General features: G+C 60.4%; 75 protein-coding genes and 6 pseudogenes. 55 read left to right on the forward strand and 26 right to left on the reverse strand.

Features of this window, described 5'->3' with window-relative positions:
• From bioD to NKI46_RS27320, 7 genes are all read right to left on the reverse strand, one after another.
• Positions 1-403: ATP-dependent dethiobiotin synthetase BioD (gene bioD, locus NKI46_RS27290; RefSeq protein ID WP_352748950.1), on the reverse strand; the 403-nt coding region annotated here is incomplete at its 3' end.
• Positions 400-1,551, reverse strand: a complete 1,152-nt coding sequence (locus NKI46_RS27295; protein WP_352659008.1) for an 8-amino-7-oxononanoate synthase — start codon at positions 1,549-1,551, stop codon at positions 400-402. The genes NKI46_RS27295 and bioD, both read right to left, overlap by 4 nt.
• The gene (gene bioB, locus NKI46_RS27300; RefSeq protein WP_031198738.1) at positions 1,548-2,561 is read right to left on the reverse strand and encodes a biotin synthase BioB; all 1,014 of its coding nucleotides are present in this window, start codon (positions 2,559-2,561) and stop codon (positions 1,548-1,550) included. Before bioB ends, NKI46_RS27295 begins: the two co-directional genes overlap by 4 nt.
• A 91-nt stretch (positions 2,562-2,652) precedes the next feature.
• On the reverse strand, positions 2,653-3,507 hold the full coding sequence (nadC, locus tag NKI46_RS27305; RefSeq protein ID WP_023807057.1) for a carboxylating nicotinate-nucleotide diphosphorylase: 855 nt from the start codon (positions 3,505-3,507) through the stop codon (positions 2,653-2,655).
• Positions 3,507-5,048, reverse strand: coding sequence for an L-aspartate oxidase (locus NKI46_RS27310; RefSeq protein WP_352515373.1), 1,542 nt, complete (start codon positions 5,046-5,048; stop codon positions 3,507-3,509). Before NKI46_RS27310 ends, nadC begins: the two co-directional genes overlap by 1 nt.
• Positions 5,045-6,019, reverse strand: coding sequence for a quinolinate synthase NadA (gene nadA, locus NKI46_RS27315; RefSeq protein ID WP_352499300.1), 975 nt, complete (start codon positions 6,017-6,019; stop codon positions 5,045-5,047). The genes NKI46_RS27310 and nadA overlap by 4 nt, the downstream gene beginning before the upstream one ends.
• 66 nt (positions 6,020-6,085) lie before the next feature.
• Positions 6,086-7,054, reverse strand: coding sequence for an NUDIX hydrolase (locus NKI46_RS27320; RefSeq protein ID WP_352515372.1), 969 nt, complete (start codon positions 7,052-7,054; stop codon positions 6,086-6,088).
• A 162-nt stretch (positions 7,055-7,216) separates the two neighbouring features.
• Between NKI46_RS27320 and panB the strand changes: the two genes are divergently transcribed.
• From panB to NKI46_RS27355, 7 genes are all read left to right on the forward strand, one after another.
• Complete coding sequence (gene panB, locus NKI46_RS27325) at positions 7,217-8,077, forward strand: 3-methyl-2-oxobutanoate hydroxymethyltransferase (protein WP_352515371.1); 861 nt, start codon at positions 7,217-7,219, stop codon at positions 8,075-8,077.
• Entirely contained in the window at positions 8,074-8,937 is an 864-nt protein-coding gene (gene panC / locus NKI46_RS27330; RefSeq protein WP_352515370.1) for a pantoate--beta-alanine ligase, read from the forward strand. The genes panB and panC overlap by 4 nt, the downstream gene beginning before the upstream one ends.
• 81 nt (positions 8,938-9,018) lie before the next feature.
• Positions 9,019-9,744, forward strand: a complete 726-nt coding sequence (locus NKI46_RS27335; RefSeq protein ID WP_352748955.1) for a LuxR family transcriptional regulator — start codon at positions 9,019-9,021, stop codon at positions 9,742-9,744.
• Between the two features lie 92 nt (positions 9,745-9,836).
• A complete protein-coding gene (locus NKI46_RS27340) occupies positions 9,837-10,469 on the forward strand; it encodes an acyl-homoserine-lactone synthase (protein ID WP_031206361.1) in 633 nt (210 codons plus the stop codon).
• A gap of 22 nt (positions 10,470-10,491) precedes the next feature.
• Complete coding sequence (locus NKI46_RS27345; RefSeq protein ID WP_352515368.1) at positions 10,492-10,866, forward strand: transcriptional regulator domain-containing protein; 375 nt, start codon at positions 10,492-10,494, stop codon at positions 10,864-10,866.
• 43 nt (positions 10,867-10,909) lie between these two features.
• Positions 10,910-11,335 carry a DUF2285 domain-containing protein gene (locus NKI46_RS27350; protein WP_352515367.1) on the forward strand — a complete coding sequence of 142 codons (426 nt, stop codon included), beginning with the start codon at positions 10,910-10,912 and terminating at the stop codon, positions 11,333-11,335.
• Positions 11,336-11,504: 169 nt separating this feature from the next.
• Positions 11,505-12,479 (forward strand): hypothetical protein, encoded by a 975-nt coding sequence (locus NKI46_RS27355; RefSeq protein ID WP_023708080.1) that lies wholly within the window; start codon positions 11,505-11,507, stop codon positions 12,477-12,479.
• A 454-nt stretch (positions 12,480-12,933) separates the two neighbouring features.
• Here NKI46_RS27355 and NKI46_RS27360 read toward each other — a convergent pair whose 3' ends face one another.
• The 3 genes from NKI46_RS27360 to NKI46_RS27370 all read right to left on the reverse strand — a co-directional run bounded on the left by NKI46_RS27360 (position 12,934) and on the right by NKI46_RS27370 (position 15,113).
• Positions 12,934-13,668, reverse strand: coding sequence for a Crp/Fnr family transcriptional regulator (locus NKI46_RS27360; RefSeq protein WP_352748958.1), 735 nt, complete (start codon positions 13,666-13,668; stop codon positions 12,934-12,936).
• A 112-nt stretch (positions 13,669-13,780) separates the two neighbouring features.
• On the reverse strand, positions 13,781-13,993 hold the full coding sequence (locus NKI46_RS27365) for a hypothetical protein (protein ID WP_155921670.1): 213 nt from the start codon (positions 13,991-13,993) through the stop codon (positions 13,781-13,783).
• Between the two features lie 832 nt (positions 13,994-14,825).
• Positions 14,826-15,113: a hypothetical protein gene (locus NKI46_RS27370; RefSeq protein WP_352515365.1), complete on the reverse strand. Its 288-nt coding sequence runs from the start codon at positions 15,111-15,113 to the stop codon at positions 14,826-14,828.
• A 1,011-nt stretch (positions 15,114-16,124) separates the two neighbouring features.
• On the opposite strand from NKI46_RS27370, the gene bluB reads away from it, so the two are divergent.
• The 6 genes and pseudogenes from bluB to NKI46_RS27400 all read left to right on the forward strand — a co-directional run.
• Positions 16,125-16,760, forward strand: coding sequence for a 5,6-dimethylbenzimidazole synthase (bluB, locus tag NKI46_RS27375; RefSeq protein ID WP_023822519.1), 636 nt, complete (start codon positions 16,125-16,127; stop codon positions 16,758-16,760).
• A gap of 353 nt (positions 16,761-17,113) precedes the next feature.
• On the forward strand, positions 17,114-17,239 hold the full coding sequence (locus NKI46_RS27380; RefSeq protein ID WP_352447890.1) for a class I SAM-dependent methyltransferase: 126 nt from the start codon (positions 17,114-17,116) through the stop codon (positions 17,237-17,239).
• A 386-nt stretch (positions 17,240-17,625) separates the two neighbouring features.
• Positions 17,626-19,446 (forward strand): glutamine--fructose-6-phosphate transaminase (isomerizing), encoded by a 1,821-nt coding sequence (gene glmS / locus NKI46_RS27385; RefSeq protein ID WP_023808082.1) that lies wholly within the window; start codon positions 17,626-17,628, stop codon positions 19,444-19,446.
• 446 nt (positions 19,447-19,892) lie between these two features.
• On the forward strand, positions 19,893-20,147 hold the full coding sequence (locus tag NKI46_RS27390) for a helix-turn-helix domain-containing protein (RefSeq protein ID WP_031197535.1): 255 nt from the start codon (positions 19,893-19,895) through the stop codon (positions 20,145-20,147).
• Between the two features lie 591 nt (positions 20,148-20,738).
• Positions 20,739-21,618: pseudogene (locus NKI46_RS27395) on the forward strand (IS1380 family transposase); the annotation flags it as partial.
• A 169-nt stretch (positions 21,619-21,787) separates the two neighbouring features.
• Positions 21,788-21,952: pseudogene (locus tag NKI46_RS27400) on the forward strand (LysR family transcriptional regulator); the annotation flags it as partial.
• Here NKI46_RS27400 and NKI46_RS27405 read toward each other — a convergent pair.
• Both NKI46_RS27405 and NKI46_RS27410 read right to left on the reverse strand, forming a co-directional pair.
• Positions 21,939-23,144: a beta-ketoacyl-[acyl-carrier-protein] synthase family protein gene (locus tag NKI46_RS27405; RefSeq protein ID WP_023808085.1), complete on the reverse strand. Its 1,206-nt coding sequence runs from the start codon at positions 23,142-23,144 to the stop codon at positions 21,939-21,941. The pseudogene NKI46_RS27400 and the gene NKI46_RS27405 overlap by 14 nt on opposite strands.
• Positions 23,145-23,420, reverse strand: a complete 276-nt coding sequence (locus NKI46_RS27410) for an acyl carrier protein (RefSeq protein WP_031206078.1) — start codon at positions 23,418-23,420, stop codon at positions 23,145-23,147.
• Positions 23,421-23,995: 575 nt separating this feature from the next.
• On the opposite strand from NKI46_RS27410, the pseudogene NKI46_RS27415 reads away from it, so the two are divergent.
• Positions 23,996-24,097, forward strand: a pseudogene (locus NKI46_RS27415) (LysR family transcriptional regulator); the annotation flags it as partial.
• Positions 24,098-24,194: 97 nt separating this feature from the next.
• Positions 24,195-25,351: pseudogene (locus NKI46_RS27420) on the forward strand (IS1380 family transposase).
• Between the two features lie 71 nt (positions 25,352-25,422).
• Here NKI46_RS27420 and NKI46_RS27425 read toward each other — a convergent pair.
• The gene (locus tag NKI46_RS27425) at positions 25,423-25,746 is read right to left on the reverse strand and encodes a hypothetical protein (protein ID WP_023807036.1); all 324 of its coding nucleotides are present in this window, start codon (positions 25,744-25,746) and stop codon (positions 25,423-25,425) included.
• A gap of 56 nt (positions 25,747-25,802) precedes the next feature.
• Positions 25,803-26,192, reverse strand: coding sequence for a hypothetical protein (locus NKI46_RS27430; RefSeq protein WP_023747260.1), 390 nt, complete (start codon positions 26,190-26,192; stop codon positions 25,803-25,805).
• Positions 26,193-26,752: 560 nt separating this feature from the next.
• Between NKI46_RS27430 and queC the strand changes: the two genes are divergently transcribed.
• The 3 genes from queC to queE are packed head-to-tail and all read left to right on the forward strand — an operon-like array spanning position 26,753 to position 28,538.
• Positions 26,753-27,451: a 7-cyano-7-deazaguanine synthase QueC gene (gene queC, locus NKI46_RS27435; RefSeq protein ID WP_352515443.1), complete on the forward strand. Its 699-nt coding sequence runs from the start codon at positions 26,753-26,755 to the stop codon at positions 27,449-27,451.
• Positions 27,451-27,807, forward strand: a complete 357-nt coding sequence (queD, locus tag NKI46_RS27440) for a 6-carboxytetrahydropterin synthase QueD (RefSeq protein ID WP_023807034.1) — start codon at positions 27,451-27,453, stop codon at positions 27,805-27,807. Before queC ends, queD begins: the two co-directional genes overlap by 1 nt.
• Positions 27,804-28,538 (forward strand): 7-carboxy-7-deazaguanine synthase QueE, encoded by a 735-nt coding sequence (queE, locus tag NKI46_RS27445; RefSeq protein WP_352515442.1) that lies wholly within the window; start codon positions 27,804-27,806, stop codon positions 28,536-28,538. Before queD ends, queE begins: the two co-directional genes overlap by 4 nt.
• A gap of 237 nt (positions 28,539-28,775) precedes the next feature.
• On the opposite strand, the gene hemN is transcribed toward queE, so the two are convergent.
• On the reverse strand, positions 28,776-30,125 hold the full coding sequence (gene hemN / locus NKI46_RS27450) for an oxygen-independent coproporphyrinogen III oxidase (RefSeq protein ID WP_352659029.1): 1,350 nt from the start codon (positions 30,123-30,125) through the stop codon (positions 28,776-28,778).
• A gap of 152 nt (positions 30,126-30,277) precedes the next feature.
• Here hemN and NKI46_RS27455 point away from each other — a divergent pair, with 152 nt between their 5' ends.
• From NKI46_RS27455 to NKI46_RS27515, 13 genes are all read left to right on the forward strand, one after another.
• The gene (locus NKI46_RS27455) at positions 30,278-31,024 is read left to right on the forward strand and encodes a Crp/Fnr family transcriptional regulator (RefSeq protein WP_352652380.1); all 747 of its coding nucleotides are present in this window, start codon (positions 30,278-30,280) and stop codon (positions 31,022-31,024) included.
• A 555-nt stretch (positions 31,025-31,579) separates the two neighbouring features.
• Positions 31,580-33,190: a cytochrome-c oxidase, cbb3-type subunit I gene (gene ccoN, locus NKI46_RS27460; RefSeq protein WP_023808093.1), complete on the forward strand. Its 1,611-nt coding sequence runs from the start codon at positions 31,580-31,582 to the stop codon at positions 33,188-33,190.
• Between the two features lie 11 nt (positions 33,191-33,201).
• Positions 33,202-33,933 carry a cytochrome-c oxidase, cbb3-type subunit II gene (gene ccoO / locus NKI46_RS27465; RefSeq protein WP_023808094.1) on the forward strand — a complete coding sequence of 244 codons (732 nt, stop codon included), beginning with the start codon at positions 33,202-33,204 and terminating at the stop codon, positions 33,931-33,933.
• 11 nt (positions 33,934-33,944) lie between these two features.
• Positions 33,945-34,094, forward strand: a complete 150-nt coding sequence (locus NKI46_RS27470; protein ID WP_023690689.1) for a CcoQ/FixQ family Cbb3-type cytochrome c oxidase assembly chaperone — start codon at positions 33,945-33,947, stop codon at positions 34,092-34,094.
• A gap of 2 nt (positions 34,095-34,096) precedes the next feature.
• Positions 34,097-34,960: a cytochrome-c oxidase, cbb3-type subunit III gene (gene ccoP, locus NKI46_RS27475; RefSeq protein ID WP_352748964.1), complete on the forward strand. Its 864-nt coding sequence runs from the start codon at positions 34,097-34,099 to the stop codon at positions 34,958-34,960.
• A 128-nt stretch (positions 34,961-35,088) separates the two neighbouring features.
• Positions 35,089-36,648, forward strand: coding sequence for a cytochrome c oxidase accessory protein CcoG (gene ccoG / locus NKI46_RS27480; protein WP_352748966.1), 1,560 nt, complete (start codon positions 35,089-35,091; stop codon positions 36,646-36,648).
• The gene (locus NKI46_RS27485; protein ID WP_352748969.1) at positions 36,645-37,142 is read left to right on the forward strand and encodes a FixH family protein; all 498 of its coding nucleotides are present in this window, start codon (positions 36,645-36,647) and stop codon (positions 37,140-37,142) included. Before ccoG ends, NKI46_RS27485 begins: the two co-directional genes overlap by 4 nt.
• Entirely contained in the window at positions 37,139-39,427 is a 2,289-nt protein-coding gene (locus NKI46_RS27490) for a cation-translocating P-type ATPase (RefSeq protein ID WP_352748971.1), read from the forward strand. Before NKI46_RS27485 ends, NKI46_RS27490 begins: the two co-directional genes overlap by 4 nt.
• Positions 39,424-39,594: a cbb3-type cytochrome oxidase assembly protein CcoS gene (ccoS, locus tag NKI46_RS27495; RefSeq protein WP_023808099.1), complete on the forward strand. Its 171-nt coding sequence runs from the start codon at positions 39,424-39,426 to the stop codon at positions 39,592-39,594. Before NKI46_RS27490 ends, ccoS (NKI46_RS27495) begins: the two co-directional genes overlap by 4 nt.
• Positions 39,595-39,660: 66 nt before the next feature.
• Positions 39,661-40,428, forward strand: a complete 768-nt coding sequence (locus NKI46_RS27500; protein WP_352748974.1) for a CBS domain-containing protein — start codon at positions 39,661-39,663, stop codon at positions 40,426-40,428.
• Between the two features lie 100 nt (positions 40,429-40,528).
• Positions 40,529-40,645 carry a cbb3-type cytochrome oxidase assembly protein CcoS gene (ccoS, locus tag NKI46_RS27505; RefSeq protein ID WP_373420163.1) on the forward strand — a complete coding sequence of 39 codons (117 nt, stop codon included), beginning with the start codon at positions 40,529-40,531 and terminating at the stop codon, positions 40,643-40,645.
• 417 nt (positions 40,646-41,062) lie between these two features.
• On the forward strand, positions 41,063-42,244 hold the full coding sequence (gene ubiM / locus NKI46_RS27510) for a 5-demethoxyubiquinol-8 5-hydroxylase UbiM (protein WP_352748977.1): 1,182 nt from the start codon (positions 41,063-41,065) through the stop codon (positions 42,242-42,244).
• A gap of 293 nt (positions 42,245-42,537) precedes the next feature.
• Positions 42,538-44,448: a putative bifunctional diguanylate cyclase/phosphodiesterase gene (locus tag NKI46_RS27515; RefSeq protein WP_352748980.1), complete on the forward strand. Its 1,911-nt coding sequence runs from the start codon at positions 42,538-42,540 to the stop codon at positions 44,446-44,448.
• Between the two features lie 94 nt (positions 44,449-44,542).
• Here NKI46_RS27515 and NKI46_RS27520 read toward each other — a convergent pair whose 3' ends face one another.
• Positions 44,543-44,824 (reverse strand): DNA -binding domain-containing protein, encoded by a 282-nt coding sequence (locus tag NKI46_RS27520; protein ID WP_081731646.1) that lies wholly within the window; start codon positions 44,822-44,824, stop codon positions 44,543-44,545.
• Between the two features lie 104 nt (positions 44,825-44,928).
• On the opposite strand from NKI46_RS27520, the gene NKI46_RS27525 reads away from it, so the two are divergent.
• The 12 genes and pseudogenes from NKI46_RS27525 to NKI46_RS27580 form a co-directional block, all read left to right on the forward strand.
• Positions 44,929-45,162, forward strand: coding sequence for a helix-turn-helix domain-containing protein (locus NKI46_RS27525; RefSeq protein WP_023708050.1), 234 nt, complete (start codon positions 44,929-44,931; stop codon positions 45,160-45,162).
• A gap of 539 nt (positions 45,163-45,701) precedes the next feature.
• Entirely contained in the window at positions 45,702-46,664 is a 963-nt protein-coding gene (locus tag NKI46_RS27530) for an ArdC family protein (protein WP_023697813.1), read from the forward strand.
• 247 nt (positions 46,665-46,911) lie between these two features.
• A pseudogene (locus tag NKI46_RS27535) lies at positions 46,912-47,278 on the forward strand (DUF2958 domain-containing protein).
• A 195-nt stretch (positions 47,279-47,473) separates the two neighbouring features.
• Complete coding sequence (locus NKI46_RS27540) at positions 47,474-47,743, forward strand: ParB/RepB/Spo0J family partition protein (RefSeq protein WP_502896844.1); 270 nt, start codon at positions 47,474-47,476, stop codon at positions 47,741-47,743.
• On the forward strand, positions 47,686-48,018 hold the full coding sequence (locus tag NKI46_RS27545) for a hypothetical protein (protein ID WP_352748984.1): 333 nt from the start codon (positions 47,686-47,688) through the stop codon (positions 48,016-48,018). The genes NKI46_RS27540 and NKI46_RS27545 overlap by 58 nt, the downstream gene beginning before the upstream one ends.
• A 382-nt stretch (positions 48,019-48,400) precedes the next feature.
• Positions 48,401-49,621: a hypothetical protein gene (locus NKI46_RS27550; RefSeq protein WP_352748986.1), complete on the forward strand. Its 1,221-nt coding sequence runs from the start codon at positions 48,401-48,403 to the stop codon at positions 49,619-49,621.
• The gene (locus NKI46_RS27555; RefSeq protein ID WP_023672372.1) at positions 49,618-49,941 is read left to right on the forward strand and encodes a DUF736 domain-containing protein; all 324 of its coding nucleotides are present in this window, start codon (positions 49,618-49,620) and stop codon (positions 49,939-49,941) included. The genes NKI46_RS27550 and NKI46_RS27555 overlap by 4 nt, the downstream gene beginning before the upstream one ends.
• 171 nt (positions 49,942-50,112) lie before the next feature.
• A complete protein-coding gene (locus NKI46_RS27560; RefSeq protein ID WP_023672373.1) occupies positions 50,113-50,382 on the forward strand; it encodes a helix-turn-helix transcriptional regulator in 270 nt (89 codons plus the stop codon).
• A complete protein-coding gene (locus NKI46_RS27565) occupies positions 50,379-50,927 on the forward strand; it encodes a S26 family signal peptidase (RefSeq protein WP_023711845.1) in 549 nt (182 codons plus the stop codon). Before NKI46_RS27560 ends, NKI46_RS27565 begins: the two co-directional genes overlap by 4 nt.
• A 17-nt stretch (positions 50,928-50,944) precedes the next feature.
• Positions 50,945-51,601 carry a lytic transglycosylase domain-containing protein gene (locus NKI46_RS27570; protein ID WP_348531817.1) on the forward strand — a complete coding sequence of 219 codons (657 nt, stop codon included), beginning with the start codon at positions 50,945-50,947 and terminating at the stop codon, positions 51,599-51,601.
• A 186-nt stretch (positions 51,602-51,787) separates the two neighbouring features.
• Entirely contained in the window at positions 51,788-53,755 is a 1,968-nt protein-coding gene (rlxS, locus tag NKI46_RS27575) for a relaxase/mobilization nuclease RlxS (RefSeq protein WP_352590770.1), read from the forward strand.
• Positions 53,756-55,044: 1,289 nt separating this feature from the next.
• Positions 55,045-55,438, forward strand: a pseudogene (locus NKI46_RS27580) (nodulation factor fucose acetyltransferase NolL); the annotation flags it as partial.
• Positions 55,439-55,843: 405 nt separating this feature from the next.
• Here NKI46_RS27580 and NKI46_RS27585 read toward each other — a convergent pair.
• Together NKI46_RS27585 and NKI46_RS27590 are read right to left on the reverse strand one after the other, a co-directional pair.
• Entirely contained in the window at positions 55,844-57,490 is a 1,647-nt protein-coding gene (locus NKI46_RS27585; RefSeq protein ID WP_352748989.1) for an MFS transporter, read from the reverse strand.
• A gap of 548 nt (positions 57,491-58,038) precedes the next feature.
• The gene (locus NKI46_RS27590; RefSeq protein WP_352748992.1) at positions 58,039-59,184 is read right to left on the reverse strand and encodes a trans-sulfuration enzyme family protein; all 1,146 of its coding nucleotides are present in this window, start codon (positions 59,182-59,184) and stop codon (positions 58,039-58,041) included.
• 88 nt (positions 59,185-59,272) lie between these two features.
• Here NKI46_RS27590 and NKI46_RS27595 point away from each other — a divergent pair, with 88 nt between their 5' ends.
• Both NKI46_RS27595 and NKI46_RS27600 read left to right on the forward strand, forming a co-directional pair.
• Positions 59,273-59,917, forward strand: coding sequence for a helix-turn-helix domain-containing protein (locus NKI46_RS27595; protein ID WP_023709150.1), 645 nt, complete (start codon positions 59,273-59,275; stop codon positions 59,915-59,917).
• A 49-nt stretch (positions 59,918-59,966) separates the two neighbouring features.
• Positions 59,967-60,605 carry an FMN-binding negative transcriptional regulator gene (locus NKI46_RS27600; protein ID WP_023672382.1) on the forward strand — a complete coding sequence of 213 codons (639 nt, stop codon included), beginning with the start codon at positions 59,967-59,969 and terminating at the stop codon, positions 60,603-60,605.
• Between the two features lie 644 nt (positions 60,606-61,249).
• Here NKI46_RS27600 and NKI46_RS27605 read toward each other — a convergent pair.
• The 5 genes from NKI46_RS27605 to NKI46_RS27625 all read right to left on the reverse strand — a co-directional run bounded on the left by NKI46_RS27605 (position 61,250) and on the right by NKI46_RS27625 (position 70,474).
• Entirely contained in the window at positions 61,250-63,313 is a 2,064-nt protein-coding gene (locus tag NKI46_RS27605) for a carbamoyltransferase family protein (RefSeq protein ID WP_023708043.1), read from the reverse strand.
• Positions 63,314-64,450: 1,137 nt separating this feature from the next.
• Positions 64,451-66,661, reverse strand: a complete 2,211-nt coding sequence (locus NKI46_RS27610; RefSeq protein ID WP_352748994.1) for a xanthine dehydrogenase family protein molybdopterin-binding subunit — start codon at positions 66,659-66,661, stop codon at positions 64,451-64,453.
• 3 nt (positions 66,662-66,664) lie between these two features.
• The gene (locus NKI46_RS27615; RefSeq protein ID WP_023689394.1) at positions 66,665-67,123 is read right to left on the reverse strand and encodes a (2Fe-2S)-binding protein; all 459 of its coding nucleotides are present in this window, start codon (positions 67,121-67,123) and stop codon (positions 66,665-66,667) included.
• A gap of 1,163 nt (positions 67,124-68,286) precedes the next feature.
• Positions 68,287-69,189 carry a dihydrodipicolinate synthase family protein gene (locus NKI46_RS27620; protein ID WP_352748996.1) on the reverse strand — a complete coding sequence of 301 codons (903 nt, stop codon included), beginning with the start codon at positions 69,187-69,189 and terminating at the stop codon, positions 68,287-68,289.
• Positions 69,190-69,241: 52 nt separating this feature from the next.
• Complete coding sequence (locus NKI46_RS27625; protein WP_023697828.1) at positions 69,242-70,474, reverse strand: trans-sulfuration enzyme family protein; 1,233 nt, start codon at positions 70,472-70,474, stop codon at positions 69,242-69,244.
• A 74-nt stretch (positions 70,475-70,548) separates the two neighbouring features.
• On the opposite strand from NKI46_RS27625, the gene pdxR reads away from it, so the two are divergent.
• From pdxR to NKI46_RS27645, 4 genes are all read left to right on the forward strand, one after another.
• Positions 70,549-72,054, forward strand: coding sequence for a MocR-like pyridoxine biosynthesis transcription factor PdxR (gene pdxR / locus NKI46_RS27630; protein WP_032895599.1), 1,506 nt, complete (start codon positions 70,549-70,551; stop codon positions 72,052-72,054).
• Between the two features lie 158 nt (positions 72,055-72,212).
• Positions 72,213-72,704, forward strand: a complete 492-nt coding sequence (locus tag NKI46_RS27635) for an MOSC domain-containing protein (RefSeq protein WP_023704114.1) — start codon at positions 72,213-72,215, stop codon at positions 72,702-72,704.
• 6 nt (positions 72,705-72,710) lie between these two features.
• A complete protein-coding gene (locus tag NKI46_RS27640; protein ID WP_023697831.1) occupies positions 72,711-73,661 on the forward strand; it encodes a PDR/VanB family oxidoreductase in 951 nt (316 codons plus the stop codon).
• 51 nt (positions 73,662-73,712) lie between these two features.
• Positions 73,713-76,109 (forward strand): transketolase, encoded by a 2,397-nt coding sequence (locus NKI46_RS27645; protein ID WP_352748998.1) that lies wholly within the window; start codon positions 73,713-73,715, stop codon positions 76,107-76,109.
• Positions 76,110-76,278: 169 nt separating this feature from the next.
• Here NKI46_RS27645 and NKI46_RS27650 read toward each other — a convergent pair whose 3' ends face one another.
• The 3 genes from NKI46_RS27650 to gmd all read right to left on the reverse strand — a co-directional run bounded on the left by NKI46_RS27650 (position 76,279) and on the right by gmd (position 80,065).
• Complete coding sequence (locus NKI46_RS27650; protein WP_023830474.1) at positions 76,279-77,700, reverse strand: phosphomannomutase; 1,422 nt, start codon at positions 77,698-77,700, stop codon at positions 76,279-76,281.
• A 350-nt stretch (positions 77,701-78,050) separates the two neighbouring features.
• On the reverse strand, positions 78,051-78,995 hold the full coding sequence (fcl, locus tag NKI46_RS27655) for a GDP-L-fucose synthase (RefSeq protein ID WP_023753784.1): 945 nt from the start codon (positions 78,993-78,995) through the stop codon (positions 78,051-78,053).
• Positions 78,995-80,065: a GDP-mannose 4,6-dehydratase gene (gmd, locus tag NKI46_RS27660; RefSeq protein WP_023692482.1), complete on the reverse strand. Its 1,071-nt coding sequence runs from the start codon at positions 80,063-80,065 to the stop codon at positions 78,995-78,997. The genes fcl and gmd overlap by 1 nt, the downstream gene beginning before the upstream one ends.
• Before the next feature lie 973 nt (positions 80,066-81,038).
• On the opposite strand from gmd, the gene NKI46_RS27665 reads away from it, so the two are divergent.
• The 6 genes from NKI46_RS27665 (at position 81,039) to NKI46_RS27690 (ending at position 88,844) form a co-directional block, all read left to right on the forward strand.
• Positions 81,039-82,025 (forward strand): nodulation protein NodZ, encoded by a 987-nt coding sequence (locus NKI46_RS27665; protein ID WP_023753785.1) that lies wholly within the window; start codon positions 81,039-81,041, stop codon positions 82,023-82,025.
• Positions 82,026-82,237: 212 nt separating this feature from the next.
• Positions 82,238-83,653: a mannose-1-phosphate guanylyltransferase/mannose-6-phosphate isomerase gene (locus tag NKI46_RS27670; protein ID WP_023753786.1), complete on the forward strand. Its 1,416-nt coding sequence runs from the start codon at positions 82,238-82,240 to the stop codon at positions 83,651-83,653.
• 778 nt (positions 83,654-84,431) lie between these two features.
• On the forward strand, positions 84,432-85,562 hold the full coding sequence (locus NKI46_RS27675; RefSeq protein ID WP_023753788.1) for a DNA adenine methylase: 1,131 nt from the start codon (positions 84,432-84,434) through the stop codon (positions 85,560-85,562).
• Positions 85,559-86,266: a hypothetical protein gene (locus NKI46_RS27680; RefSeq protein ID WP_023753789.1), complete on the forward strand. Its 708-nt coding sequence runs from the start codon at positions 85,559-85,561 to the stop codon at positions 86,264-86,266. Before NKI46_RS27675 ends, NKI46_RS27680 begins: the two co-directional genes overlap by 4 nt.
• Positions 86,235-87,233, forward strand: coding sequence for a beta-ribofuranosylaminobenzene 5'-phosphate synthase family protein (locus NKI46_RS27685; protein WP_352749002.1), 999 nt, complete (start codon positions 86,235-86,237; stop codon positions 87,231-87,233). Before NKI46_RS27680 ends, NKI46_RS27685 begins: the two co-directional genes overlap by 32 nt.
• Complete coding sequence (locus tag NKI46_RS27690) at positions 87,234-88,844, forward strand: non-canonical purine NTP pyrophosphatase (RefSeq protein WP_023753791.1); 1,611 nt, start codon at positions 87,234-87,236, stop codon at positions 88,842-88,844.
• Positions 88,845-88,939: the final 95 nt, after the last annotated feature.

Raw genomic sequence — 88,939 nt, forward strand, 5'->3', positions numbered from 1 at the left:
CGAGTGTGGTGCGGGCGCACAGAATAACGGGCAGCCGCCATTCAGCGAAGATGTCGATGAACCTTGTGCGCCGGTTGAGCGGCACCATTAGGCCGCCGGAGCCTTCGATGACGAGCGGCGTCGGTAGGACGGGAAAAGCAAGATCGGCAGCCTTGATCGCCACGCCGTCGATCTCGGCCGAACGATGCGGCGACAGCGGGCTCCGCAAGCGGTAGGCTTCCGGCAGCACGCGCTCTGAGGGCAAGCCGGCAAGCCGCGCGACAACCTCGCTGTCGGTCTCGCCGTCGAGGCCCGATTGCACCGGTTTCCAGTAAAAGCCGTCCAGCAAACCGGCGAGCCCAGCCGCAAACACGGTCTTGCCAACTCCGGTATCCGTTCCGGTGATGACGATGCGTTGGGTCATATCGCCTCCGGTGATGTTTGGGCCAACACCTCGACCAGCGCCTCGACCATGGCGGAAATGTCGGCTTCGCCAATATTGAGCGTCAGTGAGATGCGCAGCCGCGACGTGCCCTCGGGCACGGTCGGAGGACGAATGCCGCGTATGTCGAAGCCGCGGGCCTGCAGGCGCGCCGCCACTGCCATGGTGCGCCTGACATCGCCGATTACTAAGGGCTGGATCTGAGAGCCACTTGGTGTCACACCCCAGCGATTGACCAACCGGCCGGCGCTGGCGACGCGTTCATGCAGCTGAACACGCCGCATAGGCTCGTCGGCGAGCATTGCGAGTGCCTCGCGCGCCACGACCGCCATCAGTGGCGATGGCGCGGTCGCGTAGATGAATGCCCGGCAACGGTTGATCAGATATTCGCACAGTGCCCTCGGCCCGGTCACGAGCCCACCAGATGCGCCGAGCGCCTTGCCGCAGGTGTGGAGCGCTATGATGTTGTCGCGGCCCGCGAAAGCGGCGGCAAGCCCCCGGCCGTCCGATCCCCAGACGCCGGTGGCATGCGCCTCATCAATGACGATGAATGCGCCGTGCCGATCGGCAAGCGCGACCAGGCTCTCCAAAGGCGCGCAGTCGCCATCCATGCTGTAAAGGCTTTCTACCGCGATCCAGACGCATCCCATGCCGCCTGCGACGCGCCACCGTGTAATCGCATCCTCGACAGCGGTGGCGTCGTTGTGCGCGGCCAGCACGAACTGTGCGCGCCCGGCCTGCGCACCCTCATGCATGCTGGCATGGACGAGCTCATCGAGGACCAAAAGATCGCCCTTCTGCGGCAGGGCGCTCAGCAGAGCGAAGTTGGCGATGTAGCCGCTGCCGAAGAACAGCGCGCGGTCGGCTCCAAAGAATGCCGCCGCATCTGCCTCGAGCTGCTCGTGTTCCGGTGCATTGCCGCGCAACAGCCGCGACCCGGTGGCGCCAACCGGCGTGCCCCGCGCAATCGCCGCTACAACCGCATCGCCAAGTCTTCTGGACGCGGCCAGCCCGAGATAGTCGTTCGACGAGAAGTCCAGCCCGGCGCGGGGCGAAAGCGTCCGCAGCCGGTCCTTGCGCGCTAGCCCCTGCAAGGTCGCATCATAACGGGCAAGCGGCGCCCCGTTCATTGCGCCTCGAGTTCCATCGGATCGATGCCAAGGCGCCGGAACAGCAGGGTATCCTTGTCCTCACCGGGATTGTCCGCCGTCAGCAGCGTGTCGCCGACGAAGATTGAGTTGGCGCCGGCAAAAAAGCACAGCGCCTGCATCTCGTCGGTCATCGCGGTGCGGCCGGCGGACAGACGGACATGCGATTTCGGCATCATGATGCGCGCCAGCGCGATCACGCGCACGAATTCGATCGGCTCAATGGGCTTGGCGTCTGCAAGCGGCGTACCGGCGATCGGGATCAGCATGTTGATCGGAACGCTTTGCGGATGTTCCGGGAGATTGGCCAGCGTCACCAGCATGTCGATCCGGTCCACCGGCTCCTCGCCCATGCCGACAATGCCTCCACAGCAGACCTTGATGCCGGATTTGCGAACGTGCTCGAGCGTCTCGAGCCGCTCGGCAAAGCTCCGCGTACCGATGATCTCGCTATAGTAACGTTCTGACGTATCGATGTTGTGGTTGTAGTAGTCGAGACCCGCCTGCTTCAGTCGAGCGGCTTGCTCAAGATCGAGCATGCCGAGTGTCATGCAGGTCTCCAGGCCCAGCGCCTTGACGCCTTCGACCATCGCCACCACCGCATCCATGTCGCGCGCCTTGGGGTTTCGCCAGGCCGCGCCCATGCAATAACGGGTGGCGCCGGCATCACGCGCCTTGGTCGCTTCGGCGATGACGCGCCTGACATCCATCAGCTTGGACGCCTCCAACCCGGTTTCGTGACGCGCCGACTGGCTGCAATAGCCACAATCCTCCGGGCATCCTCCGGTCTTGATGCTGAGCAGCCGGCTGAGCTGGACCTTGTTTGGATCGAAATTCTGGCGGTGCACGGTCTGCGCCAGGAAGAGGAGATTGTTGAAGGGGGCATGGTAAAGTGCCTGAGCCTTTTCCAGGGTCCACGCTCCAGCGTCAGGCGGGTCAGGCGATTGAGCGTGCGGCGATGTCTGCGTTGAACTTGCCGTTTGCATCTCCATGCTGTTCCTCCGGTCTGTCTTGCGGGTCTTGCTATCTGACTATGATGATCGGAAAGGATAGTTGACCCAATCCTGTTCGTTACTCAGACAATCATGAGCCCCGATGGTCGAGGCCGATATCCAGGATCGGCGCGCTGTGGATGAGTCGGCCGACCGAAATCAGATCAACGCCGGTCGCGGCAACCGCTCGCGCTGTATGCGACGTGATCCCGCCAGAAGCCTCGGTGATAGCGCGGCCACCGACCATTGCGACGGCGCGGCGAAGATCGGGGAGGGACATGTTGTCGAGCAGAACCGCATCGGGAGCGAAGCCAAGTACCTCCTCCAACTGGGCCAGAGTATCGACTTCGACTTCGATCTTGACGAGATGACCGGCCGCTCTTCGTGCTCGCTCGAGCGCTGGCCGGACGCCGCCTGCGATGGCGATGTGGTTGTCCTTGATCAAAATTGCATCGTCCAGGCCGAAGCGGTGATTGGACCCGCCACCTGCGCGCACGGCATACTTTTCGACTGCCCGCAATCCGGGCGTTGTCTTGCGGGTGCAGACGATCTTCGCGCCATATCCACGAACCGCAGCGACGATCGATGCCGTTGCTGTGGCGATGCCGCTCAGATGGCACAAAAAATTGAGTGCCGTCCTTTCCGCTGTGAGAATGGCTCGGGCCGGGCCAACCACTGATGCAATGACCTCTCCATCCACGACATTGCAGCCGTCTGCCCGCTCCACGGAGATTTCGACACCAGGATCAATCATGCCGAAAGCGAGCATCGCCAGATCGATGCCGGCGACAACTCCGGACTGTCGCGCCACCAACACGGTTCCCGCTTGGTATTCCTTCGGGACGATGGCGTCCGTGGTCAAGTCGCCGGCTCTGCCAAGGTCTTCAAGAAGAGATGCCCGGACAAGCGGCTCAAGCAGGACCGTGGGGAGCGGTGAGAGCATCATCACTTTGCACCTTCGGAGCTTGGCGAGTGTCCGAGTGCCCGCGCAGCCGCCAAGGCGGCTTCGAGCGTGATTTCGGACCGTCGGGCGGCAGTCGCATGATGAGGAAAATCTGTCCGGTAATGAGCGCCGCGGCTTTCTTCGCGCAACAAGGCGGCAACAGCAATCATTAGCCCGACAGCCGCCGGATCCGAGACCGCATCCTTGCTTTCGGCGAGCGGCAATAAGGCACGCGCGGCTGCTTTCAACCCTTGACCATCCCGGACGATGCCGAGTGCGCGCGACAGAAAAACGCGCACGGCTATCGGAGCGGGCGGTGGGTAAACGTTCGCAAACGCAGGCCTTGTTCTGCGCGCAGGCGTTCCGGCGACGCTTTCAGCGACCCAGCGGGCGCACACGATTGCCTCGGTCAAGGAATTGCTGGCGAGCCTGTTGGCGCCATGCAGTCCTGTCGAAGCGACTTCGCCGCAGGCCCACAGCCCCTTGACGGAGGTCCTGCCCGAGCAGTCCACGGCAACGCCACCCATGTGGTAGTGTTGGGCCGGACGAATAGGGATGAGATCGCGCGCGGGATTGATGCCCGCTCCAAGGCAGGCTGATGCGATTGTCGGGAAATGTCGAGCGAATGCCGGGCCTGGCCGTTGTCGGGCATCGAGAAAAACATGGTGGCCGTCCGCAAGATGGTTCCACACGGCGCGGGCCAAGACATCGCGAGGCGCAAGTTCCGCCCCTGGCACGCTCTGGAGAAAAGCCTGGCCGGTTTCATCGATCAGGGCAGCACCTTCGCCTCGCACAGCCTCGCTGACCAGCGCCATAGGCCGTTCTGGGCCGTCAAGGGCGGTCGGGTGGAACTGGATGAATTCGAGGTCGGCTAGGACAGCTCCAGCGCGGGCCGCAAGCGCAAGGCCTTGTCCGCAACTGCCCCAAGGGTTCGTGGTGTCGAGAAACAGTCCCCCGATGCCACCGGTGGCGAGGACGACCCGCCGTGAGCCGAAGAAGAAAGGTGCGATCGAACAGCTCGCCCAGACGCCTCGGATCGCATTCTCTCGCACGGCGAGCCGGCGCGCTTCCACGCCCTCCACGACAACTATCGACGGAGTGGAACGCACAGCCGCGATCAGCGCACGCATGATCTCACGCCCGGTGCCGTCCCCATGCGCATGAACGATGCGACGTCGGCTGTGTGCGGCCTCCAATCCGAGGCACAGTGATCCTTCCGGCGTGCGGTCAAAGCGAACCCCAAAGCCCGCAAGCCCCTCTATGGCCTTGGGCGCGGCTTGGAGGATGCGGCTCGCCACGTCTCTGTCGCAGAGACCATCCCCTGCGGCAACCGTATCGGCCAGGTGCATTGCCGGATCGTCGTCTTCGCCGAAACTTGCAGCCAGGCCCCCCTGGGCCCAGTTGCTCGAGTTGTCAGCTCCCAGCAGCGACCTTGACAGAAGAAGCACCGGCTCCGGCGACAGTTGAAGCGCGGTCATCAGTCCGGCGATGCCGCCGCCGATGATAATGGGCCGCCCGAAGAAGCTGCGGAGGTCGGCGCTCAAACTGCCAGCATCCGTTCGACCGCTAGCCGCGCGCGCCCGGCGATCCCGGGTTCGACGGTTACGATATGGTGGTTCTGCTCGAGCGCGGTGCGGATGTTGGCAAGCGTGATCCGCTTCATGTGCGGGCACAAATTGCAGGGCCGGATGAACTCGACCTCTGGGTGCGCTAACGCGACGTTGTCGCTCATTGAGCATTCCGTCATCAGCACGACACGTGGCGGCCTTTGCCTTTCGACATAGTCGGACATGGCAGCCGTCGAGCCGGAAAAATCTGCTTCAGCCACGACGTCGGGCGGGCATTCGGGATGGGCGAGCACGACCACGCCGGGGTGGCTTTCGCGCAACTCGCGGATGTCGGCCGGTGTAAAGCGCTCATGCACCTCGCAACGCCCTTTCCAGGCGATGATCTGCACATCTGTCTGGGCGGCGATATTCTGGGCCAGATATTCGTCCGGCAACATGATCACCCGGAGAACCCCAAGGGATTCGACGACCGCCTTGGCGTTGCCGGATGTACAGCAGATATCCGACTCGGCCTTCACTTCGGCGGACGTATTTACATAAGTGATGATCGGAACGCCGGGATAACGCTGGCGCATCAAGCGCACGTCTTCTGCCGTGATTGAGTCCGCCAACGAGCAACCGGCGCTGAGATCCGGAATGAGCACGGTCTTGCCCGGATTAAGGAGCTTGGCCGTTTCGGCCATGAAATGGACGCCGGCCAGCACGATGACTTGCGCCTCGACCGTCGCAGCCGTGCGGGCTAGTGCCAAGCTGTCGCCGACGATGTCGGCCACGCAGTGGAAGATCTCGGGCGTCTGATAGTTGTGCGCCAGGATGATCGCGTTGCGCTCGCGCTTCAGCGCAAGGATCGCCTCGATATCCTCGGCGAAAGCCGGCCATTCGATCGGCGGGATCACTCGTCGGACGCGCTCGTAAAGCAACGCGGCCGTAGGCAGCATGGCGCCCATAGACCCCTCCCGCTTATACTCTAACTGAAAATAACCAGCATATACTTGCTGTGAGTATAAGGGATGTCAACCCCGCGCCAGCGGCAATTTTGTCCCGGCGATGAGCCTATCGTCGAGAACGGCGTGGCGGAAACGGAAAAGCTTCGCTGGCCGGCCGCCGGTCTCAGTGGTGGCCTCTCCGGTCTCCTCGACCAGCTCCTGCTGTTCGATCAGTCGGCGAAAGTTCGGCTTGTGGATGAGCCTGCCGGCGAGCGCCTCCACGGTTCGCTGCAGCTGCAAAAGCGTGAAGACCGGCGGCATCAGCTCAAAGACGACTGGGCGGTATTTGATCTTGGAGCGCAGCCGCGCAATACCGGTCGCCACGATGCGGCGATGATCGGCGACCATGGACTTGCTGGGCACCAGCGGCGGGGGTCCTGCGTCCCGCCCTCTTACGGCCTCTTGGACCAGGCCTGCTTCGTAGACTAACTCATAGCGTTGAAGCGTGAGTTCCTCGTTCCAAAGGCGGTCGTCGAAGCCAAAGGCTATCGTCGCCCGCTGCCAGCGTTCACGTCGCGTGGCCGAATCGCCAACGCCGTTTGCCCATTCGATCAGGCGCGGCCGCAGAACGTCCAGCACGACCGCAGGCGTGCCGGAGCGGTGGTCCTCCCATGGAAAATATTCATACCAACTCTGCCATCCGCACTTGGGCGAGCCCGCTGCCTGTTCCTTGCGCGTCAATGCGAGATAGCTGATGGAGATGACGCGCTGCTGGCGCTCGGCGCCGATGCGATCCCGATCCGCGAACGTGTAGAGTTGCTCAATGTACCCCAGCCGATGGCCGGTTTGCTGCTCGACCCACCCCCTCAAGCCGGATTGCAGCGATCGGTGCTCAAGCGCAAAGGGACCGGAGGGCAAGGTGTCCGCCTGGCCGATGGTGAGGACACAGGGTTGATTGCCGTTTACGGCGACCACAAAGGCGATCAAGTCCACTTTGACGTTGTCGGCCTTGCCGGCGGCTCTGTGTTTCCTGAGTCCTATTGCCTGATCGTCCATTATTTGGCCAGCTCGGGGGCACCTTAATCGATTTAGTGTAAGCGTGCCAATTGGCACGTCAACACCCCGCAGCTGCATGGCCATTTTTTTGCTCTTCGCACCTGCACAAAAATGTGCCAAAGGCGACAGCCGCAGCTGGTAACGTAGGGGAAGGAGGGTCCCATGAGCGCTTATGGTGACACCAGGGCGATCACACCGCCGGATATTCGTTCGCGCAAAGGTCGGACGCCGCTCGTCTGCCTTACCGCCTACACCACCCCAGTCGCCCGGCTTGTCGATCCCCATTGTGATGTGGTGCTCGTCGGCGACAGCGTCGGCATGGTTCTCCACGGCCTGCCCTCGACGCTCGGTGTCACGCTGGAGATGATGATCACGCACGGCCAGGCGGTGCGCCGTGGCATCAAGCAGGCGCTGATGGTGGTCGACCTGCCGTTCGGTTCCTACGAGGAAAGCCCAGAGCAGGCTTTCCGCAATGCCGCGCGCGTCATGGCCGAGACCGGCTGCACGGCCGTCAAGCTCGAAGGCGGCGAAGCGATGGCAGAGACGATCGGCTTCCTCGCCGCACGCGGCGTGCCCGTCATGGCCCATGTCGGATTGACGCCGCAGGCCATCAACACCATCGGTGGCTACCGCGTACAGGGCAGGGGCGGGGATGCCGAGCGCATCAGGCGCGACGCAATTGCGGTGGGCGAAGCGGGCGCCTTTGCGGTCGTCCTGGAGAAGGTTCCTGAGGCGCTCGCCCGCCGGATCACCAAGGAGGTGGCGACCCCGACCATTGGCATCGGTGCCTCGGCAGCCTGTGACGGCCAGATTCTCGTCGTGGACGACATGCTGGGCCTCTTCGGCGACTTCCGGCCCAAGTTCGTCAAGCGCTATGCTGAACTCCGGGAGGCGGCTGCGGCTGCGATCGCTTCCTATGCGCGCGAGGTGAAGGAGCGCCAGTTTCCCGCCGCAGAGCACGTGTTTGCCGATGCGCCCAAGCCCGCCGACACGGACGCCACCAAGAGCGGAGAAGCAGCGTGAGCGTGCCGATCGTCAGGAGCGTTGACCAGCTTCGCGAAAGCGTCGCCGCATGGCGCTGCGAAGGTGTGAGGATAGCCCTGGTGCCAACGATGGGCGTCCTGCATGAGGGCCATCTCAGCCTGGTGCGCGCTGCACTCGAGAAGGCAGACCGTGTGATAGTGACGCTCTTCGTCAACCCGAAGCAATTCAACAGCCAGGCCGATCTTGCCGCCTATCCCCGCACCGAGGACGAGGATGCCGCCAAACTGGCACCGGTTGGCGCGCACCTGCTTTATGCGCCAGATGCAGAGGAGATGTATCCGGCGGGCTTCGCCACCACCGTTTCGGTTTGCGGTGTCAGCGAAGGCCTGTGCGGTACATTCCGGCCGGGGCATTTCGACGGCGTGGCGACCGTCGTCGCCAAGCTCTTCCTGCAGACCAGCGCTGACTTCGGCTTCTTTGGCGAAAAGGACTTTCAGCAAATTCACCTGGTCAGGCGCATGGCCCGGGATCTGGATATTCCAATCACCATTGTTGCCTGTCCGACAGTCCGTGAAGCCGACGGTCTTGCGCTATCATCGCGCAATGTGCGGCTCTCGCCAGCGGAACGCGCTGTTGCTCCCAAGCTATCATCGGTCCTGCTCAAGACGGCTGAGCGGCTTGAGCGCGGCTCACCCATCCTGCCAACGCTTGCAGAATCTCGCGCAGCAATTCTGGCTGCAGGCTATCGCGAGGTCGAATACCTGGAACTTCGCGATGAGGCAGATCTGCACCCGACAACAAGCCTCGATCGACCGGCACGGTTGCTTGCCGCCGCCTGGCTCGGCGGCACACGGCTCATAGACAACGTCAGACTATTTCGGATTGGTTCAACAGATTAGCCACGTTCTCGGCACGCGCCGTATTCGTCAAACAAGGTCTCTGCCTGGCATTGAGCGTTACGGAGGTTACGCACAGGACACATGCATCGCGTGTTTGAGAACTTCGTCGAGCAACTGTCTGCAAGTGTTGATGCTGCCGATCTCTGTGAGGCAATGGCCTCCGCTGCAGCCGGCTTCGACTTCCCGCTATTCGCCTATTTCACCTACCCGTCAGCCTCCGGCGACGCCCCCCAATTGATTTCAAACTATCCTTCATCCTGGACGTCACGTTATCTGCAACAGCGGTACCACAGTCTCGATCCGGTCATCCTGCGCGGGCTGCAAGGCTGGGATATATTCGATTGGGGTGTGGATCGCGCTCGGCACTGTCTGCCGAATTCGCAGCAACAAATTCTAGAGAGTGCGGCTGAATTTGGCATCTGCGGCGGCCTGACGATGTCCATGCATGATCATCTCGGCCGGTTTGCTGCCCTGACCTTTGCTTCCGACGAGTCCCGTCCGCCTCTGTTGCGGTCACTGGCACGTTACGAAAAAGCATTGCAGCTGGTGGCCATCAACTTTCATATCCATGTCCGGCGCAGGCTCGCCGATCATCGCGTGGTGGATGGTGTAACGCTCACCCCGCGGGAGTTCGAGTGCCTGAAATGGGCGGCGCGCGGCAAGTCGGCTTGGGATACTAGCCAGCTTCTCGGCGTCTCAAAGCGCACCGTGACCTTTCATCTGGAAAACGCCAAGGCAAAGTTTGGCGTTCGAACGATCAACCAAGCCGTTGCACGAATGGCTGCCTCCGGCCTGACGAGATCCTGATTCTCAGCCACGATACCTGTAAACCTCTACAGGCTGCATCGATGTCAGCTTTGCCCTTCGATGGCGGGAACACATCCCACATGGAGGCGACCATGATGCAACTGATAGCACCAGACTTTTACAACGAGTTTGCAGGCGAACTCAAAGAGATGCATGGGCTCAGGTTTCGGGTCTTCAAGGAAAGGCTCGATTGGGAAGTTGATACCGAAGACCAGATGGAATCCGATCCGTTTGATGCTCTCAAGCCTGTCTATCTGCTCCTCAAAGGATCCGACTGGCGAATTCGCGGTTGCGTGCGTCTTTTGCCCAGCACCGGACCCACAATGTTGCGCGACACCTTCCCGGTGCTGCTGGGTGCTGACGTCGTGCCCTCGACCACCGACATATGGGAGAGCAGTCGTTTCGCGCTCGATCTTCCTCCGTCGGCGCCCAAGGCAGCGGGCGGGCTGGCCCAGGCGACCTACGAGCTCTTCGCGGGCATGATCGAGTTCGGCTTGGCCAAGGATCTGACCCGGATCGTAACGGTGACGGACACGCGCATGGAGCGGATCCTCCGCCTTGCTACGTGGCCATTGTCGCGCATCGGAGAACCCAAGTGCGTCGGCAAAACGGAGGCGGTGGCTGGGTTTCTCGAGATTTCCCACGCGAGCCTTTTGCGAATCCGCAGCAGGGGACGTCTGAGCGGACCGGTACTGTGGCAACCGGTTCTAGGCCCGTCAGCATAGCGCCATTGTGGACACCTGTGCCATGAAGGATGCTGGTTTGCCCAAGGAAGCGACGGTCGGCCTTGTATGCTGGCCGGACTGGCGTCGCCAGGACGCTTACCACTACGCCAGACGATTGCCACGGACTGGCTGGGCTTGGGAGTTTCTTCGGCGCAATCCACAATTCCAGCGCGACCACGCCAAAATGGCACCGTCCGCCTGCTTTGTCGGAGCCGAGGCCGACATGAAGATAATCGAGTTGACGACAGAATCAGCTTTCCTAAGACAATGGAGCCTCCTTTTTCGCGGACGCGCCACAGTCGGACGCTACATCGGCGAGGGTCTTTTGGGATCCGCGCGATTGCGCCTGTATTCTACGAGCGGCCGCGGAGCCGCTGGGGCTCGACCACGATTTTGAACCGCTTCACCTTTCTTCGCTCTCATGCTGCAAGGACATCCTGTTGACAGCTGCGGGCATGCAGCACGTGCTGCTGAGGGAGAACTGCCGGAGTCTGCAGATCGCCGTTTCCGGTGCGTCCGTCCTCCGCCCGTTGCGGCTATATGTCGACGCAATCCTTCAGCCGCAGCACCTCAAGTTCCATGTCGCTGCCCTTCAGTTCCTGAACGACATCAATGATTGCCGCCGCGTGTCAGCTGCTTGCTTTCCGCCGGAACACCGGGGAGCGCGTCTGCGTATTGTACTGCAGGCTTTGGATGGCTCGCTCGCGGGAGCATCTCATCAGGAGGTCGCCATTGCCTTGTTCGGGAGACGCCGTGTCGAAGAAGATTGGCGTCATCCAGGCGGCCATCTTCGCGATCAGGTACGCCGCGCCATTCAACGTGGCCGCTATCTGATGGGCGGCGGCTACAGACAGTTCCTGAGGTAATTGGGGTGGTTGCGATCGTCTTATCCGAACGCGCAACCTCCATTTCTCACTGCAATGGTGCGTTGCACAAAACGTGGCAAGCGCCTAGTTCTTCCGCGGCGAATCGGGTTTCGGCGAAACACCGGGACCCAACTTCGTCGATAAGTGCATTCATGACCTGAGGACCCCGATGACCGTTATGAACTCCGACAAAGCCGGCGCTGCAAGCCTTGAGACAATCGCGCGAAACGGCAGCATGCTGCGTCGCATAGCCGTACGCATTCCGACCTACCTGTCGGATATTCGCGAAAATCCGGCGTGGCTGCCCATGTTCATGTTGGCGCGCACCATGCCGGCACGGAGAATGCACTGGCGTGGTGCAAAGCCGGTCCGAAGGCCGCAAAGAGCCCAGGACACGATGTTTGCCGGTGTCAATTGCCACGACGTTGTCGACGCGCTGCGGATGGATGGGCTTTTTCCCGGCCTTGTCCTGCCTGCAATGGTGGCTGAAGATGTAGCCGCATTCGCAAGGTGCACACCTTGTTTCGGCAATTTCGATCGCCGACTCGAATTCATGCCGGCGGAGCATGCGGAGGCTGAGGCGCGATTTGGCCGTCCGTTGCTCAGCGGCCATTATTTCGAGCGCATTCTGGGCTGTAAGTCGGCCGTTGCCATCCAAAACGATCCGCTGCTCATGGATATCGCCGCGCACTATCTCGGCGGCCAGGCGACGCTGATCACGACGCGCGTCTGGTGGAGCTTCCCGACCGGCCAGGCGTCGGACGCCGACAAGAACCTGGCTTCGCTCGGCAAATACCATTTCGACCTGGACGACTGGCGGATGCTGAAGTTCTTTTTCTATCTAGTGCCCGTCGACGAGGGGACCGGCCCGCATATCTATGTTCGCGGCAGCCATGATCGCCGCGCCCTCAAGCACCAATTTACGCTTGTCGTCGGCCATCCAGCGCAAGAGATTCTGGACGTCTACGGCAAGCAGAGTCCGGTCACGCTGACCGGCAAGGCCGGTTTCGGTTTCGTCGAGGATCCGTTCGGGTTCCATATGGGCACCGTGCCGTCGCACAGGCCACGGCTGATGATGGAAGTTGGCTTCGGCGTTTCTCCTCCATCGCGCCGCCGCTTCCATGGCGAGCCTGTGATCCGCTGATTTCGAAAAGTCCCGAAACAGCCTTCCCGTTGTGAGGCAAGATAAGGCTATGCGGCTGGCGCAATGAGTCTCGCCATTGCTCCAGCTTCCTCGAGATCGCCTGCCACGCGAAGCCTCAGATGCTCTTCGAAAACCTCCTCTACGGACCGAGTCATCTCGGGTCTCCTTTGGAGTCACCGGAAGGTGGTGCACAGCCGTATCGTGCTTCGCAATCCTGAACGACTGCGAGGGGCGGTTTGTTCCTCGCGTGGCGCATGCAGCGGTGCCGGCATGACAGCTTCGTCTTGGATCCCGATGCTCGGCAACGTCGGCGGTGAAGGCTCTGTCTAGGCGGCTTACCCGGACATGACTCCAATGCAGGAAATCGACCATCTCCTGTTCGAGCACGTTCGTTGGCGATCACCGTCGCGGCGCTACGGACGCCGCGGCGCCTGCGGTCAATGCAGTTTGCCGACTAGCCGAGCGTATTCGGCTTCAGCCCTGCCATATGACCCATCTGCCAGCGCAATAGACGCGCGCGATCAAGAATGACTACCTCTCCTCGCCTTGAGCGTATCATACCTTGGCCCAAGGTTTGCAGCGCTATGGTGATGCCGGGCCGCCTGACACCGAGCATAACTGATAAGAACTCGTGCGTAATCGCAAAGCTGTTCCCCTCGACGCGATCATCACACATCACCAGCCATCTTGAGAGCCTATCGACGATGTTCATCCGGGCATTGCTGAGCGCGGTGAAGCTTGCCTGGAGGTGAAAGTAGTGAACGTAGCGGAGCAGAAAACTTCGCAGGGTTGGGCTTGTCAAAAGCGCCTTGGTGAAGAGGCCCGCGTCGATAACAAAGGCTCGGGCTTCTAATTGGACGTAACAATCGTGCGTTGACCGGTCATCGCCCATGATAAGCGCTGAGCCGGTCATGCCCTCACAACCTATGATTCCGATCTCAGCTTCAATACCAGGCCGCAGTTCGCCCACCACTGGCCCGAGACCGCTCTCGAAGAAGTACACGGTTCTGATTGGAGACCCCGCCACTTCGAGATGCGTCTTCAGTCCAAGGGAGACGCTTTTCAAATGAGGTTGCAGCAAGGCCAAATCTGCCGAGCACATTCGAAGCAGCAGCGAATTGCGATAGATGGAATTTTGGCCGGTGTCGCATTGCGCGGCAGTGTGAGTTTGTGATTTGGAATCTGTCATAGCTCCCTCTCCCTATTGGGGCGGAAGCATGTTGATCGCTCACAGCCGACGGACGCCCTTAGAGTTGCCGTCGATGGCACACTGTATGCCTGCGGACCGCGGATGTCCCATTTTAACTGCGTTGATCGGCGCCAGCCAGGGTTTGGCGCACCCGCTCTAACGCCGCATTCAAATGCTCCAGAAATTCGTCATCGCTTTTGGTCGCCAAGCCGACTTGTCGAGCGCGAGTTACAATGCGCTCCTGGAGTGAAACCGCTGTCTCGTAGTGGTCGACGATCATCTGAAATGAAGCGCTCATTGGGGCGGATTCAAAGAGCTGTGCCATTGTGGCAATGTAGTTCCACGATGATGAGAGTCCATGCGGCCGCCGCTTGGGTAACAATCGTACAATATACCCAAGACTGGCCGCGCTCTTTGGTTAGCCTCCCAGTAATCCAGTAGCCTTGCGAGGCGCAGCTTCTCGTCGCCCTTCTCCTCGTGACCCGGCCGACCAGTCCCGGCTTCAGCCATTCCGCCTAGTCCTTCTTATGCTCCTTCGGGACCGGGACGCCGACCTCGCCCTGCACACGATCCCATAGCGTTTGCCTCTTGTCGGCCTTGAAGGCTAACATCGCCCGCCCTTGTAGGACCGCTTTTCAGCCATGATCACCTCGGGGCGCTGAACGAAGCGCGTGCTTGTCGACTCTGTCGGTCGTCGCAGACGCTTACGGAGGCCTCACCGAAGAGGGCGATGCGCACTCCGGCTCGACGACGGCTGTCGCAAATCAGACTGCTGTGGGATGCACCACCATCGATCGGTACTAGGATTCTCAACCTCGGCAATAAGCTCCTCTGTACAGCAAGCGACCTTCCTGCCTAGCAATACCAAAAGTCAAACCCCGCCGCAGATGCATATCCCTGGCAGCACGCGTCGGTCTTTGGCCACGCATCTGCCAAACCGAAATCAAGTAGCCCGCCATCGCGCGACCCTCAACCCGATCTTGATCATTGCAGTCGGGCAATAACTCATCTCTTTGGAGCTTGGTGGTGATATATAGGCGCCCAAGCCAGCGCTAATATTGCATGGAGCTAAAATGCCCGCTAAGATTTCTTGGGTGTTAGCTGGCGGGTATTTGATGGGGTTTGGTCGTCTAGGCGCGGTCGCTCTGGTTCTGGCGTTATTCATCAGCAGCGCTCATGGCCAAGAATCCTGCGACCCTAACTACACAGGCGCCTGTGTTCCAATCGCCAGCGATGTCGACTGTTCCTCCGGAAAGGGCAATGGTCCCGCATACGTACACGGGCCGGTCTCTGTCGTAGGCACCGATATCTATGATCTTGACCGAGACGGCGACGGGATAGGTTGCGAAAACGGCTAGAGGAGGCAAGTCGCCTTCCAACTTCATGACGGCACCAGCCCATTCGCTGTTTATGGTAACGGTCACGTCCGAGTTGAGGGTGAGCAACGTTCCCAGCCATTTGCATCAAATATTAGGACCTTCTAAATGCGACATGGCGACTCTGCGGTACGACGGTCGAACACCGTCCACGTCTCATCCGTCTCCTGCCATACGTTTGTCAGTTGGTAGCTGATTGTAGAATGTGCCAGTAACTGGGGATGCTCATCGCGTTCCACATGCGCGAGCCCTGATGCGCGTCAGTTATTTTTACTCTCCGAGAGACCACTGGCCCGGGCGATGTTTCTCCGAGAAGAACAAAGAGGTAGATGGTTCCGGCATGGTCCCACCAATGCTTTCCCCTTGTGAACGGCATCCAAACTTTTCGGCGGGCTTGAACAGCGGCCGCCTTTGGCGGCTGTCGTAGGGCTGATGATAGGTTCCATTCCAGCTCTTTCTAATGTGTCGTCCGAACAGTGAACGAAAGTAGAACATGTAATTCAAGCGCGAATTGACCGTGAGAGGGATGAGCTCCAATTTTGGGTCATGCCTGACGCTGCTGGAAGACGAAATTGCGGTGGCGACTGGAAGCTCAGCGATGCCCCAAATGAAATTGGGCAGCTGGTGCTGTCCGCTGCGGCGCTATGACGTCAGACGATGGTATCTGCCGAATGACCTGGGAATCTTCGGGGACGTCGAGGCCGGTCGTGGTCGGAAGCAAACTGAGTTGCAGGCGGTGCTGTAGGAACGAGTATATGCAAGCTGAGACGCCTGTCGCCGTCTCCGCGTTCCAGGCCGACGTTCTCCTCGTTCCGAGGCTTGGTGAGCGATACGGGTGCGCCTGAGTGTCAATGGCGCATTTAGCAACGGCCTGGTACACGATTCACCGCCCTGCGAGCTGATCGAAACTGGCTTGGTCGATTGCATCGTAATAGCGCCGCCCACCAGGAAAGATTTTTCTATCGTTTGCGGTTGGGGTCGCATGACGCGATTGTCGGACGCAACAAGCCAGCTTGGCAATAGGCAGAGGCTGTCCACACTGTACTCCCTAGTGCCCAATACATACCTAACGAGACCGCCATGCCGTCACCTCCAGATTTCACCGACGATTTTCGCTCCGGGCTGATCACGCTGCTGCGCTGGCGCAGGGATGTGCGGCGCTTCGAGCCAACGGCTCTGCCAGAGGGTACGCTGGAACGCCTGCTCGAGCTCGCCAGCATTGCGCCCTCCGTTGGCCTCAGCCAGCCCTGGCGCTTCGTAGTGGTCGAGAGCCTCAAGCGGCGCACTGCCGTGAGAGACTGCTTCGAGCGCTGCAATGCCGAGGCGCTCACGCGCTTTTCGGGAGAGCGCGCCTCACTCTATGCCCGGCTGAAGCTTGCCGGGCTCGACGAGGCGCCCTGTCAATTCGCGGTCTTCGCCGACCACACGACCCGACAAGGCCATGGGCTCGGTCGCATGACCATGGCGGCGACCATCGACTATTCGGCCGTCATGGCAGTGCACACACTGTGGGTGGCGGCGCGGGCGGAGGGCATCGGCATGGGCTGGGTGTCGATCCTCGATGCGACCGAGATGGCCGAAATTCTCGACACGCCGCCCGAATGGACGCTGATCGGCTATTTCTGCCTCGGCTATGCCAGCGAGGAGCACGACATGCCGACCTTGGAACGCGAATGCTGGGAACATCGGCGGCCGCCGGTGGTGATCAGGCGGTAGTGGGGCTGCCTATCATTCGCCTCTTCCGTGGCGATGAGCTTGACGCAGATCGGGTCGCCCTTCGCCACGTTGCCATTCCGACCGAAGCCGAGGTTCGTGTTCTTGCAAAGGCTAGGAAAGGGCAGCATGACAAGCGCGACCGCAGCGAAGATGGCGCTTGCGACAACCGGGCTGAAGCCGGGCATGGAGGTGGTCGACCTCTGTTGCGGGGCGGCTGTGCCGATCGCCACAATCGCCCGCCATGTCGTCGCACTACGCCGACCAGCTGGAGGCCGCGCAGCGCCGGCTGACCGGCGCCGGCGCGACCAATTGCGAATTCGTCGCCGGCTATGCGCTATGAACTCGCTACTCTGGTGTCACGCCCCGTCGACTTCGTCTTCACGGCCAACGCCTTCGACGGCGTCCCGGACCGACCGCGGCTGGCACGTGCCGTGCGCGAGGCGCTCGCCCCCGGCGGACATTTTGTTATCGTCAACTGACACCGGCAGCCGCGCGAGACGACGACGGTCCTGAAGCGAACTCAGGCTGTCGCCAAGACAGACCATCGCCGATGCCCAAGTCGGCGGCACAATGCTCCTACCCGCAGGCCCGTCGTCCGTCCACTGTCCAAGGCCTCCTGGCCTTTCTGAGGCCGTGATCCTGCCGCGGGTGTGAGTTTGCGATCCTCATAAGAGCGTCAGGCGCGAATAGAAGTTTGGGTCGTGGCCCCACAGCGGCCGACCTATCCATCGGGTGGATGGTAGTTATCACAACAATCAATTTTACCAATATTATGGATTACTACTACAAGGCCGCCACTTAAAGCGGCCGGACGGGTATCCGTCTCGCGTGGGCTGGTGCTGCCCGCAAAGATGCGGAGACGAACATGTGCGGGATTGTTGGCATCGTTGGGCAACAGCCGGTGTCGGATCGGTTGATCGGCGCGTTGAAGGGTTTGGAATATCGCGGCTATGATTCCGCCGGCGTTGCGACGATCATCGAGGGTGCCTTGCACCGCCGGCGCGCCGAGGGCAAGCTCGTCAATCTCGAGACGCGACTGAAGGAAGAGCCGCTGAGCGGCAACGTCGGCATCGGCCACACGCGTTGGGCAACCCACGGGGCCTCGACCGAACGCAATGCGCACCCGCACTTTAGCGACGGTGTCGCCGTAGTCCATAACGGCATCATCGAGAATTTCACCGAGCTGAAGGACGAATTGGCGGCGGATGGCGCCGAGTTCCAGACCGACACCGACACCGAGGTCGTTGGGCATCTCTTGGCAAGATACCGCCGAGAGGGCATGAGGCCGCAAGAGGCCACGCGTGCCATGCTGAAACGCGTCAAGGGCGCCTATGCGCTTGCCATCCTCTTCGAAGATGAACCGACGACCATCACGGCGGCGCGCAACGGACCACCGCTCGCGATCGGTCACGGCGACGGCGAGATGTTCCTGGGCTCCGACGCAATCGCCCTTGCTCCTTTCACCAATGAAATTACCTATCTCATCGACGGCGACTGGGCCGTTGTCGGCAATTCGGGCGCCCATATCTTCGATATCGACGGCCGTCCCGTCGAGCGTCCGCGCCATATCTCCACGGCCGCGGCCGATCTGGCCAACAAGGGCAACCATCGCCACTTCATGGAGAAGGAGATTTACGAGCAGCCCGAGGTCATCGCCCATGCTCTCCGTCATTACATTAACATCATAGACAGTCGCGACATGGTTCCTGGCATTGATTTCGCCAAGGTCCCGAGCTTGGCGATCTCTGCCTGCGGGACCGCCTATTTCGCCGGACTGATCGGAAAATACTGGTTCGAGCGCTATGCGCGCCTGACGGTTGAAATCGACGTTGCGTCCGAATTCCGTTACCGCGAGATCCCGTTGCCGCCGCAGTCGGCGGCTCTTTTCATCTCGCAGTCCGGCGAAACCGCCGATACGCTTGCGTCATTGAGGTACTGCAAGGAGCGTGGGCTGAAAATTGGCGCTATCGTCAATGCCTGCGAATCGACCATCGCTCGGGAGGCCGATACGGTTTTCCCGATCCTTGCCGGACCGGAGATCGGCGTCGCCTCTACCAAGGCTTTTACCTGCCAGCTTGCCGTTCTAGCAGCACTCGCCATCGGCGCGGCCAGAGCCCGCGGGACCGTCCCCGAAGACGAGCTGCAGGGGCTCGTCAGGAGCCTCGCCGAATTGCCGCGCGTGATGGGCCACGTACTCGAGAGCATCCAGCCGGAAATCGAGTTCTTGTCGCGCGAACTGTCAAAGTGTCGTGACGTCCTGTATCTCGGCCGTGGCACCAGTTTCCCGCTAGCGATGGAAGGTGCGCTGAAGCTCAAGGAGATTTCCTACATCCATGCCGAGGGCTATGCAGCGGGTGAATTGAAGCACGGGCCGATCGCATTGATAGACGAGAACATGCCAGTGATCGTCATCGCGCCCCATGACCGTCTTTTCGACAAGACCGTTTCCAACATGCAGGAAGTGGCTGCCCGTGGAGGGCGGATTATCCTCATCACCGATGAAAAAGGGGCAGCCGTATCGAAACTCGAAACCATGCACACGCTCGTGCTGCCGGTTGTCGACGAGATTATCGCGCCAATGATCTTCTCGCTCCCGATACAGCTTCTAGCCTACCACACGGCGCTCTTCATGGGGACGGATGTAGACCAGCCGCGCAATCTCGCAAAATCGGTCACGGTCGAATGATTGTGAACCTGTACAGGTGGCGATGCGCCTCCAGGAAAGCGGTACCCCTTGTCTGGATCCGAAGCCCGGATCAAACCAGATGACCATTGTTTGCTGCAATTGCGAAACTCGGTAGCGGTTACGAGCGGGTCTTTCGCTGCCTCGCCGGTGGAGATTGCCGAAGCTGGCAGTGTCCGTGCCGAAAGTTCGAGTTGCTGTTCAAGAAAGCCATCGGCGAGAATGGTCCACGAAGGATCGCAGGTCGCATGCGCTACGCCGACCAGGCTCTCAGCACGGGTAGCCTTGATACTTGATCAGAAGCAGGTGAGCCGCCATATTCCGGCCCGGCGAGTTCAGCGGCCCATCATGAGGCCGGTTCGGCCGAATGGACGACCATTTTTTTTATTTGCTAGGTGTGCGCCGCGGGGAGGAATCTCCGAGGGAGCTCCCAGTTCTTGGAGATGTTTATGAAGGATTCGCGCATTCCCGAACCAGTCTTGACGGCTATGTCCCAGGGAACCCACATCGTCCGCGCTTATCGCGAGCACCTTGGATATTCGATCGACGACCTGGCGGTCGCGTGCGGGCTGGCCGCTGAGGAAATCCAAAACATCGAGCGAGGTCTGAGGTACAGCAAGGGCTATCGGGATCGGATAGCGAAATCGCTTTCCATACCTGTGGGAATTCTTGAGTCGGAGTTGGACATTTCGGACGCCGCCTGATCAGTCGGATGATCTGCAATGGGTGGACTAGCTGTTGTGATGTGAAGCTTGCGGCTGATGTCGACCCTTGATTCGATTGGATGCGAATGCCTTCTGGCGCAGCTCGCCGAACAACAAAGCGATATAGCCGCCCGGAGTGCTACGAAACGTGCACGACGGCATCGGCTCGCGACGAAGGATTGTAACGGCGAACTCTTCCTAGTTCGGCAAGGCGATGCTGGCTTGAGCATCAACTCGGCCTACGGGCTGAATCGTCCAACATGGCGAAGTCGCGCCGCTCTGAAATTAACATGGCGGGCATCCTGACGTTTCCGGGTTGACTATGGGCGTTCGAACCACGAAAAGGGGCCGCTCTTCGTGAGTGGCGTGCGCCGGCAGTCTGACCCCCAAGCCCCCCGCCCAGGCTGCCGGCGCGCTTCTTCTGGTGGTTACGCGCGTCCATTTGCGATCTCGTTCAGTGAGTGCACCGCAAGCACCCTCTCTGCTAGCCTGAAAAATTCATGGGGGTTGGTGGATGTGGCGCAAGCCTTGAAATGACGTAGGATTTGGTTGCTTAAGCCGATCCGAAATTTCCCGGAGACCACACCCACCATGAACGATCTTGCGCTGCCGCTGAGCGGTTTGTCATCAGTCGGCGGCAAGTCCGTCGTCGCCCGTTTCGGCGGCATGCTGTCGTCCAACAGCGGCGTTCTGGCCTTGGCCGAGGTGGAAAAGCGGTTGCGGATGGCCGAGCGTCTGCCGCGTTGCATCGACGATCCGCGCTGCCCGGACCAGGTCGTCCACAGCCTGGCGGACATGATCGGCTTTCGCATGAAGATGATCGCCGCGGGCTACGAGGACGGCAACGACGCCAACCGGCTGCGCCGCGATCCGGTCTTCAAGATGGCCCAGGATGCGCTGCCGTCGGGTCGGGATCTGGCGTCGAAATCGACGCTGTGCCGGCTGGAGAACCTACCCGGCGTGCGGGAGTTGGTCGATGGGACGGGGGATGGTCGATCTCTATTGCGCCTCGTTCCGGCAGGTGCCGAAGCGGATCGTACTCGACATTGACGACACCTTCGACGCTGTGCACGGAGGCCAACAGCTTCGCCTGTTCAATGCCCACCATGACGAGTACGGCTTCCAGCCGATCGTCGTGTTCGATGGTGCGGGACGGTTCGTCAGCGCGATCCTGCGACCGGCCAAGCGGCCGAGTGGGGCTGAGATCCGCCCCCACCTGCGCCGTCTGGTGCGGGCGATCCGGATCAACTGGCCGAACATTCGTATCCTGCTCCGCGGCGATAGCCATTATTGCAACCCGCAGGTCATCGACTGGTGCCGCGCCAACGACGTCGACTTCATCTTTGGCCTCGCGCCCACCACGACCCTGCGCAAGCATGTCGCGGATCTGGAGGCCAGCACGACGGCACGCTTCGAAGCGTCGGCCAAGACAGGCAAGGTCCGCAGGTTCAAGGAGTTCGTTGACGGCGCCCGCGGCGCGGCCCGGGCCGGCAGCACTCAGGCGGCTATAACGGGCGCAGAGCCGACCCTGAGGCTTCCAGACATTGTCGTGTACAGCTTCAGACCCTCAAGCCGAGCCCGCAGGGCCTCGCTTACCTTTTACGGGGCGGCGGTACGTCCAAGCCGCTTCAACAGTTAAGAATTTCGCAAAGACGATACCCCCGGATCGTCGAGCTTCCGCTGCCACTTCCCGCATTCGCCGAGGCGGTCAATGACCCGCCCTTCACAATAGTTATCTGGCAAGCATCTGGATGCGAGAGATAATGTTGCCGGAGGCATCTCTCATGGCTTCTACACCTGCCTGAACGCCAGAACCGCGTTCGTGCCGCCAAAGGCGAAGGAGTTGCTCAGTGCCACGCGCACCTTGCGCTCGCGTGCCACATTGGGCGTGACGTCGAGATCGCAATCGGGGTCCAGCTCACGATAATTGGCAGTCGGCGGCACGACGCTCTCGCGGATAGCCATCACGCAGGCGATCAACTCGAGCGCGCCGGACGCGCCGAGGCAATGCGCGTGCATGGACTTGGTAGAAGAAATGGACATTGAGAAGGCGTGCTGACCGAAGACTCGCTTGATCGCCGCCGTCTCGATCTGGTCGTTGGCCTTTGTGCCGGTGCCGTGCGCGTTGAGATAGTCGACATCCTCGGCGTCCAGCCTGGCATCGGCAAGGCAGGCCCGCATTGCTGCCTCCGGCCCCTCGACAGTCGGCGCGACGATGTCGGACGCATCGGCGGAAAGGCCGGCACCGGCAATTTCGGCAAGGATGGTGGCGCCCCGAGCCAGGGCATGCTCGTAGCTTTCCAGCACCGCCATGCCGGCGCCTTCACCAAGCGATAGGCCCTGGCGATCGGCCGAGAATGGCCGGCAAGCATCGGGCGAAAGCACGCGGATCGCTTCCCATGCCTTCAGCACACCCCATATGAGCGGCGCTTCGCTGCCGCCGGCAAGCATCACGTCGGCCCGGCCGTGCCTGATCTGGTCCACCGCGCAGGCAATCGCATGGTTTGCCGAGGAACAGGCGGACGTGACGCCGAAGACCGGCCCGCGCAGGCCGAGACTCATGCTGACCTGGCCGGCAGCGGCACCCGGCATCGCCTTGGGTACAGTCAAGAGAGCGGCACGCTTACCGCCCAGCAGGATGGCGCGGTAGGTTTGCTCGATCGCATCCCACCCGCAGCCGCCAACGCCCACCGTCGCACCGAAGCGATAGCTATTTCCCTCTTTGGAGGAAAGTCCGGCCTGACGCATGGCTTCGCGCGCCGCAAGAACAGCGAGCAGGCTGAAGCGGTCCATGGAGATGAGTTGCTTGCGGTCGATGTCATGCTCCGGCAGCGCTTTGATCTCGGCACCAATCCTGACCCTCAATTCATGGAGCTCGGAGTTGACGATTGGGCCGATGGCGGAGCGGCCTTCTCGCATCTCTGTCCAAATGGCGGCGGTGTTGGTCCCAAGCCCGCAAATCCCGCCAATCCCAGTAATCACGACGCGCCTGTCCATTCACACCCCCGTAGCGAGCAAGCTGCGCACGGCTTCCACCATGTCCCCAACATTCTGGAGATCCGACCATGCCTCGGCCGTATTCATCTCGATCTCGATGCCGTAGGCCTGCTCCAGGTCCCAGAGAACGTCCGCCAATCCCAGTGAATCGATACCGAGCGAAGTCAGTCTCGTGGCAGCCGTTATCTCGCCGCCTGTGGCAGGCGCTATGCCGCCCTCCGACGCGGCGCGCTTCTTGATCATGGCGATTATTTCGTTGGCGAGTTGATCTGCCATCTTGTTCCTTTCCAGCTTGCGTTTTCGGCGTCGTTCAAAACCCGAGTCGCGTCGCGTTGCCAAAATTGCCCCTCATGGAGCCCTGTGCGCCGACCAAGCCCAATGCCCATAGGAACCGGACGAGTTCCGGCTTCTGCGGCGTCAGCCCGATGACGAAGAAAAGTCGCCGGCCTCCCGCTTTTGCGCCAGCACATCAAGAATCTGCGTGTAAATGGATAGGAACCGTCGTCAAACGTCAGCTAAACGCTGCGACGGTGGGTGCTGTCAGCGTATTCACTCGGCACCTCATATGTAATCGAGATGTTTCATAGCTCCGGACCAGTTGCGATCAACTATTGTACCGGTCCGCCATTCGTCGGAGAGTTCGACATGATCGGAGCGCTGCCTCTCATTTCCAGTACAATCTCCACCGCACGCGACAGATTTCCTCTTTCGGGCTCTTCTCAAGGGACTCGCCACGCGATAGGGGCAGTGATCGGCGCACTTGAGATCCTGCCAGGTCCATGCGACATTCCGGAAAATTGGTAAAATCCTTTGTTTCAATCAAATTCATCCACGCTATGGATAGCTAAGACATTCGTTTCAAAGGGCTCGATCTGAATCTTCTCGTCGTTCTCGACGCGCTGCTGAGCGAGCGCAGCCTCACGGCGGCGGCACGCCGCATCAACCTAGCCAAATTCATGGGGGTTGGTGGATGTGGCGCAAGCCCGTTGAAATGACGTAGGATTTGGTTGCTTAAGCCGATCCGAACCATTTCCCGAGACCACACCCACCATGAACGATCTTGCGCTGCCGCTGAGCGGTTTGTCATCAGTCGGCGGCAAGTCCGTCGTCGCCCGTTTCGACGGCGGCATGCTGTCGTCCAACAGCGGCGTTCTGGCCTTGGCCGAGGTGGAAAAGCGGTTGCGGATGGCCGAGCGTCTGCCGCGTTGCATCGACGATCCGCGCTGCCCGGACCAGGTCGTCCACAGCCTGGCGGACATGATCGGCTTTCGCATGAAAATGATCGCCGCGGGCTACGAGGACGGCAACGACGCCAACCGGCTGCGCCGCGCTCTCGACACCTTCGACGCTGTGCACGGAGGCCAACAGCTTCGCCTGTTCAATGCCCACCATGACGAGTACGGCTTCCAGCCGGATCGTCGTGTTCGATGGTGCGGGACGGTTCGTCAGCGCGATCCTGCGACCGGCCAAGCGGCCGAGTGGGGCTGAGATCCGCCCCCACCTGCGCCGTCTGGTGCGGGCGATCCGGATCAACTGGCTGAACATTCGTATCCTGCTCCGCGGCGATAGCCATTATTGCAACCCGCAGGTCATCGACTGGTGCCGCCCCAACGACGTCGACTTCATCTTTGGCCTCGCGCCCACCACGATCCTGCGCAAGCATGTCGCGGATCTGGATGCCAGCACGACGGCGCGCTTCGAAGCGTCGGCCAAGACAGGCAAGGTCCGCAGGTTCAAGGAGTTCGTTGACGGCGCCGCTAGTTGGAGCCGCGTCGAGCGCATCATCGCGCGGGTCGAGGTCGGCGCCCACGGTGGCGATATCCGCTTCGTCGTCACCAACCTTGCCGGTGGGAAGGCCAAGGCGCTCTACGAGGATGTCTACTGCCGGCGCGGCGCGGCCGAGAACCACATCGTGGAAGACGCATCTTGCCGCCGACCGCACATCCTGCACCAGAGCGACGGCCAACCAGTTCCGGCTATTCCTGCATGCCGGTGCTTACTGGTTGATGTGGGGCTTGCGGGCCGCGATGCCGAGGCGCTCGAGCTTTGCCGTCGCCCAATTCGACACGCTGCGATTGCGCCTCATCAAAATCGCTGCGCGGGTGGTCGAGATGAAATCGCAAATCCGCCTGCACCTGCCGACATCGTGCCCCGACCAGCGCATCCTGCGCATCGTCCTCGATCGCATCCCCCAACTCGCGACATAACGATGGGCGCAGGCGCCCGAAACGAACCCGCCGACCGCAACCTGTAAACCCCCGCCTGCCATCACGACGGATCATCGCCGGCACCCGACGAGGCTTGTCAAAATGCACAGGGCGGCCAGATCGCCGATGCAGGCCGCCGAAAGCTCATCGCCGTGCATCAAGGCGGCTAGATGGCAACGAGGCTTATGCCGCCCGTGCATCGCAGCTCCATATGCATGAGGGGTCGTCGCTTCAAAATACTTGATACATTTGCGCTTGCGTAGCTCCTTGCATGCGCGCGATGCCAGGAGGAGACCTCTGTCTAAACGCTCGCATCGATGCAACGCCGTTGACACCATCATCGCGGCGACCGCTTTGCCACGGCCGCCGCAGCCCTTTTCGAGCATCACGATCATGCCGGCGCCATCGCAGTGATGCACATGCAAATTCAGAGATGCACTCTGGCCATATGCTAGGTGCCCAGCATATGTCCGGCATCCCGCAACGCCGCTACGAAAAGACGGGCATTGCCGTTGGCATCCATCTTTGCCTGCATCGACAGGGGCATCCTGTGCCAGCTCTCCAAGGCCGCAATGTAATGTGAGAACATACCGTTAACGATGCAATAGTGGGTAACTAGGCCGTGTCCGTCTAACGCCAGCACGCCGAATTGGCCGCCGTGATATCGGATGGCTGCGACCCGCTGGACCTGCGCGTCACCGTCGATCCGAACGTCGAAAAGCAGGCTGCCGCGGCTCCTGGTGGCTATCTCGGCGGCTTTTTCAGCGAAGCTCAACGAGAGCGAGCGGACGCTTTCGACTGCCATCTGTAAAACCATCAAGTTCAGTTCATCCACTGCCATGAGGTACCTGTGCGCAAGACATGGGTGATTGCAATCGACCACACCGCTTGTTCACAGATGTCGGCTCACGACCGGTTATTCAGGGTTCGCCGGTCATCCATTGAGGGCGTGCTCATCAAAATGCTCCTGAAGTGGAATGCGCTGCATCTACGAAACGCGAGGAGCAGGCCAGCCAAAGCTGTCGCGACAATTGATCTCATAATCCATCCCGATATCTGGATTTCGGCATCGCTGAACATACCTGGTAAGTGAGCTGTTTGCGGCAAGCCCATCTCGGCTTTGTACCCCGAAACCGTTGCAATGGCGTCGCTCGGCGCTCGGGACCGCCAGGCTCTGCTCGTCGAGAACTTTGTCCCCGAGAAGCGTTCGACTTGAGCATTCCGCTCAAGGGTGACGTCTCGCCAGTCCGTGTCCTTGCAGCTCACCGCGAAGGCTTTTTGCGCATCGCACGCAAGCGCACGAATTGGTCTCCGTTCACTTCACAAAATGGTTTTCCTGAAGTACTGGAGCGCAGAGAAATCTCCGGTCGCAGCCTACCCGGTTAAAACAAGGACCCAACGATGAAGACTCTCGTCGTCTGCTCCGGCGGATTGGATTCCGTTACTCTTGCCCACAAGGTGGCAGCGGAGCACCAGCTTACCGGCCTGCTATCGTTCGATTACGGCCAACGGCATAGGAAGGAATTGGGCTTCGCCACCCTTTGCGCGGAGCGCCTGAGTGTTCCGCAGCGAATCATCGATATCCACGAGATCGGCGGCGGCCTTTCCGGCTCCGCGCTGACCGACAATGTGGACGTGCCCGACGGGCACTATGCCGAAGACACGATGAAGATAACGGTGGTGCCCAACCGGAACGCCATCATGTTGGCCATTGCCTTCGGCCTCGCCGCAGCGCAAGACGCTGACGCAGTGGCGACGGCCGTGCATGGTGGGGATCACGTTGTCTATCCCGATTGCCGTCCGGCCTTCATCGACGCTTTCCAGATGATGCAGGACCACGCGCTCGACGGCTACGCGCAGATTCGCCTTTATGCACCCTATGTGAACCTGACGAAGGCGGACATTGTTACGGATGGAGCCACATACGGCACGCCGTTTGCGCAGACCTGGTCCTGTTACAAGGGCGCCGAGCGTCATTGCGGGAGGTGCGGGACCTGCGTCGAGCGGCGTGAGGCGTTTCACATCGCTGGGCACCCCGACCCAACCGAGTATGAGGACTCCGACTTCTGGCTCGGAGCGCTGCGAAGGACCACCGCGTAATGTTCCGCATCACCAAGGAATTCCACTTCTCAGCCTCGCATCAGCTCACCTCATTGCCACCCGATCACCAATGCGCGCGCCTGCACGGACATAACTACATCGTCGAAGTGGAGCTTTCAGCGGATGGACTGGACGATCACGGCTTCGTGCGCGACTACCATGACTTGGCGCCATTCAAACGCTACATCGACGAGAGCTTCGACCACCGACATCTCAACGACGTGCTGGGACACGAGCAAGTCACGGCGGAATATCTGGCCAGACATTTCTACGAATGGTGCAAGGCACGCCTGAGCGAAACCGCGGCCGTGCGGGTGAGCGAAACGCCGAAAACCTGGGCGGAATACCGGCCATGACGAATACTCATCCCGCAATCCGCGTTAGCGAGATTTTCGGGCCGACGATCCAGGGCGAGGGCGTGCTCATAGGTTTGCCGACGATCTTCGTCAGAACCGGCGGGTGTGACTATCGCTGTTCCTGGTGCGACAGCCTCCATGCTGTGGACAATCAATTCCGCCATGAATGGGAGATGATGTCCGTTGGCGCGGTGTGGAAAAATGTGCTTGCCCTTTCCGGTGGCCGCCCGCTGATGGTGTCGCTATCAGGCGGCAATCCGGCCATCCAGCCGCTCGGCGCGCTCATCGACCGGGGCCATGGTGACGGTTACCGTTTTGCCCTGGAAACCCAAGGGTCGCTTGCCAGGGACTGGTTTGCGCAGCTTGACGTGCTGGTCCTCAGCCCAAAGCCGCCGTCAAGCCAAATGACGACAGATTGGGCCGCTGTCGAGGCGTGCCTCCAGGCGGCACAAGGCAAGCCCCAAGTCGTGCTCAAGCTCATTGTTTTCGACGAAAGGGACTACACCTACGCGAAAGACGCCGCTGCGCAATTTCCGCAACTTCCGATCTATCTGCAGCCCGGCAATCACACGCCGCCACACCCCACAAATGATGACGCGCCTGTCGACCTTGACGGAATATTGAAGCGCATGGAGTGGCTGGTTGACAGCGTGACCCGCGACAGATGGTTCGAGGCCCGCGTGCTACCGCAGCTGCACGTTGTGCTCTGGGGTAACAAGAGAGCCGTCTAGCCCAGGCCCTTTCCACTGGAACTGCGCCGGCAGAATTCGGGTGAACGGATGGTTCAGGTCGAAGGGAGCTGTCGCCGACAACCATGATCCGACAGGCAGGGCTCGAGCGGACGATATCGTCGCTGCGCCAAGACGCGTCTGGTCCGCTCCGAATCTTGTCTCGATACGACGGTCGCCGATCAACAAACGTACCGCGGTCCATGATCGACTGAGAGGCATGACCGTTCCTCTGAGTGCTCAGACTGCCGCCGAGTGCCTGGCCGTTCCAGCTTCGAAATGTTTGTCGAACCTGGCCGCGATGCTTCGGACGAAAGGGCGACTTTCAGCCGGCACAACGAATCTGTCGCCATCAAGTTCAAGCAATCGAACCGGATCGTGGAGGGCCATGGAACTTGACTGAAGGAGGAGCCTCTGGCCGGCCTCGCCGAAGCGTTCCACCAGATCGATGGCCGAGAAGGCGAAGTCGCACATCAAACGCTCGATGATCCAGCCGCGAACGCGGTCGTCGTTGGAAAGTGCGATACCCCGAACAGCGGCCAGCCCGCCGTCATCAACCGTGCATCGATATTCGCTGGTCGAAGGCATGTTCTGCGCATAGCCCTGCCGAAACTGGCTGATGGACGATGGGCCTAGCCCAATCAAGGTTTCGCAGCAATCGTCGGTGTAACCCTGAAAGTTCCGGTGCAGTGTTCCGGCGCGGGCGGCAAGGGCCAGGGCATCGCCGGGTTTGGCGAAATGGTCGAGGCCGATTGCTTCGTACCCCTGGTCCACGATCGCCCGCGCCGCCAGTTGCGATTGAGCAAATCTCTCCGCGGGACCGGGCAGCCATGCCTCGTCTATCATCGTCTGATGTTTCTTGAACCACGGCACATGGGCGTAGCCAAAAAGCGCTATCCTGTCCGGCTCCAGGGTCAGTGCCTGCGCGACCGTTGAGGAAACGCTCGCCCTGGTCTGGTGCGGCAGGCCGTACAGCAGGTCTAGATTGACGGATTCGACGCCGCGCGAACGAACACCGTCGACTACCGCTTTGGTCTGCAAAAAGCTCTGCTCGCGGTTGATTGCCTTCTGAACCTTCGGATCGAAGTCCTGGACGCCGAGGCTCGCACGAGTCATGCCGATTTCGGCAAGCGCATCGAGGCGGGCATCGTCGATATCGTTGGGTTCGATTTCAACGCTGATCGTGGCGCTGGGAAGAAAGCCGAAGCTCTTGCGCAGGGCGGTTCCCAGCGCCACCATATCTTCGGGCTTGAGCATCGTCGGCGAACCACCGCCGAAATGGACGGCACGCACACGACCTTTGCCTGCAACAAGACCGGCGACGGTAGCGATCTCGGCATGCAGTGAGCGGAGATAGATCGTCACCGGTTCGTAATGGCGTGTCTGCTTGGTATGGCAGGCACAAAACCAGCAAAGCTTGTCGCAGTATGGGATGTGCAGATAGAGCGAGATTTCGTCGCCCTCGTTGAGCGCTTGCAGCCAGCCACGACAAACGACAGCATCAACGCCTGGATGGAAATGCGGCGCGGTCGGATAACTGGTATAGCGCGGGACGTTCTCGCCAAATCTGGCAACTAGCTTTTGTCGCATGTCGTGGTCCACCGTGTTTGCGTCGCCCGAACTGTGGATGCTTGGATGAGCCTAAGCCCTGATTTCGATCAACCTTCAGCACGGACAAACTGCCGCAAGGATTTTTCTACCGTGGATGCTATCCTGCCCGCACGGACCGGTAGAGCGATCGAATGACATTACGGCAGGATATTCACAGTTCCGGCATCCCCGTTCTTTGCCTGTCTTGCGAGGCACGGCGCCGCGGTGTCTGTGGCGCGCTAGAGCCAGACCATTTGGCTCAGCTCGCCAAGACGTCGTCGCGGCACAATATCGAGCCGGGGGTCGAACTGATCGGCGACGCCGAGGCGGTCGACTGTTATTCGAACGTGCTTTCAGGCGTGGTGAAGCTCACGAAGAGCCTGTCAGATGGACGCCAACAGATTGTCGGCCTGCAGTTCGCCCCGGATTTTCTGGGTCGGCCCTTCAAGATGAAAAGTGCGATCAATGCGGAAGCGGCAACAGCTGTCTCGCTATGCTCGTTTCCCAGAGCGGCCATCGAACGGATGATGAAGCAGTCACCCGAATTTGTGCATCGCCTGCTCAAGCAGGCGCTGAACGAACTTGACGAGGCACGCGAATGGATGGTGACTCTGGGGCGCAAGACCGCACCAGAGAAGGTGGCGAGCTTTCTCCTCATGATTGCCCGGAACATCGGCTCCAATGTTGACCCGACGGCTAGCTCGACGTGCTTCGAGCTGCCGATGACGCGTGCCGACATTTCTGATTTCCTTGGAATCACAAACGAGACCGTGAGCCGTCAGCTGACCAGCCTGAGAATGGACGGCGTGATTCGGATCGAGAACAACCGCCGCGTCACCGTGGACAGCATGAGCCGGCTGGAACGGCGCTGCGGCGGCCGAGGCGCTACAGTAGTTTGAATGACGCAGAAGCTGCATGGCCCCCGTCACTTACTTCATTCGGGGCAGGGCATGCTCGCGTTGGGCTCAGAAGAAGTCGCGTAGCGACAGCCCGTTCTCCATACGATCGTATGCGCCAGTTGCCTTTCGGCTCGTGGGCGAAGCATCCACACTTGGCCGAAGTCAATACGCCTCATCCGCAGGGGAAAATCGCCGTCTCCCCAAAGCCATGAATGTCACGACGGCAGCGTAACGCTGGCGCTGGCTGTTCCAAGGCATTGAACGCGGGGTTCGGTAAGGCGTCGACCTGCTTTCCAGCGTCGCAGAAGGTGCGCTCCCCCACACGCCCGCGGTCGCCTCCGCACCCGGGGCCCGACCGGGGACGCCAGGCCCCATCCATAAACGGGCGGCCGGTGGTGCGCTTCCACATTCGATCGTCGCAGTCTGATCGCACCGAACTCGATGCTGCTCGAGCAAAATGGTGCGGCTCTGACATGGATCAGGGCGAGCAGGCGACGGCTGCGCAATAAGGCACCGCGGTTTGGCATCCGCCGGAATTGGAAATCGGGGCTTGCGATGAAATTCGGCAAAGAAATCGTGCTTCTAAGCCTGTTCGCATTCGCGGCTTTGGTGGCGGCTGGCGCTGGGGTGGATGAACCCTTTCGCCAGCATATGTGGGTCTTGTTCTTCGCCTTGGCTGGCTTCACTGCGATCCTACTGCGTAACACTGAGTTCAAGCCTGCCGCTCCGATCGACCCGTCCGCCTACATGGATGGTCCAATCCGCTATGGCGCCATCGCCACCATGTTCTGGGGTGTCATCGGCATGCTTGTCGGCGTGGTCATCGCGCTGCAGCTTGCCTATCCCGATCTCAACATACAGCCCTGGTTCAACTTCGGCCGCTTGCGGCCTCTGCACACCTCGGGCGTCGTCTTTGCCTTCGGCGGCAACGCGTTGCTTTGCACGTCTCTCTATGTCGTCCAACGCACATGCCGCGCTCGGCTGTTCGGTGGCGATCTCGCCTGGTTTGTGTTCTGGGGCTACCAGCTCTTCATTGTCATGGCCGCGACCGGTTATCTGCTCGGCATCACCGAGAGCCGCGAATATGCGGAACCCGAATGGTATGTCGACATCTGGCTGACCATCGTCTGGGTCGCCTACCTGATCCTTTTCCTGGGCACGATCTTGAAGCGCAAGGAACCGCACATCTACGTCGCCAACTGGTTCTATCTCTCCTTCATCGTCACCATCGCGATGCTGCATGTGATCAACAACCTCTCGATGCCGGCCTCCTTCCTCGGATCCAAGAGCTATTCCGCATTTTCCGGAGTCCAGGACGCCCTGACGCAGTGGTGGTACGGCCACAATGCGGTCGGGTTCTTCCTCACCGCCGGCTTCCTCGGCATGATGTACTATTTCGTGCCCAAGCAGGCCAACCGGCCGGTCTATTCCTACCGCCTGTCGATCGTCCATTTCTGGGCAATCATCTTCCTCTACATCTGGGCCGGGCCCCATCACCTGCACTACACCGCTTTGCCTGACTGGGCGCAGACACTCGGCATGGTGTTCTCGATCATGCTGTGGATGCCGTCATGGGGCGGCATGATCAATGGCCTGATGACGCTGTCGGGCGCCTGGGACAAGCTGCGCACTGACCCGATCATCCGCATGATGGTGATGGCCATCGCCTTCTACGGCATGTCGACCTTCGAGGGCCCGGTGATGTCGATCAAGACGGTCAATTCTCTGTCGCACTATACCGACTGGACCATCGGGCACGTCCATTCGGGCGCACTCGGCTGGGTTGGCATGATCTCGTTTGGCGCAATCTACTTCATGGTGCCGAAGCTGTGGAACCGTGAACGGCTCTACTCGCTGCGCCTCGTGACCTGGCACTTCTGGCTGGCGACGCTTGGCATCGTTGTCTACGCCGCGGTGATGTGGGTGTCCGGCATCATGCAGGGCCTGATGTGGCGCGAATACGACGAGCAGGGCTTCCTGGTCTACTCCTTCGCCGAAACCGTGGCCGCCATGCATCCTTATTACATCATGCGCGCCATCGGTGGGGCCATGTACCTCTTCGGCGCCCTGATCATGGCCTGGAACATTGCCATGACCATCCTCGGCTACCGGCGCGAGCAGGATCCGCTGCCGCGCTCCACCCCCGCCCTCCAGCTTGCGCGATGATGAGACAGAAAATGAGGTTGATGAACAGACACGCACTGATCGAGAAGAACGCTACACTTCTTCTCCTCGGGTCGCTGCTGGTCGTGACAATCGGCGGCATCGTCGAGATCGCGCCGCTCTTCTATCTCGACAACACCATCGAGAAGGTGGAAGGCATGCGGCCTTACTCGCCGCTCGAACTGGTCGGGCGCAACATCTACGTCCGCGAGGGCTGCTACCTCTGCCACAGCCAGATGATCAGGCCGTTCCGTGACGAGGTCGAGCGCTACGGCCACTACAGCCTGGCGGCCGAGTCGATGTACGACCACCCGTTCCAGTGGGGATCGAAGCGCACCGGACCGGATCTCGCCCGCGTTGGCGACCGCTATTCCAACCTGTGGCACGTGGATCACCTGACAGATCCACGGTCCGTGGTGCCGGAATCGATCATGCCGAGCTATGCCTTCCTGAAGGACAAGCCGATCGCGGTGAAGGACTTCTCGACGCATCTGGTCGCAAACCGGCGTGTCGGTGCCCCTTACACCGATGACATGATCGCGCATGCTAACGCCGATCTGATGACGCAGGCTGATCCCAACGCCGACACGTCCGGCCTCGAGGCCCGCTACCCCAAGGCCAAGATCGGCGACTTCGACGGCAACCCGCAGCAAGTCACCGAAATGGACGCGCTGGTTTCTTATCTCCAGATGCTGGGCACGCTGGTCGATTTCAAGAACTACGATGAGACCGCCGGCTACCGCTGAGGACAATGGCCATGACGTACAATTTCATGCGGGAGTTTGCCGACAGCTGGGGCCTACTTGCCATGGCTCTTTTCTTCATCGGATCCGTTGCCTTTGCAGTTCGTCCCGGAAGCCGCAGGCAAGCCGGCGAAGCAGCTCAAATTCCTCTGAAGGAGGACTGATCATGAGCAGCGATCACATCGACGAGGTTTCCGGCATCTCAACCACCGGTCATGAGTGGGACGGCATCCGGGAGCTCAACAACCCGCTTCCGCGCTGGTGGATCTGGACGTTCTACATCACCATAGTCTGGGCGATCGGCTACACCATCGCCTATCCGGCATGGCCTCTGCTGCACACGGCAACCAAGGGGGTGCTCGGCTACTCCAGCCGCAACGATGTCGGGAACGAGTTGTCCGCGGCTGAAGCGGCCAAGGGCAAATATGTCGCCGCGATAGAAGCGAAAAGTGTTTCGGAGATCGCGGCGGACGACACGCTGCGCGAATTCGCCGTCGCCGCCGGCGGTGCCGCGTTCAAGCTCAATTGCGTGCAGTGCCATGGTTCCGGCGCCCAGGGCTCCAAGGGCTTCCCCAACCTCAACGACGACGACTGGCTGTGGGGCGGCAAGGCGGACCAGATTCAGCAGACGATCACCCATGGCATTCGCTTCGCCTCCGATCCGGATACGCGCCTGTCGGAAATGCCCGCTTTTGCCGACATCATCACCGCCGACCAGATCAAACAGGTCAGCGCCTACGTCGCCAGTCTGTCGGGGGCCGTCGTCAATCAAGCATTGGTCGCGCCGGGCGCAAACGTCTTTGCCGAAAACTGCGTGGCCTGTCATGGCGACAATGCAAAAGGCAACAAGGAACTCGGCGCTCCAGATCTGACCGACGCCATCTGGCTCTACGGGTCAGGCGAAGCGGCCATCGCCGCCCAGGTAACCGCACCGAAACACGGCGTGATGCCGGCTTGGGGCGCGCGCCTCGGCGAGATCAAGGTCAAGGAACTGGCGGTCTACATCCATTCGCTTGGCGGCGGAGAATAGGAAAGAAGCCTATTCTCGTCCTCCCCCTCCCGCCAAGCGACGAGGCCCGGCGCAAGCCGGGCCTCGGCATCATCCAGAACCGATGAGTCGGCTTCCGGCGAAATCGTCGCTGGTGACTGGAGCTTCTCGTGCTCGATAACACGCAAATAGAACGGATCGAACCCACGACGGTCAACTCCGCCAAGGTGCGTCAGCCAATGTATGCCGCGCGCAGGAAGATCTTCCCGAAGCGGGCCTCTGGCAGCTTTCGCCGATTCAAATGGATCGTGATGGCGATCACGCTCGGCATCTACTATCTCACGCCGTGGCTGCGCTGGGACCGCGGTCCGTTTGCCCCCGACCAGGCGGTGCTGCTCGATGTCGCCAACCGGCGCTTCTATTTCTTCTTCATCGAGATATGGCCCCAGGAATTCTACTATGTCGCCGGCCTTCTGGTCATGGCCGGCGTCGGTCTTTTCCTGATCACATCGACTGTTGGCCGTGCCTGGTGTGGCTACACATGCCCACAGACCGTATGGGTCGATCTGTTCCTGGTCGTCGAGCGCGCGATCGAGGGCGACCGCAACGCACGCATCAAGCTCGATGTCGGTCCCTGGACCACTCGTAAGCTTGTGCTGCGGGCATCGAAACACGTCATCTGGCTGGTCATAGCCGCAGCGACTGGTGGCGCATGGATCTTCTATTTCGCCGATGCGCCGACGCTGCTCGGCGAACTCTTCACCGGCACGGCAGCGCCTGTCGCCTACATCACCGTCGCGGTCCTGACGGCGACGACCTACACGTTTGGCGGGCTGATGCGCGAACAGGTCTGCACCTATATGTGCCCATGGCCGCGCATCCAGGCAGCCATGCTCGACGAGAGCTCGCTCACCGTCACCTACAATGACTGGCGCGGCGAACCGCGCACCCGTCACGCCAAGAAGGTTCTTGCCGCAGGGCATCCCGTCGGCGATTGCGTCGACTGCAATGCCTGTGTCGCCGTCTGTCCGATGGGGATCGACATACGCGACGGTCAGCAACTCGAATGCATCACCTGCGCGCTCTGCATCGATGCCTGTGACGGCGTCATGGACAAGCTCGGCAAAGCGCGAGGACTGATCTCCTACGCGACGCTCTCCGACTACAACGCCAACATGATGCTGGCCACCGCAGGCGGCGCCAGCTCGGTCGATCCATCACTGGTCAGGCCGGATGACGGCCTGTTTTCGCACAGGGTGGCGCATTTCCATATCCGCAAGATCTTTCGGCCGCGCACTTACGTTTACATGGCTATGTGGTCGATGATCGGCCTGGGCCTGCTCTTTTCGCTGCTGACCCGCGACCGGCTCGAGATCAATGTCCTGCACGACCGCAACCCGCAATTCGTGACGCTCTCCGACGGCTCGATCCGCAATGGCTATACCGTCAAGCTGCTGAACATGATCCCCGAACCGAGAACGATTATCGTCACCCTCGGGGGTTTGCCAGGCGCAGAGATGAGCATCGTTGGCGTCGACCTCCCCGCCGATCGCTCCTTTGCGGTCCAGGTCGAACCCGACCGGCTGAAGATGCTGAAGGTTTTCGTGCGCCTGCCCGCCGACCAGATTCATGGCCAGGCGCAGACCTTCACATTCCGGGTCGAAGACAAGGTCAGCTTCGAGTCCAACGAATACACCGCCACCTTCAACTCGCCGGAGATCGCCAGATGAACGCCACCACGCGAAAACCCCGCGAGTTCACCGGCAGGCACATGTTGGCCACCGTCCTTGCCTTTTTCGGCGTGGTCATCGCGGTCAATCTCACGATGGCGACGCTTGCCAACACAAGCTGGACCGGCCTTGTCGTCGAAAATACCTATGTGGCGAGCCAGCAATTCAACAAGAAGGCCGAGGAAGGCCGGGCGCAGGCAGCGCTTGGCTGGACCGGCCAGTTGACCATCGCATGGGGTGAAGTCCGCTATGGCATCATCGACGCCGCGGGCAAACCGGTTTCCCTGCATGGCGTGAAGGTGCTGTTTCGCCATCCCGCTTACGAGAAAGAGGATGAGTCCGTCACGCTCGCCCTGGTCTCTGGCCAGGAGTTTGCAGCACAACACGTGCCAAGGAATGGTGTCTGGATCATCGAAATAGACGCCGATGCCGGCCTGGCAAAACCTTATCGCGACGTGCGCAGGGTCATGATTTCCAATGGAGCGCTAAAATGAGCTGCTGTGCACCGGGCGCGGAAGTCGCGCTGGATCTTGTCAGCGCCACTTCAGTTCTGCCGTCCAGCCAGGAGGTCAGGCTGGCCAGCCGATCGCTTGGCGACGACCTTCATCAGATCGACCTTTCGGTGCCGACCGTTCATTGCGGCGCCTGCATCCAGACGATCGAGACGGCCTTGGGAAAACTCGGTCACGTCGAGGCAGCTCGCGTGAACCTGTCAACCAAGCGGGTCTCAGTCCGCTGGCGCGGCGACGAGGCTCCACCTTTGGTCGCTGTGCTCGGCCGGCTCGGCTATCAGGCGCATTTGTTCGAAGCCGAGATTGATGCAAAGGACAAGATGCTTTCGGAGCTTATCCGCGCCGTCGCTGTTGCCGGCTTTGCTGCGGGCAACATCATGCTGCTCTCGGTGTCGGTCTGGTCCGGCGCCGAGGGCGCCACCCGCGACCTGTTCCACTGGGTCTCGGCCCTGATCGCCATTCCTGCGCTGGCCTTCGCCGGCGGCATCTTCTTCAAGTCGGCGTGGAATGCACTGCGCCACGGCCGCATGAACATGGACGTGCCGATCGCCGTCGGCGTGTCGCTGGCCTACGCAATGAGCCTCTATGAGACGATCACCCATGGCGACCACGCCTATTTCGATGCGTCGGTGTCGCTGCTGTTTTTCCTCCTGATCGGCCGCACGCTCGATCACGTGATGCGCGAACGCGCGCGGACCGCGGTAAAGAACCTGTCACAGTTGGCTGCGCGTGGCGCGATGGTGCTGCGCGGCGATGGCGCACGGGACTATTTGCCGGTTGGCGAAATCGAACCGGGGATGCAACTGCTCATTGCAGCCGGCGAGAGAATCCCCGTCGACAGCACGATCGTTCATGGAGCGTCGGATCTTGACTGCTCACTGGTCACTGGCGAGAGCACGCCGCGAAACGTCGCGCCAGGGGAGATTGTGCAGGCCGGTGTCCTCAACCTCACCGGTCCGCTGACGATTGAGGCGACAGCGGCCGCCAAGGATTCATTCCTGTCGGAAATGGTTCGGTTGATGGAGGCCGCCGAAGGTGGTCGCGCCCGGTATCGCCGTATCGCCGACTGCGTGTCGGCACTCTACGCGCCCGTGGTTCATCTCACCGCCTTGGCAACCTTCCTGGGCTGGATGGCGGTGACTGGCGACTGGCACCGGGCGATGACGATCGCCATCGCTGTTCTCATCATCACATGCCCGTGCGCGCTTGGCCTCGCCGTTCCAATCGTTCAGGTGGTCGCCGCGCGGGGCCTGTTCGAGAACGGCATCATGGTTAAGGATGGCTCGGCCATGGAGCGCCTGGCGACGATCGATACAGCCGTGTTCGACAAGACCGGGACGCTCACGCTTGGGAAGCCACGGCTCGTCAACGCAGCTTCAATTGATCCCGCCATGCTGGCAATCGCTGCCGACTTGGCCGCGCATTCGCGTCATCCATATTCAAAGGCCATTGCCAGCTTTTCCGTCAGCAGCAGCCAGCACAAATTCGACGCGGTGACCGAGCACCCGGGTTTCGGGATCGAAGCCACAGCCGCCGGTAGCACCTGGCGGCTGGGTAGACGCGGATGGGCTGGCTGGAAGGCTCGAACCGGCGGCGAAGGCAAACATGGCTATGGCGGAACAGTCCTGACGAAAAACGGCATGATTGTCGCATCCTTCGTTTTCGAGGATGCGCTGCGCCTCGACACCAGGGCAGCGATCGATCAACTGCGCAACGCTGGTATGTGCGTGGAAATGCTGTCGGGCGATACCGCGAAAGGCTGCGCCGAGGTTGCGGACGTGCTTGGTGTCGACGACTTTGTTCCCTGCCTGCTGCCGTCCGGCAAGGTTGAACGCATCGAGAGTCTGGCGAGAGACGGGCACAAGGTTCTGATGGTTGGCGACGGGCTCAACGACACGCCGGCGCTGAGCGCCGCGCATGTCTCGATCGCACCCGCCACCGCCGCCGACATTGGCCGCAATGCAGCCGACTTCGTTTTTCTGCGCGAAAGCCTCTTGGCGATCCCGCTGGCGCTGGACGTGTCGCGCAAGGCGGGAAGCCTGATCCGACAGAACATAACAATTGCGATCGTTTACAATGCTGTGGCCGTGCCGATCGCCATTCTGGGCCACGTTACGCCTCTCATCGCGGCGGTCGCGATGTCTGCCTCGTCATTGCTTGTGATTGGAAATGCGATGCGTCTGCAAGGCTTCGCAACGGGTGCGTCGCCCGAAACTGCGCGGCAGGACAGGCCCGCGCGGGCCGGCGCCTTGGCCCGATCCTCATGACGACGCTCGCCTATCTCATTCCGGTGGCGCTGTTCCTTGGCGCACTCGGCCTGTGCGGCTTCCTGTGGGCATTGAGAAGCGGCCAGTACGACGATCTCGATGGCGCGGCGGAGCGCATTCTTATCGACCGCGACGACGGCGCGGAGAATCCTCCTCGTTCCAAGTGACTTAGATCAAAGCGCCGCGCGTCGGGATGCCCCATCGTCGGCCGACGTAAGATCAGGAGGGTGAGGATGCGAGCCGAAGCCATCATGACGAAGCCAGTCATCAGGACGGATGCGAACGCGACGATCGCCGAAGCGGCCGAGCTCATGATTTCAAACAAAGTCAGCTCCCTCCCGGTAACGGACAGCGACGGTGCCCTGGTTGGCATTGTAAGCAAAAGCGACTTCTTGCGCCGAGAGGAACTTGGGACCCAGCGTGTGCGTCCGCGCTGGCTGGAGTTTGATCTTGGCCCGGGCACAGTCGCCGAAGACTATGCGCGCTCGAACGGACGGATCATCCATCAGGTGATGACCACACCCGTCATCTCGGCGCCTCCTGGCGCCTCGATTGCAGATATTGTCGACTTGATGATGCAACATCGCATCAACAATGTTCCGATTGTCGATCGGGAAAGGGTCGTCGGCATCATCACGCGAACCGATTTGCTGCTTATCCTGATCCGCGCCATGCCGAAACAGGGCACCACGCCACCCGATGACGACCTGATCCGCAACGCGATACTTGCCGAACTGCAGTCACAAACCTGGAGCGGTGGTGACTTGATCGATGTGAGGGTCAGCGACGGCCTTGTCGAACTGAAGGGGGCGATTGTCGACGAGCGTCAGCGGAAGGCAGCGATCGTTGCGGCTGAGAAGGTTGCCGGCGTCGGGCAAGTCAAGGACGGCCTCCTCCTCAGTACGGATCCGTTCGGTGACGGTTTCGAAGCTGCGAAAAAAGCGGGGACGCCAAGCAGAGTCCCTTTGGTTCTGCTCCCTTCCCACATCGTTTGGACATGAGGCCGTCGGCGAGTTGCTTCGGCGATAGCGCCCGTCATGGTTGGCGAGCACGCTGTCGGCAGCGAAGACGCCCGTCCTGAGGGAATGCGATGGCCGCTCCCTGTTTTGGTGGGGCTTGGACCGGGGCTTCCTGTGGATCTTGAAGAGCGGCCAATACGAAGATCTCGACGGCTCCGCCCAGCGGATCCTTATCGATCGGGAAGAGCCGCGAGGCTGAACGGGTTGGCGGCGTCAACGACTGTGCGGATGCTGGTCGTCATCGACCGAATCTTTAGCTGGCGATCGCCCGCGTTGTGACGATATCGCCGCGCGTGCGAAGAACGGATCAGCCGGCAATACGTTGACGAACTTTTGGCCAGGAGGGGCACCGCGATTGGGAAGCCGACCATTCAGAATGACTGGACATGCAACGTTTTCGCGGCAATCGACCACTCGACCCTGAACCCGCCGTTGCCGGGTTTGTCGAGCCTGGTTGATCCAGATCAGCGTTATCTCTTCATCGGCATGGTTTCATTGACCAAGCTTCCAACGGAGAACGCATGTCTATCGACGCTGGGGAGATGTGCAAACCGTGGGTGAATGCGATGCTTCAAGAGCGCTTCGTATCGCAGATAGACGCTATGGCGGCACGCTGATGGCCGGCTCTGTCGACACATTCGACATCATTGTCGTCGGAGCTGGGCCGGTCGGACTTGCCTTCGCAGCATCGCTCGCCCGGAGCCGACTCAAGGTGGCAGTGGTTGAACGGCAATCGCTCGACAGCCTGGCGAATCCGGCTTTCGACGGTCGCGAGATCGCGCTGACCCACGCATCAGTGAGAATCCTTCGCGAGCTCGGCGCCTGGGATGCCATCCCCGCATCGGACAAATCACCGCTTCATGGCGCGCGCGTGCTCAACGGATCGAGCCCTTTCGCCCTGTGCTTCGATACTCCCAGCGGATCTGGGGAACCACTCGGATTTCTGGTCCCAAATTGTCGGATCCGCGATGCCCTGTTCAAAATTGTCTACTTCCAGGATCATGCCCGGCTGCTGTGCGGCAACTCGGTCGTCAATGCAACAACCAGCGACGACGAGGCGGTCATAGCGCTTTCTGATGGCAGGCAATTGGCCGCTCGGCTGCTCGTCGCAGCGGATTCGCGTTTGTCCGCGATGCGCGACCTGCTCGGCATTGGCGCCAACATCCATCCGCTTGGCCACTCCATGCTGATTTGCCGAGTGAGGCACGAGCGCTTCAATCACCAGATCGCGGTCGAATGGTTCGACCACCATCAGACCATAGCGATGTTGCCGCTCATGGAAGGCGTGTCGTCGCTGCTTCTGACTTTGCGCTCAATCGAGGCCGATAGACTGTCTGTACTCGATGACGAATTGTTCCTCATGGAATTGATGAACCGGTGTCGAGGACGCCTCGGGCAGATGACCCTGGCAAGCACCCGCCATGCCTATCCGCTGGTCACGACCTGGGCGCACAAGTTCTCGGCACCGAGTGCGGCACTGATAGGAGACGCTGCCATCGGCATGCACCCGGTGACCGCGCATGGCTTCAACATAGGCCTAAGCGGCCAGAATCAACTCGCTCATAAAATACTGACAGCATGTCGCGCCCGCCGCGACATTGCCGATCCCGACATGCTCGGCAGATACGAAAACCGGCTGCGGCTGTCGGCGGCGCCGCTCTATCATGCCACCAACATGCTTGTCGGTCTTTACTCAAGCGAGCACCCGGCGGCACGGCTTGCAAGACATGCTGGGCTCCGCTTTGCCCAACATCTTCCCTTTGTCCGCCATGGCATTTCGGCCATGCTCAGGCGGTGAATCGCACAGAGCGCTACCGCTCTGGAGCGCTGTCTCGGCACGGCTTCTTTGTCTTGCTGGCTCCCGGCGTCGCGGGCAAGGCTGCTTCCTGGTGACGTTTCCGATCATGGCATGATTCGGATCAAGGCACGCGCGCGGGCGAAACCTTGATGATTCGGCAATGCTAAGCCAAAGGTGTGACCCGAAGCATGGTGAGCGCACTGGGTACCCTCGCTGGGTGGTTAACCCGTCCTTCAGTGGGCTTGCATAGGTTTGGTCCTCGCGAACAATGACGGAAGCAAACTGGTCCATTCATGGCACCCCTAAAGAAAGAAGAATCGCTGGAGGCCAAAATCCGTCAGGATCAGCTTGCTGACCTGAGGGCCGGGCTCTTCGTGTCGATGCCGATAAGCGCGATCCTGTCAGGCCTGATTTGCGGGGTGCAGGCCCTTTCTGGCGGCGGCTTTGCCGCTGCAAGCTGGTTCCTGGTCGTCAATGCGCTAAATGCCGCCCGGCTTGCACTCGCGCGTTTTCAGCTAAAGGAAACGGGGCGCCATCAGGATTTGCTCGACGTTTTGCCGCGCCTTCGCATGTTTGGCGTCCTTGCCCTTCTGGCAGGGTTTGCCTGGTCCTTCCCGGCCGTGCTGACTGTTGGATACACAACACCACAAGCACCGATGCATCTGGTCATACTGGCGGGCATTTCAGCTGGTGCGGTTACATATGGCAGTTCGTATGCCGCTGCGGCGACCAGCTTCATCACACCTCCACTCCTCATCACGGTGGCGTGCCTTTTGGCGAAAGGCAATTTTGAACGGTACATTCTGGCTTTTACCGTTCTGCTCTTCATGGGCGGCTTGGTCCGCGCTTCGTTTGTTGGGCAGGCGCGCTTCCGCGAAGCAAGCCGCCTGAGACATGAGGCAGAGCGACTTGCGTCGGAAATGGAGCGCAACTCCAGGGAGGACCATCTGACCGCCCTTCTCAACAGGCGGGGCCTTGAACACGCAATCGGTCGGTTCAAGACCGCGGATGGCCCCTTCGTGGCAATGCTGATTGATCTGGACGGCTTCAAATCTGTCAACGACACCTACGGTCACAGGACCGGTGATGAACTGCTTGTCATGATCGCCCGCCGCATAGAGCAGGAAGCACCGGAAGGCTCAACGCTCGCTCGTATCGGCGGCGATGAATTCGTGCTGGTTTTTCCCTCAACGAGAGCTTCGCTTTCTGCCAGTGATCTCGCCTCCAATATCATAGCCAAAATTGCTCGCCCCTATATCGAGGTCGCGTCCGTGCGCGTCGGGGCATCGATAGGGATATACTTGGCGCAGACGCCGAGCCTGACTGAAATGCTGTTGCGGGCGGATATCGCCCTGTATACGGCCAAGCGCCATGGCAGGAACGAATTTTGCCTGTTCGATGCCGAACTCGACAGGGAACTGCAACGTCGCCAGTCCATCGAACGGGATCTTCATTCGGCGATAAAGACGGGAAGATTGCAACCTTGGTTCCAGCCGATCGTGAAACTCGAAACCGAGACCGTGGTCGGTTTTGAAGCCTTGCTGAGATGGTCCCATCCGACGCATGGTGCCATCTCCCCACCCGAAATCATCACAGCCGCACGCGAAACCGGAATGCTTCAGCTGCTGACGCAAACCGTATTCGCCGACTGTTGTGCTTTTATCGACGGCTTGGTGAAAGCTGACCGTCGTAACATTCGTGTGGCGATGAATGTTTCCCCGCGCGAACTGGAAGCCGGCGATATCGACGACATGGTTCTGGATGGTCTGGCGGCAAGAGGCCTGCCTGCGACGATGTTCGAAATCGAGATTACCGAAGAATCGCCGGTGGACCCGGACAGAGTGGATGAAAAGCTCGGACGGCTTTCGCATGCCGGTATTTCCATCGCGCTCGACGACTTCGGCACCGGCTTTTCTACCTTGGCATCTCTCAAGGACCGTCGGATACGCAAGGTGAAAATAGACCAAGGCTTCATTCGCGGCTTGGCCAAGTCCCGAGAGGACCGACTGCTTGTCAAATCCGTCATCGAACTCGGTGACATGCTCGGGATCGAGGTCATGGCCGAGGGCGTCGAAACAGAGGCGGATCGGCAAACCCTGCACAAGCTTGGTTGCCGAACCGCTCAAGGCTTCCTCTTCTCCAAGGCTGTGCCTTTGATGCAAGCACTGGAAATGGCAGTCAAACAGTACGCGAACCAGTTGTGACCGCTCCCGCAGCGCCCGCTGTCGCGGCCGTGCGCTGCCGAATTTGGCTACAGAGACTTGCCTACTCGAAACACGTGGCATTGGGCGCTGTGCATCAGCCGGCGAACAGTTCCTTGTAGCCGGTCGTCACCATCCAGTTCGCACGGTCGATATGGCTGCGAAGAGCTTTGCGGGCGCGGACCGGGTCAATGGACGGGTCGATGCCGAGGATGCGCTCGGCCATCTCCTTTTCGCTGGCATTCTCGGCGCAGGCATCCAGGATCCGCAGGTAGATCGTGAAATGCTCCCTGTCGTAGCTCGTGAGGTTCTCCGACCAGGGGACTTCATCACTCAAACTTGAGCTTCGAGTCTCATCTGTTCCCATTGGTCCATTCATGCCTGCGAACCTCGCCTGTGAGCGCAGGCAGTATATCCCAAAATGGGATAATCCGAAACCGGGATTAGTCGCTGATCCGGTCTTTACCCGACCGGTTCGCCTCCATGCCCAAATCCCTTCGATCGCCCCGCCACCAGCGGTTCCTGGCCCGGCTGGTTTTGCTGCGCAAGGCCAAAGGCCTGACCCAGAAGCAGCTGGCTGACAAGCTTGGTCGTCCCCAATCCTTCGTGGCCAAGTACGAGGGCGCAGAGCGGCGTCTCGATGTCATCGAGTTTCTCGACATAACTGCGGCCCTTGACGCTGATCCGTGCGAGATTCTCTCCAGCCTCCGGTCCTAGCGGGCGCGCCGCATCTATCATGATCACGGACAGGAATATTGAGTGGGACAATGCCTCAATTTGTTGAAAGGCGAGCGCTGGTTTTCGGAGGAAGCCGCGTGCACGGCGCCGATGCCTTTTGGTTCTCGACGTAACTGCGGCGCCTGACCATGTGCGAAAAAACTTGGCGGGCGCCCGCGCGCCTGACGACGCGCACCAGGTGCTCGTGAACCGAGCCCGCTTTTCTTCGGCAAGCTCAGGCGGTCTCGGCCATTCGGCTTCGCCCCTTGGCGTGGGCAGCCCTTCGGGCTGTGACGGCCGCCGCCCTTGCGGGCGGCGCGGTTTGTCTGTTGGCCTTTCCCGGTGGCGCGGGGCGGGCGGCACTCCCTTCTAGACCCGCTGCGGCAGCCCGCAACCCTTCGCGTGCCGCTCAGGGTCCTCCTCTTCGTTCCGGTCCTTCGGATGCGGTCCGCCTACGACGGCGGGCCTTTCCGGTCGCGACTCGCCGCCCACCCCGCTTCCGGGGAAAGGCGCGGCGATTGGCGAGCGGAGGATAACACATGCGTGCAAACAGCAAGCGTACCACCAGCGGAGAGGCTGGCGCAGGCAAGGGCAGGCGCCCAGGCGCAAGCCTCTATCAGGAGATCACCGACCGCATCATTGCCGAGCTGGAGCGCGGCACCGTGCCATGGGTCAAGCCATGGGGCAGCGCAAAAGCAGGCCTCGGCCTGCCGAGGAATGCGTCCACGGGGCGCACCTATTCCGGCATCAATATCCTCATCCTGTGGGGCGCCGTCATCGAGCGCAGCTATCCCAGCCAGAATTGGCTGACCTTCCGGCAGGCGCTTGCCCTGGGCGGCAATGTCAGGAAGGGCGAGCGCGGCACGACGATCGTGCATGCCGACCGCTTTGTCCCAAAGAACGAGAAGGAGCGCGCACGCCACGAGGGCGATGCACCACAGGCCGTGCCTTTTCTGAAGCGCTTTACCGTCTTCAATGTCGCGCAATGCGACAATCTTCCGGAACACCTCCATGCCCCTGCCGAGCCGCTGCCACAGTGCGAGATCGTGCCGCAGGCCGAGACGCTCATTCTCGCCAGCGGTGCGGATTTCAGGGTCGGCGGCGATCGCGCTTTCTACATGCCGTGCAGCGACCACATTCAGGTGCCGCCGCAGCCAGCGTTCCATCAGCAGATCGACTATTACCGGACCTGCTTTCACGAGCTAGGCCACTGGACCGGCCACCCGACGCGGCTTGCTCGCGACCTCTCCGGCTCGTTCGGCTCCAAGGCCTACGCGCGTGAAGAATTGGTCGCCGAAATCACTGCCGCCTTCGTCTGCAGCAATCTCGGCATCGAGCCGACCGTGCGTCACGCCGATTACATCGGCTCATGGCTGAAGGTGCTGCGCGAGGACAACCGCGCTATATTCCGTGCCGCCAGCCTAGCTTCAAAGGCCGCTGATTTCCTGTTTGGCCTTCCGGCCGATGCGGAAGGCGAGGCGCAAGAAGGGATTGCGGCATGACGATGCGCGATCCTCAACTGACCGCGACCGAGCCGACGCTGCAAAGGAGCAGACGCTCATTCCCGGCGTCCAGCCGATCACCACGCGGGCAAACCCTCCTGATGGACGCGCCGATGTGTCCGCGCGCGGCGCAAAGCTGCTCGAGGTCGGTCTCTAATGGGGAGGCGGATCAGAGGAAGGTCCGGTGAACCTTTCTCCCGCCGGACGCAAGAAGTCAACGCGACCCGTTCTGACAAGGAGTCTTTCCATGATCCTGATCACCAATCCACTGCGCGCACGACTGCTCGCCCATGGCGCCGCCGCGACCTCGCTTCTGAGCGAACTCGACGCCGATGGCGACACGCTGTTCGGTCTTTGCGATCTCGGCTTCGGCTTCCCCGAACTTGGCAGCGTCAGTCTGGCCGAGCTTGCATCCGTAAAAGGGCCGCTTGGCCTCGGCATAGAGCGCGACCTGCATTTCCAGGCGCGCTTTCCGATCTCCGTCCATGCCGAAGCCGCCCGCACTTTGCGGCCACGTCACCGAGGCCGAGCGACTGCTGCGGCAGGCAGCAGACGCCCTATCAAAGCCCCATTCCGAGCTTCCGCCCGACACGGCGGAACAGCAGCGCCGATAGGCGCAAAAACCGTCCCGCCGCGTCGGCCTTCGGCCTCCGCGGCGGGGACAACCTTAACCAAAGCGAAAGGAGAGTAACCATGCAGCTTGCCCACATTCCCTTGGATCAGCTCAACATTCCGCTCAACATGCGCCATGGAAAACCGCGCCCGACATATCCGACATCCTGCCCTGCGTGCGTGCGCGCGGCGTGCTGGTGCCACTCCTTGTAGGGCCGAACGGCCAGCCGGAAACCTTCGAGATCGTCGCCGGCAGGCGGCGCTATTTCGCCGCGAAATCGCTTGCCGACGAGCGCGGTGAAGGCGATCCCTTGCCCTGCGCCATCATGGAGGACGGTGACGACGCCGATGCGCTGGAAGCTTCGCTGATCGAAAACCTCGCCCGCCTCGATCCTGACGAAGTATGGCAATGCGAGACGTTTCGCGGCTTGTCAGGCAAGGCCGCACCGTTCTCGACACCGCTGTGACCTTCGGCATCACTGATCTCAAGGTCAAACGCATTCTGGCGCTTGGCGACCTCTTGCCCAAAATCCGCGAAGCCTATCGGCGCGAGGAGATCGACACCGAGCCGGTGCGCCATCTCACCATGTCTTCCAAGGCGCAGCAGAAGGACTGGCTGGCACTCTGTGCCGATCCCGATCAATACGCGCCGCGTGGCTATCAATTGAAGCAATGGCTGTTCGGCGGCCAGTCGATTCCACCAAGGTGGCACTGTTTGCCATCGAGGAGTATCCCGGCCTGATCACCTCGGACCTGTTCGGCGAGGACAGCTATTTCGCCGATGCCGACCTGTTCTGGCAAAAGCAGAACGAAGCGATTGCCACCAAACGCGACACCTATCTCAACGAGGGCTGGAGCGAGGTTGTGCGCTGGAACCGGGCCAGTATTTCCACGCATGGGACCACGAGAAGACCCCGAAGAAGAAGGGCGGCAAGATCGTCATCACTGTCTCGCATCGCGGCGAGGTCGAGTGTCACGAGGGCTGGCTGTCACGCAAGGAAGCCCGCCGCGCCCGCGAGGGCGGCGAGCAAGAAGAAACAGCCGCCAAGCTGCCGCGCCCCGAAGTCACCGGCCCGATGCACAACTATATCGATCTGCATCGCCATGCCGCCGTGCGCGCGGCCATGCTCGACCATCCCGCCGTGGCGCTGCGCCTCGTGGTGGCGCACGCCATCACCGGTTCGGGCCTGTGGCAGGTGCGGCCTGAGCCGCAGCGCGCAGCCAACGAGACGGTAACTGCCAGCCTTGCCGGCTGCAAGGCTGACGCCGCATTCGGCAAAAAGCGGCGCGAGGTATTGGCCCTGCTCGGATCACCGGATGAGGATAGCTTGGTCGCCGGCGGCAATGGCGACGCCGTTGCTATCGCCGGCGTGTTCGCGCGCCTCTTGGCGCTCTGCGACGACGATGTCATGCGCGTTCTCACCCTTGTCATGGCCGAGACGCTTGCAGCCGGCAGCGCCGTCGTCGAGGCGCTCGGCAACCACCTGAACGTCGACATGGGCATATGGTGGCAACCGGACGATGCCTTCTTCGACCTCTTGCGCGACAAGGAAATCGCCAATTCGATGCTGGCCGACGTCGGCGGCAAGCTGGTCGCGGACGGCAATGTCGCCGAGAAGGTCAAGACGCAAAAGAACATCATCCGCGACTTCCTGGCGGGCGAGAATGGCCGCCCCTGGGTCGAGACCTGGCTGCCGCGCTGGATGAAATTCCCGGCCGAAAGCTACACCAGCCGCAGCGGCTCCGCACCGCCGATCAGTGGACACAAGTGCAGCCGCTGTTCGTGCGCGAATAGTCGATCAGGGCCCGAGCGGCGGTTCTCTCGATTACCGCCGCTCAGGTCGCGCGCGCCGCTACGGGCCACGCCGGCTGCCGATTGGGCGTCTTGTCGAGCCAGTGCCGCGCGCGAGAAATTCCGACGCCAGTTCGCCCCATTTCGGCAGCCCCGCACCGCGCCGGGTTGCTTGCTGAGGCGCCAAAGGCCCATGGGGCCAATTGTCCGATCCGGTTGCCGACAGAGCCCGCGCAGCCGGCGCTCTGCATTGCGGCCGGCTTCTTGTGTCACCGATCGCGCCACCTGTCTCCATTGTGTCTCGGGGACCATTCCCTGCGGCTGGCTTGTCGACCTATGGGCGGATCAGGCCCGCCCGAAACCCTCGCCGGCAGCTTTTTTCCCCGCCGCCTGCGGCGGCTTCCTCGCGCCGCTTCGCTTCAAAAAAGCTGCCCGCGCGGGTCCTCCGCTATCGCTGCGGCCGTCCCGGTTCCGGCGGTCCGGACGCGCCCATCACGGTCCGCCATCGCAGGGGAATGGTCCCTTGCGAGCACCAAGAGGAGACTGGAAATGACCGCGATCGGATACGTCACCAAACAGGAAAACGGCGGCTACAAGGGCCAGCTCAAGACGCTCAGCGTCCGCGCCGACATCGATATCGTGCCCAATCAGGCAAAGAGCGCCGACACCCATCCCGACTTCCGGGTGCTGACGCAAGGGGTCGAAGTGGGTGCGGGCTGGATCCGCACCGGCGAGACCTCCGGCAAGGACTATGTGAGCCTGTCGATTGCCGCCCCCGAGTTTGGCCCCCGCAAGCTCTACGCCAATCTCGGCCGCGCCGCCGGCCAGGATGACGACGACACTTACGCCATCATCTGGAACCCGGTCGACTAACCGGCCGATCCGGAAAGCCCCGCGCCGCCACCGGCGCGGGGTCCTCTCTCAGGACCCGTGAGGCCGCCGAAGGGGGCGGCGAAAACTCGCCTCCCACTCTTCGCCCGTCCCCAAAACGATCTCGCTCGCCGATCCTCGCCTTCGCTTGTCCGTAGCGAAACGAGGATCATCATGGACGACGAAAACGAACGCGCAGCCCGCGCCAAGAAGGGCAGTCCGTTTCTCAATACCGCGCAAGCCGCCTTCTATATCGGGCTGTCCCAGCGCACGCTGGAGAAGATGCGCCTCAAAGGCGGCGGCCCGCAATTCCGCAAGCACGGCCGCTATGTCCGCTATCACATCGACGAACTCGACGATTGGTCGAAGGGGCACGCGCAGGAGACCGGGCCCGAGGACGGCGGGCACGATTCCGGCTCGGCCGGCGAGGGAGGCCGCTCATGAGCCGGCGTCCCACCATCCATCTGATCGGCAGCCATCTGCGGCGCATTCGGGCGCGCAAGACGATCGCCATGGCCACGATGGGCCTTGCCCTGATCGGCTTCGCCGCCTTCGGCAAACCATCGCCCTGGCTGGTCTGGAACGCCTCGGCGAGTGCGCCGGTCGGCCTCTATCGCGTCGCGTCCGGATCGCCGGCTCTTGGTGATCTCGTACTCGTCCGCCCGCCAAAACCGGTCGTCGATCTGGCCGCCGAACGCTTCTATCTGCCCAGCAACGTGCCGCTGGTCAAGCACCTTGCCGCGCTGGCTGGCGAGCACGTCTGCGCCTTCGGCGACGCCATCATCATCGGCGGCGAGATTGTCGCGCGCCGGCTTGCAACCGACACGCAGCACCGTCCGCTGCCTTCGTGGAATGCCTGCCGAAAGCTCGCCGCTGCCGAGGTTTTCCTACTCGGCAGCGACAAAAATCGCTCGTTCGACAGCCGCTATTTCGGGCCGGTGCCGACCGAAAATATCATCGGGAGGCTCGTGCCGCTATGGACCGAGTGACCCTCCTGATGCTGGGCATGGTGTCTCTCGCACCATGCTCCTGTTCCGCGGCGACCAACACGAAGCCGGTCGTCATCTCCCATAGTCCGCAGCTTGCAAGATGGCAGCCCTTCGTAGCCGAAGCAAGCCGGCGTTTCAGCATTCCACAGACTTGGATTTATGCCGTCATGGATGCCGAAAGCCGGGGGCAGACAAGGCTCAATGGACGGCCGGTCACGTCGAGCGCCGGTGCCATTGGCCTGATGCAGGTGATGCCAGGCACCTACGAGGAGTTGCGCGCAGAGCTTGGCCTGGGAGCCGCCCCGCACGACCCTCGCGACAACATTCTGGCAGGCACTGCCTATCTGCGCGCCATGTATGACCGCTTCGGATTTCCAGGCCTGTTTGCAGCCTATAACGCCGGGCCGGAGCGCTACGAACAGCATTTGCAGCGTGGGCGGCCACTGCCCAGCGAGACGGTTTCGTATCTGGAAGAGGTCAAGGCGGCGGGCATTTCGGCCGCCGATATGGACGCGCTCACCGACAAATCCCGTTCCAAAAGCGCGCCGGGAATCCCTTCCGGGCAGTCGCTGTTTTTCCTCCGAAACGGTGTTTCCGTGACCGGCCCGAATGGCCACCTCCTGGTGCCGCTCGGATCGGAGCGAGCAAGGTCAGGCCGGCCGGATCGCAGGTGAGGGCAGCGGCTACCGCGGTTCGGGCGGGGGGCAGGGAGGCAGGTCCGCGGAAGGCAAGATAAAGGCATCGCCTCCTGAGGCGGCGAAGTGTTTGTCTGCACATCGTTTTCCCGGGAGGTTGCCTGCGGGTCCAGGAGGGTCTGGCGCGCAAGCCTCTGATTTTGCTGCTGGTTCATCGGAGGCCGCATGCAGGATGACGAATTCACGCCGAGGCTCGGCAAAATTGGCTCGCGCGGCTCGAAGGCGGGCAAACGCTACGCTGGCCAGGTCCAGGCCGCGGTCAACCGAGCAGGCGGCAGGAGCGGACGCGGCAGCCGCTTCATCGGAAGCCGGGTGGGGCGCGGCGGGGCTGCTGCCGCCGTTCTTAGAGCACGCGACCGCCACGCGGCGTTTCGGCAGCGGCGCGCAGTCGTCAAGGCACGCATCGTCAAGCTGGCCGGCAAGGGAGTCGACGGAGCTCGTGCGCACCTCCGCTACCTCCAGCGCGACGGCGTCACCCGGGAAGGCGAGCGTGGCGAGCTCTACGCTGCCGACAAAGACCACGCGGACGGCAGGGCCTTTCTCGATCGCGCGAACGGTGACCGTCATCAGTTCCGCTTCATCGTCGCCCCTGAAGACGGTATCGAGTATGATGACCTGAAGCTGCTCACCCGGCGCCTCATGGCGCAAATGGAAGAAGACCTCGGCACCAGGCTAGACTGGGTGGCCGTCGACCATTTCAACACCGGCCATCCTCACACCCACATCATCGTGCGCGGCAGGGACGATCACGGCGAAAACCTCGTCATCGCGCGGGACTACATCTCCTCTGGCCTGCGCGAGCGCGCAGCCGAACTGGTTAGCCTCGACCTTGGCCCGCGCACCGACCGCGAGATCGAGCAGCGCTTGCGCCAGGAGATGGAGCAGGAACGCTTCACCAGCATCGACCGGCAGCTGATGCGCATGCGCGACGAGGGGCATGTCTCACCAGCCAGCCGAGACACCTTTCGCCAGACGCTGCACCAGGGCCGCCTGCGCAAGCTCGAGCGGATGGGCCTCGCCGAGGAGATGCCTTCGGGTCGCTGGCGCCTGGAGGATGAGCTCGAAGCCACGCTACGCCGCATCGGCGAGCGCGGCGACATTGTCAAGACCATCCATCGCGAGCTGACCGGCAAGGGGCTCGTCCGCAGTGCCGCCGACTATCTTATCCACGATCGATCCGACGGGTCGGCCCAAACCGTGGTCGGACGTGTCGTCGGGCGCGGGCTGGCCGACGAAATCACTGACCGCCATTACCTCGTCGTCGACGGCGTGGACGGCAAAAGCCACTATTTTGATATCGGCAAAGGCGAGGCCACCCAACCGACACCAGAAGGCTGCATAGTGCGGATCAGGCCGAGGGACACCGGGCCAAGAAAAGTCGACCGCACAATTGCCGGCATCGCCACGGTCAACGACGGGCGCTACAGCATCGATATCCATCTCAAGCATGACCCCTCGGCCACCGAACGCTTTGCCGAAACGCACGTGCGGCGACTGGAGGCGATCCGCCGTGCGACCGGTGGCGTCGAGCGCGAGCCGGACGGCACATGGACAGTCGCGCCCGACCATCTCAACCGCGTCGCGGATTACGAGCGTCAACGAGCGAGGGCCCAGCCTGTTGTCGTCGACAAGCTCTCATCAATGCCGCTGGAGAGCCAAGTAGGCTTTGACGGCGCCACCTGGATCGACCAGGAGCTGGTATCAGCCCACCCTGAGTCCTTGCGCGACTCTGGCTTCGGTCGAGAAGTACGTCAGGTCCAGGCCCGCCGACAGCAGTGGCTGATCGCGCAAGGTCTTGCCCATGATGCGCAGGATCGGGTCATCTATCGCGCCAACATGCTTTCAATGCTGCGCCAACGAGAGCTGAACCGTGTTGCCAGTCAGCTCTCGGACGAACTCGGGCTCTCGTATTCTGAAGCGCAGCATGGCAATCGAATAGACGGTACGCTGCGCCGCTGCGTCGAGCTCGCCGGCGGAAAATACGCTGTCATCGAGAAATCGCGCGAGTTCACGCTGGTGCCCTGGCGGCCGGTGCTTGAGCATCATATCGGCAAGGAGGTGTCTGGCGTGGTGCGCGCCGAGGGGATTTCCTGGACGATCGGACGGCAGAGGAGCGGGCCTGGCGTTTCGTGAACTGGCTACAATTTATTTGTTCACTTTGAAACAGGTACTCAGCCCAGACGGAGTTCCTCCGCCTGCTGCTTGCTCGCAGCATTCATTTGGCGGAGAGTCAGTGTTCTGCATTTTGTAGTTCGCTCTGTCAAAAAGCGCTGGGAATATGCATCATGTTCTGCGTTGACACGGAAGCCGGGCCGACAGGTGCCGCCCTGTGGTTGCGGATCGGCTCCCGATGGCTGCCAGCTAGAAAGGTGGGCTGACTCGTGATAGCGCAAGGGGCTATGGCGGCCGCGGTACGGCGAAGCGAGCTCTGGCATCGAGGATGAAGCCGCACTTCCCGATCTTATTCTACTCGCAGGACCGGCAGACGCGGCGGTCGCCCCTGCGGGTGCTGTTGGCCCTGGCGTGAACTGGCAGTCCGTCCCGCGGGGACTTTGTAACGGAGAAAAGTCGCTGCGATGGCCCGGGTGACGATGCGGTCAGCGACCATGCCAGACGAGATCGGCAGCTTTCTGCCGCGGCACGGCGCCAGAGCCATCAGGCCGCCGCGACATCGGGTCTGGCGCACCTTCGGATGTTGGCTGGCCGCGGTTTACTTCGAGCAGCGCCGGGTGGGTCATGCGGTGCCGCTACTGGGCACCGAGGCAGCTTTGGGCATGAGACCCGTTCAATCGCGCCGGCCACGTCGGTCATCGCGACATCTGGAGTCGAGGCCAGGTCAGACCGGGAAAAAAACCTGCTCGTCGCGCGGGAGCCCCGGGTTGCGCCGTCGATCCTTCCGCCCAACTCAGCGCCGCGCGACCAGCAATAGCCCCTTGCCCCGAAACTGACGCCAAGCCGACGGACCCGCTCTGCGCATACCGATGCCGTCCGCGCCGTCGTCGGCGGAAACCAGCGAGCCGTGGAGCTCACACAATCTGAGCCGCTGGTGACGATGTGCATCGCCTACTTCCATCCGCACTCCTATCGACGAACTCGCCCGCTGCCCGCGGTGATGCGAACCCGTGGATGAATATTTCGCCGAAGCCGCAGTGGGGGCTCAGCCTCGACGATTTTTTTGCCTTGCCCCGGCGGGCGGCGCAACCGAGCATCGAGACAAAAAACGGGAAAGGGAGGGCACCAGCCCGTTAGAGCCGTGGCCATGATGATGTGGGGACGATCTCCTGGAAGAAATGTGGAGATCGACGCTCTCCTGACGCGCTCATCGAAGATTTTAGGCCGCGCCGACGTGGCTGCTTGAGCGATAACACTCACTCCGGAGGCCCCAGTGCGGCTCCTTGGCCAAGCTGCTCGGCACGCCGTGAGTGTGCTTTCTTGTTTGGGGAAGGGAGACTTACGTCTACAACAATCTCGTTTCGATCACGATGGAGAGTCGGCGAGACAAGTGTTGCTGATGTTCATTGGCTCCGTAGCAACTTCTGCAGTCACAATGCAGCTTATGTTCCTATGCTGGAGAGTTGGCCATTCAACTCGCGTAGCTCGCTTTGTTGCGGTGGAGCTTGGTCAGAGCACACTGCTGCTTTACCTGCTTCAGGGCGCCGTGTTTCGCTTCATGAATCTAATAGGGTTCGGAGAGCTTTGGGATCTCCCGAGCAGAATCGGGTTCGCCACTTTGCTTGGTGCCGCGATCGTTGTCTCCGCTTGACAATTCGCAGGATTGCGCGTGACCACGGATGGTTGTCGCGCGACTACGCTTAATATGTGACGACGCTTGCGCCTTGTAGGCAATTGTTGCGGCCGCCCACGGCCGACATGAACGTGCTTGGCCGCACGTTTCTAAGTGAGGCGGAAAGAGGCGCGCGACCCCTCTCCCCAGCAACCCGCCTTGCGGATTCCTCCTCTGCCCGCTTCGCAGACGAGGATACCCTCCGCCCCCTTGCTATTCGTTGCCCGCCGCTATGCAAAGGATGGGCGACCTGAATCCGTGCTCAAGCCGATCTGGCGGCAGAGGGGGCGGGCTGAACATGGGACCCGTGATTGACATAATTGCCGCGCGAATTCTCATGCTCGCCTAACCGGCCGGAACGATTTGCAATCCGGGCAGGCTCGACAAATCAAGGAGTAGCTCGTTCCGTGTCCAAGCCCAGACAAGTCTTGGTTATCTCACGGGCGCGATACAAAAGGCACAGGCTGGACTTGGCTGCCGGGGGCGGGGCTTGTCGACCGCTCGATTGAAAGTGAGATGCGAGGCGGAGAATCACCCATGTGCAGAGCGGCAAGGCGCTCGCCTACCTCCCTGTCATTCACCGTCAGCCGATGGTTTAGACGAAGATAGTCCGTCCATGTCGGCGTGCGGAATGTCTCGGTCCAAAGCGTCGACTTCTGAAGGTCGCGCTGGAGGGTCCAGTCCCGCGCACCGGCGCGGCTCTGAACGCGCCGCCTTTCGCGCATGCAGCTCAGAAATTCATCGATACTCTCCTCGGGTATCGAGTACTCCACCTTGATCACGATCGGACCGCTCCTGGGTTTCAAAGGGAGGGCCAGTTCTGGTGGCCTGAAGTCGACGGCCGCTTGATCCGATTCCTCCCATAGCCGCACTGGCAATAGCTTTCCCACAGCCGCGACCAGCAACAGTGCCGCTGCAGCACCTTCCAAAGCCCACGTCAGCGAATAGTACTGCGCGACAGCACCCCAGATCCAGCTGCCCGCTGCCATGCCGCCGTAGGTCAGGGCGTAATAGATGGACAGGGTCCGACCAACGACCCACCTTGGGCTTGCCAACTGCACACACACGTCGGTTCCGGTCCAGGTGACAACCCAGCCAGCGCCACCGATTGCAAGCGCGATCGCCGCCACAGCCACCGACGATGTGAGGGCCATCAAAAGGCAACACGTTGCGCAAGCAACGGATGCGAGCGTGATCAATCGGTTCTGGGACGTAATGCGTCTCAAGTAGCTGCTGCCAATGCCGGCTATGAAGGCGCCTGTGCCGAAGCCAGCCAATAGCACCCCGTAAACAATTGGCCCTCCCGCCAGCTGGTCGCGAACCAGGAGGGGGAGCAGAGCAAGGATCGAGATGCTTGACAGCCCGAATAGGGTTGCACGCACAATCGCCACTCTGATCTCTGAGGATATTGCCGTGAATCGCATGCCATCATGAATGGCCGTAGTCATCCGCTCGCGCGGAAGAGGCGAAAAGCGAACTTGCCACTTTGAGCGCAGAACAGCGCTCAACGGGACCAAGTCACTCAGCGCAGCGAGGGCGAAAGCCGTAAGGGGGCCTAGCAAAGCTAAGATTACACCGCCCAGCGCCGGTCCTATGCTCCGAACCACGTTGTAGCCCACCGACATCAGCGTCACTGCGGCGGGTATGTCGCGCTTTTCCAGGATATCGCCTACCGACGCGTGCCATGCTGGATCGTTCAAGGCAAAGCCGCATCCGGCCAAGAAACTCAGTCCCAGGATCAGCCATGGACTAACAAAGCCCAGTCCCACAGCGAGTGCCAGCGCCGTGGATGCCAGTGCGATAAGGCAGTGTCCGGCAAGCATCACGCCGCGGCGGCTGAAGCTGTCTGCAATGGCTCCAGCAAGGATCGACAAGAAGAACGCGGGCAGTGTCGATGCAGCCTGTACGAGCGCAACCATTAGATGGGAGGCTGAAATCGTCGCCATGAGCCAGCTTATAGCCACGCTCTGCACCAGCCAGCCAAGGCTGGATATCTGCGTGGCTGTCCAGATAGAACGAAAGACCGGGTTGTGAAGAGGGATCAGTGTGTTTGCCGCAAAGCGCGGAGGATCTTGACGCCGCATCACTTCTCTCCTCCACTGGGTGTCGTTCGTCCGCTCATTTGCTTACAGCGGTGCGCTCTGTGCACAGACTGCGTCACAACGAAGTTCCGAAATCGCGCTCGCAACAAGGACAATGTGACATCCATGGTGCTGATGCGCCTTGAGGTACCAACCTGGCCGTTAGCTGATGGGTCCCGCAGCCAGCTGGGTGCGGTCAGTTCTGCCCTGCGACTCTTGGCTTTGGACGGTGCTAGCGCCCCGATGGCCGGCTTGTCAAACTGCCGTAGTGCCAGCACATCCATCCCATCTGTTGACCGCGATCTCCGACGAGGTCGAGCAGCAGTAGGTCAACGGCAAATCTGGGTATTTCCGCTATCCGGTCGAGCGCGTGGCCATCGTCCGGAAACCCGAAGACGTTCATCACCCAGGCGACCACCACGCCCGAGACAATGCGACACGGCGGTAGGGGTTCACCAGAGGACGTGCGTTCTACTCAGCAGGAACATTGTTCTGCCGATCGTCGGCTGCGCCAGCCGTCACGTAAAGCGGCGCCAGAGTTCTTGCACCCGTCATTGGACTCCCGCTTTGCAGGTTTCGCCTAGGGCCTGCATCAGGTCATCTATAATGTCCTGAGGATGTTCAAGCCCTACAGAAATTCGCAGCAATCCGCCTGGCGCTTTGGACTTCGCACCTTCAACGGATGCGCGATGCTCTATCAGAGAATGCGTCCCGCCAAGGCTTGTCGCCCGGACAACAATCTTCAGGCGGCCGGCCACGGCCATTGCAGCATCGGCTCCGCCCTCGACGATAAAGGATAGCATCGCTCCGTAATGGCTCATTTGCCGCGTAGCAAGATCGTGTCCCGGATCAGTTTGCAAACCAGGAAAGAGCACTTTTTCGACGCGCGGATGAGACGCCAGGGCCTCGGCCACTTTCTGGGCGCCTTCGCAATGGGCGCGCATGCGGACCGGCAATGTCTGCAGGCCCCGCAACGCCAGCCAACAGTCGAAGGGCGCTGCGACGCTGCCCTTGTGTTTCTGGACCATCCGCAATGGGCGACCGAGGGGTGACGCGTTTGGGACAATGACGACACCGGCCATCAAATCCGAGTGGCCGCCAATGTACTTTGTCGCCGAGTGCATCACCGCGTCTGCCCCGATTTCGAGTGGCAGTTGAAGCACTGGGGTGGCCCACGTATTGTCCACCACCGCCAAGGCGTCTGCCTCGTGCGCGATTGCGCAGATGGCCGCAATGTCGACAACGCGGATCATCGGGTTTGACGGCGTCTCGACCCAGACGAGGCCAGTCCGCTTCGATGCCACCGCGGCGCGCAAAGCGTCCAAATCGCGCATGTCGACGGGGGCAAAGTCGAAGCGAGACCCAATGTCGGTCTCTTCGATCAGCGAACGAATGCCGAAATACATGTCATCCGGCAGAACGATCCGACCCGCCGACGGATGGCTCTCGAAAACTGCAGCGATTGCGGCCATGCCCGAAGCGAAGGCGATGCCGTCTCCCCCTCCCTCAAGCGTCGCCATGGCCGCCTCGAACGCATTGCGTGTCGGATTTCCATCCCTTGTGTATTCGAAGCCGGACGGAAATGACCCGTTGGCGCCTCGTTCGAACGTCGTGCTGGTGTGCAGCGGCATGGATACGGCCCCCGTGGACGCGTCGACACCTCGGCCGCAGTGGATCGCCTTCGTCTCAAAACGCATCGGTTATTCCTTCCTAACGGGCAGTTGCAATTTCGTGCCGGTCATTATACTGACCGCAATACGTGAGCCGAGGACCCAAGTCAATATAATGACCAATGTTACGGAAGCGTTTGATGCCGAGCAAGCGCTTGGGCAAGCGATAGCAGCCCGGATCCGAGACTTGAGGCGTGACCAAAGCCTGACCCTGGATCGCCTGGCTAAACTAAGTGGCCTATCGAAGGGAACCGTGGTCGCGCTGGAGCAGGGTAGGGCGAACCCCAGTATCGGCATACTGTGTCGGCTGGCGGCGGCGTTTTCGCTCTCGGTGGCCGATTTGTTGAACGAGCACCCTTCCACGGTGCGCCTTCCCATCGAGCGGACAGAGACCAGGAGGCTTTGGACGAGCGCCAAGGGAAGCTCTGCGCAACTGCATTCGTCGACCTCGGGACGCACGATGTTCGAACTGTGGAGCTGGGTCATGATGCCGGGCGATGTGTTTTCCGCGGACGCTCATAGTCCGGATACGCGCGAGCTGATCTCGGTCAGTCAGGGTGCCCTGAGCGTTGTGGTAGGTACCCACGTGGAAATTTTAAGCGAAGGCGAGAGTGCGCGGCTTGTCACTGACCAACCTCACTCATATGCGGCGGCATCTGATGTGCCCGCCCACTTCACGATGGCGGTGCTTGAGCGTGGTGGACACCGAAATCCGGGGCACTCGTCGACGGCAGCGAAGATTCAGGGGCACGTTCCGTAAGGCCCCGCCGATTACTAACAACCGCACATTCGCGACAGGAGATAAACCGTTGTACGTTCCGCCTCATTTTGCCGTCCCTGATCAGAACGCCCTGTTTGACCTTATCGAGAGACACCCGCTGGGTATCCTCGTCACCCAAAGCAAAGGCACGCTGGACGCGAACCACCTCCCTTTCGAGCTTGACCGCTCGAAGGGAGACAAGGGCGTTCTCAATTGCCATGTCGCTCGCAAGAACCCAGTCTGGGAGGAAGTCGCCAATGGCGATGAGGTTCTCGTAATCTTCCGTGAGGCCGACGCTTACATCTCGCCGAACTGGTATCCGAGCAAGCATGAATTCCACAAGCAGGTGCCGACCTGGAACTATCTCGTCGTCCATGCCCACGGACGCATCACTGTCCGGGATGATGAGCGGTATGTGCGCCGCAACGTGGCGAAGCTCACTCACATGCAAGAAGCCTCGCAGCCGGTCCCATGGAAGATGGGCGACGCGCCGAAGGACTTCATCGACACGATGGTCAGGGCAATCGTCGCCTTGGAGATCGAGATCACCGGCCTGGTTGGAAAATCAAAACTCAGCCAGAACAAAGAGTTGCGCGACATTCAGAACCCTGGCGAAATGCTGCGTGCCCAAGGGGCCATTGCGATGGGAGAAGCGATGCTCGCGGCTGCGGCGGTCAAATCCCAATAGCATGTGTCTTGTCCCGACAAAGCCGCTGGTGCCGGCTTCCCGACGGGTCACCTAGTCCGCCTTGACGCACGGCAATAGCGTTTGACGGCCTGAAGCGACGCTGTGGTCACCCTTGTGATGCTTTTCCACGCGCCTGGTCAGGCGACAGGATTGCTCCGTCGTGAGGACAGGCGGGAGTTTGCAGGTTGCGGTGGGCGGGTTCGTTTCCGGCGCCTGCGCCCCGTCGTATGTCGCGAGTTGAGGAATGCGATCGAGGGCGATGTGCAGGATGCGCTGCGGGAACGTCGTCGGCTGGCACAGACGGACTTCCGATTTCACCTCGACCACCCGCGCAGCGGTTTTTAATGAGGCGCAAACGCACGCGTGTCGAATTGGGCGATTTCCCTTGGGCGCCGAGCTCGACCATGCGCGATGATGCGCTCGACGCAGCTCCAGCTGGCGGCGCCTTCAACGAACTCCTTGAACCTGCAGACCTTGCCCGAAAGCACTTGCTCTTACGGGAGATGATTGGCTTTGTCGCCGAAGCGACTGATGGAGATGTTGGTGGGCGCCGCCGCGTAGGCGACGACCCCGTAATCACAGCGGGAGCTCGCAGGCGGGGTCGACAAACACCCTTGATTGGCCGAGCTTGAGGTGCATCTCTATCAGGCTGATTGCTTATTGGGCTGGTCCAGCGTTTGATCGGACCCATGATCCATCCGACCAGCTTGTGAGGGATGCAACCGAACCAGGCGCTGCTCCCACAGTCTTCGCAGGCCCTCCATTAGAGCTGCATGCCTGGCCTGATCCGGCTCAATCATATTGAGGTGATCTCGCAACACGGCTTCGCCCTCGATCCGCATCAGTAGATTAAACAAGTCGTTTGAAATTCGCACACTGTCAATGCTGGAGTGGTTCGGAATAATCTCGCAGACAGTCTCCTGATGATCTCGCGCTGTGTAAGCACGGGTTTGATGGAGGGAGACTGAGGGAGGCAATGAAATCGCAAGCGCAGTCCAATCCTGCAGCGTTGCAGCCCGTTTTTTTACCAGGAAGGGCCCGACCACAAGTCCATCCAGCTCTGTCGTCAAAAATGTGGCAATCGCGTCTGCAACGGTATCCACGATCGGTTCAGCATTGTTGTTAAAGGACGTATTGAGCAGAATTGGAGTGCCTGTCCGCTTCTTGAAGGCATTGATGACCTCCCAGTAAGCTGGGTTGGCATCGCGCGATACTGTTTGCAGCCGAGCCGTACCGTCGACGTGCGTAATGGCACCCAACAAGGCGCGCTTTGAGTCACGCACGCGAACGACGAAATTCATGAATGGAAATTCGTGCTTACCGTCCGGGAGGTCGAAAAATTCGCTCGCATCCTCTTCCAGCACAGATGGTGCGAAAGGCCTATAGCCTTCGCGCTTCTTGACCATGGCATTGATCCGGTCCTTGTTTGCAGCGGGCCGAGGGTCGGCAAGAATGCTGCGGTTGCCCAGCGCACGTGGCCCAAACTCCGAACGACCCTGCACCCAGCCGATCACGGCGCCGTTGGTGATCCAGTGGGCTGCACTGCTCGCTACGTCATAAGAGCGTTCAACCTCGAGATGTCCGGACCATGCATTCAGTTCCTGTTCCACGGCGCGGTCGCTCCCGAGATCAGGACCCCAATAGACCTCCTGCAGTCGCTCACGCGGCGCGGGGCGGCCCATCTCGTTAGAGACTATCAGCGCAGCTCCCAATGCGCAGCCAGCGTCGTGAGACGCGGGTTGCACGAAGATGTCTTCGAAAAGCCCTGAATACAGCAGCTTGCCGTTCATCGTGCAGTTGTGGGCTACCCCTCCCGCCAGACACAACCGCTTCATGCCGGTGGCCTCACGGTGGTGCCGGAGAATGTGGAACACGATCCGCTCAAGCGCTTCCTGCAGTGACGCACTCACATCTCGATGCTGCTGGGTGAAAGGCATTCCCTTTCGCCTGATCTCGATGTTGCGGAGCAACGCCGGACCGATGCGGTCGAGGTGAACACGGTAGCCACCGTTGGCGGAGAGCTCGTACAACTGCTCGAAGAGCTCGCGATAGGGAGCGGGGTCGCCATAGGGCGCGAGTCCCATTACCTTATACTCGTCGAACATGCCGTAGCCGAGACAGCGGATCGTCTCGAGATAAAACAGCCCAAGAGAATTGTCCTCCGGGAAAGCCTCGATTTGCGTAATTTCTGTGCCAGACCCTACCGCCACAAGGCCCGACAGGAAATCACCACAGCCATCAATCGCTAGAATGAGACTTTGTTCGAAGCCCGACATTGCAAAGGCGCTCACGGCGTGCGCCTGATGATGCCCTACGAATGAAATACGCGAACTGTCCAACTTAGTGCCGAACTCACGCGCTAACAGGTTCTGCACCAACATTTTAGCATCCAACGGAGTGGAGAGAATGTCCGGTTGGGAAGCGGACATACCTTCAAGCATGGCGTTGGCATAGGGCTCGCTGGCGTAGACCGCGACACGATCAATGTCGCTGAGCTGAACCCCGGCCGTCGAGAGACAGTATTGAATCGAACCACTTGGCAGCTTGTTCGAGTGCTTGATTCGATTGAGGCGTTCCTCTTCTACGGCGGCTATCACCTTTCCGTCTCGGACGAGCACCGCGGCGCCATCGTGCATAAAGGCGTTCGGACGCTCGAATCGGTTTTCATGGACTTGGTCAAGTCCGCCGCTGATTCCTAGACACAGCATTTCTTTCTCCAAATAGTAACGGGAAGCCAAATTGGCTTACCTCGACTGTTCCAACTAAATAGGCCGTGTTGTCGCCTGCAGCTGCGACCGCCCGTCAGGCATCAGCGGCATCGAAGAAAGCCCCATAAACGATCAATGAGATGCTTCGACTGTGACGCCTACAGTGCCATCACGCCGAGAGCTTGGCTGGATCATCCAATCCTGAGCGGCTGCTGACATGTATCCGGCGATGTTGTTTTCATCGGCAGAACCAACTTGCGATGCCGCCTGTTCTTGGGAAGGGCGGCCGTCGACGAATAACAGTACCGCCCCCGTGAACTGGCCCGATTTCATTCTCCGAAGCGACCATGGTCGCACCGCGCGACATTGTCGGCCAGTTGCAACTCACTTTCTCGGCACGACCTCCACTGCACGTCAGGGCGCATCGAAGATTTTCTCCTTTGGATTATACCTAAGGCAGCTTTCGTCACGCGTTAGAGCAGCGTGTGATTGGTGCGTGAGGCTCTTTTTTGTCCATGCACGATTCCGGAAGAGTGATGAAATCGATTGTTTTGATCAAAGTCATCCACGCTATGAATAACAGCCGCAGCACATGCGTTTTCAAAGCGCTTCAGGCTTCCCGGATGGCTACTCCGATCTGAAGCGCATGGCATTCCAAGCGCTCTGTCAACCAAACGATGAGTATCGGCGTCGACCCTCATTGCCTTCGTGTTCGCGACTCCGTGACAGCGGCTGGCATTGTGTTTGTAGGGCATCGGGCGAAGATCATGTCGATCGGCCATCTCGCCTGCCTATTGACAAACCCTTGAACAATGATCCACGCACCAGCGCGATTGTGATCACGAGCGCCTCTGAGCTCTGGAGGTTCGGTTTTCTGAGGGTTCCTGGGTCTCCGAAGCGATGGAGGTAGCTAGCTGTGAGCTTTCCATAGGTTGTGCTCTTCATGGAGTGGAGCATTTGCGTCTCGAAAGCGGTTCTTCAGTGGAACCGGCGCCAAGGCCCGTCTGTGGTCGTTCAGAACACGGGGTGCCGTGTCCAAACCGGATATTCGAGCGGGCAGCCGCCGGAATTTGACCCATGGAAATGAGCGCCTGTCAGGAGGCGTTCGAAAACGGCGCGATCTTCATCGCGGCTGTTTCATGGTGTCATTCCTGACATCTTCTTTATAATCGGCAGCTTGCGGATAGTCTTGCCCGTCGCCGCCCGTAGCGCGTTGGCGACGGCCGGGCCGATCGGCGGCACACCTGGCTCACCAACTCCCGTGGGCGGCTCCTCGGACGGCACAATGTGCACCTCGACTCGCGGCATCTGCTCGATCCTGAGCGGTGTATAGGTATCGTAGTTCTCTTGGTCTACGACACCGCCCTTCAGGGTCAGCTCCTCCTGGAGGATCGCACCTAGCCCGAATCCGATACCGCCCTCCATCTGAGCGCGAATCTGGTCAGGATTTATCGCGGTGCCGCAATCTACCGCGCAGACGACGCGGTCGACCTTGAAACCATTTTCATCGTTGAGGGTGATCTCCACCACATCGGCGACATAGGTCGAGAGGCTTTCATGCAGGGCCACGCCGCGGAAACGGCCTTCCGGCAGAGGCTTGTCCCAGCCTGCCTTCTCAGCAGCCACTTTAAGCACGGCGGCATGCCGTGGATGGTGACCGAGCATTGACAAGCGGAAGTCGACCGGATCACGGTTCGCAGCGGCGGCGAGCTCATCGATCAGGGTTTCCACCGCGTAAGCGGTGTGGGTGGAGCCTACCGAACGCCACCACAGCACCGGGATGTTCACGTCCGTGGTGGTCAGCTCGACCTTCAGGTTCGGGATCGCATAGGGCAGGTTGGTGGCGCCCTCTACGGAGGTTGGATCGATGCCGTTCTTGATCATCGCCGCAGAGGTCGAACCGCCCAAGACCGATTGACCCACGATGTGGTCATGGAGAGCGACGACATTGCCTTTCTTGTCGAGCCCCGCCTTGACTGCGTGCACATAGGCCGGCCGGTACCGCCCACCCCGCATGTCATTCTCGCGGGTCCACTGCACCTTCACTGGCTTGCCGCGTCCCAGTGCACGCGCTGTGGAAACAGCTTCGATAATGACATCTGCATCCAAGACCGCGCGGCGGCCGAAACTGCCGCCGGTCTTCATCACGTGCAGCCTCACCTTGTCCGGCGTGGTGCCGCCTACCTGAGCGGCAGCCGCCTGATAAAGGTCGGGCATCTGGTGTCCGCCCCAGACATCGATGGTGCCGTCTTCGTTGATTCGGGCGGCCGCGTTGAGTGGCTCGATCGAAGCATGGACAAGATAGGGGAATTCGTAGTGCCCCTCGATGATTTTCTCAGCACTGGCGAACGCTGCGGGAGTGTTACCGTCGTCGCGCGCGGTGGCCGCGCCCAGATCGTCTGCTGCCTTGTTGTATTCGGCCATGATCTCGGCCGTGCCGCGCTCTTCGGCCTTCTCCTCGTTCCAGGTCACCTCCACGAGGTCGCGGCCCTTCAGCGCCGTCCAGGTGTCCCTGCCAACCACGGCAAGGCCTCGCGGCGTCTGGACGACATCGACAATGCCGTCGAGTGCCTTGGCCTTGGTTGCGTCGAAGCTCTCGATCTCGGCGCCGAACTTCGGCGGATGGATCATAACGGCCGTCTGGAGTCCCTCCATCATGAGGTCGATCGTGTAGGTCTGCGCGCCGTTGGTCTTGCTGGCGGAATCGTAGCGCTTGAGGCTGTCCGATCCGATCTGGGCCCACTTGTCGCGCGGCTTTAGCGGCACGTCGTCGGGAACCGGCATTCCCGCTGCGGCTTCAGCCAGGTCACCGTAGCGCGCCTGCATCCCTGAGGCGTGCGACACGACCCCGGAAGCGACTTTGATCTCGCCGGCTGGCACGTCCCACCGCTGCGCCGCGGCCGCCACCAGCAAGGCCCGTGCGGCAGCACCCGCCTTGCGGTAGCGTTCCCACGACGAGCCCATCGACGTGGAGCCACCAGTTGCCTGTGCGGCCCCGCCCCAGGCGAGATTGCCGTAGAACGCGGTATTGCCATATCCGCCGACCACGTCCACCTGCGCCCAGTCGCCGTCGAGCTCTTCCATAACCAGGGTGGCGATGCCGAAATAGGAGCCTTGTCCCATCTCGAACTGCGAGGAGTGGATGATGATTCGGTTCTCCTTTGTGATCTCGACATAGGTCTGGAAGGGGTTCGCCGGAACCTTTGCAGGGGTCGTTTGTGCGATGTCGGGCGCGGCCAGCACTGGCCGGTAGCCCACTGCGAGGCCGCCGGTGGTAACGCCCGCGCCGACGAGGAACCAGCGGCGCGTGGGCCGCACGGCAGTATGCTTCGAGCGAAACTGCGACATGCCTCAAGTCTCCAGCCGGTTGGCGGTCTCGTGGATGGCCGCGCGGATGCGATGATAGGTGGCGCAGCGGCAGAGGTTGCCGCTCATCGCCGAATCAATATCATCGTCCGTCGGCTTAGGCGTTTCTGTAAGGAGGGCCACGGCCGACATGATCTGGCCAGACTGGCAATAGCCGCATTGAGGTACGTCGAACTCGGCCCACACGGCCTGGACCGTTTCGCCTATCTTGCCCGACACACCCTCAATGGTGGTGATCGAGGCTCCTTCGATGTCGCCGACTGCGGTCTGGCACGAGCGCGTCGGCATGCCGTTAACGTGAACCGTGCAAGCGCCGCACTGGGCAAGCCCGCAACCGAATTTCGTTCCCGTGAGTCCGATGACGTCACGGACCGCCCAGAGCAGCGGCATCTCTGGATCGACGTCGAGTGTTCGCGCCTCGCCATTGAGGGTAAAAGCGACCATTGCTTGCTCTCCTTGTCCTGAGCTGGCTATCTCGTTGAGCCTCCGCCCGCCTGGCAACCGAGCTCTTGTTGCTGAGGCCTAGCGACCACACCGTAGGAACGCGCAGCTCAAGCAACAAGCCGCTAGGTTGGCGAGTTACGAGATCGTGAAGTGGGTCGTGTCGAAAGGCTGGAGGCAACTGAATGTCATTTTTTGGGCGGACAGGCCGCTTTAGGCTGGGTTACACGAGACTGGACATTCGGGTCGTCGCGAACATCGACCGCTGGTCGGCCGCGTCCGGCAGGGCCCTGATTGGCTACACGAAATGAAATGGGACTACTATCGATGGGGGCCTACCTCGACCCGCAACCTCCACGACTGGACCCTCAGGTTTCCGGCTATCGTCCCGGGCGGTGGCCGAGCTCGGCGCCTCGGACGCGATAATAGGCGGTGAGGCGTTCGTCGTTGACCAGAAGGCTTGTCGCGCATTCCCAGTCTTCAGCGGGCTCTTGGCCGCGGCGGGAGACGTCAGGACCATGCTTGCCGGCTTCGACCTGCTCAAGATCGACGGCGAGGGTCTTCGCGATCGGCCACTCGTCGATCGGCGCAAAGCGCTAGTTAACCTGCTGAGACGCCGCCAAACGGCATCGTTCTGAGCGACGAGATCAGCGGCGGCAGCGACATTCTCGCGCAAGTCTCCCAGTTCGGCCTCGATGGGCATCGTCTCCAAGCTGCGTGTCAGTCCATATCGATCCGGCCGGCGCCAAGAATGGGTGAGACAAAATGCGTGCTGAGTGATGAGTTCATCGTCATCGGCTGCGAACCCGGCAACAGTTACGGCGGTCGGGAAGCGTGCTCTGGCGAATGTCGAGGACGGAAATCTGGTGTTCGCCGGCGGCATTGGCACCGGCTTCAATGCGCGCACCGGGCCGGAAGTAAAGCGCCGGCTCGATGCCATTCCAATGGATAAACCACCGATTCCTAGTTTGAAGGCGAACGGTGCGGCATGGGCGGAGTGCCCTGCGCAGTCTGTACCTCCGCAGTCGATTGTCGAGTTCGAAGGGGGTGTGATTGGCGTCGAGACCGCTCCAGCCATGGCTATCAGCACGCCGAGTGCGTTGTTTTCGATCAGTTCTCGAAATGAGCGGGTAAATACCTTTCACTTGCCGAACGGGGTTTGCTGTTCACCGGCTGGCATCCGATGGCAAACCTTTCAACGCGGCGGCGATCTGGCGCTTCGCTGCTGGGGGCAGAGGCAGGATGGGACGCGGGGGTTCGGCACTGCAAACGTCGAGCAATTCAGCGAGTGCATAGACGACGCGAAGGCTCGAGAACTCCTTGAAGAGGCTCCAGATCGGGACCAGCGCGGCATTGATCCGTCGCGCTTCGGCCGCATCGCCCTGTTGCGCCGCTGTGACGATCGTCATGCAGACCTCGGGCAGGATGCCCGCGAGGACGCTGTACCATGTGTCGGCGCCGGCGATCATGGCCTCGGCGGCGTTCCAGTCGCCGCTGTAACCAATCGAGAACCCTTCCGGCAGTGTGCGCCTCTGGGCGATCAGGTGGTTCTTGATCGCATCGCTTTTGTCTGTCGGATTCTTGATGGCGACAATCCCAGCCACCTTTGCCAGGCGGCTGACAAGGGGTGGACTGAAATGGAAATGCGTCGTTCCTGGATTGTCGTAGACGACGATCGGCAGGCCACTTTCGCGCGCCACAGTGGAGAAATGATCGAACACCTCGTCATCAGTAAGCGGGGTGTAGGAGGCGGCGGCAAGCAAACCCGCAGCTGCTCCAAGGGCCTTGGCGTCTTGCGCGAGCCCCACGGCTTCATCGGTGCGCAGCGCGCCCACACCCACCACGACCGGCATTTGCCCCGCCGTTTGGTCCAAGGTCTCGGAGAGCGCCCGCCGCCGTTGCTCGCGCGACAGATAGATGTATGTGCCGGTGCTGCCGAGAAGACCGATGGAATCGACCTGAGCAATGCCAAGCCGAGCAATCAGCCTGCGCAGGGCAACGCTATCGACGCGGCCGTCACGATTGGTCGGGGTGATGGGGAACGCGGAAAGACCGCTCAGGAATGCCATGGCAAGGCTCCAGATCTATGTGTGAGCGCAGAGGTGGCCGCACGCCAGGTCATTACAAGACGTCCAAAGCCCGCCGCAGATCGGCGATCAGGTCATCAGCGTCTTCAAGCCCCACCGAGAGACGCATGAGATCCTCGCCGACTCCATCGGCCAAATGGGCATCCTTGCGGATCGGCTGCCGAGCACGGGTGAGGCTTGCTGGATGATAGATGAGGCTGTCGGCATCGCCGAGGCTGACGGCGCGAATGATCAGGTTGAGCCGGTCCATCATCCGGCGCGCTCCTTCGTATCCAGCGTGGAGGCCAAAGGCCAACATGCCCGATCCGTTGGACATCTGTTTTCGCGCCGTCACCTGATCAGGGTGCGAGTCGAGGAACGGATAACTCACAAATGCCACCGCCGGGTGCGCTTCCAGCGCCCGAGCCACCGCAAGGGCTGTGGCGCTGTGCCGTTCCATACGCAGCGTCAGCGTCTTGAGACCGCGCAGGATTAGGAAAGCTGACATGGGCGAGAGCGCTGCGCCGGTGATGTAGCGCAGGCCCGTTTCATGCAGCGTACGGAGCGTCTGGGCGTCGCCGAGAAGCGCCCCGCCAAGGGCATCGCCATGACCATTGATGTACTTGGTCATCGAATGGAGCACGATGTCCGCCCCGTGCTCAAGCGGTCGCTGGAGCGCGGGCGAGGCGAAGGTGCTGTCGACTGCAACCCTTACACCGCGCGCGTGAGCGCGCTCGGCAATTGCCGCTATGTCGAGGATGCGGCTCAGCGGATTCACCGGCGTCTCGAAGAAAACCAGCCGCGTCCGCTCGGTGATCGCAGCATCGAGATTGTGAGGATTTGACAGATCGACCGCGACGACCTTGATGCCGAAGCGGGGGACCGCCTGTTCGACCATGGCAAGCGTGTTCGCATAAAGCGTCTTGTGGACGATGAGTTCATCGCCCTGGGACAGGAGCGACAGGATCAGAGTGCCGAAGGCCGCCATCCCCGAGGCAACAACCAGCCCTGCCTCGGCTCCTTCCAGATTCGCGAGCCGCTGCTCGAGGATCTCGGTCGTGGGATTGTATTCGCGCGCATAGAGCCTTCCACCAAGGGCGGCGGCGGCATCGTTTGCTGCCACGCTTTCGAACCCATAGGTTGACGTCAGGAACACTGGCGGCTGGACGGCATTGGAAAAGCCGGCCGGATCGTAGCCATGATGGATCGCCCGGGTGGCAAATCCGGGGCTGGTGCGGTTGAGCGACCCCGTGGGAGCATCGGTTTCGGATTGATGGGAGCTGGTCATTCGGCCTCTGCGATCTCTCTTGGGGTTCCGAAAGATTGACGGCAACCTGGCCAATGTGAAATATCCAGTTGGCGATGAAAGAGATGGTCCAGTCTTCAAGTGCCGGGTCTGCAGCGCGCTCGCACGCGATGGGTGCACGCCAGATATACGAAGCCCTTCGCGAGCAAATCCTCGGCGGCGTCTACGAAACCGGCAGTCAGTTGCCATCCTCCCGGGCCCTGGCAAATGACCTCGGCGTTTCGCGAACCACGGTGACGGTCGCCTATGAACAACTGGCTGCGGAGGGTTTCATCGAAGTCCGTCAAGGCGCACGACCTCGCGTTGCGTCTTCGTTGATGGGCCATGGGACGGGGCGCACTCACGCGCAACCGGTCGGCCCAATCCACCTGTCCGCATATGGCGAGCGGCTGCGCGCGACGTCACCCTGGCCAGATTATCTGCCGACTGGGCTGAAGGTCGAGTTCCGCTATGGCGACCTCGCGCCGTCGGATTTCCCTTCATTGGTCTGGAAACGCGCGATGAACGAGGCGATGGGGCAGCGCCCGCTGCGTCTTGCCTATGACGATCCTCGCGGCTCGCGCCGGCTTCGCCAGGCGCTTCAGGGCTATCTCTGGCGCGCCCGGACCCTGAGCTGCGACCTCGACCAGATCATAGTTGTGAACGGTTCGCAGCAGGGCCTTGATCTGTGCGCGCGCCTGCTTCTCGATCCCGCCGACCGTTTCGTCATCGAGGATCCGTGCTACAGGATGGCGCGTCAGGTCTTTGCCAGTACGGGTGCCTCACCCATCCCGGTCATCGTCGACGAAGACGGGATGAGGACCGAGTTGCTAGCGGGGATCGGAGCACGACTGGCTTATGTGACGCCATCGCATCAGTTTCCGCTGGGCGGCGTCATGCCGATCGCGCGCCGCCATCAGCTTCTGAAATGGGCGCGGCACAACAACGCCTATGTGATCGAGGACGACTACGACAGCGAATATCGCTACGACATCAATCCGGTCCCTCCGCTGCACAGTCTCGAGGACCACGGGGCTGTCATCTACCTCGGCACGATCTCCAAAACGCTCTCGCCGATGCTGCGCATCGGCTACCTCGTCGTCCCGCCCGAATTGCAGGAGGTCTTCGCAACCGCCAAACAATTCGCAGACCGGCATTCGCCGGTCGCTGAACAGGAAGCGCTGGCATCGTTGATCGAGAGCGGCGGCTACGAAAGCCATGTGCGCCGTGTGCGCAGGCTGAACGGCGAGCGTCGGGAAACGTTGTTGGGTGCCTTGCAGCACAGCTTCGGGGATCGCATCACTGTCCAGGGAGCAGATGCGGGACTGCACGTCGCGGTTTGGTTCAATGACCTGCCACGATCGCGGGAAACGGCCTTGGTCGAATCCGCCCGCGACGCTGGCCTGGGGCTACACCTGATCTCGCCGCTCTACGAACGGCTATCGGACGAAGGCCGCACCGATCGCGTCGGACTTGTCATGGGCTATGCCGCCTTGAGCATTCGGCAGATCGGGAAGGGCGTTGAGGTCCTGCGAGAGGTTGTCAAGCAGGTGCAAGACGCGATGCCGGCGCGGAACAACTGAGCCGGGGCGACGCCGAAAGCTGGCGCTGAAAACGGTCCGAGGGCCCCCCGTATTTCTTTCCAAACAGCCAACTGGACCGGGAAAATGCCATGCAACTGGCGCTGTTGATCAGGCCAGTTTTGCAGCAGGTTTCCACGGACGAATTTCCGAGAGCGATGATGACCTGGCGAGGAAAGCTGCTTCACGTCCATATCGCGCCTGCCGCCTCCTATGAAATGGAGGAGCTGGCGCAGGCGCAGCTTATTGCCGGCCAAGGCGTTGTCGGAGACCGCTACTACCTGGGGACGGGGACCTATTCCGCGCGTCCTGACGTTCGCGAAGTGACGCTGATCGAAGCTGAAGTCTTGGACGCCATCGCCCAGGGCGAACCCAGAATTCCGGGCTTCAAGGCCAAGCTCGCACCCGAAGATCACCGGCGCAATCTGACGACACGAGGCGTTCCGCTTAGCCATCTTGTCGGCAAACGCTTCCGGGTCGGGGAAACGATTCTCAGGGCCGCCCGGATGAATGTGCCGTGCAAGTATATCGAGGAGTTGCTCGGGCTTCCGGGTCTCTACGAGGGGCTTCTGAACCGCTCCGGCCTGAACTGCACAATCGAGGTCGGGGGCGTGATCCGCCCCGGTGATCTGATCTTGCCCATCGACGAGTGAAACGCCATGGCCTCGCCGCGCATCATCATGAAGCTGACCGTGACCGCCGCCCGCAAGGAGCCGGGCGACGTGCTGGTCATCGACCTGAAACACCCACGCAAACCTGTGCTGCCGGCGTTCGAAGCGGGTTCTCACGTCGACGTCCATCTGCCTGAAGGGAAGGTGCGTCAGTATTCACTTTGCGGCGACCCGACCGAGCTTGGCCGCTACACCATCGCGGTGAAGCGCGAGAATGACGGCCGTGGCGGCTCGGCGTGGATCCACGAAACCATTGCCGTCGGCTCCACACTGCCTGTCTCCGCGCCACGCAACCATTTTGCGCTCAAGCCAGGCGAGGGGCCGACTTTGCTGCTGGCAGGGGGAATCGGGATCACCCCGATTCTGGCCATGGCGCGCGCGCTCACCCGGCAGGCCAAGCCCTTCGAGTTGCACTATTTCACCCGCAGCCGGGCGCTCACGCCACTCTTGGCGGCGATCGGGAGCGATCTTCCTGGCGGCAATGTGCGGATCCATTTCGACGACGAGCCTCAGACCCGGCAGAACATCGCCGCGCTGCTGGCGAACCGTTCGGACGACGCGCAGACATACTACTGCGGACCGCCTGGCTTCATGGCGGTTGTGGGGCGCGCGGCTCAACACTGGCCCGAGGGTACTGTTCATTTCGAAACTTTCCAGCCTCCCGAGTTTGATGGCGCGCCACCGGAACCGTTCGTCATAGAACTGGCTGAGGGCAGGGTGGTTGAGGTTTCGGCTGAGACCACGGCACTGGCCGCCTTGCGTGCGGCCGGTGTGCCGTTGATGGCCTCGTGTGAGAACGGGGTGTGCGGGACCTGCGAATGCGCAATGCTGGCGGGACAGCCGATCCATCGGGATGCCGTCCTGTCCAAGGAGGCACGCGGCCACCGCTTCATCCCCTGTGTGTCGCGCGCGACAGGTGTGTTGAAACTCGATCTTTGACCATTTGGGCGGGGGTCCTGTGAGACCGGCAGCTGATTTGCGGGAAACTGAATGACGAGGAAACTGGAATATCTGAACGAGATCGAGCGCTGCGTCTCCTGGCTCGCAGCCTGGACGATCCACCACGCCAACCACGTCCGCGAGGGCGATGAGATCAAGGTCGGGGGGCATCAGGCCTCGTCCGCGTCGCTGAGTACCATCATGACCGCGCTCTACGGTTCGGTCCTGCGCCCGCAGGATCGGGTGGCGGTCAAACCCCATGCGGCGCCGATCTTCCATGCACTTCAGTATCTGGCGGGCAACCAGACCCCCGAAAAGCTCATGAACTTCCGCGGCTACAAGGGCGCGCAGAGCTACCCTTCGCGGACGAAGGATGTCGACGATGTCGACTTCTCGACCGGGTCGGTGGGTCTCGGCGTTGCTCAGACGCTGTTCTCGTCGCTGGTGCAGGACTACGTCTCGGGTCACGGCTGGATGAAGGAGCGTGCCGAGGGCCGAATGGTCAGCCTGATCGGCGACGCCGAGATGGATGAGGGCAACATCTACGAGGCCCTGATCGAAGGCTGGAAGCACGGGCTCAGGAACTGCTGGTGGGTGGTCGACTACAATCGCCAGTCGCTCGACGCCGTGATCCGGGAGGGCCTCTGGCAGCGTTTCGAGCAGATTTTTCGCAACTTCGGCTGGGACGTGATGGTCCTGCGCCACGGCGCTCTGCAAGAGGCTGCCTTTGCCGAGCCGGGGGGCGAGAAGCTGCTCGAGTGGATAGAGCGCTGTCCGAACCAGCTCTATTCGGCGCTGACCTTCCAAGGGGGTGCTGCCTGGCGCAAGCGGCTGCTCGACGAGATCGGAGACCAAGGGCCGGTCACCACTCTGATCGAACGCCGCTCCGACGACGAGTTGCAGGCGTTGATGACGAACCTTGGCGGGCATGACATGCCGAGCCTCCTCGAAGCCTTCGAGGCGGCGTCCAGGCATGACCGTCCCGTCTGCTTCATCTGTTACACCATCAAGGGCTACGGTCTGCCGCTTGCCGGACACAAGGACAACCACGCGGGGCAGATGACGCCCACGCAGATGGAAGACTACCGCCTGCAAATGGGCGTAAAGCGGGGTGAGGAGTGGGACAAATGGGCGGCCGCCACCTTGCCGGAAGCGGAACTTGACGCCTTCTTCGCAAAGGCGCCGTTCTTCAGTGAGGGGCGTAGGAGGCTGTCTGCGCCGTCGGTGCCGGTGCCTGAAACCCTTCCGTCACCGGGGCAGCCCGGCAAGCCGCTCTCGACCCAGATGGGGTTCGGCCAGATCCTGAACGACATCGCACGCGAGCGCAGTCTGCTTGCCGACCGCATTGTCACCACCTCGCCCGATGTGACGGTCTCGACCAATCTCGGTGGCTGGGTCAACCGGCGCCGCCTTTTCGCCCGGGAGACCATGGCGGACACCTTCAAGGCCGAACGCATTCCGTCGACCTTTACCTGGGAATTTGGGCCGAAGGGGCAGCACCTCGAGCTCGGGATCGCCGAGTCGAACCTGATGATCATGCTCGGGGCACTCGGTCTCTCGCACTCGATCAATGGCGTGCGCCTGCTGCCGATCGGGACAGTCTATGATCCCTTCATCTACCGATCGGCCGACCAGCTAAACTACGCCTGCTATCAGGATGCGCGCTTCATGCTGGTCGCAACGCCCTCGGGCGTGACGCTAGCGCCCGAGGGCGGAGCACACCAGTCGATCGGCACCCCATTGATCGGCATGGCGCAGGATGGGCTTTGCGCCTTCGAACCGGCCTTCGTCGACGAACTGTCCGTGATCATGCGCTTTGCCTTCGATTACATGCAACGTAATGGCGAGGGGGATCCGGATGAGATGACGTGGCTGCGTGATCAGACCGGAGGATCGGTCTATCTTCGCCTGTCAACCCGGCCGCTCGAGCAGCCGCTGCGCGACATGAACCCGGCGCTCGCGCGGGACATCGTCAATGGCGCCTATTGGCTGCGTCCGCCTGGGCCCAACGCGAGTGTCGTCATTGCTTATCAAGGCGTCGTCGCGTCGGAGGCGATTGCCGCGACGGGTCTTCTGGCGGAGGACCGGCGCGATGTCGGGCTGCTCGCGATCACCTCCGCGGACCGGCTTAATGCGGGCTGGCAGGCGGCGGAACGTGCCCGGCAGCGTGGCGCGATTGGCGCCCTGAGTCATATCGAGCGGCTGCTCGCGCCGCTATCGCGTGACTGCGGCATCGTCACCGTGATCGACGGCCACCCGGCGACGCTCGCGTGGCTCGGTGGGGTTAACGGGCATCGCGTGAAGGCGCTCGGGGTCGAGCAGTTCGGCCAGACGGGGACTATTGCGGACCTATACCGTCACCACGGCCTGGACACCAACGCCATCGTACATGCGGCGCAGGCGGTCAGTGCGGGACCGGCTGTTCGCTACCGCAAGGCGCTGCCTTGATCATGAGCGACCGGATGCTCCGTGGCTGGTACGGATCGGCTGTTTCCACGGGCGTTCCGGTTCGCTTCAAAGCGGACAGGGCCGGGACACTGTGGACGTTCTGATCGCGCTTGAGTAGCTTGTGCGACCCCCAGGGTCACCTGGGAATACGCAGGGAGGCGGCTTTTATTTAGCCTTGCGCCCAATTACGAATTCGATCCAATCCAGTCCGGAGCAAAAGCTCCGCATCCTCCCGATTTTCGGCTTCGACGTAGCACCGCATTTCCGGGGCATTTCCGGATGGACGCAAATGCAAGACACGCTTATCCGCGAGAGTGATACGAAGTCCGTCAACATCGCTAACCTTGCTTACCACTCCAATCGACCCGACGAAGGCGGCGATGTTAGTTTCCGCTGTACGAAGGTATGTCATGAGGCGAGTGCTGCTTTCGACGGAAAAATTTTCCAAGCGATCCGCCGCCGCCGCCGGCAATTGAAAGGAACTGCCAATCTCCGACAGTGGCTGCCCACTTGTATTAACAAGGGAAAGTGCCGCGAGGATGGGGAGAAAACTGTCGCGTGTAGGTAGCGCCGGCAGTTTAGTTCCGTTCGGGTCAAAGTCCGTGCCTGTCAATAAACCACCGTTTGCTTCGAAACCAACCACGCGCTCGTGACCCGACGCAACCAAATCGAGCATGGCAGCAATAACAAATGGCGATCCAACCTTGGTACGCACGACTTTAAAAGAACCTGCGGTCTCGATACCAGAGTTTGATGTGACCGGCGTGACGACTGCCTTCGCTTGCAGGAAGTTCGCCGAAATCAGGCCTAACAAATCACCGCGAAGGGGGTCTCCGTGGTCGTCAGCTACCAGTGGGCGGTCACCATCGCCATCTGCCGAGACGACCGCATCAAGCCGATGCTCTTTGGCCCAGAGCTTGAACTGTTGAGCAGTCTCGTCAGAGACCGCTTCAGTGTCGACAGGAATGAAACCTTCCGAACGTCCCAGGGTTACGACCGTCGCACAGTGATATGAGAGAATGTCAACCAAGAGATCGCGCGCGACTGTGCTGTGCTGATATACGCCCACCGTTAAGCCCTTTAGAGCATTAATCTCCATAAGCTTTCGATTGCGCGCCATGAAAAAGGCCTTGCATTCGGCCTCCCGGTGCTGCCGACGTGCAACAGCACCTTCAAGGACGTATCCGCGCTTCTCCAACTGCAAGGCGATGCGCGTTATCTCCCGCTCATCACCCTTGTCGATCTCACCGTCGGGTCGATAGAATTTTATTCCATTACGGTCGGCCGGAATGTGCGAGCCTGTGATCATCAAACAACCACTCTTACGCGCCTGAGCATACAGTGCCAGGGCAGGGGTGGGGACTGCGCCGCAATCGACTACGATGAAGCCGAGCGCGGACAGTGCCGCCGCACAGACGGCGGCGATGGCCGGACTCGAGGCGCGAAAGTCGCGCCCTATGAGTATCTCGTCGCCAATTCTGGCCAGGCCGGATTCCAGCAGGAATGTCGCGAATGCCGTTGCATATAGGGCAGAGGCGGCTCCTGCCAATTCTGTCGCCAGGCCCCGTAATCCACTTGTTCCGAATTTCATACCAAATCCGACGTTGCTAACCGGGTTTTGAAGGTAACATGCTCAAACTTTGGCTCGTCCGGAATGCCCATCGACAGATCCCTCGGACGAGAACAAGAAGTACATTCGGTTACCGTAGACGCGTTCGGTTATCGACGGTTACCCTTGTGAGGATTGACGCAGTCGGCGTCGGCGTGGGCAGCGCACCGTGACCTTCAAGGACGAGGTTGGAGCGGATGGGGTCCGGGTCCGGCGGGGCTCCTCGCGGCTGGCTCACATGAGCGCTATCGCCATCGAGTGATTGTCTCAGTCTACATTAGCTCTGGGTCCCGAAAGCGCGTACAGGCCTGAGACGCAGCAAATCCTCTTATCTATCGCCGTTCGGTGTAGCTCCCGTTTAGAAATGCATGATAGACACTCTCGATGCCTTCCATGAGAGTGATCTTTGCTGCCCATCCCAAAGTGCGCAGCTTGTCGACGCTCATCAGCTTTCGCGGTGTACCGTCAGGTCTAGAGTGATCATGCGCAATCTCCCCAGTAAATCCGACTACACGGCAGATCATTCTTGTCAGCTCTAGGATCGTGATGTCCTGTCCGCAGCCGAGATTGACGTGATCATGGTCAGAGTAGTTCTTCAGAAGGAAGACTAATGCGTCGGCGCAGTCGTCGACGTGCATGAATTCCCGACGTGGTGTGCCCGTGCCCCAGATGGTGATTTGCTTATCACTTATGAGCTTAGCTTCATGCGCTTTCCGGATCAGCGCTGGGACGACGTGGCCTGACTGCAAGTCATAATTGTCGCCTGGCCCGTAGAGATTCGTCGGCATAGCGGAGATGTAATCGCGCCCATATTGCTCGCGATAGGCTTGAGCCATTTTGATGCCGGTGATCTTGGCGACGGCGTAGCATTCGTTGGTGCGCTCTAGTGGCCCGGTCAAAAGCGCGCTTTCAGGAATGGGCTGTGGTGCCATCTTCGGATAGATGCAAGACGAGCCGAGGAAGAGGACGCGGTCGACATTGTTTTCGTGGGCTGCCGCGAAGATATTGGCCTCGATCATCAGATTGTCGTAAAGAAAGTCGACCGGATAGGTGGCGTTCGCGAGAATACCACCTACCTTTGCCGCCGCCATAATGATAGCGTCCGGTTTCATCACTGCCACGAAGTTTTCAACCTCGGTCTGTCGCTTGAGGTCTAGCTCTCCCCGAGGGGCGGCCACAACTTTGCAGTCTTCAGACGCGAGTCGGCGTACAACAGCGCTGCCCACCATACCTTTGTGGCCAGCGACCCACACGGTTTTTCCGTTCAGATCATACATTACGCTTCCTTCATGACTACAGATGTCTGCATGACCTTCAGGTCTTCGCGCACCATTTCCGCAGCAAGCTCGCGCACGGATGTCTCATGCACCCAGCCGAGCTTCTCCTTCGCCTTGGTAGCGTCACCCAGGAGAAGATCGACTTCCGTGGGGCGGAAGTAGCGTGGGTCCACTTGGACTAGGCATCTGCCGCTCGCTACATCATAGCCCTTTTCGCCGACACCCTTGCCACGCCATTCGATCTCGACGCCGATATCTTCGAAAGCCCACTCGACGAATTGGCGGACAGGAGTCGTTTTGCCCGTAGCCAGCACGTAATCATCCGGTTGATCCTGCTGTATCATCATCCACATACCTCGCACGTACTCACGCGCATGGCCCCAATCGCGTTGAGCATCGAGATTGCCGAGATAAAGCTTGTCCTGCTTGCCCAGGTAGATAGCAGCGGCAGCGCGGCTGATCTTGCGCGTCACAAAAGTTTCGCCACGAAGGGGGCTTTCGTGATTAAAAAGAATGCCGTTGGAAGCGTGCATACCATAGCCCTCGCGATAATTGACGACCATCCAGTAGGCGTAGAGCTTGGCGGCGGCGTAAGGGCTGCGCGGATAAAAGGGCGTCGTTTCGTTCTGCGGTACGGACTGCACGAGGCCGTATAGCTCCGAAGTCGAGGCTTGATAGAAGCGGGTCTTGTCCGTCAGACCGAGCAGGCGAATCGCCTCAAGAAGTCGCAATGTACCGATACCGTCCGCGTTTGCTGTGTATTCAGGTGTTTCGAACGACACCTGCACGTGGCTCTGAGCAGCCAAGTTGTAAATTTCGTCTGGCTGAGATTCCTGAACCACGCGGATGAGGTTAGTCGAATCAGTGAGGTCACCGTAATGCAAGATCAGGCGCGGATCGGATTCGTGCGGGTCTTGGTAGAGGTCTTCGATACGACCCGTGTTGAAGGAAGAGGAACGTCGCTTAATCCCATGAACGATGTAGCCTTTTTTGAGAAGAAGACGGGCAAGATAGGCACCATCCTGTCCAGTTATGCCCGTAATAAGAGCAACTTTTCTGCTATCGCCCATTCTATTCCTGCTCTATCTAAAGCTTAAAGTTTCGGCTCCGGGTCGCCACGCCGACACAATGTGCGGCCCGCCCCGTGCCCTATGGAGCACTTCGACAGATGCGGCGCGAAGCTCGTCATTGACAGTCTGCCAGCCGAGCACACCTGCTCTTGCTTGGAGTCACAGCAAAATAGAGTTGCGCCGCTAACTGGGATTCGTACATGCGGTCAGAGTGCCGCTCAGCTCACGCCGCGAGCGACTGTACTCCAAGCACCTTGCAGCTGATTTGCTCATCTATCAGCGAGTGAGGACGCCTTCTTTCTTGCTTCAGCGTCTTCTAATGGGAATTGTTTGGATCAGTGAAATCGATTGTTTGGATAAAGTGCATCCACAGAATGGATGGTCTGACCGAGCAGCCGGGGCGCATCGCCGGCCCGGAGTCGTAGGTCCCGAGCTTCCGTTCGGGGCGAGGACAAAGTTCGTGGCCGCGAGCCCTCACCACAGCATCCGGCACAGGTCGTGCAGAACTTTGGGAGCAGACTGCAGATTCTGTCGATCAGCTGGTTCCAGGCGCGTCGAGCTGTCGACCTCATCTCGCCCGGTACCGGTTGCTGTATGCAGCCTTGCACCCTTGGCGTCTGGCGTCGACGGAATGATTTGCTTCGGCAGGCAGTGTCGCAGCGTTTCCCGGCTGTTTCGGCTCTATTGGCCGGGCCCGCGTCAGCCGAGCCCCTTCATCATGGCATCCAACACATGGATGGCCGGCATCCACTCAATAGATTTTACATATGCCGCGGAAGCCCATTAGAGAAGGCTGAACCGGAAGCGAGGGCATCGGCTTCAAGCTGTGCGAGAGGGATAAGTGGGCAGTGCTGAGGGAGCTCTTCTGCCCTACGGCCCGGCCTCTGCCAAGCGCCCGGCGTCAGGGTCTACTAGTGTCGACTAAGGATTCCAAGCCGGATGCAACCTCCTCTCCGAAACGAGATTTCCGAAAATGCATGTTAGTGGATTGGAAAAGCGCCGGTTCGTCGTCTCTCGGAGGCGTACGGGGTTCGGTGATTGTCTGTGGTCGTTGGCGGCCGCTTGGCGCTACGCGCAGCGGTCGGGACGAACTCTAGTCATCGACTGGCGGGGGGCCTGCTACCTCGACCAACCCTTCACAAATGCGTTTCCGGTGTTCTTCCAGCCGATCAATGACATCGCTGGCGTGCCGGCTATTTCCGACGACCGGATCAACGACGTTTCCTTCCCTGGTCCATTCTTCCCGGAGTGGTGGAACAGGCCGGCGATCGAGTGCCTTTACCGGCCAGATGAGCAGATTTTCCAAGAGCGCGATGAGTTGGGCGAGCTCTTTCAGGCCGAACACGATGTCGAAGCGAACACAGTAGTGTGTGACGCTTGTCTGATGTGGCGGTGCGATGAGGATGCAGAGCGGCAGGTGTTCCAGAGTGTCCAGCCTCGGCCAGAAATTCAAGCCCGCATAGATGCCATTTATCAGGAATGTTTTGAGGGGCGCAGCATCATCGGGATTCATGTTCGGCACGGTAACGGTGAAGACATCATGGAGCATGCGCCCTACTGGGCCGATCCGGAGCTCGCCGTTCGGCAAGTGTGCGCTGCAATTGACAAGGCTAAGGCGTTACCGCACCCCAGGCCTGTGCGGCTGTTCTTATGCACGGACAGCGCGCGGATACTGGATCTTCTGGCGGCCAGGTTTCCCGATCTGCTCACTGTCCCGAAGCACTTCGGATCCAATCAAGGTGGCCCCTTACACACTGCAGCACTCGGGATTGACGGCGGAATTTCCGCCCTCGTTGAGATGTATCTTCTCGCGCGCTGCGATACCGTAATTCGGTTTCCCCCGACGAGCGCCTTTACACGATATGCACGTCTATTCGCACCACGGGTAATTGAATTCGATCTGAAGGAGCCAAGTCGTTTGACTTTGATAGAAGACAGCCAAGTCTCTGATCTCAGTTAAGACCCGCCACCTGCGCAATTCGGCAGAGGCAACCAACAGGCATCAGTGGAGGCGTCGTACATTACCGATAGCGTCGTCATCTGACGCCGCCTGCAACGCACCAGAACTTCGCTGTTACGCGCGGCCGCAGACAAGCCAGAGCGACGGCGATCGTGACGCTGACGCTCGAAACAACGCGGGCGATCACTCCAGAGACGAGATTGAGGTTGGTTATGAAAGTCATTCCCGTGATCATCAGCGGCGGAGCCGGATCGCGGCTATGGCCCGCCTCAAGGCAATCGCACCCCAAACCTTTCCTCAAAGTAGCGGATGGATATTCTCTCATTCAGCACACTGTGCTGCGCGTCGCTTCGATAGAAGGTGTCGTGGAACTCGTCGCTGTGACATCCGGGGAACACCTCTTCCTGACCAAGGACGAATTTGACGAACTGGATTCCGTGGTCCTGCCACGCACCTTTCTGCTCGAGCCCGAACCTCGGGATACGGCCGCCGCCGTGGCTGCAGCCGCGATCCATGCGAGGGCAACGCAAGGCCCTGACGCGATCCTGTGCGTCTTCCCGGCCGATCACCTGATTGGCAACCTGCCTGCGTTTCTAGACGTCATGGGCCTGGCCATGGAACATGCGAAGCTCGGGCGGATCGCCACATTGGGCATCACCCCAACCAGACCGGACACAGCATTCGGCTACATCGAAGCAGATGGTGAGAACGTCGTCCGTTTCGTTGAAAAACCGGATCTGGATACAGCCAAAGCCTATGTCGCGTCTCAACGCTTCTTCTGGAACGCCGGCATCTTCTGCTTCAGTGCGCAAACCATGCTCGACGAGATGGCTTTGCATTGTCCCGAGGTGCTCCAGGCCGTCGCCGACAGCTACGAGAACGGCCGCGCCAGTCAATGCCAAGGCTTTGCCAAAATCGAACTCGCGCCTGAGCATTTCGGTTCCGCGCCGCGAATCTCGCTCGACCACGCTGTCATGGAGAAGACTAACAGACTTGCCGTGATTCCCTGCGACATGGATTGGAACGACATCGGATCTTGGAACGCAATGGCCGATTTGATCGCCCCCGACGAAAGCGGGAACAGGATACGCGGCGATGTGCACATGGTCGACACGACCGGCACCTATGTGAGCTCCGACAAGCGCGTCATCGGCACGGTGGGCGTAAGCGATCTGGTGATCGTGGATTCCCCGGACGCTTTGCTTGTCACATCCCGCGACCGCGTTCAGGACGTTAAGAAGCTCTTCGAGGGCCTCAAGGCTTCGGGACATGAAGCTCATCTGGTCCATAGCACGGTACACCGGCCCTGGGGTACCTATACGGTTCTGGAGGAAGGCGAGCGCTTCAAGATCAAACGCATCGAGGTGAAGCCCGGTCGCCAGTTGAGCCTGCAGATGCACTATCATCGTTCGGAGCACTGGGTCGTGGTCAGCGGCTCCGCCAAAATCGTCAATGGCGAGCAGGAGTTGTTCCTGGGGACAAACGAATCTACTTACATCCCCTGCGGCCATAAGCATCGGCTCGAAAACCCAGGCAGAATTGACCTGGTTATCATTGAAGTGCAGAGCGGCGATTATCTCGCCGAGGATGATATCGTTCGCTTCGACGACGAATATGGTCGAACCTAGATAACAGTACAAAAAACGTTAACGGCGAGCCGTCGCTCAAGGATCTCTGTCGTGGGTGCTGGGCCTGACATTGGCAAGCAGCGGGCCGAGCGTGTCATAGTATCCGCCCCGCACTGTCATCAGGCACTCGATCGTGGTCGAAAACATCGGTGAGCGCTTGACAGCGCGCCGTCCGCGGTAACGAAAACTTCAGATCTTTCTTAGGCGGACCCATTGCTCAGCTGTTCAACGGCACAGCCGTATTTCAGCCTGTAGGCGGCAACGAAATCCTCATCGCTGCAGATGCAGCGGCCGCTGGAATCTTTGGCTTTCGGATCATGGAGGTAAGAACCAAGGGGGCGCGGTAGATTCACGCGAGTGCTGGTCGTCGGACTCATCGGAAAACCCGCACTATGCTTGACCAGGTCTGCGGCAAGCATGATCCCGGCAATCGCTGATTGAAAGGCCATCGGAACCACGGTTCGAAGGAGACGACTTCCATTGCCAAGCTGGGATGTCGGCCAGTTCCTCGAGTGGTGCCAGGCGCAGGGCGTGCGCGACATTCCTGACGGACCGCAAAGCGCCTAATCGCGGAAGTTACATCCTCCGCGGCACGCTCCCGAAAGCAGACGACCATCAAGCCACTTTTATATGCCGTTAGTGCGCAGCCAGAAGCCAACGCTCTATACAGATGGCTCCATGCAATTCAGCCGTACGATTGCTGCTTTGCGGCGCGATTATGCTGTGATTTCACTGCGACGCCATCTATGCTGGCGCTCGTTCCCGGATATTGTGCGGCATGCAAAAACAGAAACTGAAACCAGAACACGTTTCGTCGGCTACGCCATCTGCCTCGCAGGTCTACGCGATCGAGCCCGTGACGACTTCGATTTCGCGATTCCCCACGACCCGGTACTATGGAAGTAAGCGAAAGCTTCTTCCCTGGGTCTTCGATAGCGTAAAACTGCTGGAATTTGACAGGGTACTTGACGCGTTTGGCGGCACCGGCAGCGTATCTCAGCTTTTTCGGGCGATGAGGAAACGGGTCGTCTACCATGACGCTTTCCATTTCAATACTCACGTGGCCAGGACGCTATTAACGGAAGACGCTACGATCACCGCACAGCGCTTGATTTCTATCATCAATGCGGTCCGGCCCATCAGAAGCACGGTTGCCAAAAATTTCGAGAACATCTTCTTCCTTCCACCGGAAAATGAATGGATCGATGGCTTTGCAACGCTAATTGGCGAAATGACGATTTCCGACGCCGACAGATCATTGTTGTTCTATCTCCTGTATCAGTCGTGTTTGAAGAAGCGGCCATTCAACCTTTTCCACCGGCCTAATCTCGCAATCAGAACGGCAAGCGAAGTCAAGCGATCCTTCGGTAACGCAACGACCTGGGAAAAGAGTTTCCGGGAGCACATGTTGCAAGGATTCGCCGAGCTGCTTGCATATCGCAGGGAACGCCTGCCCCCTGTTACCGTACTTCCTGCGGGTGACGTCTCTCTGTTGCAGCCCGGATACGACCTAGTCTACTTAGACCCGCCGTATGTCGCGGAGGATGAACGGCGCAACAGGGACAATTACTGGCGGCGGTACCACTTCCTGGAAGGCCTTTCGAAGTACGGTGAGTGGTCAAATCTGATCGAGCCGGCCTCTAGTATCGGCATGATGCCCGAGCCAAAGCACTTTACCGATTGGTCCCGCAAGAAGCATTTCAAGGAAAAGCTCTTCGACCTCATCGATCGCAACAAGGATTCGACGGTGGTGCTCTCCTATGTGAAGGCGGCATACCCAGACGAAACCAGCATTCGCGAGTTCTTCGAGAGCAGGTTTGCCAACGTATCGGTCCATTCAACCGAACACAGCCACGCCCTTAGCAGATCGAAAAGACGAGAGTTGCTTTATATCGGGGTGCCTAAATGAGGTCATTCGAGCAACTGACTGCAGTTGTGCCATTGTGGATGATCCTGGTCGCATTTTGTCTTATCTCGACCGTAGGCTCCTGGTATTGGCTGACCTACACCGATGATCCTCGAATGATGGGCATCGTGAGCGGCCTGGTTTCCGGCTTGGTCCTCTATGTATTCAGCCTTATCACGCAGGTCACGGCCTTTAATAAGCTTGAGCATTATCGGGCGATGGGCGTAGAGGCTCTGCTTGAGAACAGACACGAAAAGTCCTACTACGGGCCTCTACTGTCCGGTGCCCGCGACACCGTGAAAGTCATGGGTGCTTCGGCCACGCGATTTATCGACGACTTTATGGATGCCGACGCGGACGACCATGTTCTGCTTGACCGGCTTCATTCGAACAAACGACTCCAAGTCCAAGTTCTGGTCCCCACCGATGATTTCATGTCACCGGACGCGAAGAATCGGTACAATGCGAGGTCTGTACAAATCGATCGGCTGAAACACAAATTTCAAGGCCGGTTTGCAATCAAGCGCTTTCCCCATGAGGCGCGCCATAGCTTTGTCATGGTCGACGGCGCTTTCGTTGGCGGCCCTGTTTTTGACGGCGACAAGAGTAAACACGCGCCTGCCGTTCATGTGGTTGCAGACAAGCCATTCGCCACCAAGTACCGTGATTACTTCAATGACAGCTGGGATAATAGTGCCGACGGTTAACATCGAGATCAGTCCGCGCGTCCACATTGGGCTGATCTCCATGCATGCGGGGGCTTCGAGGAAAAATGGGGGTCTTGGGTTCGCCGTTGAGGGCCCTACTGCGGCAATCAAAACGACATCCTCGCCGAGATCAGTGGTGCTTGATCGCAGGCAGAAGCCAATGCATGAGCAGGAGATTGAGCGCCTCCGCCAACAACTGGAACATGTAAAGCAACAACTAGAACTCTCCAGCTCGGGGACATTCGAGATCACCGGCTCACTGCTCACCCATTTCGGGATGGGCTCGGGTACAGCCATTAAGCTTGCGTGTATTGAGGGCCTACTCAAAGTCAATCGTCGAACGGCGCGAACGGAGGATCTGATTAGGCTCTCACGCCGGGGCGGAACTTCTGGTGTCGGGATATCAACTTATTTTTATGGAGGCTTTGCGTTCGACTTAGGCATCGTAGGCGGCCTTTCGCACCAGTTCGTACCTTCGTCGATGGGTGCTTCCGGCGCCTTGCCACTTCAACTGCACCGCCAAAATCTCCCAGAATGGCCGCTGGGTTTATGCTTACCTCGTAAATGCGAACCTAAAAGTCAGGAAGAAGAGATCGATTTCTTCCGCCGGTCGACCCCCCTGCCTTCGGCCAAGTCGTTCGAAGCCGCTTATGTGGCAGTATTCGAGGTTCTCGCATCGTTGATGGAGCGGGACTATCCGTCGTTTTGCCAAGCGATCAGTGCGATGCAGGAAACCGAATGGAAAAGGCTCGAACGCGCGGAGTACGCGCCGCACATCGATCGTACAGCCAAAGCGCTACGCGAACTCGGCGTCGATTGTGTGGGCATGTCGAGCCTCGGTCCTTTGCTCTATTTCTTTGCCTCTTCGGATTCACTCAAACGAGTTTATGCTCACAGTGAGCAGCTTGACGCTGATATCTTTTTGACCGTTCCCAAAAACAGCGGAAGACGCATGACGAGTTCTTAGATGCTGGCACTGACATTCTTCACGTCAAATCTAACGAAATTGGCGCACGCACGTTATCTCGCAGAAGGCGAGCCGATCAACGTCCTTGGTTTCCATCAGCGTACCTACCATGCTGGTTACACAGAGCCTCGGCTGCAATCACGCGAAGATCTGCTCAAGGCCAGCTACGAAAGTGCCGTGCAACAAGCGCGGAAGGCGAGAATCTTGTCGCCCCGCCATTTTTTCATTCTCGAAGATACGTCTGTGACAGTCGACGCTCTCAGTTCCCCAACGGAGGAGGTTCCTGGTCTCGATGTGAAGTATTGGATGCGAGAAACCACGTTCAGTTCCCTAGACGCGTCAGTCCAGGCAGCGGGCGGCAATCGGAGAGCAGTTGTTAGATCGGATGTACTGCTCCACATCCCTTCCTACTATAGGAAGCTGTGGGAAGTAGGTGACTATATTGTATTTACAGGCGATCAGTCGGGAGAAATCGTCAAACAAGAAAAGACATTCACGACGAATGTCATCAATCCATGGTTGGATAACCAGACCTTCAATAAGTGGTTTGTGCCTGACGGAGCGTCGGGGCCGCTTGGGAGTTTGTCGACCGTCGAAGCGAACAAGTACGACTTTAGACGTAAGGCGTTCAATAAGCTTTTCCAGTTCCTCAAAGAACGGAAACTCCTTCGAATCCCCACGCCGCAGCGTCATCTACCTTTGCAACGAGACACGAACTACATAGTTTGTGGGTACACATGTGCCGGGAAGACTACGGCCAGTCAGTACCTAGCTAGGTCCTTCGACTATCTTCACGTCGAGGCGAGCGACTTCATGCATCTAGCCTACTACATGCGGCACGATGTTCCGGATCATATCTCAATAGGTGATTTCGCGGAGCAGGCACTGATAGAGAAGCCGGAAATCGCCGCCGTGGCGATCGCCAAGTATCTGGAGGCCGACTTTGAATCCCCATGCGTGATATCGGGCTTCCGATCGATCGGCGAGATCGACTGGCTGGTAGAAAAGCTTGGTGAATATGGAAAGCAATTCCGAATTGTTTTTGTTAGCGGTTCCGAGGCAGCGCGGTTTGCCCGAATGGTAAAACGTAGTCGGTCAGGGGATGTCGACGATATAGCTCGATTCCGATCCCGGGACGAGCAGCAGAAACGAATGGGACTTGAGGTCATTGCCAAGCACCCGAGGACCGTCGTTTGGGAAAACGATGGTGATCTATCGAAATACCTCAAGGAAATCGAAAACGACGTCGGCCGCGATCCTCTCGGTGAACCCGATCTAAACAGATGGCTGCCAAAGCTACGCCAGCAACCTAGGTTCAAACTTGAAGAGGCAATTCTCATCGCCCTTCTGACGCGCTGGGCGGATGACGAGAATCGCCCATCGTTCACGACGTCGGAGATCGCAAAAGTCATCAACGAATTGCTGCCTGAAAAGTCGCAAAAACATAAAGACAACGTCAGTCGATATTTCAATCAAGACTTCTACGCGTACTACGAGATCGAGGTTGATCCCGTTAAGGGAACAAGGCGATATCGGCTATCAAACACAGGTTATGGCAAGGCTCTTAGGCTGTTGCGGAAGCGTGCTCAGGCCTCTGAGCCTGCCCGCTAGTCTGCGAATTGGTTGTGTGCGTCAAGTTCTGCAAAATGGGGCGGCCATGATGCTGGTCATGCGGCTTGGCGCAGAGCGAGCTTCTTGTGCTCGCG

Origin of the sequence: Mesorhizobium sp. M0615 (assembly GCF_040320805.1) — a bacterium.
Taxonomy (GTDB): domain Bacteria; phylum Pseudomonadota; class Alphaproteobacteria; order Rhizobiales; family Rhizobiaceae; genus Mesorhizobium.

Coding starts and splice junctions, on each gene's coding strand:
- NKI46_RS27295 (WP_352659008.1), bottom strand. CDS start 1,551: ATGAACGGGGCGCCGCTTGCCCGTTATGATGCGACCTTGCAGGGGCTA.
- bioB (WP_031198738.1), bottom strand. CDS start 2,561: ATGGAGATGCAAACGGCAAGTTCAACGCAGACATCGCCGCACGCTCAA.
- nadC (WP_023807057.1), bottom strand. CDS start 3,507: ATGATGCTCTCACCGCTCCCCACGGTCCTGCTTGAGCCGCTTGTCCGG.
- nadA (WP_352499300.1), bottom strand. CDS start 6,019: ATGGGCGCCATGCTGCCTACGGCCGCGTTGCTTTACGAGCGCGTCCGA.
- NKI46_RS27320 (WP_352515372.1), bottom strand. CDS start 7,054: ATGGACGATCAGGCAATAGGACTCAGGAAACACAGAGCCGCCGGCAAG.
- panB (WP_352515371.1), top strand. CDS start 7,217: ATGAGCGCTTATGGTGACACCAGGGCGATCACACCGCCGGATATTCGT.
- NKI46_RS27335 (WP_352748955.1), top strand. CDS start 9,019: ATGCATCGCGTGTTTGAGAACTTCGTCGAGCAACTGTCTGCAAGTGTT.
- NKI46_RS27340 (WP_031206361.1), top strand. CDS start 9,837: ATGATGCAACTGATAGCACCAGACTTTTACAACGAGTTTGCAGGCGAA.
- NKI46_RS27345 (WP_352515368.1), top strand. CDS start 10,492: ATGAAGGATGCTGGTTTGCCCAAGGAAGCGACGGTCGGCCTTGTATGC.
- NKI46_RS27355 (WP_023708080.1), top strand. CDS start 11,505: ATGACCGTTATGAACTCCGACAAAGCCGGCGCTGCAAGCCTTGAGACA.
- NKI46_RS27360 (WP_352748958.1), bottom strand. CDS start 13,668: ATGACAGATTCCAAATCACAAACTCACACTGCCGCGCAATGCGACACC.
- NKI46_RS27365 (WP_155921670.1), bottom strand. CDS start 13,993: ATGGCACAGCTCTTTGAATCCGCCCCAATGAGCGCTTCATTTCAGATG.
- bluB (WP_023822519.1), top strand. CDS start 16,125: ATGCCGTCACCTCCAGATTTCACCGACGATTTTCGCTCCGGGCTGATC.
- glmS (WP_023808082.1), top strand. CDS start 17,626: ATGTGCGGGATTGTTGGCATCGTTGGGCAACAGCCGGTGTCGGATCGG.
- NKI46_RS27390 (WP_031197535.1), top strand. CDS start 19,893: ATGAAGGATTCGCGCATTCCCGAACCAGTCTTGACGGCTATGTCCCAG.
- NKI46_RS27405 (WP_023808085.1), bottom strand. CDS start 23,144: ATGGACAGGCGCGTCGTGATTACTGGGATTGGCGGGATTTGCGGGCTT.
- NKI46_RS27410 (WP_031206078.1), bottom strand. CDS start 23,420: ATGGCAGATCAACTCGCCAACGAAATAATCGCCATGATCAAGAAGCGC.
- NKI46_RS27425 (WP_023807036.1), bottom strand. CDS start 25,746: ATGATCGTGATGCTCGAAAAGGGCTGCGGCGGCCGTGGCAAAGCGGTC.
- NKI46_RS27430 (WP_023747260.1), bottom strand. CDS start 26,192: ATGGCAGTGGATGAACTGAACTTGATGGTTTTACAGATGGCAGTCGAA.
- queC (WP_352515443.1), top strand. CDS start 26,753: ATGAAGACTCTCGTCGTCTGCTCCGGCGGATTGGATTCCGTTACTCTT.
- queD (WP_023807034.1), top strand. CDS start 27,451: ATGTTCCGCATCACCAAGGAATTCCACTTCTCAGCCTCGCATCAGCTC.
- queE (WP_352515442.1), top strand. CDS start 27,804: ATGACGAATACTCATCCCGCAATCCGCGTTAGCGAGATTTTCGGGCCG.
- hemN (WP_352659029.1), bottom strand. CDS start 30,125: ATGCGACAAAAGCTAGTTGCCAGATTTGGCGAGAACGTCCCGCGCTAT.
- NKI46_RS27455 (WP_352652380.1), top strand. CDS start 30,278: ATGACATTACGGCAGGATATTCACAGTTCCGGCATCCCCGTTCTTTGC.
- ccoN (WP_023808093.1), top strand. CDS start 31,580: ATGAAATTCGGCAAAGAAATCGTGCTTCTAAGCCTGTTCGCATTCGCG.
- ccoO (WP_023808094.1), top strand. CDS start 33,202: ATGAGGTTGATGAACAGACACGCACTGATCGAGAAGAACGCTACACTT.
- NKI46_RS27470 (WP_023690689.1), top strand. CDS start 33,945: ATGACGTACAATTTCATGCGGGAGTTTGCCGACAGCTGGGGCCTACTT.
- ccoP (WP_352748964.1), top strand. CDS start 34,097: ATGAGCAGCGATCACATCGACGAGGTTTCCGGCATCTCAACCACCGGT.
- NKI46_RS27485 (WP_352748969.1), top strand. CDS start 36,645: ATGAACGCCACCACGCGAAAACCCCGCGAGTTCACCGGCAGGCACATG.
- NKI46_RS27490 (WP_352748971.1), top strand. CDS start 37,139: ATGAGCTGCTGTGCACCGGGCGCGGAAGTCGCGCTGGATCTTGTCAGC.
- ccoS (WP_023808099.1), top strand. CDS start 39,424: ATGACGACGCTCGCCTATCTCATTCCGGTGGCGCTGTTCCTTGGCGCA.
- NKI46_RS27500 (WP_352748974.1), top strand. CDS start 39,661: ATGCGAGCCGAAGCCATCATGACGAAGCCAGTCATCAGGACGGATGCG.
- ubiM (WP_352748977.1), top strand. CDS start 41,063: ATGGCCGGCTCTGTCGACACATTCGACATCATTGTCGTCGGAGCTGGG.
- NKI46_RS27515 (WP_352748980.1), top strand. CDS start 42,538: ATGGCACCCCTAAAGAAAGAAGAATCGCTGGAGGCCAAAATCCGTCAG.
- NKI46_RS27520 (WP_081731646.1), bottom strand. CDS start 44,824: ATGAATGGACCAATGGGAACAGATGAGACTCGAAGCTCAAGTTTGAGT.
- NKI46_RS27525 (WP_023708050.1), top strand. CDS start 44,929: ATGCCCAAATCCCTTCGATCGCCCCGCCACCAGCGGTTCCTGGCCCGG.
- NKI46_RS27530 (WP_023697813.1), top strand. CDS start 45,702: ATGCGTGCAAACAGCAAGCGTACCACCAGCGGAGAGGCTGGCGCAGGC.
- NKI46_RS27545 (WP_352748984.1), top strand. CDS start 47,686: ATGCGAGACGTTTCGCGGCTTGTCAGGCAAGGCCGCACCGTTCTCGAC.
- NKI46_RS27550 (WP_352748986.1), top strand. CDS start 48,401: ATGCTCGACCATCCCGCCGTGGCGCTGCGCCTCGTGGTGGCGCACGCC.
- NKI46_RS27555 (WP_023672372.1), top strand. CDS start 49,618: ATGACCGCGATCGGATACGTCACCAAACAGGAAAACGGCGGCTACAAG.
- NKI46_RS27560 (WP_023672373.1), top strand. CDS start 50,113: ATGGACGACGAAAACGAACGCGCAGCCCGCGCCAAGAAGGGCAGTCCG.
- NKI46_RS27565 (WP_023711845.1), top strand. CDS start 50,379: ATGAGCCGGCGTCCCACCATCCATCTGATCGGCAGCCATCTGCGGCGC.
- NKI46_RS27570 (WP_348531817.1), top strand. CDS start 50,945: ATGGTGTCTCTCGCACCATGCTCCTGTTCCGCGGCGACCAACACGAAG.
- rlxS (WP_352590770.1), top strand. CDS start 51,788: ATGCAGGATGACGAATTCACGCCGAGGCTCGGCAAAATTGGCTCGCGC.
- NKI46_RS27585 (WP_352748989.1), bottom strand. CDS start 57,490: ATGCGGCGTCAAGATCCTCCGCGCTTTGCGGCAAACACACTGATCCCT.
- NKI46_RS27590 (WP_352748992.1), bottom strand. CDS start 59,184: ATGCGTTTTGAGACGAAGGCGATCCACTGCGGCCGAGGTGTCGACGCG.
- NKI46_RS27595 (WP_023709150.1), top strand. CDS start 59,273: ATGACCAATGTTACGGAAGCGTTTGATGCCGAGCAAGCGCTTGGGCAA.
- NKI46_RS27605 (WP_023708043.1), bottom strand. CDS start 63,313: ATGCTGTGTCTAGGAATCAGCGGCGGACTTGACCAAGTCCATGAAAAC.
- NKI46_RS27610 (WP_352748994.1), bottom strand. CDS start 66,661: ATGTCGCAGTTTCGCTCGAAGCATACTGCCGTGCGGCCCACGCGCCGC.
- NKI46_RS27615 (WP_023689394.1), bottom strand. CDS start 67,123: ATGGTCGCTTTTACCCTCAATGGCGAGGCGCGAACACTCGACGTCGAT.
- NKI46_RS27620 (WP_352748996.1), bottom strand. CDS start 69,189: ATGGCATTCCTGAGCGGTCTTTCCGCGTTCCCCATCACCCCGACCAAT.
- NKI46_RS27625 (WP_023697828.1), bottom strand. CDS start 70,474: ATGACCAGCTCCCATCAATCCGAAACCGATGCTCCCACGGGGTCGCTC.
- pdxR (WP_032895599.1), top strand. CDS start 70,549: ATGAAAGAGATGGTCCAGTCTTCAAGTGCCGGGTCTGCAGCGCGCTCG.
- NKI46_RS27635 (WP_023704114.1), top strand. CDS start 72,213: ATGACCTGGCGAGGAAAGCTGCTTCACGTCCATATCGCGCCTGCCGCC.
- NKI46_RS27640 (WP_023697831.1), top strand. CDS start 72,711: ATGGCCTCGCCGCGCATCATCATGAAGCTGACCGTGACCGCCGCCCGC.
- NKI46_RS27645 (WP_352748998.1), top strand. CDS start 73,713: ATGACGAGGAAACTGGAATATCTGAACGAGATCGAGCGCTGCGTCTCC.
- NKI46_RS27650 (WP_023830474.1), bottom strand. CDS start 77,700: ATGAAATTCGGAACAAGTGGATTACGGGGCCTGGCGACAGAATTGGCA.
- fcl (WP_023753784.1), bottom strand. CDS start 78,995: ATGTATGATCTGAACGGAAAAACCGTGTGGGTCGCTGGCCACAAAGGT.
- gmd (WP_023692482.1), bottom strand. CDS start 80,065: ATGGGCGATAGCAGAAAAGTTGCTCTTATTACGGGCATAACTGGACAG.
- NKI46_RS27665 (WP_023753785.1), top strand. CDS start 81,039: ATGCATGTTAGTGGATTGGAAAAGCGCCGGTTCGTCGTCTCTCGGAGG.
- NKI46_RS27670 (WP_023753786.1), top strand. CDS start 82,238: ATGAAAGTCATTCCCGTGATCATCAGCGGCGGAGCCGGATCGCGGCTA.
- NKI46_RS27675 (WP_023753788.1), top strand. CDS start 84,432: ATGCAAAAACAGAAACTGAAACCAGAACACGTTTCGTCGGCTACGCCA.
- NKI46_RS27680 (WP_023753789.1), top strand. CDS start 85,559: ATGAGGTCATTCGAGCAACTGACTGCAGTTGTGCCATTGTGGATGATC.
- NKI46_RS27685 (WP_352749002.1), top strand. CDS start 86,235: ATGACAGCTGGGATAATAGTGCCGACGGTTAACATCGAGATCAGTCCG.
- NKI46_RS27690 (WP_023753791.1), top strand. CDS start 87,234: ATGCTGGCACTGACATTCTTCACGTCAAATCTAACGAAATTGGCGCAC.